Origin of the sequence: Paraburkholderia steynii, assembly GCF_900100565.1 — a bacterium.
GTDB lineage: Bacteria > Pseudomonadota > Gammaproteobacteria > Burkholderiales > Burkholderiaceae > Paraburkholderia > Paraburkholderia terrae.
This window is the reverse complement of sequence record NZ_FNDI01000034.1, coordinates 1-100544: the sequence shown is the minus strand read 5'-3', so window position 1 is coordinate 100544 and position 100544 is coordinate 1. Positions and strand designations below refer to the sequence as shown.

Sequence of the window (100544 nt, the reverse complement as noted above, 5' to 3'; positions counted from 1 at the left end):
CGCAGGGTCTCCAGCAGACACACAGGTTGAGATCGGTGTTGTGCCAGAAACAACACAACCCATACCCTCTTTACGCTTCTTCCAGATTGGCTGTGGCGCACCCCAAATGCGACGCAGCAACCCGTCATGCCTGATGACCATAGCGAGTCGGTACCACCCCTTCCCATCCCGAACAGGACCGTGAAACGACTCCACGCCGATGATAGTGCGGATTGCCCGTGTGAAAGTAGGTAATCGTCAGGCTCCTTATGCAAACCAAGACCCCGCCCTCAAAAGCGGGGTCTTGGCGTTTGTGGGGCACACGTTTTAACGTCGTGCCACGACAGCGTGGCCGGGCTGCAATGGCCGACGTCGCGATATCCCTCAGGTTCCCTCTACCAAACCCGAATTCGTCGCAGCCGACGAACGATGGTGACGTCTTCATTCACTTCGAGGACCTCATCAGATCCTCTTCAACGAACCGCAGAATCGCCTCCGTCAGCGCCTCACGCGGATAGGCATTTTGCGTGACGAACAACGAGCCGATGGTGGGATGCGTCCGGGCAATGGGCACGGCGAGCGCCCAGTGATCGGCGTTCACATATCCAAGAAGGGTACTTCCGGGTATTACCTGATCGTAGAAAATGACCTGGCTATCGTTACGTGAATCGACACGTGCGAGCTTGTCATAGCTCGATTTCAGAATCGACGAGATGCGTTCCGGCTGCGGGAACGTCACTAGTGAGTAGTAGCGCATCTCGCCCGGAAGCGGATGCTGCGCGAGCCACGCCTTGCGCGCGGCGGGCCGCAGACTCTGTACTGCGCCTCCATCGCCCGCCGTGCATGTCGCCCCAGGGAAGTGCCTCATCAGATCGGCCTGATACTGGTCCGCGTCGTTAGCAAGCGGCGACCCGCCTATCGCGCCCGCTGCGCTGACGACAGCCGCCACGCGACTGCGGATCTCCGGATAGGCCACGACCGCTTCAAGAATATCGGGCGCACCCTTCGAATAGCCGATCAGCACGACGCGTGGCGCGCCTTCAGGCGGCGGCATGGCCATGATGGCATCACGGATCTGCCGCGCGTTATTCGCCGAACCCGACAGCGCATCGACATCGATCAGCATTCCGTCATAGCCGGATTGGCGCAGGTTCGCGACGACCGTTCCTTGCGTATTCAGCCAGGGTCTGAAGCAGTCGTACCCGATCCCTGATACGACAGCAGCGAGGAGGCGCCGTTGCGACGGCTTCAGATCGACCGGCTTACCGGTACCGGGCGGCTCAGCACCTACGCGCGTCAGAGCGTCGTCACAAGGCCGGTAGTCAGGCAGTGCGGAGCCGTGCGCTTCGAGTACGGCGCAATAGATCTCGCGGAAGTGCCCACGCTCGTCTCGCACGCCGGCCTGCGATGCCGGAACGAGTATCAACGGAGGTGTATCGGCCGAGTACGGGAGGAGCGGCTTCGTCGCGCATGCACTGAGCAGGAGGGCGACGCATGCAACCATCATGGCCGCTGCCGGGCGAGCGCAGGTCAGGTTATTTGGATGCATCGCCCGTTTCCTTGCGTTGGATCGCCTCGCGCTGCTCAAGATACGGCACCCAGTCGATAAGCTGCACATCCGAGAAGCTGAGCGGCCGCGTCGCAAAGAACATCACTGCACGCAAACCATCCGTGTAGTAGGTCGCGTTGTCGAGCGTTGCTCGCGGCTGCGTCTTCGTCGCTTCGCCGACACCGTACACGAAACCGAGCTTGTCGAGACCACCCGAGTACATCAAATCCTGGATCAGGAAGTTGCGCGCTTCGTCGACATTGCCGTGCAGGATGAGGTGTGCGTCGCCGCGCGGTACAAAGCGTCCGCCAACAGGGCGGCCGACTTGCGCGACATAGACCGGTTGTCCCTGAAAGCGGATCGGCGTGAGCCATGCGCGTATCCATGTGGCGGGCGCGCCTCCCTGCGCCTGCTTGCGCCCGACGGCGTCAGGTTCCCGCCCGAAGACTCTCTGAGCGGCGTCGGACCCGCGCAAGTCGCGCCGATAGTTGCGCCGAACCATCGCCGCCCCGATGTCGGTAAGCTGGCCGATCAGGACCGCGTTCAGCGGATCGGCATTGACGGTGCCATCCACGTTGGTGGCGCAGCATGGCAGGCGTTCCAATGCGGCCCGCAGCGACGCGAGATCCGGGCAGTCGGTGATCGCAGTCTCGGGATACGCGAAGGAAAGCTGATCGTATTGCGGTACTGACGTGCCGCCTGGCACGGGCGCAAAGAGCGTGAACGGGATCAGTGTTTGACTACCGAACAGATCGATATTGACGAGCTTGGTCCGGCGATCCGGGTTCGTGAACAGAATGCCGCTGCGCGTCTCTCCTGGCGGTATTGGGTTTTTGAAGCCGAGGTTGCTGAAGTAGTCGTCGATCTGCGTATTCGTTGCGCCGCCGAGCAGTGTATGAAACGGCCACGCGACTTCATGCGGCGAGAAGTAGTCCGGATCCGTACCCGAGCGCAGCAGCCATAGCGCCTGCGACGTCCCATTCTGCACTTCGACCCAGACAGACTGCACATGCGTTTTCTCGATATCGACACCGAACATGCGCACACTGTCTTCACTGCCCAGCACGGCTGCGCTCACGCGCACATTGCGGCTGGTGGCGCTCACGGCGCGCGTGCGCAATGGCCCGTCGTCGGCATGCGGCGGGGCCTGCCATGTCGAACAGCCCACGATTGCAAGCACGAGGCTCGCCGTGAACACCACACACTTCAACGCACGACGTAAGGGGCGCACGACGCTCATCGCTTCTCTCCGGCCGATGTCCCTCTGAACGCGTCATCCGTGACCCAGGGGAATAGTTCGATCTCCGCAAGCGATCTCGGCGCATGGTCGAATACGAGCACCTGGCGGTAGCCGTCCGTGTAGTACGGATCGGTTGTCAGGTTTTCGCGCGGCGCGCTCTGCGGCGCGGCGCCCACACCCGCGACGAGTCCGAGCTTCACGAGGCTCTGCGAATAGGCCATGTCTTCCGTCAGGGCGGTGCGCGCCTCATCCACGTCAGGGTCGATCTTGTGGGTCGTGAGCGTCGGCGAATGAAAAGTGAGGCGCACGCCAATGTCGCGGCTGATCTGGCCCACCCACACGGGTTTGCCGTGGTAGCGCATCGCGGCGAGCCAGAGTCGCAAATGGTTGCGCTGGTGGATGGTGTCACGCGCTTTTTGCAGCGCGAGATCCTGTGCGCGGCCGAACAGATAGAGATCGCTCACGGGCGCGTTGACGTAGGGTTCGCCGGAGAGCGCGGACGTCACCATCTTCCAGATCGCCCCCGTCCACTTCTGCTCGGTCGGACTCCAGCCGCGCCGCACCAGCGCGGGAAAGGCGTCGTCCAGACCGCCCACGATCACCAGGTTGATGGGGTCGCCATTCTTCGAACCGTCCTTGTTGGTCACGCAGCATGGCAAGGCTTCGAGCGCCGAGCGGAAGGCCTCGTCATCCGTATAGTCGACGACAGCAACGTCCGGGTCAGCCGCGCGCTTGAAAACGTTGCTTGTCTTGTAGTCGGCCTGGAACCCGGGCACGACGGTGAGGATCGAGAACGTCTGCGCCCGCCCGCTCGCGACGAGGTCCACTTCGACCAGTTTCGCGCCCTCGCTGAGGTTGGTCAGCACGAAGCCGGATGCCGTCTGCCCGGGCAGAACCGGGTTGCGGAAAGCGAGCGCGGTAAAGCGCTGGTCGCGTGCGCTGCGCTGTTGCTGCGTCGCGTCACGGTCGAACGCTTCTGCTGCTTCTGAAGGCGGAAAGAAGTTGGGATCGAGTCCAGGACTCATCAGGAAATAGCTGCGACGGTCGTTATTCTCGACTTCAATCCACACGGGCTGAATTTTCTTTTTGGCGAGTTCAGCGTCGTACAGAGCCCTGCTTTCATCCGATGAAAGTACCGCTGTCGACACACGCAGGTCGCCGTCGGCGCGTGAGACAGCGCGGTTCTGGTAATGGGGTTCAGCGGTCGTGGAAGGGGTTTCGGCGCAGCCAGGTATCAGGCAGGCCGCGAAAACCATCGTTAGCACTTGCAGCACGATGCGCTTCATTGGAGCACCTCACCACTGCGCGTCAGCGTAGATTTGAATTACCGTCCTTGGCGGTTTCGGGCCTGCCTTCCGAAACGCAAGAAAATTATAGTGCGTTGCATGGATTGCCAGCCACATAGGTGACAAGACTGCAACTTTGCCGCAAAGCAATACTCAGTGATCCAGTCCCTCACCGGCGGCAGTCACCATCGTATTGAACAGATTCACGCCGCTATGTTCGAGCTTCGCGCACGGCAATTGTCGATCGACACATGCGAATGTTGCGAGAAGCTCGTACGAGCCGTCGGCAAGCGGACGTTTGACAACGGTGCCGCTCATGGTCGTCCTGTCCGTCACTACGCCCGGAAACGTGACGATCGAATCGGGCATGATGTGGGCAACCTGCATTCTCCCGACACGCGACACCCAGTCCTGCGCTGCGGACCACATCACGTCGCATTGCTTTTCGCCTTTGCAAACGGGAGTGGGAATGGACACAACGGGTTCGGGCGGTGCCGCAAGGCACCCTGTCAGCAGTAGCACCACGGTAGCGAGAATGATCTCTTTCATTTCAGTTCTCCCAGTTTGCCGCGATCGTTCAGCGTCGCGTCACTGCTTGGAATCGACAGCGCGACACTGATCAGATTCTGCGGCGCGACGCGGATGATTCCGTAGCGCGGACTGTCGATGTCCGCGATCAGCATGAACGACAGCGATACCACCAATGGCATGATCACCAGCAGTCGCGGTTCAGGCCTCGCGCTGCGTGAGCCATAACCGACGAGCAGGTTGCAGAACATCCCGATCATGATCATCAGTGACCACGCGGCGCGAGGAATCCGGTTCCACCATGCGGCCTGCGTGTACCCCTGAGTGTTGATCACGTCGTTCATGCCGGCGACGGCAAGCGCGGTGACAGGGTTCGGCTGTGCGAGCGCAGCCGTCTTCACGGCGGCCCATAGCTCGGTCTCCAGACGAGTCGTCGTCGCGTCGATTTCGACAAGCTCGTGCTCGTTGCGCGCCTTGTAAAACAGGATGCGCTGGTCCACATAATTCCTCAGCAGCGAGCGCACGTTGGCGGCATTGGGGCCGGGCAATAGATCTGCCCGGATGAATTCCGTGCCGATCGCGTTGGCTTCTTCCTCTTCGTAGTTCTTGCGCTGGTCGTACCGGCCGACCGCCATCGACAGGCTGAAGCCGATCACCAGCGCAAGCAGCGTCAGCGTCGCAGACTTGACGACGCTGAAGTCTTCGCGAAGCTCGTCGTCGAGCGGCCTGTAGCGTCGCAGGACAGAAGCGCCGATCCACGCGGCCAGCGACATCAGCACGAACGAAAAGGCAAAGAACACCAGCGGATGGGTTGTGAGCAGTTCCATTCCTCGCTCCTCGGGAGGTTGGGCCGGTTATGGGGAAAAGCCAGTTCATGTGGGCGCCTACCGTTTCAGCGCCTGCATTAGATCAAGGTCTTGAGCACCTTGAGCAGAATGCCTTGTATCGGCATCTGCAACGCGCAGACGAGTAGCAGCGGGACAACGGCAGGCGCGGCTATAGCGATCAACCCGACTTTGCTGACTGGAAAAGTCCGCATGTGCTTGACCGCGTCGAACATAGTTTGCACATCGGCGACGGGACCGAGTTCGGGGGCATCGAGAATCCCCGGCGAACCGATCTCTTCACCAAGTATCCAGCGCCGATGCACCAGCCTGCCATGCCGCCCGACGACGCTGCCGTAATCCAGGATTGCCTGCCGCTTGACCTTTTGAAGGGTAAGCACGAGCGGTGCAAAAGGCGCGAGAAAAACAACCGAAACCAGTAACGCCGTGGCGATCAGTACGCCTTTGATATCCATCGCGCTCACACCGTGATAGACGACCTCATGTGCGAACGACGCTGCCGCGACAGCCGAAACCGCAAAGGCGACGGGACTGAAGATATACGTGAGGCGCTCGACGAAGCCGAGTCCGGCAACGCGATCGGGGTGGGTCGGAACGAGTGACAGCGGGAACCTCGCGATCTTCAGCAGCAGCACGAACACGAGGCACGCTCGCCAGAGCCACGCGAGGAGCAGGGCAGTGAACAGCGGCCGGATCACCAGCACGAACCACCACGCGCCGAAGGTCATCTCAGCGTTTGCGCTGCCGCTCGCGCCCGACCACGACATGTCCTCGAACTGACTGAAGACAGCGCCCGCCGTCGCCCACGCAACCACGGCTCCGAAGATCAATATCCACGGCAGCGTGCGGTTCCTGAGCCGCATGACGCTGGCGATCAAGGCTCTGAACGACGGAAGTTTGTCGGCGGGCACGAGACCCGCTTCGACGAAATAACGCAAGAACGCCGGAATGGATGTCTGCGCGACGCCTTCGGCGATCACCAATAGCGGAATCGCGACCAGGCAGCGCACGTGAATGCCGAAGTGCGCGAGCAGCGCATCGTCGCCGCTCGCTTGCCACGATGCGCGGCCCGTGACGATGGCCCATATCGCCAGCGGCAGCCAGCTGATCGCCGCGAAGATGATCGCGCGCCGGGCGGTCCCCATGCCCTCCGCTGGAATCAGGCCGAGGCGGCGTTGAATGCGGAATCCAACGTCGTCGCGCACCAGCGACAGGTCAGGGGCGTCGCCAATACTGCTCTCGTCATAAACGGCCATGTGCTGCTCCCCGATGTTGAGCGTGCATCAGCATCCGCGCCCGCGCCCCAAGGTCGCGAAGCGCTTGTTGTCATCAGAATCCACTCTCTTTGACCAACGCGGCGATCAGGTGCGTTCCGCCCTCGATCAACAGGCTGCGTCGATTGCCGTCGATCTGTAGCTGCCCACGCGTTTCCCATAGCGCGGGTGGCGCGCTGTCGAGTTGCACGAGCACGTGAAACACGGGGGGGGTGGGCGTCAACGTGTCGCGATCCGCCGACACCACCACGGGGCCCTTGTAGCGCGACGCGAGCATCGGATGGGCGAGCTGCCGTGTACGGGTCGTGTCGATAGCGACCACGTGGCCTTTGACAGGCGCGGCCTGTCCGGCCGGATAGAAGCGCGCGTCGTCACCGGGCGCAAGACGCTGCACGTCGTCCTGCCGGACATACGCATCGACCTGCCAGCGGCTCGGATCGACCAGCACGCCCACCGGCTCCTTCGGGCTCATCCATTGCCCTGGCCGCCATTCGGGATTGACATCCATCCACTTGCCGGCGAATGGAGCGTGCAGAATCAGCCGCGCGATCTCCGAGCGCGCCGCCTTTGCCTCCTCGTACTGAACCCGCAGGCGCTCGCGTATGGCCGCCTGCTGGTCGAGACCGCCCGCATCCGCAATCAACCCGGAGAGCCGCGCTTCGTAACCACGAATGCCCGCTTCGCTTGCGCTCATGTGCGTGGCGATGTCGGGCTCGTCCATGATCATCAGCGTGTCATCGGCCTGCACCTGACCGACGCGATGGATCGTCTGGATGCGCGCGGGAAACGGCACGAACACACGCAACTGGCGTTCGGTGCGCGCCACGCCCTCGGCGTGAATCTGCGTGCGCCACGGCAACGCGATCAGCAAAACGAAGCTTGCGGCCAGCACGCCGAACAGCAACTTTCTGCCTGGCCGAATCCGGCTGCGGTTCACCCACCAGTAGCGCAATTCACGTCCAACCGGCATCAGGATGAACCACGTCACCTCGACGACGAACAGGAATGCGCCAAGCAGCTTGAAGAAGAACAGATACACCGTCACCGCGATGCCAAGAAACAGCACCAGCCGATAGAGCCACGTCACGAACTCGAAGGCGACCAGCATGCGCCGCTGCGAAGCGCGGAAAGGCTCGGGCCAGTCTTCATCGAAGCCCAGCAGCGCGCGGCGGATGCTGACGCGCGCCAGCGCCGATGCACGTTGATGCAGGTTGGGGAAGTCGAGCAGATCGGAAAGAATGAAGTAGCCGTCGAAGCGCATGAAGGGGCTCGCGTTCAGCCCGAGCGAGAGCACCCAACTGGTGGTCGCGAGATAGAGCAGCGCATTGCGCAACGGTCCGGGATCGGTCAGCGACCAGCCCAGGGTCGCGAGACCCGCGAGCGAGAGTTCGCACAAAATGCCCGCCGAGGCGATGGCGAGCCGCTGGCGCGAACTGCGCAGCTTCCAGCTTTCGCCCGTATCGGTGTAAAGCATCGGCCATAACACGACGAATGCGATGCCCATATGCGCGACGCGCAGGCCGAGCCGCGTTGCCACGAGTGCATGCGCGAGTTCATGCAGCGTTTTGGCGACGACGAGTGCAATCGCAAAACTCAGCAACCCTTCCGCCGAAAACGACTCGACCACATCCGTCGAGAACGTGTCCCATTGCTGCAGCACGAGCACGATGCCGAGTGCGCTGAGCAACACGACGACGATCGGCGTAACGGGTGTGAAGAGCCAGCCCAGCCGTTTCGCCAGACGCGCGAGCATCAATTGCGGACGCAACAGCGGAATGCGAAAGAACAGGTAGTGATGCAGCCACCAGCGCCATGTCAGCCAGCCGCCGCTCCCTTCGCTGTGCTGCAGGCGCGCAAGCGACTCGGGTGTCGGCTTGAGCAACTGGTGCCGTTCGAGAAAGCGTCGAAAATCGAGAATCTGCTCGATGTCAGGGTGCAACGCAGTCTGTTCGCCGATCTCCGCGCAGATCTGCGCGGGCGATCTGTCCCAGCGGATCAGGCATTCGAACTCCAGCCAGCCAATCCGGTAGAAACGGTTGACCACCATGTCCTGAATCATCCAGCATGGCTCGCCGTCCCGGCCGTTGGCCGCTTCACCCAGCCGAAGGTCTTCGCGCAGCGCGGGCGCTGGCTGATCGGGATCGAATGGCATCACAGTCCCGTCCAGGCGCGAAGCGAAGATAGCGGCCGGCGCGTCAGGTAATAGGCGAGGCTCACCTGCTTGCCGTACAGCTTGGCCGTGCCGTGCAGACCGAGACGCGCCTGATCGCGCTTGCCGTCGATGCTCGCCAGCAGCCGGTAAGCGACGATGCCGTCTTCGCTGGCTTTCGCCTGGTAGCTGGTTTCGAGAATGCGGCCGTGCAGCGGATCAAGCGGATACGCAGTCAGATAGAGCGTGACTTCCGCGCCAGGTTCGAGTGCGATCGCATCGGCGACTGCGAGCTGGATCGACATCGCAGGCTTCGATGGGTCGGCAAGCTGCAGAATCCGCTCGCCCGTGACGACGGGCTTGCCGATCCAGTCGTTCGGATCGCCGAATACGGCGACGCCCGCTTCCGGCGCGAACACCTGCGTGCGCTTGAGTTGCGCGGTGACGGCGGCAAGTTCCGCGCGCCGTTGCTCGGCCACGCTGCCGAGCACGGTCAGTTCGTTTTTGCTCTGTGGATTGTCGAAAGCGCGCTGGCTCGCCGCCATCAGTTCCGCATCGGCGACGGCAACCTGCTTGCTCAACACTTCGACCCGGCTTTTCAGCGAGGTCTCGTTCAGCGTGAACAGCAACGTGCCGACGCTGACGGCCTGGTTTGGGCGCACCGCGATCCGTTCGATCACGCCGTCGATCGGTGAACTGATGATCCGGGCGTCGCTCGATACGATCTCGGCAGGTGCCAGCACGGTTTGACGAACGGGAATCAGCAGCAGCATCGCGACGAGCAGCAAGGCGCCCACGGTCTGCCGTCGCGTGGGCCGCCAGCGCCAATGCCGCCGCTGGCGAAGCAGGGCAGCCCAGCAATAGCTCCAGGTCAACACGACGCCGCGCACCATCGGCGGGATTGTGTCGGGTGGGCGCTCGTCCAGCAGGATCAGCAGCATGCCCAGCCGCTTGCCGCCGTGCTCGCGAAACGTCACACACCAGACGCCCTGCGGCCACCACTCGGCCCAGCCGTCCGCGATATCGGGCGGTGGCTCGAGCGCATCGCGCGCGAGCCACTGCGGCTCGGCCCCGTGCAGTTGCGATGCCACCCATTTGCTCGCGCGCTGCAGCCATACGAGGTAAGGCGAGTCCTCCGTGGGCTTCGCAAGACCCGAAATGCACAAGAGTTCAAACCGCTTGCCATGCTCCGCAAAAACCAGTGCCTGCCGAAAGTTCAGCAGCGGGTGCAGATCGTTGGCGATCGTGAACGCGAGCGAGTTCAGCGAATCGGCAGCCAGTGCGCGATCGCGCAACGCATCCAGGTACAGCAGCAACTGCGGATGAGGAAGCGGCTCGTTCATTGCGCCGCCGGAAACCGTGCGATACCGCTCATGCCCGCAACCAGTTCGGGATGTTCGCTATCGAGTTGCGCTTCGAGTTCGACAGTCTGGGCGACGGCGTCCACTCGCGCGTTGACCGCGCTGACGTGTGCCGGATACGTTTTACCCGTTTCGTGAATCGTGATGTCGATTCGCGCGCCCTGTTTCAGCTTGACCATCAACGAAGAGGGGACGTTGAGGCGGACCTTGAGCGCACCGTCGCCGACGAGGTCTAGCACCGGTGTCCCGGCGCTCACCGTCTGATACGGCTTCACATAGACCTTGGCGACCCGTCCGCTAAAAGGCGCGATCACGCGGCAATAGCCGAGTTGCGCATTGGCGAGCGACAGCGCGCCCTGCGCTTTTTCGACCTCGGTGGCTGACATCGCCACTTCGATATCGCCCGCCGCATTCAGTGCGCGCAGGCTGCGCTTCGCGTTGAGGTTCTGGCGCGCCATGCTCAATTCCGCTTTGGCGACGTTGGCGCGCGCCTGGACTTCGGCGCAATCCAGTTGCGCGAGCACCGCGTTGCGGGCGACCTGTTTGCCGAGCGTCGCGCGCAGATCAGTAATGGTGCCGTTCATCTGGCTCGATAGCGTGGTCTCCAGGTTAGGCGCGAGCAGAACACGAATCGCGTTGGGGTCGTCGAAGCCGTCACCTGTGCCTGCGGGTTTGGCGGCATGGCCATTCGTCAGCGTGAGGATCAACGCGACAGCGAGCAGCACCTGCGCGTGTTCAATGAGATACCGGCGCATTGCCACCTCCCGGCGAAGCGAGCTGCGGAGCAGGCGCTGGTTGAGCGGACTGCGGTGGCGGCTGCGCCTGATCGGACGGAGACGGAGCGGGTAACTCCTGCTCGCGTTTCTGCTGCGCGATGACGGTTTTTTCGATCTCCTGCGCCAGCGTCTTGATGTCGTCTTTCGCAATGGCGTCGGGCATCACGTCAAAGCCGATCGAGTTGAACAGACGTCCCCACGCGGCCTGTGCATCGGAATAGGCGGCCTCGCGCTGATACCGGGACAGCAGATAACGGCCTTCGGCGCGAATGACCTCCAGTTCCGAGCCAAACGATGTCGTATGCGCCGCGCGAGCGTAGTCGAGCAGGCTGCGATCCACCCTCAGGCTGTCGTTGGCGAAGTCCAGTTCCTGAAGCGACAACTGGTAGCGCAGCGTCCCGATCCGCACTTGCGTGAGAATGGCCATCGACAGCGCAAGCCGCCGCATGTCGTCGGTTTTGCGCTGCGATTCGGCCTGATCGTTCAATGCGGGCAACTGCAACAGGCGGAAAAGATTGATCGACACGCGTATGCCGAGTTGCGACCAGTAGTTGTTGTACAGAAACTCATTCGAGTCGTACTGAAGGCTCGCGTCGATCCCGATGTTGGGCCAGAGCTGCGCCTTGGCGATGTTCAGATCGTTCTCGTTGACCCGTTTCCGATACCACTCCTCCATGATTTCCGGCCGGTTCTGCAACGCGATCTGTTCGAGTTGCGGCTCGGGCGTCACCACGGCGGGAAGCGAGCCTTCTTCCGTATCGGCGAGCACCAGTGGCGTGCCGGGCGGCAGCGACATCAGCGCCGAAAGCTCGGCCTGGGCAAACTCGAGATCCTGCCGACGCACCGTGAGCAGCGAAACGGCGTCGAGCAGCGCTCGCTGGTAGGCGAGTATGTCTTGCCTCGGCAGCAGACCCTGATCTTCCGCCTGGCGTGCCGCGCGCAACGCGACATACGTGCGAGAAAGCAGCTGGTCGACTTCAGGTTTGAGGCGTTGAGCGGCGAGCGCGCGCCAGTACGCGTTACGCACATCTTGCAGCACGTTCTGCGCAACTTTGCGGCGCCGCTCCTCCGCCATGAGAATCTGGTCGGCTTTCTGTTGCGTGCGGTAATACGCTACGCCGAAGTCGAGCAGATTCCAGCTTGCGCCGAGGCTGGCCAGTTTGTGATAGCGCTCTTCGGAAGTCGATGGCCGCAAGCTGACCTGACGATCCACAATGCCGATCGACTCGCCGCCGGAATCGTTGCTGCGGGTGGTGTAACCGGCCGCCGCGACCAGTTGTGGCAGCAGTTCGTTGGTGGAGACATCCCTGATATTCGATGCCAGCGCGCTTTCCAGCAACTTGAGCCGGTAGTCGAGGTTGTACTTGAGTGCGCGCGCCGCCGCTTCGTAGAAGGTGATCGGCCCCGTGACGGGTTCCTGCGCGCTGTATATCGCGACCTGATCGTCGACGACGCGCTGGCGGACATCTTCGCGGGTCGTCGGCCGTGGTTGAAGCGACGAGCAGCCTGACAGCATCAGCATTGTGCATGCGACCGTGGCACTCAGGACCTGCGCCTGGTGTTTCTGCATAACGTGTCCCTCATCCGAAAGCTAGCGTTCGGCGGAATCTTCTGAGCCTTGGTGTGCTGTAGGTAACTTTCGTGCAGCAGCCTTTAACTGGTTGGCGAAACTTTGCGCAGTCTGCGCGGTGCTTTTTTCGACAGGCGGCCGCAAGCCGCCGGTGAGATTTTCGGGAAGCGGGGCGAATACAGATGGGTCGGACAGCAGACCGTCCGCGCTGAGATCCGTCCGTCCGTGGCGGCCGAAGATCCATGCGCGGTCGAACGCGCTTTCGCGCTGGCTGAAGCGGACGATGTGCCCGACGAATTGTCCGTGCATCACGCCGAGTCCCACGCCTACCGGCTCATCGGCCGGGAGCGGCTCGACCGGCCAGCCGATCTGGCTGCCGTCCGTCTCGCGGAATGATTCCTGCGCGCGCAACGCATCCCGCTCCACCTGTGGCGTGACGAACGTGGCGGGTTCGAACGTGGAGAACGGTGGCGGCCCAAAAGGCGTCGCTGAGTCGTGTCCCCAGTACGAGCCGTTTCCAGACGGCGGAATGTAGGGCGAGGAGATGTCGAGGTTGATGAGCAACTGCGCCTGATCGGTTGCGCCGGCATCGTCGCGCACGGTGTACGTGAACGGGTCCTGGAGAACCTGGCCGAGTCCCGCAGCCGCGAGCACCTGTGGATTGTTCAGGTCGATGTTGTACGTGTAACTGCCGTCGGCGTTCAGGACAAGCGTGCCATAGCGGCCAACGAGCGCCGCGCCGGGCGTGCCTTTCGTGCCCGTGCCGGCTTCGTCGCCGGTGCGGATGCCGATCACGGTCAGATGATCGTTGCTGTCCACATCGGTGTCGTTCGACAGCACGTTGCCAGCAGCTTGCGGTGCGCGCGTCTGATCGCTGGCGACGTTGCTGTCGTCGTGTGCGACGGGCGCGTCGTTGGCGCCGTGAATCTGGACGGTCAGCGTCGCTTGCGAGGTGGCGCTGGCGGCGTCGCGCATGCGATAGACGAAGACCTCCGTCAACGTTTCGCTGCTGGTCCGCAAAGCCTCGACTGCGGCGTTGGTGTTGTCCACGACGTAGTCGTACTGGCCGTCGGCATTCACGGTGAGATGGCCGTAACGCCCGGCAAGCGCATCGCCTGCATTCGCCGACTGACCTGCTTCGTTCGATACGTCGATGACCTGCTTTGTCTCGCCGTTCACCGCGCTGTCGACATCGGTGTCGTTGGTCAGCACGTTGCCTTGCGCATCCTGTCCGGGCGTGCCGTTGCTCACGCCGCCGGCTTCGATCGCGGTGCCTGCGTCGTTGTTCGCGACAGGCGTGTCGTTCTGGCCTTCGATCGTCATACGCAACTCGGCTGTCGTGTGGCCGCCCAGGACATCGTCGACGGTGTACGTAAAGACGTCCTGCAGCGTCTGCCCGCTGGTGCGCAGCGCCTGCACGGCGGCGAGATCGTTGTCGACGGCATAGTGCCAGGTGCCGTCCGCGTTCAGCGTCAGCACGCCGTATGCGCCCTGCAGCGCGTCGCCGACAGAGCCAACCGTCGTGCCCACGGCGGGCGTCCCGCCGGTACGAATTGCGCCGACGTGGAGCGCATCGCCTTCGGCATCGGTGTCGTTGGTGAGTACGTTGCCCGACGGGTCGAGGCCCGGCGTCGTATTGTTGATGCCGCCTGCTTCGGTAGCAGTTGCGGCGTCGTCGTGTCCGACGGGCGCGTCATTGCGTCCGCGCACGATCACGGTGAGTTGCGCGAGATCCGACAGGTTGCCCTGATCGCTGACCTGATATGTGAAGACGTCGGTCACGCTTTGCAGCGGACCGAGTCCGATGACGACCGGGTTCGACGAATCGACGCGATACAGATAAGTGCCGTTTGCGCCGATGATCAGATCGCCGTACTGACCATGCAGGACGGTCGCGTTCACGGTGCTGCTGCTGCCTGGCGCGACAGCCGACAACAGGCCGCCCGAAGCCTCCGTTCCCACCCGGATCGCGGTCCCCGTCAGCAGGTCGCTGTTGTCGACGTCGGTATCGTTCGTGAGGACGTTGCCCGTCGGGTTGACGCTGTTGCCGTTGCCGTTATCGGCGGCGGCGAGCGCAAAGTCGTTGTTGGCGACGGGCGCGTCCCAGGCGCCCTGGACCTGTACCGTGAGTTGCGCGGTGTCGGCCGCGCCTGCCGTGTCGTGCATCCGGTAGGTAAAGACGTCGGTCACGCTTTGGCCTGGAATCAACGCTTGCACAGCGGCAAGGCTGTTGTCGACCGTGTACGTGTAGCTGCCATCGGGATTGATCGTCAGCGTGCCGTAGGTGCCGGCAATCGCGGTCGCGCCCGTCACGGCCGTCAGGTTGCCACCGGCTGCTTCCGTTCCGCTGCGCACGCCGTCCACGGTTTTGCTGTCGCCTGCATCGACGTCGGTATCGTTCGTCAGCACATTGGCCGTTGGATCGATGCCGGGCGTGCCGTTGTTGGTGCCGCCCGCTTCGACGGCCGTCGCCTGATCGTCCTGCGCCGCCGGGTTGTCGTTCTGTCCAGAGATGACGATGTCGAGTTCGGCCTGATCGGTGGCGCCGAGCGGATCGGTAATCGTGTACGTAAAGTGTTCGACCAGTTGGTCGGTGGATAGCCGCAACGCCTGCACGTCGGCGTTGCTGTTGTCGACGACATAGGTATAGGTGCCATCGGCGTTGAGCGTCAGCGAGCCGTATTGCCCTTGCAGCGGCTGGCCGGGCACGCCGGCGTTGCCAGTGGCCGCTTCCGCGCCCGTTCGCACGCCGATGACGGAGAGCGCGTCGCCCTCGGGGTCGCTGTCGTTGGTCAGCACGTTGCCCGTCGGGTTGACGCCTGGCGCGGCGTTGTTCAGGCCGCCCGCTTCCTGTGCCTGCGCGACGTCGTTCTGCGCGACGGGCACATCGTTGACCCCCGTCACGGTGATGACCAGTTGCGCCACGTCAGTCAATCCGCTCGTGTCGACGATCTGATAAGTGAATGTCTCTGTCAGCGTTGCGCCGGGCGCCAATGCGCGGACGGCCGCGTTGTTGCTGTCGACGTCGTAGAGATACGTACCGTCGGCGCCGATGTGCAGGGTGCCATAGCTGCCGGCGAGCACCGTGCCGTTGGCCGATGTCGTGCCCGTCGCCACGCCCGTCAGGACGCCGCCTGCGCTTTCAGCGCCGGTGCGGATGCCGTGTACCGTCAGCAGCGTGTCCGGCTGGTCGGTATGGTCGACATCCGTGTCGATGCCGTTGCCGCCTGGTTGATCGACCGTGCCGGGGCGGCTCGCATCGGTGATCACGTTGCCCGAAGGATTGACCGGATTCACGCCGAGGCTGGCTGAACCTGCAATCGCCGTCGCCGCATCGTCGCTTGCGACCGGGTTGTCGTTCGCGCCGTGAATCTGGATCTGCAATTGCGCCAGATCGCTCAGGCCGCCAGCATCGGTCAACTGATAGGTGAAGGTGTCGACGAGCGGCGCATCGGTGGGAACGAGCTGCTGGACGGCCGTGTTGCTGTTGTCGACGACATAGCGATACGTGCCGTCGGCACCGATGGTCAACGTGCCATAGGTGCCGACGATCGTCGCGCCATTGGCGCTGCTGGTGCCTGCCGTGACCAGGGTTGGCGGGCTGTTCACAGCGTTTTCCGGCTGATTGACGACCCCTGTCACCTGCTTCGTTTCGCCGTTCGCTGCGCTGTCGACATCGGTATCGTTGGTTAGCACGTTGCCCGTTGCGTCACTGCCCGGCGTGCTGTTGAGGACGCCTCCCGCCTCGGTTGCGGAACCCACGTCGTCGACGCCTATGGGCGTGTCGTTCGCGCCGTGGATCGTGATGGTGAGCGTAGCGGTGGCGCGCGCGTTGGACGCGTCGAACACGAGATAGGTGAACTGTTCGGTCAGGGTCTGACCGGCCACGCGCAGTGCCTGCACGTCCGGATTGTTGTTGTCGACCACGTATTGATACCCGCCATTCGCGCCGATCGTCAGCGAGCCGTAGAGGCCCACGGAGGTGTTCTGGCCGATGGTTGGCAGGTTGGTCGTTGCGCCGTTCTGATTGGTAACCGAGATCACCCGCAGCGAGTCGCCATTCGTCGCGATATCGACATCGGTATCGTTGTTCAGCACATTGCCGGTTGGATTGACGCCCGGCTGGTTATTCGCGTTGCCGCCCGCTTCTGTCGCATCGGCGGTGTCGTTGACTGCAACGGGCGCGTCGTTCACTGCGATGACGGTGATCGGCAGCGTGTTCTGAGCGGTCAGCGCATCGGTGATTTCGCCGGGAATGCCATCGCCGTCGTGATCGCCGAAATTGCCGAGGTCGTTCGTGTTGATCGTCAACGTATCCGTGCCGTTGAAGTTCGCGTTGCCGAGATACAGCAGATTCGCGAGGGCGGCGTTCAGGCTGGTCAGATTGCCTGTCAGCGTCAAGGCGGCCGTATTCGATCCCGATTCGGTCACGCCGGCCGGCAGGCCGCTGAGCGACAAGGTGCCATGCAGCACCGTCAATGTGATCTGCAAATTACCGTTGCCTGCATCGACATCGCCGACTGACAGGCCTGCGATGCCAAACGTCGTGTCTTCGAGGCCCGACGGTGGCGTCGCGGGCAAGGTGTTGACGGGTGCATCGTTCTGTTCGACATAACCGGCGTCCGCGTTCGCGGTGCCGCCGTCCGGCAGGGCGAGCGCGATCGTGCCGAGCGGCGTGGCTGCATCGGTGTCGATGCGAATCGCCAGCGTGCCGACCGGCTGCGGATAGCTCAGGGTGCCTGTCGGTGTCTGGATCTGGTATGTGCCCACGGGCAGCACGCCGAAGTGATACTGGCCGTTACTGTCGGTGGTGGTCGTGTAGACGAGGTTGTCGGCGCTCGTGCCCAGGTTGCCGTCGACACCCGCCCACGTCAGCGTGACGGTCTGTCCCGCGAGTCCCGGGCCATCCGGCGTGGCGGAACTGGTTGCCGAGGCCGTGTCGTCCCACAGTGTGCCGCTGATCACGCCGAGGCCCGCCGCCGCGTTGCGCACGTATGTGTTGGGGCTCGTGCCGCTGCCCGTGCGCTCGCCATCGGCCGTGCCTTGCGCGCCGACGCTCGAACCGCCCCACGTCGTGAAGGAGTCGGGGAGGCTGGTCCACGTGAGCGTCGCATTGGTGGCCGCTATCGCCGTCTGGTTCGGCGCGTCGGCGGAGTAGAAGACGGAGACCGTGCTGCCCGAGTCGAGCTTCGCGAAACCGATGTTCAGCCCGTTCGTCATGTCGACGGTCACGCCAATTCCCGCCAGCTGCGCGGCGGTGTACGACACGCCGTTGATCACGAGATGATCGAACGTGTAGTTGGATGCAGTCGGAAATGCGTCGGTCAACTGCACGTTATAGGCCGGCGAGCCGCCGCTCTGTGTGAAGCTGATATCGACATTGGCGGTGCCCAGGCCCGCCGTCGCGCTGGTCGGATCGAAGCTATAGACCTGCTTCTGCATGCCGGTGAAATTCGGCTCGACGACGTCTTCGCGAACTGACTGGGCCGTTGATAGCGCGGTCGTGCCGGAGCGATCGACGGCCGTGGCCGTAAGCACCGTGCCGCCGACGTTCGACGCCTGGTTCTCCACTCGCGCGTTGAATTCCAGCGAGACGCCTTCGCGATCCGGATCGTTGTCCTGGTTCACCAGGCTGCCGAGATGAAACGTGATGACTTCGTTGCCGTTGGCGTCGGTCGTGATGGTGATGTCCGCCGGGTTCAGCACGCCCGTCGGCGCCGCGCCGGACAGATTGGCGGCAATCGGCTGCGCCTGGGCGCTCGACTGATTGCCCGTCACGTTGAGCACGCCGGCCGTGATCAGATCGGTGATGTCGGTCGTAATGCCGTTGTTCGAGATGAATACGATGCGGGTGGTGCCGTCGTTGATGAAGCTCAAGCCGTTCTGCAGCGTGATTTGCAGGCTGTAATCATTGGTCGCGCCTTCGGCGAACAGCGCGACCACCCGATAGCGGATCACTTCGCCGACGGTGACGTTTTCATCGCTGGCGTTGGTGGGCGAGGCCGCCGGTGTATCCGGAAGGCCGCCCACACGCGAGACGATGACTGCCTGCGCGACCGGTACGGTCAAGGTAGAACGCGTCTGATAGTCATTCAGCACGCCGCTGTTGAGTGTGCCGTCGAGACCCGTTCGCTCGCCAGCGGGATCGGCCGTTCCTGCCGCCGCTCCGTTAAGGCTCGTCCACTGCACGCTCGCCGTATTGTTGAAGGCCGCCTCGCTTGCCGCGGCGGGCAGCACCGTGCCCGATACCCGCAGCGTGATGCTGCCGCCTTTGGCAATGTCGATATTGGCGCCCGCCGCCGTGCGCAACTGGCCGCCGACCAGTTCGAAGTCCGTGCCGCCGTTGTTGGTCGCGCCGCCCTGATAGGTGACGCCGAGCAGCGTCAGATTGCCGAGTTCGGCAGGCAGCGCATCGAGAAAACTGATGTCGAAAGCATTGAAGTCAGTCGCCGACGCGCCGTTGCTGATCGTGATGTCATATTCGACCGTATCGCCCTGATCGACGCCGAGTCCCGGACTGGTCGCCGTGGTTTGGGTCACCTGGAGCGTCGGCTCGCGTATCACGACAGTGGGCGCAGTGCCCGTCGCCGCCACGGTGCGGTCGACGGCGGCGGCACCGTTGGGCGTGTCGCCATCGGGATCGCTGAAGACGAGCTGGCCCGTGTTCGTCAAGGTGACGCCCGCCTGATTGCTCGCGACGTCGCTCGCGACCAGTTGAACGCGGATCACAAAGGTGTTGTTGCCCGTGTTGTTGTCGGCCGTCGCGTTCGACACGGTGAAGGTCCAGCGTCCGCCGACACCATCGCCGCCCAGCGTGCCCGACAAACCGGCGAGGCTGCCGACCGTCACGGTGCCGTTGAAATCCGCGCCGAGCGCGGCGCTGCCCGCGGCCGTCGTGATCAGCTGATAGCCGAGACCGCCGTTGAAGCTGGGGTCGAGACGCAGGCCGGCGGGTATCAGGTCGTCGATGCGCAGATTCTGCGTGCTGCCTTCGGGCAGCGTGACGACGATGTCGTACTGCATGCTTTCGCCAATGACAAGATCGCTGCCCGTGGTATGCGCGGCGCTTGAGTCGCCGTTATCCAGTGAGCCGCCCGCATACTGGACGGTGATCGAAGGCGAGGCGATCTGTTCGGTGGCCGTGTCGGTGAGATCGACGGGCGTGAAGTCGGTGCCGTTATTCACGCTCGCGTAGTTGCTCAGCGTGGCCGTCGTCAGCAAGCTGCTGGCGGCGGGAATGCCGGCGTCGGCCGTTACGTCGTAGGTGATGACGACGATGTTCGAGCCGTTTGTATCGGCCGTGGTGCCGTTGCGTCCGGGCAGCAATGTGGCGACGTTGCCTGCATCGAGGAACGTGATGGTGTCGCCCGACACCTGGTAGTCGATACCCGCGATGAGTTGCGTGCCGTCGCCGCGATAGATCTTGAGCCCCGACGTGGCAAGGCTCCCGCCGACGAATTGCAGGCCGGTCGGTAACGTGACACTGGTGGAAACATCGAACGCGCCGCCGCCGCCCGTGTTCTCGATGGCGGTGGCGAGACGCAGCGTGTCGCCCGCGTCGATTCCCGTTACGTTGCCGTCCACGGCAGCGAGATCCGTCACGATGCCAGCAAACGGCGCGCCTGCGCTGCCTGGCGCGCTCCATGTGCCCGTCGTGCCCGTAATCGTTCCTTCGCTGCTGGAGACCACGCCTTGTTTGATCGCGAGCGTCGGCTCGGCAACCGAGACGATCACCGCGACGTCGGATGACACGAGCGGATTGTGAGCGATTGTCGTGACCTGGCTGGACTGCGCCAGCACGTCGAGCGAACGTTGATCGGCGTACGGTTGATCGCCTACACGCAGCGTGAACTGCACCTGAATCGTCGGGCCGCCGACTGCGTTGCTGGCAAAGCTGCCGAAGTCGAAGACGAGCGAATTTCCGCTGCCGTCCGCGACGCTGACGAGCGCGCCCGGATTGGTATTGCCCGCACCAAGGGACCATTGGCCGACGCCCGTTCCCTGGCTCCAGGTGAGTCCCGAAACATCGAGCAGCGGCAAGGGCAGGTAGGCGGACAAGGCCAACTGTTCGTAGTCGCCCGTGACGAGGTCGTAAGTGAGGGTGAACGTGACGACGTCGCCCGGGTTCAGTTCGCCACTCGCGGGCGGGGCGCCACCGTTGACCGAGGTCAGTTCGATGTCGACGTTGTGAGTCGGTACGACGCTAGTCGTCGCAGACTGGTCGGAAACCGAGCCGCCCGTCAGGTTCAGGTTGTCGACGAGCAGGCTCGCGGCGACGCCCGCATTGTTGCCGAGCGCATCGCCTTCGTTGATGTCGCTCTGCGCATACGCTGTCGTGTAGCGCTGGTCGACCACGGCCGTATAGACGATGCTCGCGGTCGTGGCGCCCTGCAGGGCGTTGTCGAATGCGAGATCGCCGGCGAGGCCGCCAATCTGCTGTCCGCTCGCCGCACGGATCGACGCGCCGATGTCGAACGTAATCGTCGTCGTGCCGTCCGCGTTGACCGTGCTCGTGCTCAGGAGCGCGACGGTGTGCGCGACGCCTGCGGACGTATAGGTGAAAGTTGGCGTCCCCGTGAGCGTCTGACCGTCGCTTAGAAGATCGGTGATGACGAACTGGCCCTGACCGAGCAGGGTCTGACCGGCGGCGAAATAGTCGGAGATATCGATGTTGAGCGTATAGGCGAGCGTGTCGCCCGGTGTAACGCCCGCCGTGCCCGTGTCGGTCTGTATCGCCACCTGCTTTTGCAGCGTGACGGCTTTGGCGACGAAGGTCGTACCCGAGCCGTCGGCGGTTCCGGAAAACGCAATATCCGTCGCGGGCGGTGTGAGATCGCGCGGATCGAGCGGGACCCATGTGCCGCTGCCGGCCGCTGTGCCGAAGGAGATCAGGACATCGCTGCCGGATACGGGATCGATGACGGGCTGTCCGAGTGCGTCCGTCTCAGGCACGTAGAAACTCACCACCGTGCTTGCGGGTGTACTGAGTGTTGCGTACTCAACCGTATACGAACGGATGAAAACGGTATCGCTATTGATGGCAGCGGTAATCAGAGCTGCATTGGTAAGGGTGCTGCCGTCCTGCAGCGTGACGGACGTCACCGTGCCGCCGGCGCCTGGCGTAATCGCGGTGACCTGAACGTTAGCGGGGATGTTCTGCGTGACGACGACGTGGCTGAGTGTCTGACCAGGAGCCGGCGTGGCGGTAACTGTTTCCGTATGAACGTAATTCGGGCCGCTAACCGTTTCGCCTTCGGTCATATTGACTGTCTGCTGAAGCGTGACGACCGTCGGATGCACGACGAAATCCTGCAAGGACGACTCGACCAGTGCCGGGTCGGTGGTCGGATTGTCGAGCTGGTCGTTGCCGAACTGGAAGCCGCCGCGTGCCTGAATCGTGAGGTCCGGACTGCCGTTGGAGAACGCCGTGTCGGCCAGATCGCTCAATCGGGCTGTCACCTGCACGGCGATGGCGGGTTGTCCCTGTGAGACGCTCCCGAAAGGCAGTTCCAGCACGACCAGTTCATCGCCGGGCCGCAAGCCGTACGTTGCCGCGTTGATCACGAGCGGGTTGCCGTTCGCGTCTTTGGCGAGCGGATGAATCGCATTGCCGTTTGCATCGAACGTGACGACAAACGACGTGACCGCTTGCCCTAGATAAGACGCTGAAACAAAGGTCACGCCATCGTTGCCGTCCTTGCCCGTCACGGGTACAAGCAGATCGATGTAGGGCGCGTAACCCACCTGGCTCGACGCGTTGGTGAAGGAAACGGTGAACGTGAACGAGTCGCCGAGCAGCACGTTTGTGCCCGCCGTCGACAACGTGGCCGTCGGGCTTGCGTCGGCGAGCAGGCCGTCGAAGTGGGTAAGGGCGTCCGCGCTCAGTGCGATCGGCTTGTCGATCACGCCGCTCGTGACTTCGAGTGTCCAGTCGCCGCCGAAGGTTGCGCTGCCCGTTGCGTTGCTCGACGCACCGACGGTTGCACCCGTGATGCCCGCCAGTTCCTGCACCAGTGCCTTGCCTGCTGCACCCGCGCCCACATCGCAGCCGTACAGTTCGATATCCGCGTCTGCGTTCAAACCATTGCGCCATGCGCCCAGCGCGGCAGCCATCTGCATGAGGTTGCCGCTGGTGAAGGTCTGATTGCCGAGCGTGAACTGACCGGACGCACCGTGCGAGAAGATCTGGATCGAGTCGACTTTACCGATCGACGCTAACGCGCTGCTGATGGCCGACGCGGCATCCTGATTGGGATCGATGACCAGAAGCCGCGTGTTGGGGGGCAACTTTGCAATCAGTTCGCTGCCGTTTTCGACGCGGCTATCCAGCACGACCAGGTTTTGCGCAGCGGGTGGCGGCGCGGCTGGCGCGGGGGCGGACGAATCCGCTCGCGCGACAGGTGCGGTAGTTGCAGAGGGGACGATGCGCGGCTCGCTCGCGGACGCATGATCCGTCGTGCTGGCGGTGTGAGCGGGATCGCTGTGGTGTTGCTGGTCCGCTGCAGAAGCTGCCGCACCGTCGAACAGGATTCTTGGCTCTAACGCGAGCGCATGGCTTCGTGGCCGGAAGCAATCGAATGCATTCGACGATGGGAGTTTGATGGGCATTTCGTTTCAATCCCGGTGGCATGAGCAGTGAGTCGCCGTCCATGCCTGTTCTCGGTGACTTCAGCGCGTTTAACTGGGCCGGTACCGCCGCACAACGTGGAAACGTTCACCACGTTTCCACGACAACTTTATAAGCTTGTATGGCGACAAATTTACCGACTTTACGAATGTGCTTTACTGATACGTCTGCTACGTCTTTACCCACCAAAGTCGTCAAATCCAAAAGACGTATTTGCGTAATGGCATTCGCGTTACTAGCGCCTGGTCATTTCCATGTTTTCTCCGATCAATTCTAGTCGCTCGTATTGAACAGTTGCGTAACTTCTCGAATGTCATATGTGTTAGCGCTGCTAAAGCGCTAGCGAGATTAATGTGTCGGGAGTTCAAGGCGTGACAGAAAGCGGAACAATCAGCTGATTGTGGCTTCGGATGAAACGATGCGGCTTTCTACGCACGTTGATAGCGCTATTGAAGCGAGGCTTTCGGCGAAGTGAATTGTTTCCGTCGCCAGGTCAGGTAGCAGCCCGAGATCAACAGGACGGTGAGAAAATAGGCGACGATAAGGACGGCAGTTCTTACGCCCACAAACTCTGCGGCGACGATCAACGCTACGCCGACGTGCCGGGTCGCGCAGGCAATGGCCAGTGCCGTTCGATCGTCCCGTTTGGGCCCGCCAAGAAGCTGACCGATCGCCAGTGCGAAAATCATTAGTGCCGCAAGCGCCAGTACATCGGCCCAGCCTATGCTTAGCAGCAACTGCCAATGGATGGCCAGAAGGATGATGCCGAACGTGACCAGGAGAATATCGGCAATTGCAATGAACCGGTCGGACAGCCGCTCCGACCAGACGGGGAAAATCGCGCGTAACACCATGCCAATCGCGATGGGCAGCAAAATTGCTTTGGCTATCGCCAGTGCGACAGTGCTTAAGGATAATTCGACCGCGACCTCGTAGTAAGCGCTAAGCAGCGCCACCCACAGCGGTACGACGACGATGGCGATAAGAGAGGACGTGATCAGCAAGCTAAAGATGTATTGCTGGCTACTTAGTTTCTTGAGTTTCTTCGGCAGTAGCGGGGCGCCTGACGATACCGCGAGGACCAGCAATGCCGCCCTGACACCCGGCTGGATGGGCAATATCCGCACCAGGGCAAATGCGATCAGGGGAACCAGCAGATACATCGCGAGCAGCGAACGAAGCAATAAGCCAGGGCGCCGCCACAGATAGCCCAGGTCGGTGGGCAAGATGCCCGCTCCTATGGAAACGAGCGTCAAGACGACCGATACCTTCAGCAGGATCATCAGGATTTCAGTCATGACACTCGCACCTGATAGCGCAACCACCGGGTTCTGCGTCGGACGGTGAAGTCGAGGTTGCTCACAGCAATCTGATGATGATGCTGATAAAGACGAAGCTGCCCGAACAGGCCATGACCAGCGCGATGAAAAAGGCCGGCCGCCAGATGCTGACCTGCTGGTACTGTCGGAGCCTCACGATGGTCCGCCAGTACTCGATCGTGCCTAGCAACATCGAGACCGTGCCCATGCCGGTGAGGAACAGGCCGATGCTTCGAGGACTATCCGGATGCGCCAGATGGACCCCTGCATCCTTGAAACCCTGAAGCACCTTGTAGATCGTAAAGCCGAAACTGATCATCGAAAGCGCTGTACGTATCCACGCCATCAAGGTGCGATCGGCAGCCATTAGGGTGCGTGTCGACGCGAGCGTGGTCCGGTCTTCGGCCAACTCGTTCGCTGAGCGTGCTTCTGCATTAACCACGCCAACTCTCCAAATGGCCTGTTCGAAGCCCTGTAACGCCAACCTCAAATCAATCTAGTTCACAAGCGGCGTGATTGCGAGAGTTTGTCTGCCGTGAAGTGTCTGCATCTAGATCGTCGCTTAATACCCGGCCGTATCGGCGAGCATCGACCCTTTAATCGTCCGGCAACAAAATACGTTTGCTTTCCTGACACAAGCTGACTTAAATACCAATCACGTCTGCGCTGCGAATCGTCCTTTAACCAGGGGAATGCCGATTGAGATGCCGATGACGCAGTCAAGGCGTGCGGCAGGCAATGTTGTGCAACGTGCTGGCACTCTGATATCTACACGGGAGATCACCGCAATGGAGGCCACATTGCCGTCTTGCACCGCAGCATCCTGTGACGACGATCGCCTGACGGCAGAAACCAGGCCGCCCGACGCGCCACCCTGTTTTCATTTGTTAGCCAAGCCCAGCGGCTCCACCTGCAATATCGACTGCAAGTACTGCTTCTTTCTGTCGAAGGAAGCCCTCTATCCGAACGAGAAGCACCGGATGTCGGAGGGCACGCTCGACACGTATATCCGCCAGTTGCTCGAATCGCACCGTACCCCGGAAATCATCGTTGCGTGGCAGGGCGGCGAGCCCACGTTGATGAAGGTCGAATTTTTCCGACGTGCCGTCGAACTGGTCGAGAAGTATCGTAGGCCGGGGCAAGTCGTCAAGCACACGTTTCAGACCAACGGCATTCTCCTTGACGACGAATGGTGCGAGTTTTTCAAACAGCACAACTTTCTCGTCGGACTCAGTGTCGATGGTCCGCGAGAGCTTCACGACACCTTTCGTGTCGATCGTCGCGCACAAGGCACGTTCGATCTCGTGATGCGTGGGTGGAGCCAACTGCGCAAGCATGGCGTGGAGTTCAACATTCTGTGTACGGTGAACGCGGCCAACCAGCATCACGGTCGCTCTGTCTATCGCTTCTTTCGCGATGAACTAGGCGCAAAGTGGATGCAGTTCATCCCGATCATTGAGCGCGCAACCGAGCAGACGATTCAAGTAGCGAACCGGGGCTGGAGCGAACAACCGGGCAGCAAGCGCGTGCTTTACACCCAGACGGGAAATCTGGTTACCGAGCGTTCAGTGGGTGCGCAGCAGTACGGCGTATTTCTGATGGACATCTTTGAAGAATGGGTGCGCCATGATGTGGGCCGCGTATTCGTGCAACTGTTCGATGTCACGCTGGAAGCCTTGTTTGGCCGCCATCTGTTATGTATTCACGCGCCGACGTGCGGCCTCGGACCGGCGCTCGAATACAACGGTGATCTCTATTCCTGTGACCACTTCGTCGAGCCCGGATACCGGTTGGGGAACATCCACGAGACACACATGCTCAAGCTGATGGCATCACCCGAACAGCGCAAGTTCGGGCTGAACAAGCTTGAATCTCTGACAGGCCAGTGCCGCCAGTGCGAAGTCAGGGCGCTCTGCAATGGCGGCTGCCCTAAGGACCGCTTCGCGCTTTCACGCGACGGCGAGGAGGGGCAGAACTATCTCTGCCCCGGGCTGGAACTGTTCTTCAAGCGTTCACGGCCTGCCATGGAGACGATGGCGAAACTCTTTCGCTCTGGGCGGCCGCCCTCGGACATCATGGCAATCACGGCTATCGAAGATAAACGGCGGGGCGCTTATGCGCCATGTCCATGCGGGAGCGGACGGAAATTCAGGTTTTGTCACGGAAGCGACACACCGCCTTCCGCATTCGATGCGACGACCACCGGGGAGCGACGCGCTTCATGATGAGCAGAGCGCGTCCTTAGACGTGTACTGCCGCTCCTGCTTTGCAGCGCGAGGACTGGCGAGCGACGCGTTGCTGCCACAGTTCGGTGTTCGATGCAGCCTCTTCACCCTGGTTGGGCAGAGCTGACCGGGCCTTATCTGATAGGAGTGGAAGCGATCATGGCGACAAAGCAACCAAATATCCTCATTCTTTGGGGCGATGATATCGGATGGTGGAACATCAGCTTCAATAGCCGCGGGCAGATGGGTTATCGCACGCCTAATATCGATCGCATTGCCAACGAGGGCGTGGCGTTCACTGACTACTACGCGCAGCAAAGTTGTACAGCAGGTCGCGCAGCTTTCATTACCGGGCAGAATCCGATTCGCACAGGGCTCACGAAAGTGGGCATGCCGGGCGCTGATCTTGGGTTGTCGGCGGAAGATCCGACGATCGCGGAGATGCTCAAGCCGCTGGGCTACGTCACTGGTCAGTTCGGCAAGAACCACCTGGGCGACAAGGATGAATTTCTGCCCACCATGCACGGCTTCGACGAGTTCTTCGGCAATCTGTATCACCTGAATGCAGAGGAAGAGCCTGAAGATCCTGACTATCCAAAAGATCCCGAGTTCAAGAAACGCTTTGGTCCGAGGGGCGTGCTTCACTGCTGGTCAGATGGCAAGGGCGGGCAGAAGATCGAAGATACAGGCGCGCTGACCAGAAAGCGCATGGAAACCATTGACGATGAAACGACGCAGCACGCGTCTGCGTTCATCGATAAATGCCATAAAGAAGGTAAGCCATTCTTTCTCTGGTACAACACGACAGCGATGCATTTCCGCACCCATTGCGCCGAGGCGCACAAGGGGAAGAGCGGTCAGGGCGACTATAACGACGTCATGGTCGCGCACGACGAGAACATCGGCAAGATGCTCGCCAAGCTGGATGATCTGGGCATTGCCGACGATACCATCGTCATGTACTCGACGGATAACGGACCTCACTACAACAGTTGGCCGGACGCTGGCATCACGCCGTTCCGCGCTGAAAAGAACACCAACTGGGAAGGTGGCTGGCGTGTCCCGGCGTTTGTTCGATGGCCCGGAAAATTTCCCGCTGGTACGGTTCTCAACGGTATCGTCTCGCATCAGGACTGGATGACGACCTTGCTCGCGGCGGCTGGCGAGCCGGACATCAAGGGAAAGCTGTTGAAAGGACACAAAGTCGGGAACAGGACGTTCAAGGTTCATCTGGACGGCTTCAACATGCTTCCCTACCTGTCTGGAGAGGTGAAGGAAAGTCCGCGCGAATCGTTCTTCTATATCAGTGATGATGGCGACATCATGGCGATTCGGGTGAAGGACTGGAAGGTCGTGCTTCGAGAGCAGCGTGCCAAACAGTTGGCGTGCTGGGCGGAACCCTTTGTTCCGCTGCGGATTCCGAAAATGTTCAATCTTCGACGCGATCCGTTCGAGCGCGCAGATGAAAACTCCAACACCTACTACGACTGGATGATTGCCCATGCGTACCTGATCTACGCAATGCAAGCGGTCGTGGCGACGCAGATCGAGAACTTCAAGGCGTTTCCTCCTCGTCAGAAGGCTGCGTCGTTCAACCTCGACGCGGTGTTGCGGCAACTGGATGACGCGGGCGGTGGCGCAGGGCATTGAACTGCCTTCGGCGGTGGATACAGAGTGGCCCGGCAGTCGGATGACTGTCGGGCCATTTCTTTACGTCTGCCCCATTGCGTCGCCCAGAGGTGCCTTCGCTGGAAGTGACTGAACCTTCGGTGCCGCTGCCGTGACGTGGGGCTGTCCGCTCGCAACTGAAGCGATTCCCGGCCGATCTGACGCCGATTGTGTGCCCTCTGCGGCTATGATGCGTGTTTGTTCCTCATCTCCGCTGACCAGTCATGTCGTCATCCAATGAAACTCGCCTCGATGCCGGACTGCATGACTTGCGTGTCACGCGTTACGGGTTTCTGCTGCTGGACAACTTCTCGTTGATCGCCTTGGGCACCGCTGTGGATCCGCTGCGAATCGCGAACATGCTGATCGAACGGAAGGTCTACGAATACCAACTGATCGGCGCGAGCAACGAATACGTACGTTCTAGCGACGGGATTCGCGTGATGCCCGACACATCGATGGCGGAAGCCGGCAAGTTCGACGCCGTCTTCGTCGTTGGGCCCAATCCGATTCCACGCAAGGGGATCGGCGCCGTACTGGACTGGCTGCGCTTACATGCGCGCAGTGGGACCGCGCTGGGTGGCCTCGACACGGGCAGCTATTTTCTGGCGCGAGCGGGTCTGCTCAATGGATATCGATGCACGATTCACTGGGAAGACCAGGACGTGCTACTTGAGCAATTCCCAAAACTCACGGTGTCGAACCGCCTGTATGAGGTAGACCGCGACCGCTATACGTGCAGCGGCGGCGTTGCGCCGCTCGATCTGATGATTCATCTGCTCGGCCTGCCGCCCGGAAGTCATTCGCTCGCCGCGCGCGTGCTCGAACTGTTGATCGCCGAGCGGCGCAGTCATGAACAACGTCAGGTCACGTCGTTGCGGCAGTACATCGGTGCCGAGCACGCGAAACTGGACGAGGCGCTGCAGGTCATGGAGAGCAATGTCGAGGAAACGCTTTCGGTGGCGGAGATTGCGACGTTTCTGGAAGTCTCGCAGCGACAACTCGAACGCTGGTTTCAAGAGCGGCTAGGCAAGACGCCCGCGCAGGCATACCTGGAAATCCGCTTGTTGCGCGCGAGGCAGTTGCTCTACCGGACGGCAAAGTCCCTCGAAGAAGTGTGCGCACGCACCGGGTTTACCTCGCTGACGCATTTTGCGACCCGCTACAAGGCGCAGTTTCACATCACGCCGATGGCAGACCGCAGGCGTTATCAAAAGGCGCTATAAGCCTCCAAATCCACCCGCGACGCGCGCTCCGAGCCCCGTTGTGGTTAACCCTCTATGTCGAAAATAGAGAGTCTGACGTCGTATCGAGAAATATTCTGAATCACCACACTCCTAACATTCGCTCACTTCCACAGCATTTTTCACCGAGGAGTCGAGCGCATGAAACTGGAGAACCTGATCCGGATCGAGAACGGCGAGAAAGTGAAGCACACTTTCTCGGATGCCGAATACGCAGGCCGTCAAGGCAAGCTGCGTGAGCTGATGGCGCGCGAGAACATCGACGCCGTATTGTTCACCTCGTATCACAACATCAACTATTACGCGGATTTTCTTTACTGCTCGTTCGGCCGCAAGTACGGGCTGGTCGTGACGGACAGGAAGGTCGTATCGATCTCGGCGAATATCGACGGCGGACAACCGTGGCGTCGTACCGTCGGCGATTACAACGTGGTGTATACCGACTGGCAGCGCGACAACTTCTTTCGTGCCGTGCAGGGCGAGATCGAGAACAAGGGGCGCGTGGGCGTCGAGTTCGATCAGATGCCCGTCGAAGTACTCGGCAAACTGAAGGCCGCGCTTCCGTCCGTCGAGTTCGTCGACATCAGCGCGCAGACCATGCGGATGCGCATGCTCAAGTCGGCGGAAGAAATCGAAGTGATCAAGCATGGCGCGAATGTGTGCGACGTGGGTGGCGCGGCACTCGCGGCCGCCGTGCATGAAGGCGTGCCAGAGCACGAAGTGGCGCTGGCGTCGACGCAGGCCATGGTGCGCGAAATCGCGCGCCGCTTTCCCGATTCGGAACTGATGGATACGTGGACGTGGTTTCAGTCCGGCATCAATACCGATGGCGCGCACAACCCGGTGACGACGCGCAAGGTGCAGAAGGGCGACATCCTGAGCCTGAACTGCTTTTCGATGATCGCCGGTTACTACACGGCACTCGAACGCACGATGTTCTTCGATCATTGCCCGGACGAGCATCTGCGGCTGTGGAAGGTCAATGTCGAGGTGCATGAAGCCGGGCTCAAACTCATCAAGCCGGGCGCGCGCTGCTGCGATATCGCGAATGAACTCAACAAGATCTACGCCGAATACGGGCTGCTCAAGTACCGCACGTTCGGCTACGGCCATTCGTTCGGCGTGCTGTCCCACTACTACGGACGCGAAGCCGGCCTCGAATTGCGCGAAGACATCGATACGGTGCTGGAGCCGAACATGGTTGTCTCAATGGAGCCGATGATCATGCTGCCGGAAGGCCTGCCGGGCGCCGGCGGCTACCGTGAGCACGACATTCTCGTGATCGGCGAGAAGGGCGCGACCAACATCACCCATTTTCCGTATGGGCCGGACCACAACATCATCGGGGCTTAGGGGCCGATAGCACGAAGGCCTGCGGCATACGCCGCAGGCGATCAATCATGGCAGGAGGCTTCACCGATGTTTTCAAAAGAACAGACGATCGCAGGCTTCGATCCCGAACTGTCGAATGCGATGCTGCTCGAGCGGCAACGGCAGGAAGATCATATCGAACTGATCGCGTCGGAAAACTACACGAGCCCACGCGTGCTCGAAGCACAGGGTTCGGTGCTGACCAACAAGTACGCGGAAGGCTATCCCGGCAAGCGCTATTACGGCGGATGCGAGCATGTTGACGTGGTCGAGTCGCTCGCGATCGAACGGGCCCGACAGCTTTTCGGTGCAGCGTATGCGAACGTTCAGCCGCATAGCGGCTCGCAGGCCAACGCAGCCGTGTATCTGGCCTTGCTCGCACCGGGCGACACCATTCTCGGCATGAGCCTCGCGCACGGCGGTCATCTGACGCACGGTGCGAAGGTGTCGTTTTCGGGCAAGGTGTTCAATGCGGTGCAATACGGCGTCGATGCATCGACCGGGTTGATCGACTACGACGAAGTCGAACGGCTCGCGCTTGAACATCGGCCGAAGATGATCGTTGCGGGTTTTTCTGCGTACTCGCGTGTGCTCGATTTTGCACGCTTTCGTGAGATTGCCGATCGTGTCGAAGCGTATCTTTTCGTCGATATGGCGCACGTGGCGGGCCTTGTTGCCGCGGGTCTTTATCCGAATCCCATTCCGTTCGCGGATGTCGTGACGACGACCACGCACAAGACGTTGCGCGGTCCGCGCGGCGGCCTGATTCTCGCGCGCGCAAACGAAGCGATCGAAAAGAAGCTCAACTCGATGGTCTTTCCGGGCACGCAAGGCGGCCCGCTGATGCACGTGATCGCGGCGAAAGCGGTCGCCTTCAGGGAGGCACTCGGCGCGGAGTTCGTTGCGTATCAGAAGCAGACCCTGGCCAATGCGCGTGCAATGGTGGCCGTTTTCATCGAACGTGGCTATAAGATCGTATCGGGCGGCACCGACGATCACCTGTTCCTGGTGGACCTGATCGACAAAGGCATCACGGGCAAGGACGCAGACGCCGCGCTCGGCCGCGCGCATATCACCGTGAACAAGAACGCGGTGCCGAACGATCCGCAATCGCCATTCGTGACGAGCGGCATCCGCATCGGAACGCCTGCACTCACCACGCGTGGCTTCGATGAGAACGATGCGAAGCTCACGGCATCGCTCGCATGCGATGTGCTCGATCATCTGGGTGACGCCCAGACGGAAGCCCGCGTACGCGAGCAGGTTGCGCAGCTTTGCGCGCGATTGCCGGTGTATGACCGTTGATGGTTTGACTGCGACGCGCATGCGTCTATGTCAGCCCGTTGATGCGCGATTTTCTTGGCTGGGGCGACCTGAGTTTCGAGTTCTCCCTGCTGACGGGCGGTATCGCGTATTTCCTGCTCGCGCGTAGACATCCGCTCTTTCACACCTCGTCGTCTGGTGATCGTCTGCAAGGCGACGTGCATTCCAGCTCGATCTGATAGTTAGCGGACAAGGTTGCCCGCTGTATTCGCCGACGTTGCAAAACGTCAGCGGATACAGCGGGTTTTTTGCATTTGCGCTGCTCAATGCGTTCATCGATACCGCAATGAAAACGGCTCGCTAACGTATACCCTCGATGTCGAAAACAGAAAGTACTGCGTCGAGACCGGAAATGTTCGTTGATATTGGACTCCTACCATGCAGTCAAGCTGGCTCGTTCGATTGAGGTTCGATTGAAAGAGCCGAAGCACTGCGTGAGCGCATGTTGCCGCCCGCGTACCGTCATCGCATCATCAGGTCTGGAGAGAGTCAATGAACACGAGAAGAACCTTGTCGGGCGATCCCGCGAACAGCGTCATCGCGCCTTCAGGAGCAGGTGACAGTTCCATGAACGAATCGGTCGACCCCAAACTGCTCAGACGCGCGGCATGCGCGAGCTTTATCGGCAACTTCGTCGAATGGTTCGATTACGCGTCGTACGGCTATCTGGCGACGATCATTGCCGTCGTGTTCTTTCCGAAGACGGACGGCAGCACGGGACTGCTGGCGGCATACGGCGTGTTCGCCATTTCGTTCATCGTGCGGCCGATTGGTGGCATTGTCTGGGGCCACTTCGGCGACAAGATCGGCCGGCGCACTTCGTTGTCGCTGTCCATTCTGATCATGTCATGCTCGACTTTCCTAATTGCGCTATTGCCGACCTACGCGCAGGTCGGAATGCTCGCGCCCATCCTGCTTCTGCTGGTGCGCGTGATTCAGGGCTTTTCGGCCTCGGGCGAATACGCAGGCGCTTCGGCGTTCCTCGCCGAATACGCGCCGGCTAACCGGCGTGGCGTCTATACGAGCATCGTACCGGCGAGCACGGCGGCAGGTCTGTTGTTCGGCTCGATTCTCATCGCTGTGTTGCATGCCGTGTTGAGCAGCGAGCAGCTGCATTCGTTCGGATGGCGTCTGCCGTTTCTGCTGGCGGCACCATTTGGTCTGATCGGCCGGTACATCCGCGTAAAACTGGAGGACACGCCGCGTTTCAAGGCGCTGGAGCAAGACCATCACGTTGCGCGCGCACCCATTGCCGAACTGCTGGGCAAGCATCGGATGAAGATGCTGATCGCGTTCGGCGTGACGTGCCTGAACGCCGTCGCGTTCTATCTGGTGTTGAGCTATATGCCGACTTATCTGTCGACGGAATTGGGCATGGACGAGACGGCATCGTTCATCGCCGCGACGATCTCGCTGACGGCATACATCGGCCTGGTGTTTGTGATGGGGGCGCTGTCGGACCGCGTCGGCCGCAAGTCGATGCTGATCGGCGCGTCGATCCTGTTCGCGGTGTTGACCGTGCCGCTCTTCAAGGGGCTGGCAGGCGCGAGCTTCATGATGATCGTCGCGATCCAGATCGCCTTCGGCGCATTGCTGACGATGAACGATGGCACGCTGCCGTGCTTCCTGTCGGAGATCTTTCCGACGCGGGTGCGCTATAGCGGCTTCGCTTTCTGCTTCAACGCGGCGAATGCGCTCTTCGGCGGCACGGCCCCGCTTGTCGCGACATGGCTGATCGGCGCGACGGGCAACAAGCTTGCACCAGCGTGGTATCTGGTCGGCGCGGCGGGTGTCGCGCTGATCGCGATGATCTTCAGCCGCGAGACTTCGCAGGCACCGTTGGCGGATGAGTGAACCGATGGGCGCGACAGCCGGTTCATTCGAGGTCGAGGCGCGAACAAAGGTGTCCCGAACGGATCTTGCGTTCCGGGACAGAAGGCCGCCCGTGCAGTTCGGAATCGTCCTTCTGCCGAATTTCACGCTGACAGCATTTTCCGGCTTTGTGGACCTCTTGCGTCTTGCGAGCGACGACGCCGATTTCAGCAAGCCGGTGCGGTGTGCATGGACGATAGTCGGCGAAACGCTGACGCCAGTGAGGGCGAGTTGCGGTATTCAGATCCAGCCGTGGCAAACCTTCGACGAAGCAGGGCGCTTCGATTATGTGGTCGTGATCGGCGGGTTGCTGCATTCGGGACCGGGCGTCGGCGATGCCGCGCTTCGCTTCATTCGCCGTGCCGCCGATGCGTTGTCCACGCTCGTGGGCATTTGCACCGGCGTGTTCGCGCTGTCGAGCGCTGGTGTGATGGATGGACATCGCGTGTGTGTCAGCTGGTTTCACTACTGGGACTACATTGAACGCTTTCCGCATGTCGACGAAAGCCTGCTTGTCGCCGACCGGCTCTTTGCGATCGATGGGCGCCGTATCACGTGTTCGGGTGGTCGCGCTTCTATCGATGTGGCCGCAGCGATTCTGCAGCGGCATATCGATGTTGCGACCGTTCAGAAAGCGCTGCGTATCCTTCTCGTAGAAGATGCGCAGCGCCCGAGCGCGCCGCAACCACACCCGCCCGGCACCGAGCCCGTGACGCATCCCCGCGTGAAGCGGGTCGTTCATCTGATGGAGCAGCACATTGGGCGACCGTTGAGCATGGAGGAACTCGCCGATCGGGTCGAGGTGTCCGTGCGCCAACTCCAACGGCTGTTCAAGTCACAGACGGGTGAATCGCCCTTGGCGTACGCGCGTCGAATGCGGCTGAAGACGGCTGCATGGCTGCTGACGGACTCGGAGCGGACGGTGGCGGATATAGCGGCAACTTGTGGGTTTTCGGATGCGTCTCACATGGGGAGGGAGTTTCGGCGGGAGTATGGGGTTGCGCCCAATGTGTATCGGGCCACTCGAGGCCGCTTGCCAGCAGGCGTGCGCGGCAATGAAAAAGCGCGTGCCACGGGCCAATTGTCATCGAGCACCTTCAACTCACCCCAAACCGCTCCTTCAACAGCCCGGCACGCGCCCGACTAATAGGCACGACACTGCGTTCCGCATCATCCATCACAAGATTCATGCTTTCATCAGCCTTCACCAGTTCAATCGCATACGGCAGGCTGACGATATGGCTGCGATGCACGCGCAGGAAGATGCTGTTGTCGAGCCGCAATTCGAGATCCGCGAGCGACAGATTCGACAGATAGCGATCGTCCTTCGTGACGATGGTCGTGTAATGCCCGTCGCCCTGAAATCGGATGATGTCCTTCAGATCAATAAGAATCACGCGGTTCTTGCGGTACACGGGAATCTTGAGCAGGCGTCGCGGTGGCATACCCGCGCCCGCGCGGGACTCCGACAAGGGCTCCGTCGTGAGGTCGGTCACGTCGTAGAAGATCATGCACGTACCGCACGCGCCGTGCATGTCCGACATGCGCGACACTTTGATCATCAGAATACGATCAGGAATATTAATCATCATCGCGACAGGCGGCGGCGACTTCACGGGGCAGCCGCCCGCGTCGCGCGACTGCAGCAGGAAACGCAGCTTGTCGCGGCTCTTTTCCGGGTGCAACTGCACGACGTCGATGCCGAACAGCTTGTCCTGCTCGACACCCAAAGACTGCTCTCCGGCAGGTCCGAGTATCTGCAGCGCGACGTCGTTGAACGCGGTGACGCGGCCCTGCGCGTCGAGCCACACCACGCCAGGATTGAACTGTTCCAGCCGGTGCTGGAAGGTCTCGGCGCGACGTGCGTCGCTGGTCGGCATGGCGTGTTCGAACAGTGTCATTCAGGGTTCTCCCCGAGGCGCCCGTACCGCTGGTAGCCGCCTCTGCGATACCAGCGTGGTGCATTCGTTTTAAGGCTTTTCCCTTTTTCGCGCAAGTTTTCCCACCGTCAACGCAACCAGGCTGCCGTTCGGGAAATCACATTGAATTGCTGCATTGCATTGTGAAATCCTCGGCTTCGAAAGGATGACAACAACACCCCATCCTGCATCGGGCAGGACAAGGGACGGGAGCAGGCGCAACAAGCGCTGAAGCGCCAACGCCCGTCGACACAGGAGACTGACGTGATTCCCCGACCCTTCGAATATCACGCGCCGCAGACGCTCCCCGAGGCGCTCGCGCTGCTGGGCGCCCATGGCGACACGGCCAAACTGCTGGCAGGCGGCCACAGCCTGCTGCCGATGATGAAGCTGCGTTTCGCCCAGCCCGAGCATCTGATCGACCTCGGCAAGCTCGCGGAGCTTCAGGGTATCCGCGAAGAAAACGGCGTGCTGTGGATCGGCGCAATGACGACTGAAAACCAGTTGATCTGGTCCGAACTGCTGCAGCAAAAGTGTCCGCTGCTCGTCGAGGGCGCGAGGCAGATTGCCGATCCTCAGGTGCGTTATCGCGGCACGCTGGGCGGCGACATCTCGCACGGCGACCCCGGCAACGACCATCCCGCGTTGATGATCGCGCTCGACGCGTCGTTCGTGCTGCAAGGCGCGCAGGGCGAGCGTGTCGTACACGCCGACGGCTTCTTTGTCGGCACCTACGCCACGCTGATCGATCCCACTGAAATCCTGACAGGCGTTCGCATCCCCGTTCCCGCCGCCGGCACGGGGTACTGCTATTCGAAGCTCAAGCGCAAGACGGGCGACTTCGCGACGGCTGCATCGGCAGTCACGCTGCGCATGCGCGGCGGGCGTGTCGAGGATTTGCGCATTGCTCTGACGAATCTCGGCGACACGGTAATCCACGCAACCGATGCCGAAGACGCGTTGCGTGGCGAGCCCTTCGACGACGCGCATGTCGATGAAGCCGCGCGTCGCGCGATGGCCGCCTGCCATCCCGTGCCGGACCTGCGCGGCGACGAAGACTACAAGCGGGCGATGGCGGGCGAGATGACGCGCCGCGCGCTGCACACGGCTTACGAGCGGTCGGTACATTGAGCACACATCGGGAGAACGCGAGATGGGTAAGAAGACGATGGTGTCGTTCGCGCTGAACGGCAGCGAGGTCGACGTAGTGGTCGAACCGCGCGAGCTGCTGATTCACACGCTACGGGAAAAGTGCCTGCATACCGGGCCGCATATCGGCTGCGAGACCTCGCATTGCGGCGCGTGTACGGTGGACTTCAACGGCATGTCGGTGAAGTCATGCACGCTGCTGACCGTTCAGGCCGAAGGCGCCGACGTGAAGACCGTGGAAGGGCTCGCGCAGGGCGGCGAGCTGCACGCGCTGCAGGAAGGCTTCATGCAGGAGCACGGCCTGCAGTGCGGCTTCTGCACGCCGGGCATGCTGATGCGCGCGTATCGCTTGCTGCAGGAGAACCCGGACCCGACAGAAGCGGAAATCCGCTACTGGATGGCGGGGAATCTGTGCCGCTGCACGGGATATCAGAACATCGTGAAAGCCGTGCAGTATGCCGCGCGCAAGCTGCGCGGCGCGGCAGTCGAAAGCTCGCATCCGCTGATCGAAGCGGACGCGGCTCACGCTCACTGACGACGGGGAGACACGTCATGGGCAATCTCGACACCAATCTCGATCGTCTCGCCGCACTCGAAGGCATGGGTTGTTCGCGCAAGCGCCGCGAGGACCCGCGCTTCATCCAGGGCAAGGGCACCTACGTCGACGACATCAGGATGCCGGGCATGCTGTTCGGCGTGATGGTGCGCAGTCCGTATGCGCATGCGCGCGTGAAGCGCATCGACAAGTCGCGCGCGCTCGCGCATCCGGGCGTCCACGCAGTGCTGACGGCGGACGACCTCAAGCCGCTCAAGCTGCACTGGATGCCGACGCTCGCGGGCGATGTGCAGGCCGTGCTCGCCGACGAAAAAGTGTGCTTCCAGAATCAGGAAGTCGCATTCGTCGTCGCCGACGACCGTTACGTCGCAGCCGATGCCGCCGAGCTCGTCGAAGTGGAATACGAGGAGCTGCCGGTGCTCATCGATCCGTTCGCGGCGCTCGCAGCGGACGCGCCCGTGATTCGCGAGGACATTCGCGACAAGGAGACGGGCGCGCATGGCGCGCGCCGGCATCCGAACCACATCTTCACGTGGACGATGGGCGACAAGGACAAGACCGATCGCATGTTCGAGAGCGCGGACGTCACGGTCAGGCAGGACATGTCGTATCCGCGCGTGCATCCGTGCCCGCTCGAAACCTGCGGCTGCGTCGCGTCGTTCGACAAGGTGCGCGGCGACCTCACGGTCTATATCACGTCACAGGCGCCCCACGTCGTGCGCACGGTGGTCGGACTGCTGTCGTCGATCCCGGAATCGAAGATTCGCATCATCTCGCCCGACATCGGCGGCGGCTTCGGCAACAAGGTCGGCGTGTATCCCGGCTATGTGACGTCGATTGTCGCGTCGATCGTGCTGGGGCGTCCCGTCAAGTGGATCGAGTCGCGCAACGAGAACCTGTCGACCACGGCCTTCGCGCGCGACTATCACATGACGGGCGAGCTCGCCGCCGACAAGGACGGCCGCATCAAGGCGTTGCGCGTCAACGTCGTGGCCGACCACGGCGCGTTTGACGCGTGCGCCGATCCGACCAAATGGCCCGCCGGCATGTTCCATGTCTGCACCGGCTCATATGCGATTCCGAACGCGTTTGTTTCCGTCGACGGCGTGTACACGAACAAGTTTCCTGGCGGCGTGGCGTACCGCTGCTCGTTTCGCGTGACCGAGGCGGTGTATCTGATCGAGCGGATGGTCGACGTGCTCGCGCAGAAGCTCGGCATCGACAAGGCCGAGATCCGTCTGCGCAACTTCATCCACAAGGAGCAGTTCCCGTACACGACACCGCTTGGCCTCGAATACGATTCGGGGGATTACGAACCCGCGTTGCGCAAGGTGCTGGCCGCCGTCGGCTACGACGCGCTGCGCGCCGAGCAGGCGCAGCGCCGCGCCGATCCTGAGGCTGAATGGCTGATGGGCATCGGCGTCGTGAACTTCACGGAGATCGTGGGCGCGGGGCCATCGAAGATGTGCGACATCCTCGGCGTCGGCATGTTCGACTCGTGCGAGATCCGGGTGCATCCCGACGGTTCCGCTATTGCGCGCATGGGTACGATCACGCAGGGGCAGGGGCATCAGACCACCTACGCGCAAATCATCGCATCGGAAGCGGGCATTCCCGCATCGCAGATTACGGTCGAGGAAGGGGACACGTCCACCGCGCCGTACGGTCTCGGCACCTATGGCTCGCGATCGACCCCCGTCGCCGGCGCAGCCGTCGCGCGTGCGTCGCGCAAGATTCGCGAGAAGGCGCGCAAGATCGCCGCGCATCTGCTCGAAGCGAGTCCCGATGACGTCGAATTCGATCTTGACCGTTTCGTGTTGAAGGGTGCGCCCGACCAGTTCAAGTCGGTCAAGGAAGTCGCATGGGCGGCCTACAACAACGTGCCCGAGGGGCTGGAAATGGGCCTCGAAGCCGTCGATTACTACGACCCGCCCAACTTCACGTTCCCGTTCGGTGCCTACGTGTGCGTGCTCGACGTGAACCGCTATACGGGCGAAATCCGCGTCAGGCGCTTCTACGCGCTCGACGACTGCGGCACGCGCATCAATCCGATGATCATCGAAGGGCAGATTCACGGCGGACTGACGGAAGGCTTCGCTGTTGCGCTCGGCCAGGAACTGCCTTACGACGAGTCCGGCAATCTGCTCGGCGCGACGCTGCTCGACTACTTCGTGCCGACGGCCGTCGAGACGCCGCATTGGGAGACCGATTTCACGGTGACGCCGTCGCCGCATCATCCGATCGGCGCGAAGGGCGTCGCCGAGTCGCCGCATGTTGGCTCGATTCCGTGCTTCACGTCCGCCGTCGTCGATGCGTTCGCGCATCTCGGCGTCACGCACATGAACATGCCGCACAACGCTTACCGCGTGTGGCAGCAATGCCGCGCGCTCGGTCTCACGCGGCCTGCGTGACGAGAATCCGCCTGCGACAGGGAGACACGCATGAAGGTTGTACTCGACAAGGCATTTCCACTCGCCGCTTCGGCGCACAGCGCGTGGCAACTGATGCAGGATATCGAGGCCGTCGCCGCCTGCATGCCGGGCGCGAAGATCACGGAGCGCGTCGACGATACGCACTACAAAGGCACGATCACGGTGCGGCTCGGGCCGGCGACGATGTCGTTCAAAGGCGACATCGAAGTGCTCGCGCTCGATCCCGCCGCGCGCAGCCTGCATCTGCTGGGCAAGGGCACCGACGCGACGGGTGGCTCGGCTGCGACGATGGATCTCACGGCCGCCGTGGAGCCGACGGGCGCGGCCTGCACGCTGACGGGCAGGAGCGAGGTCGCGATGAGCGGCAAGGCCGCCGCGCTCGGCGGACGCCTGATGGCGCCCGCATCGGAGCAGTTGCTCAAGCAGTTCGTCGCGAATTTCGCGGCGCGGCTGGATGCGATGCAGGCCACTTCCGCCGACACCGCGCAGACGCAAGCGGAGCAAGCGACGCAGGGCGGCGCAGCCATAGATAGCGAAATCACAGCGCCCGTTGCGCGCGCGGCCACGCCGCCGCCCGCGCAGGCCGCCGAGCTGAACGGCTTCGCCTTTATCTGGGCGATGATCCGCGACTGGCTGCACGGACGCTTCTCGCACAAGGCCCAGGGCCGCTGAGGTTGGCCATGACGCCCACTGACCGCATGCCCGACGTCGTCGCGTTGCAGGCGCGGCTTGCGAGCCACGGCTTCATTGCCGAGCGCAGCTTCGCGGCCGCTCTGCTGCTGGCGATGGAAATGCGCCGCCCGCTGTTGCTGGAGGGCGAGGCGGGTGTCGGCAAGACCGAGGTGGCGAAGGCGCTCTCTCGCCTGCTCGACGCGCCGTTGATCCGTCTGCAATGCTACGAGGGACTCGACGCGCACGCGGCGCTCTACGAATGGAACTACGCGCACCAGCTGCTCGCCATCAAGCTTTTCGAACAGGATGCGCGGCCACTGCGCGACAAGGAGCAGGACATCTTCTCCGAGCGCTATCTGCTCAAGCGTCCGCTGCTCGAAGCCATTACGACGACACCCGCGCCCGTGCTGCTGATCGACGAGGTCGATCGCACCGACGAGGCGTTCGAAGCTTACCTGCTCGAACTGCTGTCGGACTTCCAGCTGTCGATTCCCGAACTCGGCGTGATCCGCGCGACCGAGCGGCCCTACGTGATCCTCACGTCGAACGGCACGCGCGAAATCTCCGATGCGCTGCGGCGCCGCTGTCTCTATCAGTACGTGGACTATCCGACTTACCAGCGTGAACTGATGATCGTGCGGACGCAGGTGCCCGACGTGCCCGAAGCGCTCTCGCGCCAGGTCGTCGAATTCGTGCATGCGGTGCGGCAGATGGCGCTGCGCCGCAAGCCCGGTCTCGCCGAGACGCTCGACTGGGTGGCGGCGCTGTTGCGCCTCGGCGTGAGCGCGCTCGACGAAGACGGTATCGATCGCGTGATGGATTCGCTCGCCGCGCTCGTCAAGACGCGCGAGGACCAGGCGGGCCTGACGCGGCCCGTCGTCGAAAAACTGGTGGCGTCATGCTGACGGACATCGACCGGGCCACGCCGCGCGACGACCTTGCCGCGCTGCTCGTCGCGCGCTATGCGGGCTTCGCGGGCTGGCTGCGAGAGAACGCGTTTCGCGTGACGAGCGCGGACGTTGCCGCATCGATGGAGGTGGCACGGCGCATGGGTCAGCTCGACAGCGATGTGCTGCGCTGGAGCCTGCGCGCGCTGCTGTGCTCGCGGGCGCAAGAATGGCGCCGCTTCGACGGCCTGTTCGACGCGTATTTCCTCGCGCCCAACCGGCGCAGCCTGGCGCAGTCGCGTGCCGGCGGCGCGGGTCCGCTCGAGCGCGACGAGACGCAGACGGCGGAGACGCCGCGCGACGCGACCGAAGGCACGCCCGTCTCGCTGGCAGGGAAGGGCGGCGCATCGGGCGAGGGCACGGCCGCCGACGAGGGCGCCACGCAGAGCGACTCGCTCGCCCACGCGGATTTCCGGCATCTGAACGATCACAGCGAACTCTTTGCGATCGATGCCGCGCTGCGCCGCTTCGCGCAGCGCCTGCGCGGCATCGAAATGCGCCGTGAGCAGCGCGCGAGCCAGGGGCGCACGATCGACCTGCGCTCGACGATACGTCGCAGCGTGCCGCGCGGCGGGCTGCCCGTCGAGCTTGCGTGGCGGCGCAAGCGGCGGCAGCGCCCGCGCATCGTGCTGATGCTCGACGTGAGCCGCTCGATGAGCCTCTACAGCTTCTTCTTTCTGCGCCTCGCGCGGGTGATGAGCGGGGTGCTTTCCGACGTGCATTGCTTCATGTTCCACACGCGGCTCGTCTGCGTCGACGAAGCGCTGCGAGATCCCGATCCGCGGCGCGCACAGGAGCGGCTTCATCTGATCTCGGAGGGCTGGGCGGGCGGCACGCGGATCGGCGAGAGTCTTGCGGGATTCAACGCGCACTACGCCTCGCGCCTGCTGCACGCGCGGACGGCCGTCGTGATCGTCAGCGACGGTTATGACGCGGGCGATACCGTGTTGCTCGACGAGTCGCTGGCTGCGATCAGGCGGCGCTGCCGCTCGCTCGCGTGGCTCAATCCGCTCGTCGGCCGCCCGGGCTTCGCGCCCGTCAGCGCGGGGATGCAGGCGGCGTTGCCGCACCTTGACGTGTTCGCCGGGGCGCGCGACCTCGCGAGCCTCGAACGCGTGTTTCCTCAAATACTCGGGGCGCTGGAATGAATGCTGAACCTGTGGGGATTGCGTCGGACACCGCCGGTTTGCTGCAACTGGAGCAGCAACTGATCGCTGCCGGTGCGCCGTTTGCCGTTGTTACCGTGATTCGCGCCGCGCCGCCCACTTCGACTCAGGTCGGCGCCCAGGCATTGGTGGACGGTAACGGGACACTGCACGGCTGGATCGGCGGAGGCTGCGCGCGGGCGATCGTGATCGAAGCTGCGCGGCAGTCGATGCGCGCCGGACAGCCAAGGCGCGTGCGTATCAGCAACGAGCCGTCGCCGCCCGAAGCGGAAGTCGAGGCGCATGCGATGCCGTGCGCGAGCAATGGCGCACTGGAAATATTCATCCAGCCGACCGTGCCGGCGCCGCTCGTGGTCGTGTTCGGTGCGACGCCCGCCGCGCACGAGGCGTGTGTGCTTGCGCGGCGAATGGGCTTGCGTGCAAGCCTCGCTGCCGAGAACGCGCGCAAGGGTGAAGCGCGTTTCGATGCGGCGGCGCTGGAGCGCGCCGGCGCATCGTTCGCGCTGGTGGCCACGCAAGGCGACGGCGACGAGGATGCGCTCGAAGCCGCGCTTCGAAGCCAGGTCGCTGCCGTGCTGCTGATTGCGAGCCGCCGCAAGGCCGACAGGCTGCGCGAGACCATGCGCGAGCGCGGCATCGGCGGCGCCCGTGTTGCCGTGCTGCACGCCCCGGCGGGGCCCGCAATCCACGCGCACACGCCGCAGGAGATCGCACTGGGCGCGGTGGCAGGGCTGGTTGCGCTTCGGCACGAACACGAACAGGCCGAAGCGTTCGCGCAGCCGGCGACACGCCAGGTGGGCGTCGCGACGGAAGCCGTACCGCGTCTGCCGCCCTGCGAAGTGCTGGACGCACCCGTCAGCGATGCTAGGCATTATCTGAACCCCGTGTGCGGCATGAGCGTTGAGATCGCGACGGCGAAGCATGTCGTCGAATATGGAGGGCAGAAGATCTATTTCTGTTGCGATTGCTGCAAGACCGAATTCGAGCGCAGACCTGAGCACTATCTCGCCGCGTCATATGGCGCAGGGGATCGCGATGACGGCCTGAAGCGGGAGGCGCGATGAACACGATCAGCTTTTCTGCCGTCGTGCTCGCCGCGGGTCTGTCTTCGCGCATGGAGGGACGCCACAAGCTGCTGCTGCCGGTCGGCGGCGAACCGGCCGTGAGGCGCGTGGTGCGCGCCGTGGTCGCGGCGCAGCCTCGCGAGGTCGTCGTCGTGACGGGCTTCAACGGACGCGCAGTATTCGACGCGCTCGACGGACTCGATGTACGGTTTCAGAGCAACACGCGCTACCGCGAAGGGCAGATGACTTCCGTGGCGGCTGGCGTCAGCGCGCTGCAAGCGCCGTGTGACGCGGTGATGATCTGCCTCGCGGACCAGGTGCTGCTCTGCGCCACCGACTATCGCGAACTGGTCGACGCGTATGCGTCGATGCCGCGTGGCTCCATTCTTGTGCCCGCGTTCAACGGCATGCGCGGCAACCCGGTGTTGTTTGCGGCGAGCTATGCACCCGAAGTCGTGAGCGGCCACGTGAACCCTGGTTGCCGTAAGCTGATCGCCGAGCATGGCGACGAAGTATTCGTCTACGAGGCCACGCATGACCGGTTCACGCTCGACATGGATACGCCCGACGATTACGTGCGCATGGTGCAGCGTGTCGACGAGATATGCGCGAAACAGGACGCGCAGGCGTAGCGCGGTGACCATGGAACGGTTAGCCGGTTGCAGATGAACGCCATGCAGCTTCGGCACTCTATTGCGTCGACTGTCACTCGAAGGTTGCACTCAACGACAACTGCACTGCGTTTCCGCTGGGTCTTGCATGGGCCGCAAATTCGTTGACCCATCGGAGATTCGCGGAAACGGGTGTGCTGCCGATCTTGCCAGCCCAGACAACCATCGGGCCCATGCCGACGGAATAGCCCTTCGCGCCATCGAGCAAATCAGCAGTGGGACCGGCATCGTTGCCGAGCTGCTGAATCCACCCGCCGACGACGCCTACGCTCCATCCGTTCCTGAAGCGCTTGAGCGCCAGCACGTCGAGTACGCTGACGGCGGCATTGTGATAGTTCGTATCGCGATTCGTTGTATAGAACTCGACACCGTAGTTGACGGTCAGCTCGACGTTGTTCTTCGGAAATAGCTTCGTATAGGCAATAGTGGGCGTAAATGTCCAGGTGTTCTGACCGGCATTGGCGAGACGATTGGGATTGTAAGCGCCCGTCGGTGCGTAGATTTGCAGGCTCAGCGCGGTGTAGTCGGTTGGCGAGAGGCGATACCCGGCAATGACGGGTGCGAAGAAGACATCGGCGAACTGGGTACCGTGATCGGGACGCAGAAGACCGTTGAACGAAGACGCATTGGAATATTGAACAGGTACACCAATGGATGAAGCGAAATTCCATCCGGCCAGGTTGACGCCCCATGTCTTCACCAGGTTGGCGATCGTGTAGACAACCTGATAATCCAGGCCACCCGTTATCTGATTCCCTGTAGAGACTTTCTTGCTGGCGCTGAGCGATCCGTCGTAATAGATGGTCGCCCACGAAACGATCCACTCGCTGGTGGGTGGAACGATTCCGCCGTATGGCGTGACCTGTTGACCGGTTATGGGCCGACCGACCCCCGTTTCAGTCGCCGGCGAATTTTGGGGTACGCCGGCTACACAAAAGATCGCCAGCAGACTATTGGTCACATGTCGAATCAAGCGACGCTTATGCATGGTGTTGTTTCACGATTCTGCTTAGGTTCTGCGAATGGCCGAAAGGCGCAGGCAGGTGGCGAGTGGACCCGCGTGGGCTTGCGCGTAAAGGCCGCGAGCATGGGCCGACCTCGGACGGTTCCAGAGATCGGCACATCACTCAGGTTCGGCGAGGCAGTCAGGTTCTTGCTGGATCTTTCAGATGCACGCGAACCGGGCCGCCTACGCTATTGAAGATGAGGTCGCCGTTCGGCGCGTACTGGATGATGGCGTAAGCGCCGTTGCCGAGATTGTCTTTGCCGAACTCGACGCGCTGTACGGTTTCGCCTGTGTTCCAGTCAAGACCAGTCAACTCCCAGCCAGTCTTTTTGTAATAGCCGTTCACAAAGACGATACCCGACGCCGAACTGACGCTCGGTACCATGCTGATCGAAATTACGTCGTTTCTCGACCAGACCGAATGCCAACGATGTGTCTTCGGGTCCCACTCGAAACGCTCTGTACCGTGGCCCGGCTGGTTGACGGGGCCCAGCGCCAGCACGTCGACTAGCTTGTCCTTCGCGCCCGATTCCGAAATGTTGTTGACGACAAAGGCGCCATAGCCATTCACGACGACGGACTGTTCGGTCTGAATGAAGTTCGGTAGCGGCGTCAATCCGGCCGTCACGGCGATTTGGCCTGCTATGCGGTTCGACTTCGCTCCAGCTGGTGCTTTCCAGCCGGCCGGGATTTCGTTGCGCCAGAACGCGACCAGATGCATGCGATTCGCGCCGTCGGTGATCACGACGAGCTGGTCCTGATCCCGTCCGAATCCCATCAGCGTAGGCGTGGAGCCTGTTCCATTGCCAAGCTTGATGGTTGGGGGCTGGTCGCCGATGTCGTATGGCGAAGTCCAGGCGCCATCCGCAGGATCATTGGAGAGTTTCGTGCCCGTCCAGACCAGCTTATGCATGATCTTGTTCGAGGCGATATAGATGCCATTCTGATCGTCGATCGCAAATGAGTTAGTGACGACCTCACCCGGTGCGAGACGCAGCGTTCGGGCTTTGCCTTCAAGTGAGCGGTCAAGAACACTCACGGTGAAATTCGACGCGACGACGAGCTTTCCGTCATAAGTGATGCCCGTGCCCACAAGGTACGCGTCCGGACCGATAATCGAACGCATGTTGATGGTCTTGATGACCTTTACCCCTGCAGATGGGTTCTTTTCATCGATCAGGCTGAATTTCGTCAAGAAGCCGTCGGCAGTGTTGTAGTACACATCGTTATTCTTATCGACTACCGAATAGACGCCATTGACCGCGCGCGTCCAGTCGAGGCCATAGATATCAGTGACCGTTTTTTGCACTTGTGCAACATTGGTGAAATGCTGACCCAGAACCTTGTCGTGCAACTGAGCAGAGATGATCTTCTGGCCTGGAGCCGCCATGCGGGCGACCTCCTTGAACCCGCCATTCGACACGTCGATGTAGGTGACACCTTCACTGGAGACACCCCACATATAGGACGGAGACGTCGATGCGAGCGTCATGATGTTGACGGGGCCCGCAACAATCCGTTTCTCCTTTCGAAGATCGACTTCGAACGTGCCGCGCGGAACGGCATACGGAAAGGAATCGCTCTGGGACGAATCGAAATGCGTAATGGCGTATTTTTCTGCCGCCAGATAAGGATTGGGTTTCGGGTTGGCGGCGAGGTCTTGCGCAAGGAGCGCGAATGCAGGAATGAGGGTGGCGATACCTGCCAACAAACGAAAACGTTTCGACATTAATTATCCTTTATCGCGGAATTGCGATCATCCATTTAAATGTGGGAGCGGTGGTTGTCTAAATTCTCAAAAAGAAAATGCTCCAGGTAGTGACAGGGATTCTCGATGCGCGAAGTGACGCGGATCACTCGCCAGGTTCCGGGTAGATCGACAGTCGTCGAGAAGCCAGGTCTCGCTCAGTCGCGAGCCGTTCTCCGAGATTGAAGCCATACGAAGCCGTGCATAGCGTGGCGTGGTGATGAAATCCTCTCCAGCCACGGCCCGAATAGTGGTCAAGTCCGAAATCCTGCCGAAGTTCCTCGTGGTCCCGATCGGTGCGCCAGTGGTAATGTGCGGCCGCGACGAGTTCATTGATCGACGTGTCTTCCGGCAGCGTCGAAAGCCAGTATCTGATGGGCTCCGGTTCGCCCAGCGGCCACTTCAATAGCAGCCATTGCAATGGCTGCAGTCGCGTCCAGCATGCGAAGCTGTCGGCATACTGCACTCGCGCCACGCCAAAGCGGCTGCTTCTCAGATTGCCGTTCCCTTCGCGCCAGTTGATCGTCTGCAACGCGCGCGCCGGCAATTCCATGGCCAGTGCTCTGACGCTGATGGGGTAGTGCCCGGCCGTACGCCACGTCTGCGAGGGCAGGCGTTCCGTTTCCCTATTTTCCGTTGACGGTAGCGATTCGGCTTGTGGGCGCCAGACGCGTGCTTGCGACGTGACACCCAATACGTACGGTAGTCCGAGGTCGATCAACCCTTGCCTGAAGTCGGGATCCATTCCGTAGCTGACATCGGCGAGCACGGGGCGTGATGGCGCGCCCGTGGCAAGCAGCCTTTCGATCTGTTCAAGCGCAAGTTTCGGCCGGGTCGCAAACTGTACGTCGGCGGGGACGCCTGCCTTCCTGCGCCGGATCGGATCGTCGGCCCATGCGCGCGGCAGATACAGCCGCCAGCCGACAGGCAGACTGGCACTTTCGCAGGCTAGCGAAACACTCACGGCAATTTGACATTTGTCATATCTGGCCGATGCTCCGTGATTTTGTCTCGCGACGCCCACTGGCTGGCTGCCACGCTTCGGAAACGTGTTACAGCCGACGATCCACCAGCCGCTCCGGGACAGACCCGCCATTTGCGGGGTCACCCAGCGGGCAACCTGTCTCAGCAGTTCCTCATCGCACCACGGCGCTCTGGCCACGAAATGATGTAGCGCCTGACGCATTGCTTCCGCGCGTGCGGGCTGGAGATCTTCCGCAATGGCGTTTGTGCTCTTTCGCTCCAACGGTCGCATCAGTCCCGTGCAATAGTCGCGCAGACCGACGATATGATGCTTATGTCGGAATCCTTGAGAAAGATGTTCCAGGTATTCGTCAAACCGTTGAGATGTACTCATTGCATTGAAATAACTTCATTGGACGCCAGCTAGACTCGGGAAGCTTGACGTTTGAGTGCTGCGTCTGCATGAGGCGAACATGACATTCCTGTCATGTTTGACGTGGCGTAAGTCATCTGCAAAACGGCAAAGCGCGGACAGACTTCCAGGGAAACCGTCGCTTTGATATTGTTGTGCGCCTGCCGGAGGATCTTCGGACCGCAAGTGATTCAAATGAGGTAACAGGTAATGCGAATTCTGATTGTCGAGGACGAGGGCAAAACGGGTTTATATCTACGGAAGGGTTTGACGGAAGCGGGATATGTTGCCGACTGGGTGGAGGACGGCATTTCCGGGCAGCATCAGGCTGAAACGGAGGACTACGACCTGCTCATCGTGGATGTGATGCTGCCAGGGCAAGACGGCTGGACACTATTGCAGAATCTCAGACGCAGCAAGTCGACGCCGGTTCTCTTTCTCACCGCGAGAGACGACGTGGGAGACCGCATTCGGGGGCTGGAACTCGGTGCTGACGACTATCTCGCCAAGCCCTTTGATTTTGTTGAACTGACTGCACGCGTAAAGTCGATCCTTCGTCGCGCGCGGCCGCAGGATTCGAACACGCTCCGTGTGTCCGATCTCGAACTCGACCTCACACGTCGTAAGGCCACGAGGCAGGGAAAAGTCATTCTGTTGACGGCGAAAGAGTTTGCGCTGCTGTGGCTTTTGATGAGACGCGAAGGGGAGATTCTCCCGCGCGCGATCATCGCGTCACAAGTGTGGGACATGAATTTCAGCAGCGACACGAACGTGGTGGATTCGGCTATCCGCCGCTTGCGTTCCAAACTGGACGACCCTTTCGAATCCAGACTGATTCACACCGTCAGGGGCATGGGCTACGTTCTGGAAGTCCGTAACCAGGTGACACCGTGATTCGCTCATGAAGCACGCATTGGAGATCTCAACAGAGGCGTTGTGCGGACAAGCGCGTGCCTGATATGTATCGCGAATTTTTTGTGCTTTCTCAAAGTTGCCCCTGTTGTCGGCGTGCTTAATCACATCGCCGCAGCAGCCGCAGTACTATTCTCTCGTCGAGAGCGCGAATGGCGCTGCGATGCCGGATGGCAAGGTGAGAGACTGGGCCGGATACCTGTCTGCCGCTGGAAAGGGAATTTCAAATGTGTCGCGGATGCGGAATTCTGAGGTGGACAGCATGTGCGTCCTGCGGGAAAGACGTGGGCGCAATATCGGTGGCCTGTCGCGTCACGGCTTGTAATTCGTGGCAATAGCCGGTGACAGCTAATCATGCTTCGTTATTTGCCGGGTAGCCTGCGTGTACGGCTCACCGTGCTGATCGTTTGCTATGCGTCGGTTGCGTTCGCGATCAGTGGATTCGCGGTCTATGAGGCGATGATGAGCCGTGTAGAAGCGAATGCCGCGGATCAGATGAAAGACGTGATGTCGGCTCTCGAGGTTCACCTCTCCGAGCTGAAATCGACGGCCGGGATTACCGGCGATCCCAATACCTGGAAGGAGCACGTGCATGGGCGCGAGTACCTGGCGTTCGCAATCTTTGACATGGCAGGTAGGGATCTCCTGGCGACGCGAGGCTTTCGCAACTACTCGCCAGTTCTGGATGTACAGACACCTCACAATCCTGTCACGCTTTCCACACCCACTACCGCGTTACGATATCTCGTGACCATCGTGCCGCTCGACGGGCGTGACAGTTCAGCTGTCCGTGTCGTCGTACAGTACGACGACAGCGAAGAGCGCGAATTGGTAAGGTCGAACACAGAGATCATCTTTATCACGGAGATGGTCGGCATTCTGCTTGCGGCAATCTCGGCTTACGGCGTGACGACGCTCGGGCTGAGCCCTCTGCGCCGCATTGTCACGCGAGCCGACGAGATGTCGATTAGCCGGCTCGGGCAACCGTTGCCGAAGCTCGCCAGCTCGGATGAGTTGTCGGAACTGGGGCAGGCGTTCAACGGCATGCTGGCGCGTCTGGACGACTCGTTCACGCGCTTGAGCGAGTTCTCTTCCAATCTCGCACACGATTTGCGCACCCCGCTCACGAATCTGCGAGCAGCGGCTCAGGTCGCACTCGCGCAGTCGCGTGCCGCGCCCGAATACCGCGAAGTGATTGAATCGAGCATAGACGAATACGAGCGCTTGTCCCGAATGATCGACGATATGCTGTTTCTCGCGCGCGCAGAGCGAGCTGACCTGTCGCTATCGATCTGCGAGTTCGACGCGGCGACGGAAGCGCGACGCGTCACCGGCTTTTACGAATCGTTGGCGCAAGCGGCGGATCTCACCATTGACGTCCGTGGGCAGGGGATCATCCATGCCGATTTGCTGTTGTATCAGCGAGCGGTCAGCAACCTGCTCGCTAATGCGATCGCGTACGCGCCACGCAATTCGACTATCGACATTGAATGTTGGGAGCAGCGGGGCGCGGTAGTGGTTCTGTTCTCCGATCGTGGTCCCGGGATTGCTCCGTCGCATGTGGACCGGATCTTCGAACGCTTCTACCGCGCCGATCCGACCCGGAACAACGCTATTTCCTGCAATGTAGGACTCGGGCTTGCCATCGTCAAATCGATTATGGATTTGCACCACGGATCGTGCGGTGTGAGAAGTGATCCTGCTGTCGGGACGACATTCTGGTTACGGTTTGTACCAGGGGGAAAGACAGTGGGTTCACCCACATGACAAACCTGATTGATGCGCGGCATGGCATGTGCAGTTGCTTTGATGCTAGAGCGAAAATCTCAGACATGGCGCGTCGGACAGCTGAGTTTTGACATTATTGAGCCGTGCATGAATCATCCAGACGTGGTTTCTGAAAGACAAAAACAATGGCGAGCACCCCACATCGAAGCACACTCTGATCTTTTATTTTATTGAAAACAATCTTCTATGGGTTTTGGTCACGTAGCAGTTCTATTTTTGGAATGTACTGAGGTGTCACACTAAAACGAAAGTGCTTCAAATCGATGGAATACTCTTCAATCTGACTCGTCAGATTACCGATTGCCTATGTTGTATCAGCGATCGGGAGATTTCCATGTACTTAGGAGTTTGAAGCATGAAACAACATATCATTCTCGCCTGCGCAGTGGGTACCTTTGCGGTGAGTGCGCATGCACAAAGCAGCGTTACCCTGTATGGCTCGATCGACGCGGGCATCACGTATGCGAACAACGTCGGCGGGAAGAGTGTCTGGCAGCAGGGTAGCGGCAACCTGTCGAACAACTACTTTGGCTTGCGCGGTGCCGAGGATCTCGGCGGCGGGCTGAAGGCCATCTTTACGATGGAAAGCGGCTTCGATCTGAACAACGGGGGCTTTCATAACAGCGACGATATGTTCAACCGTCAAGCCTTCGTCGGCCTGAAGAGTGACGCGTATGGCGCTTTGACGCTGGGACGTCAATACGACTCGACCTCGGAGTATCTCGGGCCGCTGTCGGCCGCAGGTGCTGGCTTGGGCAACAATCTCGCTGGCCATCCGTTCGACAACGACAACCTGGCGCAGACGTATTCGACCAAAAATGCGGTCAAGTACACCAGCCCGAACTATGCGGGCATCCAGTTCGGCGGCATGTATGGCTTCAGCAACGACGCGAACGGCTTTGCGAACGGCCGCACGTGGAGCCTGGGCGCCAGGTACGGCACAGGTCCGCTGAAGGTCGCGGCGGGTTACACACAGTCGGATAACTCGGGTGGGCTGGGCGGCGCAAACAGCGCGGCGTCGGCAAGCCAGAACATTTCGGCGACGCTTCAGCGTACTTACGGTTTGGGCGCTACCTACGCATTCGGCCCGGCACAGGTGGGGCTCGTGTGGACGCACTCGCAGATCGACGGTCTCGCGAGCCTGTCGAGTGGCGGCGCTGCACTGCCCGGCCTTACGGGGATGAACCTGCATCTCGACAATTATGAAATCAACGGCCAGTACAGGCTTACGCCGGCACTGGCCGTCGTCAGCTCTTACACGTTCACTGACGGCACGGTGACAGGCAGCAACAGCAGCAATTCGCCGACGTGGCACACATTCGTTTTGGGTACGGACTATTCGCTCAGCAAGCGTACGGACGTGTACCTGGCGGGTGTGTACCAGCATGCTTCCGGCTCGCTCGGTTATGATGCGAACGGCAACGGCATCGCGAATGTGGCATCCATCAACATGCTGTCGCCGTCGTCAACCAACAATCAGGTTGCAGCAACGATCGGACTGCGCCACCGCTTCTAATCAATGGGAAATCGGGCAGATAGCGCAATCGGTTGTCTGCCCGCTGTGAAGCGAGGGGAGCACGAAGTCGAAATCCACTCGCATGGCTCATGGGTTTTCGTCCGGTAGAACGACGGCGAAGGCCCGCCTGATAATGCAGAAAAAGTACTGTTCGAAGCCGTTCACGAACCTCTAAGGTTCAGGTCGATGCGTTACGGGTCGAACCTGTGCAGCGGGACGATGTGCGGGTGATGGCTCTTCAGGAAGGTGAATTGAAACTGGCCGCCCGAGTATGGGACTGCGCGCCATGACTGTCCGGATGCATGTGCGGGCACATGCATACCGCAGCGACGGAATCAGAACCGGTACGCCAAACCTACCGATCCGAAGATAGCAGCCTTGTGTTCGACGACAGGGCTGTCGGCTGCGTCACCCACCAGACTGGACACACCCAGTACGGCAGCCGTGCTCCAATGCGGGTTGAGTTGGTGCTTCCAAGTGACGCTGGCGTCGACCCCCTTGATGCCCGCTGAGGGCGAATATCGGGCGAGCCTCGACTGGCTCGCAAGCGACTCCTGTTCGGTAACGCCAAAATAGGTATTCATATAGTCCCCATTGCCGAAAGTCGCACCCACTGACAGATCCACTGTGTTTTTCGGCGTCGCCAAAGCGGTGAAACCACCCGCGAGACGGACTTTCAGACCATATCCACTGTGCGTCGCCTGCAGCGCGTTGAGCGACGCGTGCCACTTGTCGTGACGCCAATCCACGAACGCGCCAACGCGGGCTGTGTTGGAAATGTCGTTGGTGCCGGCAAGGCGAGCCGAATCGTCGGCGTCCCGACCAAGGTCGAACTGCGCAATCAAACCCGTCGTAATGCCGACTCCGATCGGATAGCGTATTCCGGCTGAGAGCCCGGAAACGAAAAATAGTCCATTGTCATAGGCGAACAAAGGCAATGGCAGTGCGTGGTACGATGCCGCGCCGTCGTATTTGGGCATGACATTGACTTGCGCGCCGAGTGAGGCCTCGGCCGGGTAAGCAGGGCTGGATGGGGTCGCCATGGCCGCGCCAATGGTTAGCGCGGCTGCGAAGTGGAGATATCGCATGAATAATTCCTTGAATAATCGGGAGGAAGGTCAGAACTGACGATGGCGGTCGAACATCTGGACATCCATGTCGGGTACGGCATCTGTGCGTCGTGACTCGCCAGGTGGGTGACAACTGCGGTTATGGCAACCGCTTGAAAGGAGAGTCGGTGCGCCGTTGCGGGTAGCTACGGTGACGGCGAGCAGTCTTGATGGCCAGGGATTAGATCAAACGGCGGTATTCGTTTAGTTGCTGTTCATGAAGTAGTCTCCGGGCGAGATTGTGAAATGTAACCAGAGTGAATAGGCATGCTTATTAAATAAAACGGATTGTAAAAATTGAGACGACATGAAATATATTTGGCAGAAGCGCTTTTTAATCTACCTTTGTTTTAAAGAATGAGTCGTCCGTATTGGTCATCTTTCGATGTGGAGTTTTATTCGAATAGTGAAATTTACGTTTAATCAAAGATCTCACTATTATTTGAAGTTGAAGCTGTGGGTCGTGATAAAACCATCTTCCAGGCTTCGTTGCAGACCCATGAAACGATGCGGAAGCTCAGACACCGTGTGGTTACGTTTCCTATAGGCGAGCCGACCGTGAACACGTGAAGAGAACCCAAGGAACTGCCAATGAGTTATTGCCATGTGTTGATCCATACGGCCAGGGCGATCCCGATCCTTCTGGTCGACCGCAGTCTTTGGCGCTCGATTCGCGCACACATCGTGGGGTTGACTATCGATACTTGCGAACTCGCCGGTCGCGTCGGTGCAGTTCTTCTTTTTCCCGTTGCCGTGCCAATTGTCGCGATTCTGATTGTGGCGTCCCTGCGCCGGGAAGGATGGAAACAGGAGTGCCCTGTGAGTTCTGTCGACATAGCGTGGACGCAAGATGCGCAACGCAGCCTCTGGGCCAGGTCAAGCCGATGCGATACCGCTCATGCTGTCAGGCGAGAAGGGAAGATTGTCTGGCGCGTGCCGCGTGAACCGATGTCTGAGTAAACCGGGGTGATTTCCCTCGACAAAAGAATCCCTTTAACACAGGAAAATGCGGATGAGTAAAGCAACCAGGTTGGCAGTGGCAGTTATCGTTAGCGTGGGGGTTGTACCGTTGGCGAGCGCGCAGACCGCTCAACCTGCTTCGGGTGCGCAAGAGCAATCTGCACTCGCCGGGCGGGTGCAGGCGCTTCTCGCCACGGCGCCCCCCGTTGAGATCAAGGCCCGGATCTCCGATATCGACCGTGCTTCGCACATCATTACGCTGCATGGTCCGAAGGGACGCGACATCGATGTCGCAATCGGTCCGCAAGTCGAAAATTTCGATCGGCTCCGCGTGGGCGATAACGTTGAAGTGCTCTACAAAAACGCGTTGCTCGTGTCCGCTGACAAGATCGCAGGCGCGGACGAGGGGATTCGCAAACGTGTCGATTCCAGCGTGTATCAGTCGACACCGTCGGGATACAGCGCCGCGCGCCAGGTCGAGGTTCAGGCCACAGTGCTGGATATGGATGCCGGCAAGCGCGAGATGCGGCTGCGAGGCGCCTATCAGACAGTCACGCTCACAGTCGGTCCGGATATCGATTTCAATACCTTGAAGGTGGGCGATACCGTCCATGCCGTGTTTGTATCGGCTTATGCGACGCGGGTGACGCCCATTGACGCGCGTTAGCACACACTAGCGCGAGCCTGTAAGCACAATGGCGTTCGCGGCACGGATGACACTCGAGAAGAACGAAGCAATTGCGAAACCGATGAACAATCGCTTTTTGCCGCGAACTTTGGGGGCGAGATTAACCGCTCTGATCTTTCTTTCTACATCAGTCATTCTGGCGCTCAGTGGCGCCGCGCTTTACGAGGCCCTGCGCAGCCGTATGTCCATGGCGGCAGGCGGTCATATGCAGGCCACGCTAGAGGCACTACAGGCCGATCTCGCGAGCGTGCGTGCGACAAGCCACATTTCGAACCATCCCCATGTCTGGACCGATCAGATGGATGGCCATCAGAACATGGATATGGCCATCTACGATATGACCGGAAACCGTCTTGTCAGCACGAACGGTTTTCAGCCATTTGCACCGCTCCGCGACCTGCCGCCAGGTCGCCGGAACGCTGCGTTCGATGCCAGAGGCGCGAGGTTTCGCTATATCACGGCGCTGGCGCGGCTCGCGGGATCAGACTGTGTTTCTGTGCGCGTCGTGGTGCAGTACGACAAATCGGACAACCTTGCCTCGTTGCGCGCGCACGCATGGACGATCGCGCTGATCGAAGTAGTGGGCGTCGGGATCGCAGCGGCATTCGCCTATGCCATCGCCGTGTTCGGACTCAGCCCGCTTCGACGCTTTGTCTCTTACGCAGAGGAGATGTCGTCATGTCGGCTCGCACAACCCTTGTCGGGATTCGATACATCGCAGGAACTGAAGGAACTGGAGCACGCTTTTAATGGCATGCTGGAAAGGCTGAACGATTCGTTTACGCGCCTCGGCCAGTTCTCCTCGAACCTCGCGCACGACATGCGTACGCCGTTGACGAATCTGCAGGCAGCCGCGCAGGTGGCACTGTCGCTGCCGCGCAGCACGGAGGAATATCGTGACGTCATTGAGTCGAGTGTAGAGGAGTACCAGCGTCTGTCGGGAATGATCGAAGATATGCTCTTCCTTGCACGCTCGGAAAAGGCGCACACGCTAGTCAAGGTTTGCCGGCTTGACGCCGTAGTGGAGGCCGAACGCGTCGCGGGCTACTACGAGCCCATGGCATCCGATGCGGGAGTCACCATCGAGTTAAGCGGGCGTGCCGAAGTTCGCGCGGACCTGCTGCTTTTCCAGCGTGCGTTGAGCAATCTGCTTTCCAACGCGCTCGCTCATGCGCCTCGCGGATCGACTATTTTCGTCAAGTGCCGCGAGGAAGGCGGTACAGCGGAAATCGCTGTCACGGATACGGGGCAGGGCATTGGGGGAGAGCACGTCGATCGCATCTTCGAACGGTTCTACCGCGTCGATCCGTCGCGGCACAATCTCGGCTCGGGAACCGGCCTTGGCCTGGCGATCGTGAAATCGATCATGGAAAGCCACGGTGGCCAATGTGGTGTGGAGAGCTGTCCGGGTGTGCGCACTACGTTCTGGCTCCGCTTTCCTTGCGCTGACGTACACCTGGGCGACGGTGCCGCGAACGCTTGAACCGTGACCGGTGTTTTCCTGGCGCTTGTTCACACGGTTTGCCAATTGAATCTGCAGAGCCGGATTGCCGGACATGACGCGTTTATCATCTCCGCGTCATGGAAGAGCAGCGACTGGACGGCATGCTGTGTACTCTGCCTGTCAATCGCACGATTTTATGATTTCCGAACTCGCGTTACCCGAGCAGCTAAGGCTGGCCATCACCCGTCAAACACTGGAGGTGTCTTATCAGCCTGTAATCAGGCTCGCCGACAACAAATGCGTCGGTGTCGAATCACTACTCAGATGGCGGCTGCATGGACAGGAGATCTCGCCGGAGATCTTTATCGGCGTGGCCGAACAGCATCGGCTGATGGGACCATTGACCGATCTCGTGCTCCACAAGAGCCTTGATGACCTGGCCAGCGTACTGAGCGCGGACCGGTCGTTTCGCGTTTCGATCAATGTGGGCAGCGACGATCTTCGCAGCGTCCGCTTTCTGGATGTTCTCGCGCAAGCGCTGAAATGGACGGGCGTCCGCGCTGCGCAAGTGGGCATCGAAGCCACTGAAAGAGGCTTCATGCATCCGGACGCGACGCGCAGCGTCATTGCTGCACTCAGGTGGGCGGGGCATCCTGTTTATATCGACAACTTCGGGACTGGCTATTCCTGTCTTTCTTATCTGGGAGCATTCCACGTCGACGCGCTGAAGCTCGACAAGGCGTTCGTCAATCCCGTCGAGAATGCTCACGCCAGCTGCGTGGTGGCGCCGCACATCATCGCGATGGCACATGATCTGGGAATGGAAATCGTCGCCGAGGGCATCGAATCGGCGGCGCAGGCAGAATATCTGTTGCGCAAAGGCGTGCAGTACGGACAGGGCTGGTACTTCGCGAAAGCCATGCCTGTTGCCGAACTGATACCGTGGCTGGAGCAACATGTACAGTCGGAGAAGCGGGCCGAACGCAGGCGTTGCGCCAGTTCTCCACGCTTGCAACTGCTGCGCGCGCAATAAACAAAGAGCGAAGCCCGCGAAGGCTTCGCTCTTTTACAACTAATGTACTAAAGCGTACTCAATTCATCAGCCACAAGCAGGCGCTGCCTTCTTGCACGCATCGGCCAGTTGCGGCGGCGGATCTTTCTTGAACACCGTCTTGTACGATTCGAGCACGTTCGACTGCACAACGGGCAGCGATTGCACGCCGATCCACGCTGGCGGCGTCTGACCGATCAACGCCTTCATCATCGCCATCGCTTCGGCCACGCCCTGATCATACGGACGTTGCGAACCCGTTGCCTTGAGCGGCCCGCCCTTTGCAATTTCAATTGCCGATTCGAGTCCGAGGTCGACTGTCGTCATGGGCGTATTGATGCCTTGCGCGCGCATCGACGTGAGCGTATCGAGCGCGGGCTGGTCCCATACCGCAAACACGCCCTTCACGTCGGGATTCGCGGTGAGGAAGTCGCCTGCAATCTGGCCGACCTTCGACGGGTCCGTGAACGCGACCTGCTTGACCTTGATGTCGGGGCGATTCTTCTTCAGCCATTCGTTGACGGCCTTCGTGCGCTCCGTCGTGCTGAAGTAATCGACGCCGAAGTTCACGAGACCGACCGTGCCGCCTTTCGGCACGCACGATGCAAGCACCTTCGCCGCGATCTGCCCGTTGCCCTCGCTATCCGCCGAAATCATTGCCGAGTATTGCTCAGGATGCTTGAGGCCAGTCGGCACGTTGTCCATGAACACGAGCTTGATGCCCGCCTGCGAGACTTTCTTATAGGTCGCAGCCGTTGCCGTGCCGTCGACGGGAATCGAAATGATGCCGTCGGGGTGGCGCTGAATAGTGTTTTCGATGTCGGCGATCTGCTTGTCGACCTGATACTCAGCCGATGCCGTACCGATCACTTCGACGCCGTACTTCTTCAGCGTATCGGTGATGCCCGCGACCTGCAGTTGCGACCAGTCGAGGTTCATCGTCTGCATCGAAATGCCGACCTTGAACTTGCCGGCCTTGACCTTTGCCGCCTCGGCATCCGTCAGCTTGACGGCATCGGCGGATGCCGCTTTCTCGCCATTCGGTCCCTGCCCGACGATGCCCGCCGGGCCAATCGATTTCGCAGGCAGGCTCGTGCAAGCCTGCGCAAACGCCTGCGAACAGCAGATGGCCAGCGCAGTCGCCGCCACCACACTCGCCAGCCTCGCTCCTGATACACGACGATCGTTCATGTTTTCCTCCGTTGGTCGTGATGTACTGCGTCTCCTGCCGTTTTTGGAATTGCCCTTTGTGGCCTCGCGCGCAACGCCGCATGCGCGAAAGGCCGATTGACTCTCACCGCTCGATGCTCATTTACGGGTGAATGCGACAGCCGCGACGATGATGACGCCCTTGATGACGAGTTGCAGCGACGAACTGACGCCGAGCAGCACGAGGCCGTTATTCAGCGTGCCGATGATGAGACTGCCGAGCAGCGTGCCGAGAATGAAGCCGCGTCCGCCGAACAGACTGCAGCCGCCCAGCGTCACTGATGCGATCACATCGAGTTCCATACCCTGCACGACGTCCGGCCGTGCCGCATGCGAACGCGCGGACAGTACGAGCGCGGCGAGACCGGCGAGCACGCCCGTCAGCACGAAAGCGAGCGTGGTGACGCGCCGGATGTTGATGCCCGAATAGAGTGCCGCCGTCGGGTTGCCGCCTGCCGCGTAGATCTGCCGGCCGAACACGCTGTAGTGCAGCAGCAGGATGCCGCCGATCACGGCGAGCAGCGTCCACAGGATTGGCACAGGAATGCCTGCAATATCGCCTTCGCCGAAGATCGCGATGAAGTGGTCGTTGGTGATGATCTCGGGGCGTGTGGTCGTGACCATCAGCGCCAGGCCGCGCGCCGCGCTCAACGTGCCGAGCGTGACGAGAAACGAAGGAATGTTCAGACGGGTAGTGACGAAGCCGTTGATCGCGCCGACGATCGCGCCCGTGCCGATACCGGCAATCGCGCCGACGATCCAGCTATCGCTGATGTGCGACATCGCGAGCGCGGCCGACATGCCCGACAGCGCGAGCGCCGAGCCCACGGACAGATCGATCTGCCGCGCAATGATGACGAACGTCATGCCGATCGCGATGATCGACACGAGGGCCGTTTGCCGTCCGATATTGAGGAAGTTGTCGATCGACAGGAACCACGGCGACGCAAAGCTGAACACCACCAGCAGAATTGCAAACGCGATATACAGCATGTACGGGCGATCGCCCTGTAGCAGACGCCGCGCAATGCGCCACGCGCGGCCGTGACGCTGAATGGCCTGTTGTTCTGCGGGCATCGGCGAAACTGACTCGTTCATGTTGCAAGCTCTTCGGTAGGCCGGGGAAGTTGAATGAGATGGTGCAGTTCTTCGGCGGTGCGTAACTGCGCGCGCTCGACGGTTCGCACGATCGAGCCGTCCACCACGATGGAGATGCGGTCGCACAGCCGCAACAGCTCGTCCAGATCCGAAGACACCACGACGACGCCCGTGCCCGCGCGCGCCGCGTCGCGCACCACGCCGTAGATTTCCTCGCGCGCGCCGACATCGACGCCGACGGTCGGCTCGTCGAGCAGCAACACCTTCGGCCGCGGATGATTCCATTTGGCGAACACGACTTTCTGCTGGTTGCCGCCGGAGAGAAATTTCACCTGCGTCGACGCATCGGGCGCCTTCACTGAAAGTTGCTTCATCGCCGTGCGTGCCTGTTGCGCGGCTGCTTGCGCGCGCAACCAGCCGCCGCGCGAAAACTGCGGCAGGCGCGGCAAGGTCAGATTGCGTTCGATCGAATGATCTAGCACGAGTCCTTGCAGATGCCGGTCTTCCGGCACGAGCGCGATGCCGCGCTGGATTGCGTCGCCAGGGCGGCGCGCGGCGAGCGGCTGGCCGTCGAGCTCGATCGCGCCGGCGTCGATCGGCAGCAGGCCGAAGATGGTCTGCAATATCTCGGTGCGGCCGCTGCCGATCAGTCCGGCAAGGCCATGCACTTCGCCCTTGCGCACGGCGAAATTCACGTTACGCAAACGCGCGTTGCTCACGTTCGACAGGCTCAGCACGGGAGTATCAAGTGTGCTCTGCGGTGCGGTTTGCTCTGCTGCGCTTTGCGCCGACGCGCCCGTGGTCGTTTCCTGTCTGGCCTGCATCGCAGCATGTCGCGGGCCGACGATCGCCGCGACGAGTTGTTTCATGTCGGTGTCGGCCGTGGCGAAATGGCCGGCGTTCGCGCCATCGCGGAACACGGTCACGCGCTGCGAAATGCGAAACACCTCGTTTAGCCGGTGTGTCACGTAGATCACACCGACGCCGCGCGCCGTCACGGTGCGGATCGCGTCAAAGAGAATCTGTTCTTCGCCGCCCGTGAGCGCGGATGTCGGTTCGTCGAGGATGAGCACGCGCACGTCGCCCATCAGCGCTTTGCAGATTTCCGTCATTTGCCGGTACGCGAACGGCAGCGAATCGACGTGTACGCGCGGATCGAGCGGGATATTGTGTTCGCGCAGAAAGGCGCCGACTTGCGCCATCAGTTCGCGCTGCTTGACGAAGCCGAGTCTTGTGCGCGGCTCGCGCCCGAGCATCAGATTGGCGCCGACGGACAGCGATTCGACGAGACTGAGGTCCTGATAGACGACGGCGACGCCTGCCTCGCGCGATTTCGCCGGCGATTCGAACGCGACTTTCTGGCCGGCGATTTCGATCGAGCCTTCGTCGTACGTGTGGACGCCGCTCAGTATCTTGATGAGAGTGGATTTGCCTGCGCCGTTTTCGCCGAGCAGCGCGTGGACTTCGCCCGGCAGGACTTCCAGGTTGACGCCACGCAGCGCCTGCACGCCACCGAATTTCTTGGTGACGCCTGCAACGCGGATCAATGGCACACGGGGCGATGAAGCGGCCGCGACCGCAACCGGCTCACTCATCCTGGAGTCTCCTTCGTCGGTATGACGAATTCTTATGTTTCGCGATTGAATCGCGGTGTGTGTGTTGTGATCTTCGCATCATGGGTATGGTGCGTCAATAACATTTGGTCTCTGTATTATTAGGGATTTCTTGGAGGGTTGAGATAATTGTATCGGATGTTGTTATGATTGTATCGTTTTTGGCCTTCGGGGCGGGCTTTTGCCGTTAGGGTTTTGGTGGTTTTGACTTTGTGGCGGACGGGGTGGTTTGGTCTGGTCTTTCGCTGGCATCCGCGAATTGTTAGCGTGCTTCAAGCGTCGCCCCTGTGCGGGGCGGCACCTACTTTTCTTTGCCGCCGCAAAGAAAAGTAGGCAAAAGAAAGCGGCTCACACCGCCAGTTCTAGTGTTTGCCTGAGGGCCCCCAACGGGTCTTATGCTTCAAACGGCGGTGTCTCCGTTCAGCGCATGTTGCCAACGCTCCGAATGAGCGCCTCACCCGCTTCAAATACCCGTACACGTGCGAGCGGCAGCGAATGGTTTGCGCCGCCCAGGTGGCAAACTGTATGTAGGTTGTCGCGGCGTATAACTCGGCGCTCTTACAGGGTGGAACGCATGCGCTATCGGTTCGAAGTGAGGCGCGCGAGGCACTACGGCCTACACACTGTTTGCCACCTGGGCGGCCGTGGACTATCTGGCACGGCATGGCGAAGCGCGGGTGCGTGAAGCGGGTGAGGCGCACCGCAAGAGTGCTGGCAACGAACGTTGGTCACGTGGTTGCCGTTTGAAGTGAGGGACCGGTTGGGGGCCCTCAGGCACGAAGGAATGTTGGCGGTGTTAGCCGCTTTCTTTTGCCTACTTTTCTTTGCGGCGGCAAAGAAAAGTAGGTGCCGCCCCGCACAGGGGCGACGCGTGAAGCACGCTAACAAAGCGCGGATGCCAGCGCAAAGGGCAGAACAACCAAACCGTCCGCCCCGCCCAAGGGCAAACGGCCACCACGAAAAGGCCCGTCACGCCTCGCCAACCACCTCAACCCCCGCCGCAGGCTTCACCGCAGTGGCATCACCAGCGCCACTCACACGCCCAATCCACACACACGCGAGTACCGCGGCAGCCGCCGCCAGCCATCCAACCGTCCCATAACCCGCAATCTGCCCCTGCGCAGTCGTCGACAGCAACAAACCGCCGAACCACGCCCCGCATCCCGTGCCCATAGCCTGCACCGCGCTGTTCGCGCTAAGAAACGCACCACGCGTCTGCGGTGCCGGAACAGTCGTGAGCAGCGCCTGCATCGGCACCATCCGCGACGACAACGCGACCATGAACACAGGAAAGAACAACACCAACGCATAAAACGGCAGGTCAGGCAGATGCGTGACGAACAGCACAGGCAACACCGACAGCAACGCAGCGACGCGGAACACGCGCTTCTTGCCAAAGCGATCCGAGAGCGCGCCAACCCGGCGCGACGTGAAGAAGGTAGCGGCGCCGCCCGCCATATACAGCCACGACAGATTCGCAGGCGCGACACCATGATTGGCGACAAGCGTCGGCGCGATGAACGGAATCACCAGCATGTGCCCGACCATCACGACAAACGTCAGCGCAAATGCATTCAGATGCCGCGGATTCGCAAACAGCTGCCACAGATCAGGCAACACCTGCGCGAGCGGCACGCGCTGTCTCTGCAGATGCTCGGTCAACGACGGCACCATGCGCCATCCGCCCATCCAGATCACGCAGGACAGCACAACGAGCAACACGAACGGCGATGCCCAGCCGAAATGCGCGCCAAGCATCACGCCCGCCGGCACGCCCGCGATCGCCGCCAGCGAGAAGGCCGTCATGATCGTGCCCGTCGCTGCGCCACGCCGCGCGACGGGAATCACGTCGCCGACGATCGCCATCACCACGGAAGCAAGCACGCCCCCGGTAATGCCCGCGAACGCGCGCGCCACAAGCAGCAGCGGAAAGTTCGGCGCGAGCGCGCAGCCGAGGTTCGACAGCGCGAACAGCGCGTAGATGGCAAGCAACAGACGCCGCCGGTCGAAACGGTCGATATACGTGGCGGCCAGCAGGCCCGATAGCCCGGAGCACCACGAATACGCCGACACGGCCGTCGCGAACCGCGCAGGCGAGATCTGGAACGCGTGCATGATCTGCGGGCCGAGCGGCATCATCACCATGAAATCCATGATGATCGTGAACTGCGTGAGCGCGAGCAGCCACAGCAGGCGCCGCTCGTGTGATTCGTTCAATGAGAGCAATGCATGGCTCCGTTTGATTGAGGCGTCAGTCGTCGAGATTTTCGTGGACGGCCTGCTCGCCCTGTTTCCAGTAGGCGGACGCGCGGATGCGCGATTTGTCGATGCCGCGTTCGTTGACGAGCAGCGAGCGCACCGCGCGCATCGTTGCCGCTTCGCCCGCTGCCCACACGTAGCCGTCGCCGTCCGGCAGGAACGTTTCGCGCACCGCTTTCAGCAACTCCGCACCTCGATACGCGCCTTCGCTGCGATAACGCCATTCGATATACAGATCGGTCTGCGTATCGAACTCGATGCGCGCGGAAGGATCGGCGACTTCGATCACGGCCGCGACGCGCGCGCCTTGCGGCAGTTCCGCGAGACGCCGGCCGATGGCGGGCAGGGCGGTATCGTCGCCAATCAGCAGATGCCAGTCGAAGCCCATCGGCACCACGAACGAGCCACGCGGCCCGCCAATGCCGAGATACTGTCCGGCCTTTGCCTGCGCTGCCCATTCGGCGGCGGGACCGGCTTCGTGCATCGCGAACTCCAGTTCGAGTTCGCGCGCGTCGCGGTCGAAACGCTTCGGCGTGAAATCACGCGCGACGGGGCGCGGGCGGTCGGCGGGAAACACAGGGCCGTCGGGGCCCGCTGCCGGCAGCGTCGGTTTGTCTTCGCCGGGCGCGGGGAAGAATACTTTCAGGTGATCGTCGAAGGATGCCGATACGAAGTCGTGCAGATCGTCGCCCGTCAGCGTCACGCGGATCAGGTGCGGCGTGACGGCCTCGACGGTCTTCACTTGCAGCAGACGGAATTTCAGCGGATGACGCACGCGCGTCACGGTCAGATCGGTTCGGGTTGCTTGCATAAGGTGTTCTCTCAATATCGTTGGATCGACTGCGTCAAGCGGGTTCGCCCGACGTTTTGCCGCCGTTTTCACGCGGCTTGCTTTCGATCTCGGCCGTGGCGCGCGCGAGGATCGCCGCGATGCGCCGCTGCTCGTCCGGCGATGCGTTGTCGCGCAACAGCAGTGCATGTTTCAGCGCGCGACGCGCCTGCACGAACTCCGGCAGCCAGCCGCCGTATTCGCTCGCGTCGTCGCCTGCTTCGCCTTGTTGGCCCTCGCCGGCGAACGCGCGGCGCACCGAGTCCATCTTGCGGGCGATATGCGAGAGCTTGGCGAGCATCAGGTCGGCGCGCTCGCGGTTGGCGGCGAGGTATTCGCGGCCGGCGTCCGCGAGCGAGTAGCGCTTGCGGTTGCCTTCGAGCTGCACGGTCACATAGCTGAGTTCTTCCAGATAGGTGAGCGCCGGGTAGACCATGCCGGGACTCGGCGTGTAGAAGCCGTTCGAACGCGCTTCGAGCGCCTTGATCAGCTCGTAGCCGTGGCGCGGCTGTTCGTCGATCAGCGCGAGCAGCAGCAGTTGTAGATCGTCGGACGTGAACTTGCGGCCGCGCGGGAAGCCGTCGCCTTCGCCGCCGAATCCTCCGCCGAAGCCGCCTCCGAACGGACCGCCAGCGCCGCCGCCGAACGGGCCGCCGTGCCGGCCGCCGCCGCGCTGATGGCGGCCGATCGCGTCTCTGAACATCTGGAAGCGTTCGTAAAAGCCAAAGAACGCGGGATCGCGGGCAAAGTCGGCGTCGCGGGTGAAGTCACGGGAAAAACGATGATGGTGATGGCGCATGTCGGCATCTCCGAATGTCTTAAGATGTATCGTAAGATATATATCTAAAGATAGTTCGTCAAGCCAAATCTCGAATTTTTATGGGCGCACAACAGAGTCTGCGGGATCGTAAGGTTCGTCGTTCCGGTACGCCAAAGTCTGCGGCATCGTGAAAATTTGGTGTGCGGCGCACAATCTTGAGTGCGTTATGACTATCGCTGTCGGATTTTCGATAGTCAGCGCGACCAAGCCGCGCCAAGGTGGGCTGGCGGCCGTAGCTGTTCGCGTCGGTGCTCATTCAGCCGGCCCCCGTTCAGGGCTGGATGGGACACGCCCGAGCCCGCACTCGCGAGCGGTCCTTCCCGTACACGAAAACCCGGCCATTCGAACGGCTGAACCTGGCTTGAGGACAGTCATTCGCAGATGTTTAAAGCCCTGGGAACGGTACACCCGCAAAGATTGCGAACAATTGCATCATGCAAGGTACCGATCGCTGATCGCGAGCTAAAGGCTGAACTGAATCACATGCAGTCACGCGTTTTTTTATAGCCACCCCAACAGGCATCAAGGTTTCTGGTATGCGTTGCATCAATCTTCCAGATGACTAAACCTGTCTTTTGATATCACGTCTCGACGGCTGTACTTCCAGGCGCCGTTCTCGCGCTTGAGCCAATCGTCATAGACGCAAATGTAGCCGTCAATGGCACCATCCTTTTTCGTAAAGAACTGGAGATAGCACTTTTGACGAGCGTTTTCACCGTCGCCCGAAATAATCTCATTCGTAGTGAGGTGATACATGGTCCCGAACGTTGCGATGCCCGTAGGAACGAAAGCCCTCAATTGCTCGGTTCCTTTTGGTGTTTCTCCCTCGATCGCAGCATTGAAGGCTCCGTCGGTGGTGAAGCAACTCGCCCATGATTCAGCGTTGCCTTCGTCGATCGAGAAGTTGTATTTCGCGTTTAATGCCTTGATTTCCTGAATATCACTGGGTGTCATTCTGGTCACTTCGATAAAGGTTATCGGATTGCGTTGCGGAAAACGGCTCATAGGCATGAGTCTCACGATTGCCGGGGCCGCTTCTCAAAGACATCCTTCACGATTGGCAGTGCCGTAAAGGCGCTAGACCAGCCCGAGTAAAACGCAAGTTGCGTCATCACTTCCGACATCTGCTCCCGGGTTAATCCGTTGTCCATGGCCCGGCTGATGTAACTGGCCAATTGCGGGAACTGCCCCGTGGCAACCACCGTACTGAGCGTCGCGATGCTGCGGTCGCGCGGCGACAATTGCGGGCGATTCCACAGATCGCCCAGCAGGACATCAGTCGTATAGCGCTCAAGCGCTGGCGAGACAGCGTGGATACCGTCAAACGTGCTGATGGATGAGTCGTTAGTGGGGGTTGCCATACGTGTCCTGATTCGATTGACGAGCGGCCGCGAAGCAACGGAGAAAGTGTGGCGGCCGCCGAACGTCGTGTCGCTTAACGGCCTGCGCTCTGGCCGCCGTCGACGTGCATGATCTCGCCCGTGATGAACGTTGCCGAATCCAGGAACAGAATCGCGTTGGTGATATCGCTCATCTCGCCCATGCGGCCCAGCGGATGGAGGCTATTGAGCATGTCGTGATATTCCGCCGGGTGCATCGGCGTCTTGATGACCCCCGGCGCAACGGCATTGACGCGAATACCTTTCTTGGCGTACTCAATCGCCAATGATTTCGTGGCGGCGTTCAGACCACCCTTCGTCAGCGCTGCCAGTACCGAATACACACCGCTGATCGCCTGGTCCACGACGCTGGCGGTCACGCTAACCACGTGGCCGCTCGAATGCTTTTCCATTTCGGCAATGGCGAGTTGCGTGATGTAAAAGAAGCCTGCCATATTCACATTCGTCACCGCGGCGTAGTCTTCGGCGGTGTTTTCGGTGAAAGGCTTGCCGATGTAAATGCCCGCGTTGTTCACCAGCGTGTCGATCCGGCCGAACTTTGCGACGCCTTCGGAAATGACACGTTGAGCGACCGCCGGATCACCAATATCGCCGGCAACCGTCAGGATGTTCGGATCTTCCGACGGTTTGATCGAACGCGACGTTGCGACGACGCGACAGTCGAGCTTGCGAAATGCCTTGACCACGTCGGCACCAATTCCTTGTGATGCACCGGTAACGACAACAACCTTCTGTGATGTGCTCATGCTTTACTCCGAAAATGTATTTGTCTGGCTTTGACGCCACTCGGACCGATGGTTTTGTGGCGTCCATTGAACGTGGAAACGAGATGCCTCGCGCGCAGGCAAGCGGTTGAGCCTGCACGACAGGTCAATTCGTCAGGGGACGAGAGGATCAGCAGTAAGCGCTCGCATGCTGGGCACTCTCGACATGTCGCCTCTTTCAAGGGCAATACGGGGCAGCGCGAACTAGTTCGCCGTATAGGGCATGTAGTCGATGTAGCCTTCGGCACCACCGCCGTAAAAAGTGTTGGGATCAGGGGGTGTCAGCGGCCAATCGTTCTGAAGCCTGGCGACAAGATCGGGATTGCTAACAAACGTCGCCCCAAACGCAGCGAGATCAATGAGATTGCTTTCTATCATCTGCTCGGCGTGTTCCCGCGTCATTCCGCCTGCCAGAATGAGCGCAGTACGTGAAAGATGGACTTTCATTTTTCGCAGCAGCCCATTGAATCCTGACGCGCCCCCGGTTTCTATGACCTTATCCGGTCGAGCGAACCCCGACTGGTTCATGACATGGACATAGGCAAGCTCTCGCTGCCCGATCTGTCTGGCAAGTTCCGTATACGTACTGTCGATCTCCTCGTAGAGAGGCATGTCAAAAAGCTTCCCATACGGAGAGATGCGGATACCCACACGCTGGGCGCCGATCCGTTGCACGACCGCATCGATCACCTCAAGGACGAAACGCAACCGGTTGCCGATCGTGTCACCGGCGTAGCGATCGGTTCGATCATTGACAAGCGGGTTCATGAACTGCTCCAGCAGGTACCCGTTTGCTCCATGAATTTCTACGCCGTCGAAACCTGCTTCGATCGCGTTCTGGGCAGCCTGCGCAAACTCTCCCACAACCCGTGCGATCTCGCTGGTTTCGAGCTGACGAGGGGCGGGCGGTTCAACGAAGCCAGGCTTTCCCTTGTCGTCATATCCAAAAGCCGCCGCACCCACCGCGCGCTTCGACGATCCACTCACAGGCAGTTGCTGGTCCTGATAGATCGACGGATGTGACACCCGGCCAACATGCCATATCTGGGCAAAAATCTTTGCGCCGACAGAATGGACGGACTGGGTTGTCAATCGCCATCCAGCAATCTGCTCTGCGGAGAAAATGCCCGGATTGAACAGGTATCCCTGCCCCTCTCGAGATATTGGCGTGCCCTCGCTGACGATCAACCCGGCGGTGGCTCGTTGCGTGTAGTAGAGCGCAATGCGCTCATCCGCGATGTCGTGGGGGGCACGTGAGCGCGTGAGCGGTGCCATGACGATACGATTCCTGAGAGCCATGCCCTGGAGATCGAAGGTTTCAAAGAGGCTGTTCATCGTGTGGGGACCTGCATGATTGATCGTAATGACGGGGAGGCTGCAAGCTACGGAGCAATGCTGCATAGACACGGCGCCGTGACGTTTGGATTGCTAACCCCGTACATCGCAAAACCCGGGAGCGCATGGAGAGGAACCTGACGAAGAAGATGGTAGGTGAATGTGATATCTGCAACAATTCGTCGATACAGCAAATCTTTTTTGTCGAAACAGCATTTTTGGTCCCATTTGCCCTGCGGTTCGCTTGCGGATGAGTCCGGGACGGTCCAGCTCTCAGAGACTCACGCGGACTGACGCAGTGCCACCCCTAGGCCCGGCAGGCGTCTTCAGGGAAACGGGCCGCTTCATCGCTACGAGGCACCCATGAACCTCCAGGCCTTACGCTACTTTTTGATGGTCTCGACGACTGGCAGTTTTCTTGCCACCGCCCGGCACTTTGAGGTCCCTGCGTCATCAGTGTCGAGATTTGTTGCGTCGTTGGAAAAAGAACTGGGGCAGCAGCTGTTTTATCGGAGCACGCGTGCGGTCAGGCTCACCGAGCAGGGACAGCGCTACTACACGCAGGTACGGGAGGCCGTGGAGTTGCTGGATAGCGCGGCCGACCAACTCGCGAACCGGGGTACCGGTATCCGGGGGTTAGTCAAGATCAATGCGCCAGAAGCGCTTGGCAGGCTGCATATTGCCGGGCTGGTCAATGAGTTGCAGCGCCAATATCCGGATCTGTCGGTCGAACTCACGCTCACGGATGCCTTCATTGATCCGGTGCAAGAAGGTACTGATGTGACGATCCGGGTGGGGCGGCTGGTGGATTCAGGGCTGATAGGTAAAGTTGTGAGTGCCCACCGATACCGGATTGCCGCGAGTCCTGAATACCTCGCAGGGCGCGGTATTCCGCAGACCCCGGCAGACCTCATGCAGCACAATTGTCTCTTGTACAAGGGGCAGCAGGGATCGCAGAGATGGTATTTCAGGCGCTCCTCCAAAGAGAACTTCGAGTCACTCGATGTAAGCGGCTCTTTGCGAAGTAACAACGCAGAGGCGCTGGTTGCGGCTGCTTTGGCAGGACGGGGAATCGTACTCTTTCCGAGCTGGCTGTTCGCCCCGACAAGCTTCAAAGAAGGGAAACTCGTGAGCCTGCTGACAGACTGGGATATCTCAGCGTCGGCTGAAGAGTTGTACGTTCAAATTCTTTCGCCTGAGAACAGACTGCGTTCCCATAAGGTGCGCGAAGTATCGGATTTCCTTGTCAAGGCAATCGGGTCGCCTCCGTACTGGGATAACGTGTAACTTTTCTTGGCGCACAACGCCGCGACAAAGTCTGGACGCGAGTGAACAATCGTGGCGCGTTTGCGCGAACCACTTCCCGGTTCCTGAAATTGACAATGTCAGAAAACGATCTTTCGTTTATCTGACTTTGCAGATATATTGGCGATAATAATCGTACGACGGAAATCAGACTGGAGGGCGTAGCAGTATGGAGCACGATTCGATAGGACAAAGCAACGCGATGACGTCGAATGTCGCTGCCGACAAGGATCTCAAGTCATGAAGGTAGCGATTGTCGTGTTCGACGGGGTAATGGCGCTGGACGTTGCAGGGCCACTGGATGTGTTTGCCGAGGCGAATGCATTCCTGCCGCGGGACCAACAGTACGAAATCACGCTGGTTGGGATGCATTCTGAGAGCGTCCGGTGCTCCAACGGTCTGGAACTCAAGGTTGGGATCGATTACCTGCAATATGAGGATCAACCCGATCTGCTCCTCGTGGCGGGCGGCCCGAGACTTCCCGATCTATGCCCTCCGAACAGTTTTCTCCAGTGGCTCAGGACGCAGGCGGAAAGTTGCGCGCGCTTTGGATCGGTTTGTAATGGCGCGTTCCTTTTGGGACACGCCGGACTGCTCGACGGCAAAGAGGTGACCGCGCATTGGCATGACGTAGACCGCCTCGCGCTACAGTTTCCAGACGCTTACGTTCAGCCCGACAAGATCTTTGTTCGTGACGGCAATCTCTTCACCTCTGCAGGCGTTGCGGCGGGCGTCGACCTCTGTCTTGCCCTGGTGTCCGAGGACTGGGGCCACGAGATTGCGCTGCGCATTGCGAAGCGGCTCATAGTATATATACGCCGTGAAGGTGGACAGTCGCAATACAGTCCCTATCTGGCTGTGGGCCCGAAGGAGGAGACCGTCGTCGCGAAGGTTTTGCGCTATGTCACTGATAACATCAGCGAGCAGTTGTCTATCGAACAGTTGGCTGACGCCGTAGGCGTCAGTCGGCGCACGTTCTCGCGGATCTTCGCAAAACACGCCAATATGACGCCGTCAGCCTTCGTGGAGCAGATCCGGATTGATTTCTCGCGCAAGTTGCTGGGGGAGACCGATCTGCCTCTAAAAACGGTGGCGTATCGATGTGGGTTCCACAGCAGTAGTCAAATGCGGGCTATATTCGCAAGGAGGCTTGATACAAACCCTAGCGAATATCGTCAACGAGTTCGCCGTCAAACTTCCGCGAAGTCTGGGGGAGAGTTTCGCGATGCGTCCACGCCCATGCGCGCGCAAAATCTCACATCAAAGTTCAGTGAAGTCCGAGCAGCTTAGTCGCTGACTATCGGACGATCCGCCAACCGCGGATCTGCTGCCGCCCGCGAGTGAGCAAGGTCGGACGCGGCAGGCGCGGCACGACTGTCGTGATCAGTCGGAAAGCGTTCCGATTCCCGGCGCTGCAATCATCACCGACTCGCGCAGTCGTCGCGTCGTCTCACTGATGTTGTTGATGATTCTTGCGCTGCCGTTCTCGTAGCCGATCTCAACATCTTCGAGCAGTCAGACCGATGAGCGAGAACATCGTTGACGGGAGCGGTGAAGGTCAACAGGCGTCGCCGTCGAAGGAATGGCTGACGCGAAGTAAATCGAGCAAAGTGAAGACGAGGCATCGAGTCGGCGTCGGCAATGCCCGTATTCGAACCGGGCAAGAATGATTTCGCAGTAGCTGTTGTAAGTCGGTGAATATTCCGAGTGGCAGCGGTTTTTGAATCAGATACAGTTGACTCGCCAAAATTAGCTCTGACGGGACCGCTACCGCATGGACACTATTCCGCAAAGAAATGAAGGTGATGTCGACCTCGACCTCCACCACTTGCAAGTATTCGACGTGTTGCTGGCCGAACATAGCCTGACCAAGGCTGCGCGTGTGCTGAATCTTTCGCAGCCTGCGTTGAGCAAAACGCTGGCACGACTGCGGCTGTATTTTGGAGACCCGCTTTTTGTGCGTGTCGCGCTGCGGATGGAGCCCACTCCGAAGGCGCTTGAACTCGCAGAACCCGTGAGGACGATACTAAAGAAAGTGAGCACGCTGCGCTCGGAGCATGCGTCATTCGATCCAAAAACGTCTACGCGAAAGTTCAGTTTCTTTCTTATAGATGCGGGTGTGGTGAAGATATTCCCGACACTGTTGAACTACCTGGCTTCTGAAGCGCCTGGTATATGCGTCCAGTCGATTCCGTGCGATGCACAACATCTGGATTTGTGGCTCGAATCTGGGCTCGTCGATCTGGCGATCGGTTCCTTCCCTTCGCTGACCATGGGTATTCGGCGTCTGCCACTGTGGACCGAGACATACGTCAGCCTGGTGCGCAAAGACCATCCGCGAATAGGTGCGCATCCAAGCAAAGAACAGTTTGTCGCTGAGAAGCACGCGCTCGTGTCCGCGCTGGGCACGGGGCACGAGCACCTGTCAATTGAGCGGATCATTGAGTCGGAGGTGCCACGCAGAAATATCGTATGCCGCGTTCCCGTATTTACCTCGGCAGCACAAATCACGAAACACTCCGACGTAATCGCGACTGTGCCAAAGACGCTCGCGGTGACAATGAGCCACGACCTCGACCTGCAATTGGTTGAGCCGCCAATTTCTTTGCCCAAGCTTCAAATCGCTCAGTATTGGCACGATCGGTGCCATCTTGAACCCGGCAATCAATGGCTCCGAAATGTGTTTCGCAAGCTGTTTTCGACACCGGCGTAAAGCGTGAGCGCGTTCGGGTCTGCATCGAACAGAAATCGGATGCAGACCTGAAGCTGAGGCTTTTTATCTGTTGGAATGCCGCTTCTGCGCGTTGTCTTAGTCTACGGGGTTTAAGACGAAATCGTAATTCAATGTATAGCCTCCGTTGGGCTGCCTGATCCAGTCGGCCACCAATGTTTGTCGTACGCCAAAAACAGCGTCGGAATCCAGATACTGGTCGCCGTTACGAAACACGTGTGTAACCAACGTCTGGTAGTGTTTCGCCTTGATCATGAAATGAAGATGCGCGGGGCGCCACGGGTGGCGTCCGGTTGCACGCAGCAAGTCACCCACTGGACCATCGACGGGAATAGGGTAGGCGACAGCGACAACGGTACGAAACTCAAAACTTCCGTCCTGTCGCGATTTGAGCACCCCTCTAGCTTGATGGGTCTTCAGATCCGGATACTGAACGTCGTAGTTTCCTTCGGCGTCGGCCTGCCAGACTTCCAGCTCTGCCCCAGCAACGGGTACGCCGTTTCGATCCTTCACGGTACCGCGTACGAGGCAAGGTTCACCCACTGCGCCGTTGGCAATATCGGCACCATTGTCATACACGGGCGCGCCCTCGACGTGAAACGGTCCGAAAACAGTCGACTCCGTACAGCCCTCTGGCTTTTTGTTGTTCATCGCAACCGTCAGCATCGATAACCCGAGGACGTCGCTCAACAAGATGAATTCCTGCCGTTTGTCGCTACATTTCTGCCCAGTCGCCGTCAGAAACAAGATCGCTTCATGCAACTCTTTTTCGGTCAGTTCGACCTCCCGCGCGAAGTTATGCAAATGAGTGATCAAACGGACGAGTATCAACTTCAGGCGAGGATCGGGGGTGCCGGATAAGAGATCGACCACTGCTTGCGTCACGGTGTGTTCGTCGAGGTTGCGCATGTTTGTCTCTCAATGTTGAGTGCTGGTGATCAAACGAGGCGTCTGAATTAACAGTGCCTTATGCCGTGCATCGTGCAATCAGATAGGCGGTCGTACACCTTCGTACGCATCCTGCAGTAATTGCCTTATAGCCAATTTCTCTAGCGGACGAGGGTTGGGATACTGATTCTCCAGCGCGATAGCGCATGCCTTGTCGAGATCCGACGCTTTCATTCCGATATCCTTCAGGGCAAGAGGTGCGCCATTCATTTTCGCCAGATCGAAAGTGGCTTGCGGCGCGCTGTTGCCATTTAGCGCGCCAGCGATGCGCTCCATTGAACGGGAGGCGGCCATTGCGTTATAGGCAAGTGCATGTGGCAAGACAATGGTGTGAGTTTCTGCGTGCGGCAGGTTGAAAGTGCCGCCTAACGTATGGCAAAGTTTATGATGCAGAGCCATGCTGACGTTCCCTAGCACGGAACCACACAGCCACGCACCATAGAGCACGTCCGAGCGCGCGCGCCGAACTTCCGCATTGTCAGCGTCGAGTGTCAGAAGCGGGAGCGATCGTCCGATGGCGGCAATTCCCTCGACCGCCATCAGGTTTGTAATCGGATTGGCGTCTATGGCGTAAAGACCTTCCGCCGCGTGAGCGATCGCATTGATCCCGCTGCTGACGCTCAACGAAACCGGCAGCGAGTACGTGAGTTCGGGATCGTAGATCACTGTCTTTGGCATCACGCGAATATCGCGGCCGGTCTTCTTCAACCCCGCTTCGGTTATGCCGTAGATCGGTGTCATCTCGGAACCGGCATAGGTCGTCGGAACGGCAAGAATCGGAAAGTCCGACTCGAGTGCAATAGCCTTTCCAAGTCCTGTCGTCGACCCACCGCCGATTGCTATCGCGCAGTCGGCATCCAGACGGCGCGCAAAATCGCGCGCTTCGCGGGCGATCTCAACGGGTACATGCATGGTCGCCCGATCGAACACGCCGGCGACGCGAGGTCCGAGCATCTCCGCTAGTCGTTCTGCATCCCGACGCTGATCAGGTGTGGCGAGTACGAGTGCGCGACGGGCGCCAAGCAGATCGACTTCTGCTTCGATCTGGGCTAGAGCCCCGACGCCAAAGACAACTCGCTGTGGACGGCTCGTATAGGTAAAGTTATTCATGATTGTTCTAATCTGGATTCGTCACATAGAGGCCGTGTTGGCGAATGCGAAGCGGCTCGTAGCCGATTTCGCCCTGTCATGGAATCGGACGGTCATCGCGTCACCGGGCGCGCTTTCCGTGTCCTTCTCAACAAGCAGGCGCAGCGTGCGCGCACCAACGGATGGATGTTGTTCTCGAACCTGCAAGATCGCGCCAATCCATGGCGCCGCAACATTGTGCTTTCTCACCGTTCCAGCGTAATCTCCCAACGGCGGTGAACACATATCGCGGGGGACCAGGAGGTCGATCACGCGGCAAGTAGATTCATTCGGGCCGTACACCGTCCCGGACAACTCATGCGGGCGATCCAGCATTGCATTTGCGCCAGCGATATCACCTTGCTGGATTAGCCTTCGTGTTTCGCTCGAAGAACAATGCACGCCGTTCTCAATGTGGGTGGTCGAACGGAGCGGCACGGGGCGTACGTCAAATCCCAGGCGATCGCCGAGATTGCGCAAGTACGCGATATTCCCTTGTCGACCACTGCCGCACGCGAAATTCTCGCCGACGATCAATGAGCGTAAGCCCAAACTGTCAACCAACGTTCCCCGTACAAAATCATCGGCCGATTCGGTACTTCGCCGTCGATCGAATTTCAGAACGACGCAATAGTCGACACATCCGGTGGACGCTAACAGATCCATGCGACCATTTAGCGTGGATAGTAGCGGTGGACACGAATCAGGACGCAACGTGGCAAGCGGGTGAGGATCAAACGTGACGAGAACGGTGGGAATCTGCAAGACCGATCCTCGATCTCGCAGGTTCCGCAAAACACGCCTGTGTCCACGGTGAACACCATCGAACATCCCGATCGACACAGCCGACCCGGACAGATTGAACTCACCTGGATCGGAGATGACTATCATGGAAGACTCCCATACGCGTCATTAACAGCAGATCAGATTACCTTGCAGACTTCTTCAAAAGAGAGCCGCGGGCTGCGAGCAAACAACCTGGAAGGGTCGCCGCGACCAAGGCCGCAAATGAAGTTCGACTTGATCGATGTGCCGGCAAACACCGTGGCGTCGACTTTCGCATTGTCGAAACCGGACATCGGACCACAGTCCAGGCCGACCGCACGCGCCGCTGCGATCAGATATCCGCCTTGCAAGGTTCCATTGCGGAAGGCAGTCGTTTCTGCGAACCCGATCTTTGCTTCGCCTTCGAACCAGGCCCTGACCGCAGGATTATGCGGAAAGAGTCTTGGCAACTCCTCATAGAACCGCGTCTCATATCCGACTACTGCGAGTACAGGCGCAGTCATGGTTTTTTCGATATTCCCTGGGCTCAAAGCGTCTTTCAGTTTCGCCTTTCCAGCCTCACTACGCACGAAAACGATTCGCGCCGGTGAACAATTGACTGAAGTGGGACACCACTTCATCAGTTCGTAAACCTGCTTCAACTGTTCGTCCGATACCGGTTCGTCGAGCCATCCGTTCTGGCTACGACCCTTGCGAAACACACGGTCCAAAAAGTTCTCTTCAACCATAATTTGTCACCTTCTCTGGAGAGAAACAGTACCGTGCAAAAGCACGGTACTTCCATCGGTTCCGGCGCAGGCAGCTAGCGAACGCAGGCTGCCAATGCGTCAGATGGCCATGGTGCCGCTGAGTGCCAGCGATTCCTGGTGTCGTGCCGAATCGAGCGCTTTCGCGTAGTCGGCAGTGGCTTTGTAATCGCTGGTGCCATCGGATTCCAGCTCGATTCCGCAAACCTTGCGAGCGAGCTTTGCGTACGGACCGGCCCCGGAGAATTCGGCGCGTTGCATGGTGAGGGTGCGAATGGCTTGCAGCGGCGTACCGTTGAAGTTTTCGAAAACGAACAGGCGGCTGCCCCAGTCCGTCAGGAACAGGTCGCGAATCACACGGCCGATCTGCACGCGGTCATGCGGCTTGCCGACGGGGCCGCTGTTCAGGCGTTCAAACCACGGATTGAGCGTTGCGTCGTTCCATTGGTCTTCGCTGGCGAAGATCAGTGCGCTGCGCCCGGAAAGATCGACCAGCTCGTAGATCATCTGCGAGAAGTTCTCCAGATAGAGCGCGCGGCCGAAGTCGTAGACCAGAATATTCGGCTTGTAGTGTCCTCCAGGTGTATGGAAGCCCAACTCTTCGGCCGCTATGACGTGGGCTAACATTGCCTGGTGAAACCCGATCAGTTTCGCAACGCGGGTCATGACGGCCGGAATCTTGTTGGTTCCGATATGCTCGGTAATCAGTACGGCCAGGCCTGCCATCAGTTCTGCGCGCACCATCTGGCGAACCAGCGCATGGTAATGCAGCCAATCGAACACACGTTGCGGGTAAAGCTTCGCATGCTCAGGATTGCCGATATGGAAGACATGCGTCCACGGAATGAAGACGTTTTCGAAAAGGGTCATGCCGTCGAGTTCGTCGCCTTGGGAGGCGAGCGGGTGTTCGATCGGATCATCCTTCACGACGCCTTCACGGCAAACGATCGTCACCCCTTTTGTATTGACGGGCGTCGCCGCGAAAATAACCTGCTCGCCAGGAATACCCGGACGGAAGAACACGCCGATATGGATCCAGTCGGCAAAGGCGACGCCAGTGCCGATTGCCTTGATGCCGTTGACAACGATTCCCTTCTCGTTCTGTTCGACGATACGAAGACCCGGTGAGCGAGCCTGTGCTTCGGGGTTGGAGCGGTCCATTTGCGGATCGACAAATTGCGGTGCGCAATTGAAATCATTGTCCTTCGCAAAATTGACGAAGTTCACGATGTTTTTTGCCTTGATGTGACCTTCCGCGCCGATAGATTGGGTCTCCCATGGCGTGGGATCATCAAGGTACGTCTGCAAGACGTAGTTGTTCACATCGGGGCTTCGGGGAAAAGATGCGCCGGCCATTTCGCGCATTACCGTCTCGTGGTACTTCCGCTTACGACGGAGCTGGTCTTTGTTGTGATGACCAAACCATTGCATTGAACGGCGTTTGCCGTTTTCGTCGACATAGGTCATGACGTCTTGCAGATCGGCCCGATGATGAAGATCGTAGAAATCTGCATGACGCTGCGCATAGTCACGCGTTTTCGGATGCGTGGCGATGTTATCGATCTTTTCGTTTCCAACCCAGACTTGACGCCCGTCATTCAGCGATTCGAGGTATTGACGACCGGTTCGGATCATGGTTTTCTCCTTCGAGTATTTAAATGAAAACGACTGGTTAAAATGTTGCGGGTTGGGTCGTTGCGTAGGCGCGCTGATAGTAAGCGAGGGGGTGACCCTCATCTGCCTTCGTGGTTGCAATGACGCGCGCGAAAATAAGGCTGTGCGTTCCAACTTCAATGGCATCTGCAACACGACAGTCGAGCGTCATCATTGCTTCTTTGCAGTAAGGTGCGCCACTCGCCAGCGTTCCCCATTGACTTCTCGCAAACCGTTCTGGCATTGACAGCCCGCCGACCCCGGCAAAAAGCTGAGACAGTTCACTTTGATCGGCACTCAGCCAGTTCACAGTGAGTATCCCGTTCGCTTTGATTACACCGTTGGTGAAGCTATTCCGGTTTACGCAAACCAGGATAGTGGGCGGCGTGTCGCAAACCGAGCAGACGGCAGAGCAGGTGACACCAGCTCTTCCACTTGGGCCGTCTGTAGCGACGACAGTCACGGGAGTGATTGCCTTGGAAAGCGCGTCTCTCATCTCAGTCGCGCTTACTTCGGTGAATTCTGTTTCCGGAACATTTGCCTGCCGCGCGGCAATTGTGAAGCGGGGTTCTGACTCTTGGGTTATCTGCTTGTTCGGCATACCGCGTCTCCAGATGGAAGGTTACTCGGGCGACTGTTTTCCTTTCTGATACTGGAATTTATTGTTATCGATTTTTTTGGAGGAATCTACGGATTGGCGGCATAAGCACTATTCCTTCGATACATGGACGTGGAGATAAAAGATGTTCATGTCCGCTTCATTGGATCGTTCGCCCCACAAAAATCCGTAACGTCAGAGCCGCGCGTGAGTTTGGCGGTCACGCCAAATTCTTTCTGGTTTATTAGAAATGAACTAACCAGACTAAAATCCCAGCCACGTTGAACGCTTTAACGTGGCTGGGCAAAATTCTCTGCTGGGTCTATGTTGCGGGGCGTGCGGGCCGGAAATAGTTCCATCAGACGGCACTGCACGCTATCCAGATCGATGCAGCGGCCCGCTTATAAGGTCGACAGATACATCTGGTCGGCGGTACCTGCAGAGACGCCGAGTTCGGCGGCAACGGCAGCAACGCCTTCTTTGGCAACCTTGAGGTCCACCCGGCCGTCAGTGGTGAAATGTGGTCGGATGTAGCGCTCGTAGTGTTGCTCCGCTTCAGCGTGAGTCAACCGGCCTAGCATCGAGGCAATATGTTCGATGGCCAGGCTGGGCTGTTCGGCGATCGTCTTGAGCGACCGTTTATAGGCCCGTACCAACGCCTGCAAAGCTGGATCGTCGAGCGAGATGCGCGAAGGGTCCACGGCGAGTCCAACGGTGGGAATCTGGAAATGGTCGCCCACCCAGGACAGCAGCGAAAAACCTTCCTCCTGGACCACCTGTTCAGCCGATAAAGTGCTGCCCACGTACGCCGCATCAATCGACCCGTCGCGAAGGCGTCTCAGGTCCATTTGATAGTCACCTGGGATTCGCTCCACGCATTCGACGTCCCGGTCGGGATCCAGCCCGTGCTTGCGTAACACGATCCGCGCGAAAACCCCAGGAGCAGTACGCGCTCCGTGGACCGCCAGTCGACGGCCGCGGAGATCTTCCATTGACTTCACGCCGTTGGCGCCGACGAACCAGAAGAGCGGTTGGTGCGTGTTGACGCTCAGGGCGGTCCATTGGATGCCGCTGGTCATCCGCGAGATCAGTGCGCGGCCGAGACCGATGGTTGCTCCGGCGCGCACGCGCTCAGTATTCCAGACCGCTCCGTCGCGGAGCGCGACGCGAACGCCTTCATCTTCGAAGTATCCTTCTTGATCGGCTACGTGTGCTATCAGTTCCTCGTGAATACCGGCCCCTACATAAGTGAGGTCAATCGAGAGCATTGGCAATTAACACCTCTGTCAGGTCAAACAGGTGGATCGGAGAAGTAGTTCCTTTTCGAGCCTTGGATACGATACGGGTGCTCTTGAAGGTCATTCCATTCCGAAGCCACCGCTTACGGGAATGTAGTGGCCGGTGGTGAAGCCCGACGCATCACTTGCCAGGTACGCCACTGTATTGGCGACCTCTTCTGGACGGGCGAGCCGGCCCATCGGGATGGATGCGGCGATCGCTTTCAGCCGTTCGGCGGAGATCAGCCCGGCTGACGTAGCGCCCTCCACCGTGGTCGGCGCGACGAGATTGGCGGTGATGCCGTTAGGGGCCAGTTCCAATGCGACGTATCGCACGAACTGGTCCAAGGCAGCCTTGGCCGTGCCCAACGTAATCATGCCGTCGCGTGGGCGACGCGATAGCAGAGTACTCAGGTAGATCAACCGCCCGTGGCCGCGAGAGATCATTCCGGGCACAACCGCTTTGGTTGTCAGGAAGGCGGCGCGCAATTCAGTGTCGACCTTACCGCCGAGCTGTTCCCAGTTCAGCTTGGCGAATGAAATGACGTCGTACGGCGTCAACGCGTTGTGTACGAGAACGTCGACTCCACCCCATCGCTGATTGATTTCGTCGGTCATGGCGGCGACATCGTTCGACTCGGTGACGTCGGCTTTGATTACCATGGCTTCTCCGCCTGCCGCGACGATCGTGGCAGCGACGTCGTCGGCTTGCGGTGCACTGGCACGATGGTTCACAACCACCTTGTACCCTTGTTGGGCCAAAGTCATCGAAATGGTTGCACCAATGCCTCGACTGGCTCCCGTGATCAGCGCGACTGCCATGACGTCACCTCCATTTCAGGGCGCATCGGGGATGACGTAACAGACCGCATAAGCGGACTCGCATGGATCAAATAAGTTGTACACATTGGGGAATTAGCTCCTCTCTCAGGTCGATCGGGTGGAACGGCAAATAACCTAAAATCCGGGCGATGGGGGCGCTCATCGTGTTCGATCTACGACGAGATATTTCGGATGTTTCGTCTGAGCTACAGTACACCGCGCAAACACTTAACTCTACGGATGCAGCCTCATAGACACTATTCCGTCGCGGAATGAAGGGGAGAGCCTGCATGATGAGCAGTCGACCGATCGCGTGATGTTGCGATCGCGAAGGCCAGACCCTGTCGATCGACGACAGCACGACGTCTATTGGAAAGGCATATACATCTGCAGCCAGATCCGATTCCCTTCTGGCCGGTTGCGAGCCATCATTTCGCGCTGGTACTTGAGCGCCACAGAGAACTTACGTGTGCCGTAGGCGACCGACGGGCCCACAGCAAGAACCTCTCCGCGGTTCCCGTTGCCATTTACCGACTGACCGTGCTGTGTATCGTCTGTCACCTGTCTATAGAAATAGCCACTCACCCCGATCTGCCACATCGGAGTGAAGCGAAACCCGGCGTTGTAGTCGACGATAAACTCGTTCCCCGAGTGATAGTCGGTTACGTGGTTGACGGAATTGATGCTGTAAAGCGCACGAGCGCTGAATTCCACATTCGGCACGGGCATCCACGTGACGGCGTAGTTCGGCTGCATCGAGTAGTAGTGCCGCCCCGGGTTCACGATCCGGCTTGTGTCGTAACTGCCCGTTGGCAAGAAGAACTCGAGGCCCAGGATCTGATGCAGGTTGCCGAGATGCCATCCGAGGAAGAGTGGCCCGACAGTCAGGTCCGACAATCCGGTCGCTGTGCCGCTTTTGTAGACCGTACCTTTCGGCGTGTGCGCGTCGAAGTGCAGATCGAGATTGACAAAGGGAATATTCGTCCGCGATTCGAGAGTTGCACCGAGGAACGTTACATCCCGCCAGACATGAGACAGTCTGAAAGCTGCCGCCTGCGCGTGCAGCGAGAACTCCGATACGCTGGCGTTCGGGCTTCCGTTATTGCCTTCGAGCGTTGTTGCCTCGTATTCCTGCAGATAGACATAGATGTGGGTGCCCGGGGGAGGCTGAACGCCCGAAAGTAGCGTGTTCACGCCGACGGGATAGTTGCTCCCGCCGCCTTCCGTGGCATGCGTGGTCGTTGTCCAGATTGACGCAAGCGTGGCGCTCGCCAGCAGGGTGACACCTATCGAACGACAACAGCCGCCAAACTCGAAAAAAGGCATAACTTCCCCTTTGCGCTCGTCCGACTTTGAACGGCGCTATTGATGAGTTTCTTCGTACGGGATGGAAAAACGGAGCGCGTTAGTGGCGCATGTGTCTGCCCATCGACCCGGAACGCCTATGCGAGCACGTATGGTTACGCCAATGAGAGGCGCGGAGTATGAACAGAAGGCTTCTCAACATTTTGATGACCGAGACCCCACGGAAAAGTCGACATCGGCGTGCATTCCAATCCGGTCAAGCACGCAGCGGCAATCCGATAACTGCCTTTAGGCGTGGCATTCCGAAAGAACTTGATTCGTGTGGATGCCTGCTTGTTTTCGCCTTCGATCTGCGGGTTGACGTTGTTTTTTTCAGGAAGAGCGTTGGCAGTTGCTTATCGGGAACTGCGTACTCCCGCAAGTCATTGCGGCCGTGCATGCGGTCGAGCATGATGTTGTTGATTTCAACCTTCGGCATAGCATCGGTTCCTCGATGATGGGCAATTCGGTGATTCAGGCTTGTGCCGCGTGTCACTGCATAGACAGATGCTTGAGCGTGTAGGAATCACAGTTGAGGTCGATTTCGGCGGCACGAAACCAGGTGCGTGACAAGCGAAGTCGACGGTCAGCACAACGCGCACGGCAAATGCTGCGACGGAGTCCGCATACGCGGTGTCTCTTCATTGATGATCCAGATATCGCGTCCGCCTCTAAATGATGCAAAAGACTGTTTGCCGGCTTGAACCGCGGTGCGCAACTTCATGGGTGATCAGACACGAGTGGACCACGTGATCACGAACACAAAGCAGCATTGCCGGGAAGATCAACGGCACCGGCGTGATTGGCCGCAAGCGGACACGTAAGAGAGGCGAGATGGGTTACCCATCTTCATGGTCGTGGACATCGTGGTGTTGCGATAGCGACCCATCGGTGATACAGGGCGTGTGGCTCGGAGTACACCGCCAACTGTTGCTCGCGACGCGACCGCTCGTTGAGAACTGACGGGTGCTTGATGAAATCGGGAAGACGTGTATCGGTCCTGCGGTGAGATGGTCGACGGGCGGCACGCTGTTTGTATTGACGAGGCGACGCGCAGGGCTTCTGTTGCTTGCGTCGAGAAGGGGTGCTGTTGGCGCGTCGCACATCGAGCTAACGGCCGCTTTGGTGGCGGTTGCACGGCCGCCCGCTCCGGTATTCGTGGCGATCGTGGATCGCGGTTCCGCCTTAGAGAGAGGGGTTGACTGGAGGCTGCTCGACGGCGGGCCAATGCCGGAAAAGAGGGCGTGTTCGCGCTTGAGTTCACCGGGTAAGCCATGCTGCTGTCGTAGCGCGTATGACATTCCGCTTCTCCTGATGTCGAGCCGACCTACGGATTTCGGTGTATTGCAGCGGACTTGCCGTCAGTCGGGACGCTGCATACTGCAAGTGATGCCGTTCAACTACATTAGGCTCGCCAAATTAATCTCTCTACGGGCTCAGCGTCATAGATACTATTACCCATGGTAATGAAGCCGATCCTTTCGAACTTCGCGGATTCGATTCTTATCCCGGTCAACTCCACCTTCGTGAAGGCGGCACGCTAGCCGAAGCACACGTCGACTCTATATCGATCAAGTAATTCAATACGATGCACCGCCCGCGCCAATGCGAAGGTGCCAGTCAAGCCTTACTTGAATGGCCCTGTTCGGCGCCGTTAATCCACAGCACCGGTCGGTCGATCTTCTACCGTGCCGCCCGCGGTAGCCGAGACTGTGACTATGCGTTAGATAAGTTTGTGGGCCAATTCAGAATGGAGAAGTCAAAGCTGCCCCGGAGAATTGTTAGAAAACGCGGCGATTGATTCGCCTTGGGGATCTGGAGAGGTGAACTAACCTGAAATCATTGAATTACGACACGCTAGCCAGCAAAGCGTACGGTGACTGACTCATTGAGATATCATGCGTCAACTACCTAGCGCTGGTGGCATTTATGCGGCGCTGTCATCTGAATCAACGCGCTGCTGGGCGCGTCTGCGTCCCCAGTTCGTGACAGACTTCATCAGCCCGCTCAGGTGGCGTGCGGAGCCACCTGTCCTCGTAGGGGCCAAACGTTTTACATAGCCCATCACGGTCGCCTTGAGCCGTTGAAAGCCGGGCTTTCCCATCGCCGCCACACAAATCATAAGCAGAAGCTTGTTCGCGAGGAGAATGATCCCCGTCAGAGCAGCCATGGTTGTTGCGGATGTGCCGAGAGAAGCGGCGATAGGTATGATTGGCAACAACGCAAAAGCGGAGACAAAGAGGCCCATTCCAAGTTTGAAACGCCATCCGTTCGCGGTCTTTGCGTCAGCTTTGATGTCTGAGAAAGTCATGATACCGGGCTCAGGTTATCTTGCGTTTCGGTTATCCAGACGATGAAGCTTTTACAGAAGTCAAATGCCTCATCGATAGATAGGGATGTACCAAGTTAAATGACGACGGTGGTTTTTATTCGGCCGATTGATCGGTCATCGAAATATTTTTAACATTAAGGGCGTGATATTTCCATTCTCCTAATGTCAACCGATCTACCGATTTCTCTAAAGTGAAGCAGATTCCTGCTGAGGTTGAGACGATGGAAATTGCGAGCCAACTTCATGCAAGGACATTAGACCCGCCAAATTAACCCATCTACGTATGCGGTGTCATAGACACTATTCCACAACGTAATGAAGCCAGTCATCATCTGCGTATGGTTTGCGTGTTAAGCATCTCGCTGCCCGGTCGCCGCGGGCATGGGCAACGTTGTGTATGGTGCTTGTGATGTCGGAGACAGTCGGTTGATATGAGCTTCCGCGAAGCTGCACACCTACTGGAAATCCGAATAGAGTTGAGCTGAGCGGCGGTTGTTGATCCTGATTCGCGACGGCAACAGGGCCCAACAACCACAAGTGCCTCATCCCATTGCCGCAATCGCGTCGAACAATGCGAGATTCAGCATCTTCACTTCGTCGTTAGTCGGTAGGGGTTGCGACGAAAATTTAGCGATCACGGTCTCGCGTTGCGGATCGACATAGAGCCACTGGCCATGAATGCCAATCGCAAAGCACGCGCCGCTGACGTTGCCCACCTGATACCACTTGTTGCGGTACTTGCCATTCGGCAGCCAGCTAGAGAAATTGCCTTGTCGCCATGCCTCTGCGCTGCCGCCCGTGAGCGTATCGGTCATCCAGTCCGCAGGTATCAGTCGGCGCCCGTTGATCTCGCCGCCCAGGCGCACCAGCTCGCCGATCCTCGCCAGATCGCGCACGGTCATACATAAGCCGCCGCCGGAGCGTGCAGTGCCGGCGATGTCCACCGTGATGCAACCGTCGTGCCGCAATCCTAGTGGTTGCCACAGACGGGTGGCTGCAAAGTCTGTATAGCGCTGGCCGGAGGCGCGCTCGATCACGAGGCCGAGCACATCCGAGTTGGGCGAGCAGTAATGGAACGGGCCGCCATGCTCGCCCGCACCTTTGGGCAGGGAGGCGAGCAGATCGATCACCGTCTCCGCCGGTTCGCCTTCGCGGCGCGGATCCAGCAGCCCCGCCCGCCTGTAGCGTGCATAGATGCCATTCGGATCGAGATAGTCCTCGTTGAACGCGAGGCTGGTCCGCATATCCAGCACATGCCTGACGCGCGCATCGCCGAAGGCCGAACGCGTGAGTTCGGGCACGTATTGCGCCACGGGAGCTTCAGGGTCCAGAAGACCGTCTCCGAACAGCATGCCCGCAAGCAGGCCGGCGACTGACTTGCTGGCCGAGAACAGGATATGGCGGCTTTGCAGCGTGAAGTGCGGCGCGTGAAAATCGGCGACGAAACGTCCGGCTCGCATCACGGTGATCGCATCAGTGGAGGTCTGCCGCAGGATCTGCGCAACCGATCGGCGTTCGCCATGGACTACGAACTGAAGTTCCGTCAGCGCGTCGGGACTGACCACGGGTTCTTCAGGACGGCCCGACGTGGCAGGAATTCGTGCTGTCGGGATGATTTCGTGGACATGGCGAAAGGCCCAGAGATTCCATGGTGCTTCACGCCAGTTATCGTGCCGGACACTGTCGCGGCGAAAGCCGTAGTCGCTTTCAAAACGTGACGGATTCATCTTGACTGCAGACTCCTGTGGCGTACTGGCGTCGTTTGCAAGGACGTCAATGAACATGTTGAAGGAACTCGCGAAAACGCTCGCCAGGCGGCGTGGACAACATCTCAACGGGCTTGCCGTCGTGTACGACACGGCCCGCTTCCATGAAGAGCAGGCGCGAACCCACGCGCTGTGCGAAGCCCATTTCGTGCGTCACGACGACCATCGTCATGCCCTCGCAGGCGAGGGTCTGCATGACCTTGAGCACCTCCTGGCGCAACTCGGGATCGAGCGCCGAAGTCGGTTCATCGAAGAGCATCAGCTTGGGCTGCACGGCAAGCGCTCGCGCGATGGCCACACGTTGCTGCTGGCCGCCGGAAAGCTGCGACGGATAGTGATGCATCCGCTGCGAGAGGCCGACTTTCTCCAGCAGCGCGCTCGCGATGTCGCGTGCCTCGGCCTTAGTCTGGTGGCGTGCGCGGATCGGCCCGAACATGACGTTCTGCATCGCCGTCAGGTTTGGAAACAGATTGAACTGCTGGAACACCATGCCTGCTTCGAGCCTGATACGCCGGACGTCGCGGGCCGAACCCAACACGCTGATGTTGTCGACGCGCAGATCGCCGGAACTGATCGTCTCAAGCCCGTTAATACAGCGAAGCAGCGTCGATTTGCCGGAGCCGGACGGGCCGACAATGACGGCGACTTCACCTCGTTCGATCCTGAGGTCAAGCGGATGCAGAACGACGTGCTGGCCGAAACGCTTCGAGGCTTGCTGGAATTCGATCATGCTCATGGCAGGCGTACTCTCCGTTCGAGCACTCGCAGGCCGAGTGCAAGCAGACTGATGACGAGCAGATAGATGACCGCGACGGCAGTCCAGATCTCCACCGCACGAAAATTCTCGGCCATGATTTCCTGGCCTCTGCGCGTCAGTTCGCCCACGCCGATCACGAGAAAGATCGAGGTGTCCTTGACCAGATTGACGAACTGGTTGCCCATTGCCGGAAGCGCGCGTCTGAACGCGATGGGTGCAATGACGTGAGCCAGCGTGGTATGAAATGGCAGACCCATCGCCATGCCAGCCTCGCGCAATCCGCCCGGCACGCCCTGGAGCGCGCCACGGATAATCTCCGCGTTGTAGGCGCCGGAATTGACGATCAACGTGATGATGGCGGCGCTGGTCGCGCTGATGCGGATGTCCATCATGATCGGCAGCGCGAAGTACACGAACATGACCTGGACCACGATTGGCGTGCCGCGAATCAAGGCGACATACATCTGCGCCGGAAACGCTGCGGCCTGACTGCCGTAGGTCAGCGTCACGCCCGCGATGACACCGAGCGCTACGCCGCCCGTCAGTCCTGTCAGCGCGATCAGCAGGGTCAGCCGAAGTCCTTGCAGCAGGTCCGGCAATGCAGCAATGAGGGCCGCCCAATCGAAGTTCATGACGACGCCTCGCCGAACCATTTACGGTTGAGCGCGGCGAGCCGTCCATCCGCCTTCATCGCAGCGAGCTGAACGTTAGCCGCTGCAACGAGCGGGCTGCCTTTCTGAAAGCCCATGCCGACGTCGAGGCCTTCCAGAGCGGGCAGGATGACCCGGACCTTGTTTTTCCCGGCGGTGTTGGCGTAGTAGAGCAGTTGCGGCTTGTCATAGACGACAACATCGGTGCGGCCTGCTTCCAGCGCGAGCAGCGCGTTATTGATGCTAGGCAGTTGCTCCAGCGTGGCGTCCTTGATGTGATCCTTGATGTAGTTGACTGCGACCGTGCCCGTCTCGGTGCCGATGCGTTTACCAGCGAGATCGGCCGGGGTGCGGATGCTGGTGTTGTCAATGCGGGTCAACGCGATCAGACCGCTTTTGTAGTACGGCGTCGAAAAATCGATCACCTGCTGCCGCTCCGGCTTGATAAATAGCTGCGAGACGATCACGTCGAGATTGTGGGTCTGCAGCGCCGGGATCAGCGCGCCGAATTCCATCGGTTGCAGGCGCCATTTCCGGTTCAATCCCTTCGCGACTTCGCTCCAAACCTCGACGTCGAAACCGGAATAGGTGTCGCCCTGTTTGAACGCGAACGGCGGGGCGCCCACGTTGGAGCCGACCACCAGTTCGGCATCGGCCGCCCGGACGGAACGGGACAGCAAGATGGCGGGCCCGGCTGCGAGGCCCAGTTGCAGCAATTGACGGCGATTCATGGTTTTCTCCTCGTTGAGTGATCGTGCTGGGCTATCTGGCGTCTTGTTGTGGCGTTGCGTCTGGCTGATGTCGATCGGCTTCGTGCGTCAGCGAAACAGTGAGTTCGATTTCGAGCAGCCCACCGCCAGGCAGGCTGGCAACGCCGATTGCCGATCTTGCGTGTCGGCCCATTTCGCTGAAGATTTCGTGTAGCAGGGACGAGGCTTCATCCATCACCTGGCTGTGGTTCACGAAGTCGGGTACGGCGTTGATGAAGCCGCGCAGAAAGAGAATGCGTTCGACCCTCGTCGCGGGTGGCAGCGCTGCCGCGAGCGCGCTCAACGCGCGCAGCACGCAAGTGTGTGCGGCGTGCCGGATTACCTCAGGCGGCGTCGTGTGATCGACGGGGCCAGCGATCACCTGTTCGCCGACGCGGCTGACCTGACCGCTGACGTAAGCGATGTCGTGATGGATCACCACGCCCGTGTAGGCGCCTCGCGGCGATGGCGCAGGCGGCAGTGTCATGCCCAGTTGCCCAAGCCGGTCCGCGATATCGATCGTCATGACGGAGTCCCAGTGCGCGTTTCGAAGCAGACCGGTCCGCCCAGCCAGCAGCCGTCCACGTGACTGGACTCGACGCTGAATCGCACCGAGATTTGCGACGGGCGTCTCATCGCGCGTCCCTGACGGATCGTGATGGTCCGCGTGGACGCTTCGACCATCCCATTGGCGAGCAGGCCGAACGACAGCGCGGAGGCTGCGATCCCGGTGGCTGCGTCTTCCGGATAGCCTGAAGCGCGCGGGAACTGACGGGCATCGAAGATCTGCCGGCCGGCATCGGAGATCGCGTAAGGATAGAGGCCGGTGGAGCCGATCCGCTCGCACACGCCTTCGATTCGGTCGAAGCGCGGCTGAAGGGCGTCGAGAACGGCGGGGCTGCTGAGCGGAATCAGTGTCTTGACCCGGCTGGTGCAGGCGTTCTGGATCGGCAAGGGCGCGAGTTGCGCGTCACCGATGCCGAGCGCGTCGAGGATCTCGCTCTGGCTGTGCTGCGGCAGCGGCTCGACGCGGCCCATGGGCTGAGAGATTTCGACGGCCGCGCCCTGATCCGTGTAGCCGGTGATGCGGACAGCGACCTGGCCGCTGCGCGTCTGAAGGGTCAGCCGGTCGCGTTGCAGGCGTCCGGCTTGATGGAGCAGCCAGACTGCGCCGACGGTGGCGTGGCCGCACATCGACATCTCGTGGTTCGGAACCCAGAAGCGGAATTGATAATCGCAGTCTGAGCCGGGCGCGGCGGGCAGGACGAAGCCACTTTCGTGGCCGTAGTGCCGCGCGACGGCCTGCATTTCCGCGTCAGACATACCGGCGGCGTCGATCACGATGGGCGCGGGGTTGCCGCCGCCGGGGCCGGCGGCAAAGACGCTGACGAGTTCGACTTGAGGGCGCAAAGACATGGCGGCGTGAGCCCCGCTGACCGGGGGATGTGTTTCTGTCCGGTCAGATTACGGGGAGCGGCGCCGCGCCGCGCGTTCGAACGGGCCCTACGTTTTGACCGAACGGGCCATCCTTGCTCGCAGACCGGAAGGCGAGTGGCCGCCGACGCGGCGCATCGCACGTGCCAGGGCGGCGCCGCTTTCGAAGCCGACGCGGAACGCCACCTCGCCGATCGGCAGATCCGTTTCAGCGAGCAGGCGGCAGGCATTGTCGTAACGCGTGCGCTGCTGGAACTCGCCGATCGAGACTCCCGTGCGTTCGCGGAACAGACGCGTGATGTGACGCCGGGATATGCCAAAACGCTCTTCCAGCATGTCGAGGGGAATCTCCTGGTCGGCGTGGTGGGCTACGAAGGCTTCGATGTCGGCGACCAGCGCCATGCCGTGTTCGCGCGGCGATGTCCCCAGTTCCGTCTTCCCGGTGATGACCTCGCCGATACACTGCATCAGCAGGGCCGATGACAAGGCCTGGCGGGATGCCGCGCTGCCATAGCTACTCATGTCGTTGCGCTGTGAGAGATCCTGCAGCGCGCGGATCGCGGCCGTCCTTCGCACGAGAATCGGCGTGCGCGTGCGCCGGCGGAATTCGCTGAGCGAGCCGACGCCGGTATCGAGCTTGTGCAGCGCGTCCCCCGTCACATAGACGGCCAGGTGACTGTGAGTTGCGCATCCGGCGCGGGTCTGATGGGCGCGCCCTGACGGTACGACCGCGAAGCGATCCTGAGACAGCCAGGTGCCCGCACGCCGGTCTTCGTGGCGAAGCTCGACGGCGCCCTGGCCAGGCAGGATGAACATCAGGCAGTCGTGCCAGTGCCACGGCATCGCGTAGGTGCCGCTGCCGGTAAGCGTTGCGTGCCCTTCATCGGCAGCGACGAGCAGAGCCTTGTTGGCCGGCTGACAGAGTTGTGTGAACGTTCGTAGCATGGCGATACTCCATGCAATTCATGCGATTCAGAAGAGGGTCATGCTGTGACCGGATTGCGATTGAAGCGCCTTGCGTAGCGTGGAGTCGCGAGGGACGGGCACAGCATCAAAGGGATTGGGGGAAGGATACCAGTCCAAAATGCGGCTGCGTCCGGTTGCCCCTGACATCAGTTCGGACCGGTCGAGCGTGACTCTGAAGAAGAACTTCAGGCCGGTGATCGCGTGGTTCAGCGACACGGCCGATGTGCCGTGGTCGACCAGATAGAGCTGGTAGCGGCGCAGGTCCTCGACCGTGGCCGTGTCAGGTGAGCGCCCGAGAAACCGGGCGAACTCACGCACGATGTGCAGATAGATGTCCTGCGTCTCCGGGGCAAGCTGGCGCATGTGCATGTCGTCGATCATGCGCTGGCGCATGTCGGCATCTCGAATGTCTTAAGATGTATCGTTAGATATATATCTAACGATAGTCCGTCAAGCCAAATCTCGAATTTGTTCGACCGATCGCGGCGTCGCGCTGCGATGAAGCATGCAAGTCGTCCGCATGCTAGTCTTGATTGGTTTCGGTCCCCAACAGGGCTAAACGGACACGTCCAAATGAGTGCTGCTTCCCTCGATCCCGATTCTGTCGCGCGTTCGGCTTTCGTGCTGGGCGTGCGCCACGATGCGCTCGATCAGCCGTGGCAGAGCATGCGCCGTGCGCAGTTCGTGCAGGTCGCGGAAGGCGTGCTGGCAGTCCATACGGAAAACGGGCTGTGGGTCGCGCCGTCGCATCACGCTGTCTGGATGCTGCCGGGCGTGTTGCACAGGATGTCGTCGGCGACACCCGTCGTGCTGCGCATCCTGTACGCCGACGAGGACGCGCTGCTCATGCCCGCGCGCTGCTGCGTGGTGGCCGTGAACGGTCTGATGGATGAATTGCTCGGCGCGGCGTCGGAATTCGACGCGACCGCACCCGCCGATGCCGAACAGCTTCGCCTGCTGGCTGTGATCGCCGACCGCCTGCCACGGCTGACGGAAGTGGCGCTGTCGCTGGTGTATCCGCGCGATCTGCGCGCGCGGCATATCGCCGATGCGCTCGCTGCCGATCCGGCCCGCGCCGGCGTGCTCGACGATTTCGCCGAGCAGGCGTCGATCACCGCGCGCACGGCGGCGCGCCTCTTCACGAAGGAAACGGGGCTGACGTTCGGCCAGTGGCGTCAGCAACTGCGGTTGTTGACGGCGCTGATGCGCCTTGGCGCCGGCGCGAGCGTCACGCAGGTGGCGCTCGAGGTCGGCTATAGCGACGTATCGTCGTTTATTGCGGTGTTCAAGGACGCGCTGGGCGAGACGCCCGCGCGTTTCTTCCGCTGAGCTTCAAGCGGCTGTTCCTGACGGCGAGATCAATGCGCGCCCGACGCATCCGCGCCACCACCGCCACGCGCGGGCCGCGTGATCCAGATGAGCGGAATGATCAGCACGAAGATGATCGCCGACGCATAGAAAATGTCGTTCAGCCCCATCATCGCGGCCTGCGTGTTCACCGTGAAATCGAATAGTGCATTCGATGTCGACGGGCTGACGTGTAGCAGCGTCTGCGTGTTGTCGATCTGCTGCGCAAATACCGGGTTGTTCGCGTTGGCCTGCTCGGTCAGGCGCTCGTGATGCAGGATCGTGCGGCTGTTCCAAGCCGTACCCGCGATCGACGTGCCGACCGCGCCGCAAAACACACGCACGAAGTTCGACAGACCCGCCGCCGCCGGGATCTTCGGGCCGGGCTGCCCCGACAGAATGATGGCTGTCAGCGGCACGAAGAACATCGCCATCGGGATGCCTTGCAGCAAGGTGGGCAGCACCAGATGCCACGTGTCGATCTCGACCACGTAGTTCGAGCGCATGAAGAACACGATCGCGAAACCGACGAACGCGAGCGTCGCGATGATGCGCGCGTCCGAGCGCGGCAGTACGCGGCCCATCACGGGCGCGAGGATCACCGCGAAGATGCCGAGCGGCGCGGTCACGAGGCCGGCGTCGACGGAACGATAGTTCAGGTACTCCTGCATCCATTGAGGCAACAGCACCAGGTTGCCGAAGAACACGCCGTAGGCGACCGAAATCGCGATCGTCCCGCCGAGGAAGTTGCGCTGTGTGAAAAGCCTCAGATCGACGATCGGATTCGGCTCCGTCAGTTCCCAGATCAGGAAGAACGCGAAGCTGATGACGGCAGTGACCCCGAGCGCGACGATCACGGGCGAGCCGAACCAGTCGAGATCCTTGCCCTTGTCGAGCATGATCTGCAGCGATGCGACCCACGTGACCAGCAGGCCGAGGCCGACGACGTCGATGGGCAGCTTGCGGGTCGGCGTTTCGCGTGTGCGGTAGATCATCCACGTGGCGCCCGCCGCGAAAATGCCGACGGGAATGTTGATGTAGAAGATCCACGACCACGAGTAGCTATCCGTGATCCAGCCGCCGAGCGCCGGGCCCGCGATCGGGCCGACGGTCGCCGTCATCGCCCATAGCGCGAGCGCCGTCGACGATTTTGCCTTCGGCCACGAACTGAGCAGAATGGCTTGCGACAGCGGAATCAGCGGACCCGCGACGACGCCCTGCAACACACGCGCGAACAGCAGAATGGGCAGCGACGGCGCGACGCCGCACAGCCACGACGCAATCACGAAGCCGAGAATCGCGCCGACGAACAGCTTGATCTGCCCGAAGCGCTGCGTGAACCAGCCCGTCAGCGGAATCGATACGGCGTTCGATGCAGCGAACACGGTGATGACCCACGTGCCTTCATCGACGGATACACCGAGGTTGCCCGAGATGGTTGGAATCGCAACGTTGGCGATCGAGGTGTCCAGCACGTTCATGAACGTGGCCAGCGCGACGGCGAAGGTCGCGAGCACCAGCTGGCCGCCTTGCAGCGGCGGCTGCGCGGGCGGGCCCGGCGGCCCGGCGGGCTTCGAAGGGGCGGACGGCGGGGCGGACGACGGGTCGGGTTGTTTCGGTTCGCTCAAGCGGGTCTCCGTCGGTGAAGAGGTGTCGCGCGACATGCGTTGCCGTGCATGCTCGCGCGGCGCAACATGGCGATGATAGTCGCAAGCGCCGAACGGCATCGGCCAGGCGCTCACGCGCAGGCGGAGAGCGAATCAGAAATGCGTTGTCCAGTGCCGTGTCGCGCGTCGATGTCAGGTGTTGGGCGCCGCAGACGTTTTGCGTGAAATCCACGCAAAAATACGGGACGCGTCGTATGCTCCCGCCTGCGCGTACGATGCGTGATTCGGCAGCGACGCAATGCCCGCGGTGCGCGCCGCGCAATACGAAAGGATGAAGGCGATGGCCTGGGAACAATTCGACAACGGCTGGCGGCTCGCACCCGCCGCGGGACCCGCGACTTCGCTGGTCGTGCTGCTGCATGGCGTCGGCAGCAATGCTCAGGACCTCGTGCCGCTCGCGGACATCTGGCGCGAAGCGCTGCCGCAAACTGCGTTCACGTCGCTCGACGGCAGCGAGCCGTTCGACGGCGGCTTCGGCGGGCGTCAGTGGTTCAGCCTGCGCAATGTCGACGAGCAGAACCGTACGGGACGCGTCGCGGCTGCCTGGCCTGCGCTGCACAAGATGCTCGACGCCGAGCTTGCGCATCACGGCCTCGGCTATGGGCAACTGGCACTAGTGGGCTTCTCGCAGGGCTCGATGATGTCGCTGCATCACGTGGCGACGAATCCGCAAGGTGCGGCCGTGGTGGTCGCGTTTTCGGGGCGGCTCGCGTCGCCCGTCACCGCGAAGAGCGCCACGCCCGTGACGCTGATCCACGGTGAAGACGACGCGGTGATCTCTGTCGACGAAACCGAACGTGCCGCCATCGCGCTGCACGACGCGGGCTTCGACGTCGAGGCGTTCGCACTGCCGGGCGTCGGCCACACGATTTCCGGTGAAGGCGTCGCGTTGGGCCGCGAGGCCCTCGTGCGCGCGCTTGCGCCGCTCGCCCGCGGCTAAGTCCTTCGCATTCCAATCCTCTGCGTGATACGTCTTACGGCCGCGTGTAAGCGGCCGTAAGGACGTTTTCGAATTCATTCTCCTAAAGTTCGCCGGGCATCTGCCGATATGCGATCAATAGCCGGAAAAAGTTTCCGAGGAACGCACGCGCAGCATCGCTGCGCCGTACGTTTGACGTTTTCGCTGCTTACAACGCAGCTCACTTCTTTCAAAAGAGCCTGAACATGGCCAGATCGAATGCGCAGTCATCGCTTTTTGGACGCCTTTTCCGCTCGTCCGTGGCGGTCGATCTCGGCACTGCCAATACGCTGATCTATACCGATGACGGCGGCATTGTGCTTAACGAGCCGTCCGTGGTGTGCTTCGACAAGCAGGAGTCGGCGGGACGCAAGCGCGTCGCGCTGGTCGGCAGCGAGGCCAAGCAGATGCTCGGCCGCGTGCCCCTCAACCTTGAAGCGGTGCGGCCGATGCGCCACGGCGTGATCGCCAATTTCTCCGCCGCCGAACACATGATCCGGCAATTCGTCGATATGGCCCGTCCGCGTCCGTTCTTCGCGCGTCGCGCCGCGTTCACGATCTGCGTGCCGGCCGGCGCGACCCAGGTGGAGCGCCGCGCGATTCGCGAGGCGGCGGCTGCGGCGGGTGCGTGGAAGGTGAACCTGATCGATGAATCGCTCGCGTCGGCGGTTGGCGCGGGCTTGCCGGTGTCGTCGGCGACGGGCTCGATGGTCGTCGATATCGGCGGCGGCACGACGGAAATCGGCGTGATCGCGCTGGGCGGCACGGCGTACAACGGCTCGATTCGCGTCGGCGGCGATCAGTTGGATGCCGCCATCATCAAGCACGTGCGCAACAACTTCGGCGTGCTGCTCGGCGAGCAGACGGCCGAGCATGTGAAGAAGACCATCGGCTCGGCGCTTGCCGTCGTGCCGCCGGATACGATGCGCGCGACGGGACGCGGCGTCGACGACGGCCTGCCGCGCACGGTCGAGCTGTCGACGCAGGATGTCGTCGACGCCATCGCCGCGCCGCTGCGCCAGGTGCTGATCGCCGTGAAGGCCGCGCTGGAAAACGCGCCGCCCGAACTCGTCACCGATATCGCGGACGCAGGCATCGTGCTGACGGGCGGCGGCGCGCTGCTCGGCAATCTCGCGCGCTATTTCAGCAATGAACTGGGCCTCGACGTGCGAGTCGCAGACGAGCCGCTCACGTGTGCCGTGCGCGGTGCCGGTGCGGCGGCGAGCGCAGGCCTGCTAGATACAGGTGCGTACGACTGACGCAATCGTTTGACATTGCTTACGGCGCGCTTTCTGTGGTGCGCGTGGGCGCCGGCGTCATGTGACAATGAGGCTTTTACGGCGCGCATTTCATGGATAATGCGCGCCTTTTCATTTGCCTCTTTTCTGTGAATCAGACTTCCGCTTCATCCACGCTTTCCATCGAATTGCCCAACGGCTTGAGCATGCCGTACGTCGAACAGGGCGACGGCGAACTGCTGCTTTTCGTGCATGGATCGCTGTGCGATTACCGCTATTGGGAGCCGCAACTCGCGGGTCTATCGAAGCGTTATCGATGCGTGGCCGTGAGCCTCACGCATTACTGGCCCGCCGTTGAAACGCCCGCCACGATCCCGTTCAGCTGGAGCAATCATGCGGATGAAGTCGCGCAGTTCATCGAGCGCTTCGGCGCGGGGCCTGCGCATGTCGTGGGTCATTCACGCGGCGGCTGCGTCGCGTATCACTTCGCGCGGCGTCATGCTCAGCATGTGAAGACGCTGACGCTCGCCGATCCCGGCGGGCCGTTGCAGATTGCGGGACGCGCGCCGGCGAGTTTGCCGGAGACGGTCAATGCGCTGCGGGCGCGTGCCGCGCAACTGATCGAAGAAGGGGAGGTCGACGCGGGCCTGCAACTGTTTGTCGATTCCGTGAGCCGCCCGGGTTTCTGGGCGAAGAGCACGCCGGCCTTCCGGCGCATGGCGACGGACAATGCGCATACGCTCGCGCGCCAGTTCCGCGATCCGCTGCCCGCTTATACGCCCGACAGCGCGAACGACGTGAAGTGCCCCGTGCTGCTGATCGACGGCGAGAAGAGTCCGCTGATGTTCCGGCGCGCGGCCGAAACGCTCGCGTCATGGCTGCCGGACGCGGGGCGCGAAACGGTGATGGGCGCATCGCATGGCATGAACCTCGCGCATCCTGCCGCCTTCAACCGTTTCGTCGACGCGTTCATTCAAGGCGCGCGTTGAGCTTCTTTTAAAGCGTCAGTCTTTGGCGTGCGCGTCGATATCGAGCGCGCGCTCGGCGCCTTCACCGATCAGGCCGCAGTAGTACAGATGCACGCCGATCGCGAGCGAGTCGTGGCGGATTTCGTTGAACGCCTTCCACGCCTTGGCGGGTTCCTTGAACACGAGATAGTGCGCTTCCTGCGAGACGAGCCGCGCGACCTGATGCAGGCCATGTCCATGCAGACGGTCGACCAGTTCGTCGAGGCTGCGATGCGTGCGCGCGTCCGTGCGCGGATACAGCATGTGCAGCACGGCGACTTTTTCCGAGGCGAGCGCGGCCGACATCGCCAGCACGATGTCCTGGTGGTTCAGCGCCGTGACGACGATGTCTTCGGCTTCTTCGGTCGCGGGAAAGAGCGTGTCGAGGTTCATGTTCATTTTGTGGTTATTCCTGTGTCTGACTTTAAAAAAGACCCGCCGTTTCTATGGCGGGTCCAAGACAGCATTGTGTTTGCAGGGGAAGCTAAACACAGATTCAGTATCTCAGACGCGATTGCGTTTGGCGTCCTGCGTGAAGCAAAACATTGTTGCTGCGGGTGCGCTTACTTTCATTTGCCTGTCGATGCAAAGCCTTGTCGGCTGGTCGAGTATTGCTTGGTGCGAGATGGATTGTTGCGTACGAGGGATGCAATCAAACGCCGTGCGCGCCTTAAAATGCTGACGGCTGCCGGGTGCGGCAAAACGCGTACTAGCCGGCGCGCACGTTTGTTGTTCGATGTGCGCGTGAGGCGCCGCACATCTGGCCTCGCGTGTTCAGAGCAATGCAATGTCGAAAGGAATCCCTGATGAACGTATCAACGACTAAAGCCACGCTGTCGTTTTCCGATAGCGACGAAAAGATTGAACTGCCGGTTTATAAAGGATCGTTGGGTCCGGATGTGATCGACATTCGCAAGCTGTACGGACAAACGGGCAAATTCACTTACGATCCGGGCTTCATGTCGACGGCGGCGTGCAATTCGGCTATCACGTATATCGACGGCGACAAGGGCGAGCTGCTGTATCGCGGCTATCCGATCGATAACCTTGCGCAAAACGCGGACTTTCTCGAGACGTGCTATCTGCTGCTGAAAGGCGAACTGCCCACGTTGCAGCAGAAGAAGGAATTCGAGGACACCGTCACGAAGCACACGATGGTGCATGAGCAGATGCACTTCTTCTTCCGTGGTTTCCGTCGCGACGCGCACCCGATGGCGATTCTCGTCGCCGCAGTCGGCGCGCTGTCGGCGTTCTATCACGACTCGCTCGATATCTCCGACCCGACGCACCGCGACGTGTCCGCGATCCGCATGATCGCCAAGCTGCCGACGCTCGTCGCGATGGCGTACAAGTATTCGATCGGCCAGCCGTTCGTGTATCCGCGCAACGATCTGTCGTACAGCGCGAATTTCATGCACATGATGTTCTCGAACCCGGCTGAGGAGTACAAGGTCAACGAAGTGCTGGTGCGCGCGCTGGACCGTATTCTGATTCTGCACGCGGACCACGAGCAGAATGCGTCGACTTCGACGGTTCGTCTGGCGGGCTCGTCGGGCGCGAATCCGTTTGCGTGTATCGCGGCGGGGATCGCGTGTCTGTGGGGCCCGGCGCACGGCGGCGCGAACGAAGCGGCGCTGAACATGCTGGAAGAGATCGGTTCCGTCGACAACATTCCGAAGTTCATCGAGCAGGTGAAGGACAAGAACTCGGGCGTGAAGCTGATGGGCTTCGGTCACCGCGTGTACAAGAACTACGATCCGCGCGCGAAGCTGATGCGCGAGACCTGCCACGAAGTGCTGAATGAACTGGGTCTGCATGACGACCCGCTGTTCAAGCTCGCGATGGCGCTGGAGAAGATCGCGTTGGAAGACGAATACTTCGTTTCGCGCAAGCTGTATCCGAACGTCGATTTCTACTCGGGGATCGTGCAGCGTGCGCTGGGCATTCCGACTGCGATGTTTACCTGTATTTTCTCGCTGGCGCGTACTGTGGGCTGGATCGCGCAGTGGAATGAGATGATCGCTGATCCTGAGCAGAAGATTGGGCGTCCGCGGCAATTGTTCGTTGGCGAGACGGCGCGGGAGGCGCAGCCGATCGCGAAGCGGTAAGGGTTGTTCATTTTCATTATTTAGGCTCGCTTTTGGATGCCGCTATCCGCGGTGTTGGGTGAAAGCGCAGGCGCTGCTTCCGCATGAGGGGAGTGGCGCCTTTTTTTGCTTTGTTGTTTTTGTCTGCGACGGATTTTTGATTTGGCTTCGTGGTGGTGGCTGCGATTTGCTGTGTCGATCATATGGGTGGCTCTGCGTATGCGCTGGCATCCGCGATGCGTTATCTAGCTTCAAGCGTCGCCCCTGTGCGGGGCGGCACCTACTTTTCTTTGCCGCCGCAAAGAAAAGTAGGCAAAAGAAAGCGGCTAACACCGCCAGTGCTAGTGTTTGCCTGAGGGCCCCCGAAGGTTCTTACGCTTCACACGGCAACCACGTGACCCAAGTTCGTTGCCAGCGCTCTTGCAGTGCGCCTCACCCGCTTCACGCACCCGCGCTGCACCACGCCGTGCCGGATACTCTACCGCCGCCCAGGTGGCAAACTGTGTGTAGGCCGTAGACCGACATACGCCTCACTTCGGACCG

Annotated in this window: 79 protein-coding genes, 1 rRNA gene and 1 pseudogene; 32 read left to right on the top strand and 49 right to left on the bottom strand. The window is 60.5% G+C overall.

The window, feature by feature from the left end:
* Positions 1 to 129: 129 nt before the first annotated feature.
* Positions 130 to 243 (top strand): 5S ribosomal RNA (gene rrf / locus BLT65_RS39155).
* A 181-nt stretch (positions 244 to 424) separates the two neighbouring features.
* Here rrf and BLT65_RS39150 read toward each other — a convergent pair.
* From BLT65_RS39150 to BLT65_RS39090, 13 genes are all read right to left on the bottom strand, one after another.
* Positions 425 to 1528, bottom strand: a complete 1104-nt coding sequence (locus tag BLT65_RS39150) for a lipase family protein (protein ID WP_091788672.1) — start codon at positions 1526 to 1528, stop codon at positions 425 to 427.
* Positions 1515 to 2768, bottom strand: coding sequence for an LssY C-terminal domain-containing protein (locus BLT65_RS39145; RefSeq protein WP_091788670.1), 1254 nt, complete (start codon positions 2766 to 2768; stop codon positions 1515 to 1517). The genes BLT65_RS39150 and BLT65_RS39145 overlap by 14 nt, the downstream gene beginning before the upstream one ends.
* A complete protein-coding gene (locus tag BLT65_RS39140; protein WP_091788667.1) occupies positions 2765 to 4054 on the bottom strand; it encodes an LssY C-terminal domain-containing protein in 1290 nt (429 codons plus the stop codon). The genes BLT65_RS39145 and BLT65_RS39140 overlap by 4 nt, the downstream gene beginning before the upstream one ends.
* 153 nt (positions 4055 to 4207) lie before the next feature.
* Complete coding sequence (locus tag BLT65_RS39135) at positions 4208 to 4603, bottom strand: hypothetical protein (RefSeq protein WP_091788664.1); 396 nt, start codon at positions 4601 to 4603, stop codon at positions 4208 to 4210.
* Positions 4600 to 5409 carry a bestrophin-like domain gene (locus BLT65_RS39130; protein WP_091788662.1) on the bottom strand — a complete coding sequence of 270 codons (810 nt, stop codon included), beginning with the start codon at positions 5407 to 5409 and terminating at the stop codon, positions 4600 to 4602. Before BLT65_RS39130 ends, BLT65_RS39135 begins: the two co-directional genes overlap by 4 nt.
* Positions 5410 to 5486: 77 nt before the next feature.
* Complete coding sequence (locus BLT65_RS39125; RefSeq protein WP_091788660.1) at positions 5487 to 6683, bottom strand: hypothetical protein; 1197 nt, start codon at positions 6681 to 6683, stop codon at positions 5487 to 5489.
* A 73-nt stretch (positions 6684 to 6756) separates the two neighbouring features.
* The gene (locus BLT65_RS39120) at positions 6757 to 8853 is read right to left on the bottom strand and encodes a site-2 protease family protein (RefSeq protein ID WP_091788657.1); all 2097 of its coding nucleotides are present in this window, start codon (positions 8851 to 8853) and stop codon (positions 6757 to 6759) included.
* On the bottom strand, positions 8853 to 10193 hold the full coding sequence (locus tag BLT65_RS39115; RefSeq protein WP_091788655.1) for an efflux RND transporter periplasmic adaptor subunit: 1341 nt from the start codon (positions 10191 to 10193) through the stop codon (positions 8853 to 8855). The genes BLT65_RS39120 and BLT65_RS39115 overlap by 1 nt, the downstream gene beginning before the upstream one ends.
* A complete protein-coding gene (locus tag BLT65_RS39110; protein WP_091788653.1) occupies positions 10190 to 10966 on the bottom strand; it encodes an efflux RND transporter periplasmic adaptor subunit in 777 nt (258 codons plus the stop codon). Before BLT65_RS39110 ends, BLT65_RS39115 begins: the two co-directional genes overlap by 4 nt.
* Positions 10947 to 12557 carry a TolC family protein gene (locus tag BLT65_RS39105; protein ID WP_091788650.1) on the bottom strand — a complete coding sequence of 537 codons (1611 nt, stop codon included), beginning with the start codon at positions 12555 to 12557 and terminating at the stop codon, positions 10947 to 10949. The genes BLT65_RS39110 and BLT65_RS39105 overlap by 20 nt, the downstream gene beginning before the upstream one ends.
* Positions 12558 to 12578: 21 nt before the next feature.
* Positions 12579 to 23165, bottom strand: coding sequence for a VCBS domain-containing protein (locus tag BLT65_RS39100; RefSeq protein WP_091788648.1), 10587 nt, complete (start codon positions 23163 to 23165; stop codon positions 12579 to 12581).
* Between the two features lie 465 nt (positions 23166 to 23630).
* Entirely contained in the window at positions 23631 to 24482 is an 852-nt protein-coding gene (locus BLT65_RS39095) for a bile acid:sodium symporter family protein (protein ID WP_091788646.1), read from the bottom strand.
* Between the two features lie 61 nt (positions 24483 to 24543).
* Complete coding sequence (locus tag BLT65_RS39090) at positions 24544 to 24945, bottom strand: YidH family protein (RefSeq protein ID WP_208545869.1); 402 nt, start codon at positions 24943 to 24945, stop codon at positions 24544 to 24546.
* A gap of 346 nt (positions 24946 to 25291) precedes the next feature.
* Here BLT65_RS39090 and BLT65_RS39085 point away from each other — a divergent pair, with 346 nt between their 5' ends.
* From BLT65_RS39085 to BLT65_RS39055, 8 genes are all read left to right on the top strand, one after another.
* Complete coding sequence (locus BLT65_RS39085) at positions 25292 to 26728, top strand: anaerobic sulfatase maturase (RefSeq protein WP_091788643.1); 1437 nt, start codon at positions 25292 to 25294, stop codon at positions 26726 to 26728.
* Between the two features lie 159 nt (positions 26729 to 26887).
* Positions 26888 to 28378, top strand: coding sequence for an arylsulfatase (locus BLT65_RS39080; protein ID WP_091788641.1), 1491 nt, complete (start codon positions 26888 to 26890; stop codon positions 28376 to 28378).
* Between the two features lie 242 nt (positions 28379 to 28620).
* Positions 28621 to 29622: a GlxA family transcriptional regulator gene (locus tag BLT65_RS39075; RefSeq protein WP_091788638.1), complete on the top strand. Its 1002-nt coding sequence runs from the start codon at positions 28621 to 28623 to the stop codon at positions 29620 to 29622.
* A gap of 159 nt (positions 29623 to 29781) precedes the next feature.
* Positions 29782 to 30993 carry a M24 family metallopeptidase gene (locus BLT65_RS39070; protein ID WP_091788636.1) on the top strand — a complete coding sequence of 404 codons (1212 nt, stop codon included), beginning with the start codon at positions 29782 to 29784 and terminating at the stop codon, positions 30991 to 30993.
* A gap of 66 nt (positions 30994 to 31059) precedes the next feature.
* Complete coding sequence (gene glyA, locus BLT65_RS39065; protein ID WP_091788634.1) at positions 31060 to 32316, top strand: serine hydroxymethyltransferase; 1257 nt, start codon at positions 31060 to 31062, stop codon at positions 32314 to 32316.
* A gap of 41 nt (positions 32317 to 32357) precedes the next feature.
* Positions 32358 to 32513 carry a hypothetical protein gene (locus BLT65_RS46805; RefSeq protein WP_208545868.1) on the top strand — a complete coding sequence of 52 codons (156 nt, stop codon included), beginning with the start codon at positions 32358 to 32360 and terminating at the stop codon, positions 32511 to 32513.
* 388 nt (positions 32514 to 32901) lie between these two features.
* Positions 32902 to 34188, top strand: a complete 1287-nt coding sequence (locus BLT65_RS39060) for an MFS transporter (protein WP_042315845.1) — start codon at positions 32902 to 32904, stop codon at positions 34186 to 34188.
* 4 nt (positions 34189 to 34192) lie between these two features.
* Positions 34193 to 35353 carry a GlxA family transcriptional regulator gene (locus BLT65_RS39055; protein WP_091788628.1) on the top strand — a complete coding sequence of 387 codons (1161 nt, stop codon included), beginning with the start codon at positions 34193 to 34195 and terminating at the stop codon, positions 35351 to 35353.
* Here the strand turns inward: BLT65_RS39055 and BLT65_RS39050 are convergent.
* The gene (locus BLT65_RS39050) at positions 35304 to 36107 is read right to left on the bottom strand and encodes a PAS domain-containing transcriptional regulator (RefSeq protein ID WP_091788625.1); all 804 of its coding nucleotides are present in this window, start codon (positions 36105 to 36107) and stop codon (positions 35304 to 35306) included. The genes BLT65_RS39055 and BLT65_RS39050 overlap by 50 nt on opposite strands.
* 282 nt (positions 36108 to 36389) lie before the next feature.
* On the opposite strand from BLT65_RS39050, the gene BLT65_RS39045 reads away from it, so the two are divergent.
* From BLT65_RS39045 to BLT65_RS39010, 8 genes are read left to right on the top strand one after another with little or no spacing between them, the layout of a single operon-like run.
* Positions 36390 to 37256: an FAD binding domain-containing protein gene (locus BLT65_RS39045; protein ID WP_091788621.1), complete on the top strand. Its 867-nt coding sequence runs from the start codon at positions 36390 to 36392 to the stop codon at positions 37254 to 37256.
* 22 nt (positions 37257 to 37278) lie between these two features.
* Positions 37279 to 37809 carry a (2Fe-2S)-binding protein gene (locus BLT65_RS39040; protein ID WP_091788618.1) on the top strand — a complete coding sequence of 177 codons (531 nt, stop codon included), beginning with the start codon at positions 37279 to 37281 and terminating at the stop codon, positions 37807 to 37809.
* Between the two features lie 17 nt (positions 37810 to 37826).
* Positions 37827 to 40241 carry an aerobic carbon-monoxide dehydrogenase large subunit gene (locus BLT65_RS39035; RefSeq protein WP_091788614.1) on the top strand — a complete coding sequence of 805 codons (2415 nt, stop codon included), beginning with the start codon at positions 37827 to 37829 and terminating at the stop codon, positions 40239 to 40241.
* A gap of 30 nt (positions 40242 to 40271) precedes the next feature.
* The gene (locus BLT65_RS39030) at positions 40272 to 40934 is read left to right on the top strand and encodes an SRPBCC family protein (RefSeq protein ID WP_091788609.1); all 663 of its coding nucleotides are present in this window, start codon (positions 40272 to 40274) and stop codon (positions 40932 to 40934) included.
* An 8-nt stretch (positions 40935 to 40942) separates the two neighbouring features.
* Positions 40943 to 41839: an AAA family ATPase gene (locus tag BLT65_RS39025; protein WP_091788606.1), complete on the top strand. Its 897-nt coding sequence runs from the start codon at positions 40943 to 40945 to the stop codon at positions 41837 to 41839.
* Positions 41833 to 43029: a vWA domain-containing protein gene (locus tag BLT65_RS39020; RefSeq protein ID WP_091788602.1), complete on the top strand. Its 1197-nt coding sequence runs from the start codon at positions 41833 to 41835 to the stop codon at positions 43027 to 43029. The genes BLT65_RS39025 and BLT65_RS39020 overlap by 7 nt, the downstream gene beginning before the upstream one ends.
* Positions 43026 to 44111, top strand: coding sequence for an XdhC family protein (locus BLT65_RS39015; RefSeq protein WP_091788599.1), 1086 nt, complete (start codon positions 43026 to 43028; stop codon positions 44109 to 44111). Before BLT65_RS39020 ends, BLT65_RS39015 begins: the two co-directional genes overlap by 4 nt.
* Positions 44108 to 44743, top strand: a complete 636-nt coding sequence (locus tag BLT65_RS39010; protein ID WP_091788596.1) for a nucleotidyltransferase family protein — start codon at positions 44108 to 44110, stop codon at positions 44741 to 44743. Before BLT65_RS39015 ends, BLT65_RS39010 begins: the two co-directional genes overlap by 4 nt.
* A gap of 73 nt (positions 44744 to 44816) precedes the next feature.
* On the opposite strand, the gene BLT65_RS39005 is transcribed toward BLT65_RS39010, so the two are convergent.
* The 3 genes from BLT65_RS39005 to BLT65_RS38995 form a co-directional block, all read right to left on the bottom strand.
* Positions 44817 to 45770: a SphA family protein gene (locus tag BLT65_RS39005; RefSeq protein WP_091788593.1), complete on the bottom strand. Its 954-nt coding sequence runs from the start codon at positions 45768 to 45770 to the stop codon at positions 44817 to 44819.
* Between the two features lie 157 nt (positions 45771 to 45927).
* Positions 45928 to 47517, bottom strand: coding sequence for a hypothetical protein (locus tag BLT65_RS39000; RefSeq protein ID WP_091788590.1), 1590 nt, complete (start codon positions 47515 to 47517; stop codon positions 45928 to 45930).
* A 124-nt stretch (positions 47518 to 47641) separates the two neighbouring features.
* On the bottom strand, positions 47642 to 48892 hold the full coding sequence (locus BLT65_RS38995; protein WP_091788587.1) for an IS701 family transposase: 1251 nt from the start codon (positions 48890 to 48892) through the stop codon (positions 47642 to 47644).
* 228 nt (positions 48893 to 49120) lie between these two features.
* Here BLT65_RS38995 and irlR point away from each other — a divergent pair, with 228 nt between their 5' ends.
* The 3 genes from irlR (at position 49121) to BLT65_RS38980 (ending at position 53126) form a co-directional block, all read left to right on the top strand.
* Positions 49121 to 49804, top strand: a complete 684-nt coding sequence (irlR, locus tag BLT65_RS38990) for a heavy metal response regulator transcription factor IrlR (RefSeq protein ID WP_042315854.1) — start codon at positions 49121 to 49123, stop codon at positions 49802 to 49804.
* Between the two features lie 372 nt (positions 49805 to 50176).
* On the top strand, positions 50177 to 51589 hold the full coding sequence (locus tag BLT65_RS38985) for a heavy metal sensor histidine kinase (protein ID WP_091788584.1): 1413 nt from the start codon (positions 50177 to 50179) through the stop codon (positions 51587 to 51589).
* A 376-nt stretch (positions 51590 to 51965) separates the two neighbouring features.
* Positions 51966 to 53126, top strand: a complete 1161-nt coding sequence (locus BLT65_RS38980) for a porin (protein ID WP_091788581.1) — start codon at positions 51966 to 51968, stop codon at positions 53124 to 53126.
* A 335-nt stretch (positions 53127 to 53461) separates the two neighbouring features.
* Here BLT65_RS38980 and BLT65_RS38975 read toward each other — a convergent pair whose 3' ends face one another.
* On the bottom strand, positions 53462 to 54214 hold the full coding sequence (locus BLT65_RS38975) for a MipA/OmpV family protein (RefSeq protein WP_091788578.1): 753 nt from the start codon (positions 54212 to 54214) through the stop codon (positions 53462 to 53464).
* 1033 nt (positions 54215 to 55247) lie between these two features.
* On the opposite strand from BLT65_RS38975, the gene BLT65_RS38965 reads away from it, so the two are divergent.
* The 3 genes from BLT65_RS38965 (at position 55248) to BLT65_RS38955 (ending at position 58360) form a co-directional block, all read left to right on the top strand.
* Positions 55248 to 55862, top strand: coding sequence for a hypothetical protein (locus tag BLT65_RS38965; RefSeq protein WP_091788575.1), 615 nt, complete (start codon positions 55248 to 55250; stop codon positions 55860 to 55862).
* Positions 55863 to 55944: 82 nt separating this feature from the next.
* The gene (locus BLT65_RS38960; protein WP_091788689.1) at positions 55945 to 57366 is read left to right on the top strand and encodes a heavy metal sensor histidine kinase; all 1422 of its coding nucleotides are present in this window, start codon (positions 55945 to 55947) and stop codon (positions 57364 to 57366) included.
* Between the two features lie 73 nt (positions 57367 to 57439).
* Positions 57440 to 58360 (top strand): EAL domain-containing protein, encoded by a 921-nt coding sequence (locus BLT65_RS38955; protein WP_091788572.1) that lies wholly within the window; start codon positions 57440 to 57442, stop codon positions 58358 to 58360.
* 66 nt (positions 58361 to 58426) lie between these two features.
* Here BLT65_RS38955 and BLT65_RS38950 read toward each other — a convergent pair whose 3' ends face one another.
* From BLT65_RS38950 to BLT65_RS38905, 10 genes are all read right to left on the bottom strand, one after another.
* Positions 58427 to 59569 carry a substrate-binding domain-containing protein gene (locus tag BLT65_RS38950; RefSeq protein WP_091788569.1) on the bottom strand — a complete coding sequence of 381 codons (1143 nt, stop codon included), beginning with the start codon at positions 59567 to 59569 and terminating at the stop codon, positions 58427 to 58429.
* A gap of 117 nt (positions 59570 to 59686) precedes the next feature.
* On the bottom strand, positions 59687 to 60685 hold the full coding sequence (locus tag BLT65_RS38945) for an ABC transporter permease (protein WP_091788566.1): 999 nt from the start codon (positions 60683 to 60685) through the stop codon (positions 59687 to 59689).
* Positions 60682 to 62280: a sugar ABC transporter ATP-binding protein gene (locus BLT65_RS38940; RefSeq protein WP_091788563.1), complete on the bottom strand. Its 1599-nt coding sequence runs from the start codon at positions 62278 to 62280 to the stop codon at positions 60682 to 60684. Before BLT65_RS38940 ends, BLT65_RS38945 begins: the two co-directional genes overlap by 4 nt.
* A gap of 987 nt (positions 62281 to 63267) precedes the next feature.
* Positions 63268 to 64524 (bottom strand): MFS transporter, encoded by a 1257-nt coding sequence (locus BLT65_RS38935; RefSeq protein ID WP_042316888.1) that lies wholly within the window; start codon positions 64522 to 64524, stop codon positions 63268 to 63270.
* 25 nt (positions 64525 to 64549) lie between these two features.
* A complete protein-coding gene (locus tag BLT65_RS38930) occupies positions 64550 to 65368 on the bottom strand; it encodes a siderophore-interacting protein (RefSeq protein ID WP_081921562.1) in 819 nt (272 codons plus the stop codon).
* A gap of 34 nt (positions 65369 to 65402) precedes the next feature.
* Positions 65403 to 66185 carry a PadR family transcriptional regulator gene (locus BLT65_RS38925; protein WP_091788560.1) on the bottom strand — a complete coding sequence of 261 codons (783 nt, stop codon included), beginning with the start codon at positions 66183 to 66185 and terminating at the stop codon, positions 65403 to 65405.
* Between the two features lie 567 nt (positions 66186 to 66752).
* Entirely contained in the window at positions 66753 to 67217 is a 465-nt protein-coding gene (locus BLT65_RS38920) for a nuclear transport factor 2 family protein (protein ID WP_244186948.1), read from the bottom strand.
* A 5-nt stretch (positions 67218 to 67222) separates the two neighbouring features.
* Positions 67223 to 67567, bottom strand: coding sequence for a carboxymuconolactone decarboxylase family protein (locus BLT65_RS38915; protein ID WP_244186946.1), 345 nt, complete (start codon positions 67565 to 67567; stop codon positions 67223 to 67225).
* Positions 67568 to 67641: 74 nt separating this feature from the next.
* The gene (locus tag BLT65_RS38910) at positions 67642 to 68352 is read right to left on the bottom strand and encodes an SDR family NAD(P)-dependent oxidoreductase (protein WP_091788554.1); all 711 of its coding nucleotides are present in this window, start codon (positions 68350 to 68352) and stop codon (positions 67642 to 67644) included.
* 222 nt (positions 68353 to 68574) lie between these two features.
* Positions 68575 to 69705, bottom strand: a complete 1131-nt coding sequence (locus BLT65_RS38905; protein ID WP_091788551.1) for an alkene reductase — start codon at positions 69703 to 69705, stop codon at positions 68575 to 68577.
* A gap of 363 nt (positions 69706 to 70068) precedes the next feature.
* Here BLT65_RS38905 and BLT65_RS38900 point away from each other — a divergent pair, with 363 nt between their 5' ends.
* The 4 genes from BLT65_RS38900 to BLT65_RS38890 all read left to right on the top strand — a co-directional run bounded on the left by BLT65_RS38900 (position 70069) and on the right by BLT65_RS38890 (position 73723).
* Positions 70069 to 70992 carry a LysR family transcriptional regulator gene (locus BLT65_RS38900; RefSeq protein ID WP_091788548.1) on the top strand — a complete coding sequence of 308 codons (924 nt, stop codon included), beginning with the start codon at positions 70069 to 70071 and terminating at the stop codon, positions 70990 to 70992.
* Positions 70993 to 71250: 258 nt separating this feature from the next.
* The gene (locus BLT65_RS38895) at positions 71251 to 72300 is read left to right on the top strand and encodes a GlxA family transcriptional regulator (RefSeq protein ID WP_091788545.1); all 1050 of its coding nucleotides are present in this window, start codon (positions 71251 to 71253) and stop codon (positions 72298 to 72300) included.
* Between the two features lie 233 nt (positions 72301 to 72533).
* Positions 72534 to 72680 (top strand): hypothetical protein, encoded by a 147-nt coding sequence (locus BLT65_RS47455; RefSeq protein WP_167306617.1) that lies wholly within the window; start codon positions 72534 to 72536, stop codon positions 72678 to 72680.
* A 104-nt stretch (positions 72681 to 72784) separates the two neighbouring features.
* The gene (locus tag BLT65_RS38890; RefSeq protein WP_086918438.1) at positions 72785 to 73723 is read left to right on the top strand and encodes a LysR family transcriptional regulator; all 939 of its coding nucleotides are present in this window, start codon (positions 72785 to 72787) and stop codon (positions 73721 to 73723) included.
* A gap of 96 nt (positions 73724 to 73819) precedes the next feature.
* Here BLT65_RS38890 and BLT65_RS38885 read toward each other — a convergent pair whose 3' ends face one another.
* The 19 genes and pseudogenes from BLT65_RS38885 to BLT65_RS38800 all read right to left on the bottom strand — a co-directional run.
* Positions 73820 to 74650 (bottom strand): intradiol ring-cleavage dioxygenase, encoded by an 831-nt coding sequence (locus tag BLT65_RS38885; protein WP_091788542.1) that lies wholly within the window; start codon positions 74648 to 74650, stop codon positions 73820 to 73822.
* 78 nt (positions 74651 to 74728) lie between these two features.
* The gene (locus BLT65_RS38880; protein ID WP_091788540.1) at positions 74729 to 75799 is read right to left on the bottom strand and encodes a maleylacetate reductase; all 1071 of its coding nucleotides are present in this window, start codon (positions 75797 to 75799) and stop codon (positions 74729 to 74731) included.
* Positions 75800 to 75820: 21 nt separating this feature from the next.
* Positions 75821 to 76708 carry an FMN adenylyltransferase gene (locus BLT65_RS38875; protein ID WP_091788539.1) on the bottom strand — a complete coding sequence of 296 codons (888 nt, stop codon included), beginning with the start codon at positions 76706 to 76708 and terminating at the stop codon, positions 75821 to 75823.
* 32 nt (positions 76709 to 76740) lie between these two features.
* Positions 76741 to 77331: a malonic semialdehyde reductase gene (locus BLT65_RS38870; RefSeq protein ID WP_091788537.1), complete on the bottom strand. Its 591-nt coding sequence runs from the start codon at positions 77329 to 77331 to the stop codon at positions 76741 to 76743.
* A 99-nt stretch (positions 77332 to 77430) separates the two neighbouring features.
* On the bottom strand, positions 77431 to 78984 hold the full coding sequence (locus BLT65_RS38865; protein ID WP_091788535.1) for a 4-hydroxyphenylacetate 3-hydroxylase N-terminal domain-containing protein: 1554 nt from the start codon (positions 78982 to 78984) through the stop codon (positions 77431 to 77433).
* A gap of 37 nt (positions 78985 to 79021) precedes the next feature.
* Positions 79022 to 79603 carry a flavin reductase gene (locus BLT65_RS38860; protein WP_091788533.1) on the bottom strand — a complete coding sequence of 194 codons (582 nt, stop codon included), beginning with the start codon at positions 79601 to 79603 and terminating at the stop codon, positions 79022 to 79024.
* Between the two features lie 398 nt (positions 79604 to 80001).
* Positions 80002 to 80868, bottom strand: coding sequence for an ABC transporter substrate-binding protein (locus BLT65_RS38855; RefSeq protein ID WP_091788531.1), 867 nt, complete (start codon positions 80866 to 80868; stop codon positions 80002 to 80004).
* 90 nt (positions 80869 to 80958) lie between these two features.
* The gene (locus BLT65_RS38850) at positions 80959 to 81699 is read right to left on the bottom strand and encodes an SDR family oxidoreductase (RefSeq protein ID WP_091788529.1); all 741 of its coding nucleotides are present in this window, start codon (positions 81697 to 81699) and stop codon (positions 80959 to 80961) included.
* A 366-nt stretch (positions 81700 to 82065) separates the two neighbouring features.
* Positions 82066 to 83025, bottom strand: coding sequence for a SphA family protein (locus tag BLT65_RS38845; protein ID WP_091788527.1), 960 nt, complete (start codon positions 83023 to 83025; stop codon positions 82066 to 82068).
* A 235-nt stretch (positions 83026 to 83260) separates the two neighbouring features.
* On the bottom strand, positions 83261 to 83482 hold the full coding sequence (locus BLT65_RS46800; protein ID WP_143036639.1) for a hypothetical protein: 222 nt from the start codon (positions 83480 to 83482) through the stop codon (positions 83261 to 83263).
* A 1488-nt stretch (positions 83483 to 84970) separates the two neighbouring features.
* Positions 84971 to 85354 (bottom strand): transporter suffix domain-containing protein, encoded by a 384-nt coding sequence (locus BLT65_RS38840; protein ID WP_091788525.1) that lies wholly within the window; start codon positions 85352 to 85354, stop codon positions 84971 to 84973.
* Positions 85355 to 85917: 563 nt separating this feature from the next.
* Positions 85918 to 87102 carry a serine hydrolase domain-containing protein gene (locus tag BLT65_RS38835; protein ID WP_091788686.1) on the bottom strand — a complete coding sequence of 395 codons (1185 nt, stop codon included), beginning with the start codon at positions 87100 to 87102 and terminating at the stop codon, positions 85918 to 85920.
* A gap of 46 nt (positions 87103 to 87148) precedes the next feature.
* Positions 87149 to 87877: a glutamine ABC transporter ATP-binding protein GlnQ gene (glnQ, locus tag BLT65_RS38830; protein WP_091788522.1), complete on the bottom strand. Its 729-nt coding sequence runs from the start codon at positions 87875 to 87877 to the stop codon at positions 87149 to 87151.
* Positions 87874 to 88530 (bottom strand): glutamine ABC transporter permease GlnP, encoded by a 657-nt coding sequence (glnP, locus tag BLT65_RS38825; protein ID WP_091788518.1) that lies wholly within the window; start codon positions 88528 to 88530, stop codon positions 87874 to 87876. The genes glnQ and glnP overlap by 4 nt, the downstream gene beginning before the upstream one ends.
* Entirely contained in the window at positions 88527 to 89264 is a 738-nt protein-coding gene (locus BLT65_RS38820) for a transporter substrate-binding domain-containing protein (protein ID WP_244186944.1), read from the bottom strand. Before BLT65_RS38820 ends, glnP begins: the two co-directional genes overlap by 4 nt.
* A gap of 46 nt (positions 89265 to 89310) precedes the next feature.
* The gene (locus BLT65_RS38815; protein WP_091788515.1) at positions 89311 to 89823 is read right to left on the bottom strand and encodes a RidA family protein; all 513 of its coding nucleotides are present in this window, start codon (positions 89821 to 89823) and stop codon (positions 89311 to 89313) included.
* Positions 89820 to 90713 (bottom strand): PhzF family phenazine biosynthesis protein, encoded by an 894-nt coding sequence (locus BLT65_RS38810; protein ID WP_091788512.1) that lies wholly within the window; start codon positions 90711 to 90713, stop codon positions 89820 to 89822. The genes BLT65_RS38815 and BLT65_RS38810 overlap by 4 nt, the downstream gene beginning before the upstream one ends.
* A gap of 87 nt (positions 90714 to 90800) precedes the next feature.
* A complete protein-coding gene (locus BLT65_RS38805; RefSeq protein WP_091788509.1) occupies positions 90801 to 91676 on the bottom strand; it encodes a helix-turn-helix domain-containing protein in 876 nt (291 codons plus the stop codon).
* Between the two features lie 165 nt (positions 91677 to 91841).
* A pseudogene (locus BLT65_RS38800) lies at positions 91842 to 92090 on the bottom strand (site-specific integrase); the annotation flags it as partial.
* Positions 92091 to 92270: 180 nt separating this feature from the next.
* Between BLT65_RS38800 and BLT65_RS38795 the strand changes: the two are divergent.
* Complete coding sequence (locus BLT65_RS38795) at positions 92271 to 93026, top strand: AraC family transcriptional regulator (protein WP_091788506.1); 756 nt, start codon at positions 92271 to 92273, stop codon at positions 93024 to 93026.
* Positions 93027 to 93055: 29 nt separating this feature from the next.
* Here the strand turns inward: BLT65_RS38795 and BLT65_RS38790 are convergent, their stop codons facing one another.
* Entirely contained in the window at positions 93056 to 94708 is a 1653-nt protein-coding gene (locus BLT65_RS38790) for a DHA2 family efflux MFS transporter permease subunit (protein WP_244186942.1), read from the bottom strand.
* A 283-nt stretch (positions 94709 to 94991) separates the two neighbouring features.
* On the opposite strand from BLT65_RS38790, the gene BLT65_RS38785 reads away from it, so the two are divergent.
* The 3 genes from BLT65_RS38785 to BLT65_RS38775 all read left to right on the top strand — a co-directional run bounded on the left by BLT65_RS38785 (position 94992) and on the right by BLT65_RS38775 (position 97896).
* Positions 94992 to 95651, top strand: coding sequence for an alpha/beta hydrolase (locus BLT65_RS38785; protein ID WP_091788678.1), 660 nt, complete (start codon positions 94992 to 94994; stop codon positions 95649 to 95651).
* Between the two features lie 224 nt (positions 95652 to 95875).
* A complete protein-coding gene (gene mreB / locus BLT65_RS38780) occupies positions 95876 to 96928 on the top strand; it encodes a rod shape-determining protein (RefSeq protein WP_091788503.1) in 1053 nt (350 codons plus the stop codon).
* A gap of 185 nt (positions 96929 to 97113) precedes the next feature.
* The gene (locus tag BLT65_RS38775) at positions 97114 to 97896 is read left to right on the top strand and encodes an alpha/beta fold hydrolase (RefSeq protein WP_091788676.1); all 783 of its coding nucleotides are present in this window, start codon (positions 97114 to 97116) and stop codon (positions 97894 to 97896) included.
* Positions 97897 to 97911: 15 nt separating this feature from the next.
* Here the strand turns inward: BLT65_RS38775 and BLT65_RS38770 are convergent, their stop codons facing one another.
* On the bottom strand, positions 97912 to 98313 hold the full coding sequence (locus BLT65_RS38770; protein ID WP_042316899.1) for a hypothetical protein: 402 nt from the start codon (positions 98311 to 98313) through the stop codon (positions 97912 to 97914).
* Positions 98314 to 98720: 407 nt separating this feature from the next.
* On the opposite strand from BLT65_RS38770, the gene gltA reads away from it, so the two are divergent.
* Positions 98721 to 100022 carry a citrate synthase gene (gene gltA / locus BLT65_RS38765; protein WP_091788500.1) on the top strand — a complete coding sequence of 434 codons (1302 nt, stop codon included), beginning with the start codon at positions 98721 to 98723 and terminating at the stop codon, positions 100020 to 100022.
* Positions 100023 to 100544 lie beyond the last annotated feature (522 nt).

Bases quoted from the DNA above. Each gene is read 5' to 3' on its own strand.
- BLT65_RS38885 (WP_091788542.1), bottom strand. From the start codon at position 74,650: ATGCGCAACCTCGACGAACACACCGTGACGCAAGCAGTGGTCGATCTC.
- BLT65_RS39025 (WP_091788606.1), top strand. From the start codon at position 40,943: ATGACGCCCACTGACCGCATGCCCGACGTCGTCGCGTTGCAGGCGCGG.
- BLT65_RS39015 (WP_091788599.1), top strand. From the start codon at position 43,026: ATGAATGCTGAACCTGTGGGGATTGCGTCGGACACCGCCGGTTTGCTG.
- BLT65_RS38770 (WP_042316899.1), bottom strand. From the start codon at position 98,313: ATGAACATGAACCTCGACACGCTCTTTCCCGCGACCGAAGAAGCCGAA.
- BLT65_RS39010 (WP_091788596.1), top strand. From the start codon at position 44,108: ATGAACACGATCAGCTTTTCTGCCGTCGTGCTCGCCGCGGGTCTGTCT.
- BLT65_RS38955 (WP_091788572.1), top strand. From the start codon at position 57,440: ATGACGCGTTTATCATCTCCGCGTCATGGAAGAGCAGCGACTGGACGG.
- glnP (WP_091788518.1), bottom strand. From the start codon at position 88,530: ATGAACTTCGATTGGGCGGCCCTCATTGCTGCATTGCCGGACCTGCTG.
- BLT65_RS38985 (WP_091788584.1), top strand. From the start codon at position 50,177: ATGCTTCGTTATTTGCCGGGTAGCCTGCGTGTACGGCTCACCGTGCTG.
- BLT65_RS38895 (WP_091788545.1), top strand. From the start codon at position 71,251: ATGAAGGTAGCGATTGTCGTGTTCGACGGGGTAATGGCGCTGGACGTT.
- BLT65_RS39125 (WP_091788660.1), bottom strand. From the start codon at position 6,683: ATGGCCGTTTATGACGAGAGCAGTATTGGCGACGCCCCTGACCTGTCG.
- BLT65_RS38945 (WP_091788566.1), bottom strand. From the start codon at position 60,685: ATGAACGAGTCAGTTTCGCCGATGCCCGCAGAACAACAGGCCATTCAG.
- BLT65_RS38840 (WP_091788525.1), bottom strand. From the start codon at position 85,354: ATGACTTTCTCAGACATCAAAGCTGACGCAAAGACCGCGAACGGATGG.
- BLT65_RS38790 (WP_244186942.1), bottom strand. From the start codon at position 94,708: ATGTCGCGCGACACCTCTTCACCGACGGAGACCCGCTTGAGCGAACCG.
- BLT65_RS39060 (WP_042315845.1), top strand. From the start codon at position 32,902: ATGAACGAATCGGTCGACCCCAAACTGCTCAGACGCGCGGCATGCGCG.
- BLT65_RS39150 (WP_091788672.1), bottom strand. From the start codon at position 1,528: ATGCATCCAAATAACCTGACCTGCGCTCGCCCGGCAGCGGCCATGATG.
- BLT65_RS38930 (WP_081921562.1), bottom strand. From the start codon at position 65,368: ATGCAAGCAACCCGAACCGATCTGACCGTGACGCGCGTGCGTCATCCG.
- BLT65_RS38940 (WP_091788563.1), bottom strand. From the start codon at position 62,280: ATGAGTGAGCCGGTTGCGGTCGCGGCCGCTTCATCGCCCCGTGTGCCA.
- BLT65_RS38805 (WP_091788509.1), bottom strand. From the start codon at position 91,676: ATGCTACGAACGTTCACACAACTCTGTCAGCCGGCCAACAAGGCTCTG.
- BLT65_RS38775 (WP_091788676.1), top strand. From the start codon at position 97,114: ATGCCGTACGTCGAACAGGGCGACGGCGAACTGCTGCTTTTCGTGCAT.
- BLT65_RS39135 (WP_091788664.1), bottom strand. From the start codon at position 4,603: ATGAAAGAGATCATTCTCGCTACCGTGGTGCTACTGCTGACAGGGTGC.
- BLT65_RS38815 (WP_091788515.1), bottom strand. From the start codon at position 89,823: ATGACGATCGATATCGCGGACCGGCTTGGGCAACTGGGCATGACACTG.
- BLT65_RS39140 (WP_091788667.1), bottom strand. From the start codon at position 4,054: ATGAAGCGCATCGTGCTGCAAGTGCTAACGATGGTTTTCGCGGCCTGC.
- BLT65_RS38965 (WP_091788575.1), top strand. From the start codon at position 55,248: ATGAGTAAAGCAACCAGGTTGGCAGTGGCAGTTATCGTTAGCGTGGGG.
- BLT65_RS39050 (WP_091788625.1), bottom strand. From the start codon at position 36,107: ATGACACTGTTCGAACACGCCATGCCGACCAGCGACGCACGTCGCGCC.
- gltA (WP_091788500.1), top strand. From the start codon at position 98,721: ATGAACGTATCAACGACTAAAGCCACGCTGTCGTTTTCCGATAGCGAC.
- BLT65_RS38915 (WP_244186946.1), bottom strand. From the start codon at position 67,567: ATGGCAACCCCCACTAACGACTCATCCATCAGCACGTTTGACGGTATC.
- BLT65_RS38995 (WP_091788587.1), bottom strand. From the start codon at position 48,892: ATGAGTACATCTCAACGGTTTGACGAATACCTGGAACATCTTTCTCAA.
- BLT65_RS38905 (WP_091788551.1), bottom strand. From the start codon at position 69,705: ATGAACAGCCTCTTTGAAACCTTCGATCTCCAGGGCATGGCTCTCAGG.
- BLT65_RS38870 (WP_091788537.1), bottom strand. From the start codon at position 77,331: ATGGTTGAAGAGAACTTTTTGGACCGTGTGTTTCGCAAGGGTCGTAGC.
- BLT65_RS38860 (WP_091788533.1), bottom strand. From the start codon at position 79,603: ATGCCGAACAAGCAGATAACCCAAGAGTCAGAACCCCGCTTCACAATT.
- BLT65_RS38865 (WP_091788535.1), bottom strand. From the start codon at position 78,984: ATGATCCGAACCGGTCGTCAATACCTCGAATCGCTGAATGACGGGCGT.
- BLT65_RS38835 (WP_091788686.1), bottom strand. From the start codon at position 87,102: ATGAATCCGTCACGTTTTGAAAGCGACTACGGCTTTCGCCGCGACAGT.
- BLT65_RS39110 (WP_091788653.1), bottom strand. From the start codon at position 10,966: ATGCGCCGGTATCTCATTGAACACGCGCAGGTGCTGCTCGCTGTCGCG.
- BLT65_RS39000 (WP_091788590.1), bottom strand. From the start codon at position 47,517: ATGTCGAAACGTTTTCGTTTGTTGGCAGGTATCGCCACCCTCATTCCT.
- BLT65_RS38910 (WP_091788554.1), bottom strand. From the start codon at position 68,352: ATGAGCACATCACAGAAGGTTGTTGTCGTTACCGGTGCATCACAAGGA.
- BLT65_RS38925 (WP_091788560.1), bottom strand. From the start codon at position 66,185: ATGCGCCATCACCATCATCGTTTTTCCCGTGACTTCACCCGCGACGCC.
- BLT65_RS47455 (WP_167306617.1), top strand. From the start codon at position 72,534: ATGAGCGAGAACATCGTTGACGGGAGCGGTGAAGGTCAACAGGCGTCG.
- BLT65_RS39030 (WP_091788609.1), top strand. From the start codon at position 40,272: ATGAAGGTTGTACTCGACAAGGCATTTCCACTCGCCGCTTCGGCGCAC.
- BLT65_RS39055 (WP_091788628.1), top strand. From the start codon at position 34,193: ATGGGCGCGACAGCCGGTTCATTCGAGGTCGAGGCGCGAACAAAGGTG.
- BLT65_RS39020 (WP_091788602.1), top strand. From the start codon at position 41,833: ATGCTGACGGACATCGACCGGGCCACGCCGCGCGACGACCTTGCCGCG.
- BLT65_RS38845 (WP_091788527.1), bottom strand. From the start codon at position 83,025: ATGCCTTTTTTCGAGTTTGGCGGCTGTTGTCGTTCGATAGGTGTCACC.
- mreB (WP_091788503.1), top strand. From the start codon at position 95,876: ATGGCCAGATCGAATGCGCAGTCATCGCTTTTTGGACGCCTTTTCCGC.
- BLT65_RS39120 (WP_091788657.1), bottom strand. From the start codon at position 8,853: ATGCCATTCGATCCCGATCAGCCAGCGCCCGCGCTGCGCGAAGACCTT.
- BLT65_RS38980 (WP_091788581.1), top strand. From the start codon at position 51,966: ATGAAACAACATATCATTCTCGCCTGCGCAGTGGGTACCTTTGCGGTG.
- BLT65_RS38810 (WP_091788512.1), bottom strand. From the start codon at position 90,713: ATGTCTTTGCGCCCTCAAGTCGAACTCGTCAGCGTCTTTGCCGCCGGC.
- BLT65_RS39105 (WP_091788650.1), bottom strand. From the start codon at position 12,557: ATGCAGAAACACCAGGCGCAGGTCCTGAGTGCCACGGTCGCATGCACA.
- BLT65_RS38900 (WP_091788548.1), top strand. From the start codon at position 70,069: ATGAACCTCCAGGCCTTACGCTACTTTTTGATGGTCTCGACGACTGGC.
- BLT65_RS39035 (WP_091788614.1), top strand. From the start codon at position 37,827: ATGGGCAATCTCGACACCAATCTCGATCGTCTCGCCGCACTCGAAGGC.
- irlR (WP_042315854.1), top strand. From the start codon at position 49,121: ATGCGAATTCTGATTGTCGAGGACGAGGGCAAAACGGGTTTATATCTA.
- BLT65_RS38960 (WP_091788689.1), top strand. From the start codon at position 55,945: ATGAACAATCGCTTTTTGCCGCGAACTTTGGGGGCGAGATTAACCGCT.
- BLT65_RS39130 (WP_091788662.1), bottom strand. From the start codon at position 5,409: ATGGAACTGCTCACAACCCATCCGCTGGTGTTCTTTGCCTTTTCGTTC.
- BLT65_RS38975 (WP_091788578.1), bottom strand. From the start codon at position 54,214: ATGCGATATCTCCACTTCGCAGCCGCGCTAACCATTGGCGCGGCCATG.
- BLT65_RS38850 (WP_091788529.1), bottom strand. From the start codon at position 81,699: ATGGCAGTCGCGCTGATCACGGGAGCCAGTCGAGGCATTGGTGCAACC.
- BLT65_RS46800 (WP_143036639.1), bottom strand. From the start codon at position 83,482: ATGCCGAAGGTTGAAATCAACAACATCATGCTCGACCGCATGCACGGC.
- BLT65_RS38785 (WP_091788678.1), top strand. From the start codon at position 94,992: ATGGCCTGGGAACAATTCGACAACGGCTGGCGGCTCGCACCCGCCGCG.
- BLT65_RS39085 (WP_091788643.1), top strand. From the start codon at position 25,292: ATGGAGGCCACATTGCCGTCTTGCACCGCAGCATCCTGTGACGACGAT.
- BLT65_RS38920 (WP_244186948.1), bottom strand. From the start codon at position 67,217: ATGCCTATGAGCCGTTTTCCGCAACGCAATCCGATAACCTTTATCGAA.
- glyA (WP_091788634.1), top strand. From the start codon at position 31,060: ATGTTTTCAAAAGAACAGACGATCGCAGGCTTCGATCCCGAACTGTCG.
- BLT65_RS39040 (WP_091788618.1), top strand. From the start codon at position 37,279: ATGGGTAAGAAGACGATGGTGTCGTTCGCGCTGAACGGCAGCGAGGTC.
- BLT65_RS38795 (WP_091788506.1), top strand. From the start codon at position 92,271: ATGAGTGCTGCTTCCCTCGATCCCGATTCTGTCGCGCGTTCGGCTTTC.
- BLT65_RS38855 (WP_091788531.1), bottom strand. From the start codon at position 80,868: ATGCTCTCGATTGACCTCACTTATGTAGGGGCCGGTATTCACGAGGAA.
- BLT65_RS38880 (WP_091788540.1), bottom strand. From the start codon at position 75,799: ATGAATAACTTTACCTATACGAGCCGTCCACAGCGAGTTGTCTTTGGC.
- BLT65_RS38950 (WP_091788569.1), bottom strand. From the start codon at position 59,569: ATGAACGATCGTCGTGTATCAGGAGCGAGGCTGGCGAGTGTGGTGGCG.
- BLT65_RS46805 (WP_208545868.1), top strand. From the start codon at position 32,358: ATGCGCGATTTTCTTGGCTGGGGCGACCTGAGTTTCGAGTTCTCCCTG.
- BLT65_RS39005 (WP_091788593.1), bottom strand. From the start codon at position 45,770: ATGCATAAGCGTCGCTTGATTCGACATGTGACCAATAGTCTGCTGGCG.
- BLT65_RS39115 (WP_091788655.1), bottom strand. From the start codon at position 10,193: ATGAACGAGCCGCTTCCTCATCCGCAGTTGCTGCTGTACCTGGATGCG.
- BLT65_RS39095 (WP_091788646.1), bottom strand. From the start codon at position 24,482: ATGACTGAAATCCTGATGATCCTGCTGAAGGTATCGGTCGTCTTGACG.
- BLT65_RS39075 (WP_091788638.1), top strand. From the start codon at position 28,621: ATGTCGTCATCCAATGAAACTCGCCTCGATGCCGGACTGCATGACTTG.
- BLT65_RS39070 (WP_091788636.1), top strand. From the start codon at position 29,782: ATGAAACTGGAGAACCTGATCCGGATCGAGAACGGCGAGAAAGTGAAG.
- BLT65_RS39080 (WP_091788641.1), top strand. From the start codon at position 26,888: ATGGCGACAAAGCAACCAAATATCCTCATTCTTTGGGGCGATGATATC.
- BLT65_RS39100 (WP_091788648.1), bottom strand. From the start codon at position 23,165: ATGCCCATCAAACTCCCATCGTCGAATGCATTCGATTGCTTCCGGCCA.
- BLT65_RS38875 (WP_091788539.1), bottom strand. From the start codon at position 76,708: ATGATAGTCATCTCCGATCCAGGTGAGTTCAATCTGTCCGGGTCGGCT.
- BLT65_RS39145 (WP_091788670.1), bottom strand. From the start codon at position 2,768: ATGAGCGTCGTGCGCCCCTTACGTCGTGCGTTGAAGTGTGTGGTGTTC.
- BLT65_RS38890 (WP_086918438.1), top strand. From the start codon at position 72,785: ATGGACACTATTCCGCAAAGAAATGAAGGTGATGTCGACCTCGACCTC.
- glnQ (WP_091788522.1), bottom strand. From the start codon at position 87,877: ATGAGCATGATCGAATTCCAGCAAGCCTCGAAGCGTTTCGGCCAGCAC.